Annotated in this window: 91 protein-coding genes, 1 tRNA gene and 1 pseudogene (2 of these 93 cut by a window edge); 52 read left to right on the top strand and 41 right to left on the bottom strand. The window is 72.0% G+C overall.

What is annotated here, in order from left to right; translation table 11 throughout:
- The 3 genes from ACFYXC_RS01450 to ACFYXC_RS01440 form a co-directional block, all read left to right on the top strand.
- A protein-coding gene (locus ACFYXC_RS01450; protein ID WP_389545523.1) for a glycosyltransferase crosses the window boundary here: on the top strand, positions 1-653 show its 3' portion. 484 nt of this gene lie to the left of the window's left edge; the window shows 653 of its 1137 coding nt (coding positions 485-1137); its start codon lies off the left edge, out of view; its stop codon occupies positions 651-653.
- Positions 650-1306: a lipopolysaccharide biosynthesis protein gene (locus ACFYXC_RS01445; RefSeq protein ID WP_389545521.1), complete on the top strand. Its 657-nt coding sequence runs from the start codon at positions 650-652 to the stop codon at positions 1304-1306. Before ACFYXC_RS01450 ends, ACFYXC_RS01445 begins: the two co-directional genes overlap by 4 nt.
- Positions 1307-1371: 65 nt before the next feature.
- Positions 1372-2436 carry a GNAT family N-acetyltransferase gene (locus tag ACFYXC_RS01440; protein WP_389546734.1) on the top strand — a complete coding sequence of 355 codons (1065 nt, stop codon included), beginning with the start codon at positions 1372-1374 and terminating at the stop codon, positions 2434-2436.
- Positions 2437-2458: 22 nt separating this feature from the next.
- Here the strand turns inward: ACFYXC_RS01440 and ACFYXC_RS01435 are convergent, their stop codons facing one another.
- Positions 2459-3781, bottom strand: a complete 1323-nt coding sequence (locus ACFYXC_RS01435) for a glycosyl hydrolase (protein WP_389545518.1) — start codon at positions 3779-3781, stop codon at positions 2459-2461.
- A 166-nt stretch (positions 3782-3947) separates the two neighbouring features.
- Between ACFYXC_RS01435 and ACFYXC_RS01430 the strand changes: the two genes are divergently transcribed.
- Entirely contained in the window at positions 3948-5162 is a 1215-nt protein-coding gene (locus ACFYXC_RS01430; protein ID WP_389545515.1) for an ATP-grasp domain-containing protein, read from the top strand.
- A 41-nt stretch (positions 5163-5203) separates the two neighbouring features.
- Here ACFYXC_RS01430 and ACFYXC_RS01425 read toward each other — a convergent pair whose 3' ends face one another.
- The 3 genes from ACFYXC_RS01425 to ACFYXC_RS01415 form a co-directional block, all read right to left on the bottom strand.
- Entirely contained in the window at positions 5204-6412 is a 1209-nt protein-coding gene (locus tag ACFYXC_RS01425; RefSeq protein ID WP_389545512.1) for a chaplin family protein, read from the bottom strand.
- 105 nt (positions 6413-6517) lie between these two features.
- Positions 6518-6709: a chaplin gene (locus ACFYXC_RS01420; RefSeq protein WP_388909149.1), complete on the bottom strand. Its 192-nt coding sequence runs from the start codon at positions 6707-6709 to the stop codon at positions 6518-6520.
- Between the two features lie 375 nt (positions 6710-7084).
- Positions 7085-7474 (bottom strand): rodlin, encoded by a 390-nt coding sequence (locus ACFYXC_RS01415; RefSeq protein ID WP_388909065.1) that lies wholly within the window; start codon positions 7472-7474, stop codon positions 7085-7087.
- A gap of 252 nt (positions 7475-7726) precedes the next feature.
- On the opposite strand from ACFYXC_RS01415, the gene ACFYXC_RS01410 reads away from it, so the two are divergent.
- Positions 7727-8119: a rodlin gene (locus ACFYXC_RS01410; RefSeq protein WP_388909067.1), complete on the top strand. Its 393-nt coding sequence runs from the start codon at positions 7727-7729 to the stop codon at positions 8117-8119.
- A gap of 82 nt (positions 8120-8201) precedes the next feature.
- Here ACFYXC_RS01410 and ACFYXC_RS01405 read toward each other — a convergent pair whose 3' ends face one another.
- Positions 8202-10127 carry an AMP-dependent synthetase/ligase gene (locus ACFYXC_RS01405; RefSeq protein ID WP_389545508.1) on the bottom strand — a complete coding sequence of 642 codons (1926 nt, stop codon included), beginning with the start codon at positions 10125-10127 and terminating at the stop codon, positions 8202-8204.
- A gap of 148 nt (positions 10128-10275) precedes the next feature.
- Between ACFYXC_RS01405 and ACFYXC_RS01400 the strand changes: the two genes are divergently transcribed.
- Positions 10276-12069: a hypothetical protein gene (locus tag ACFYXC_RS01400; RefSeq protein ID WP_389545506.1), complete on the top strand. Its 1794-nt coding sequence runs from the start codon at positions 10276-10278 to the stop codon at positions 12067-12069.
- 242 nt (positions 12070-12311) lie between these two features.
- Here the strand turns inward: ACFYXC_RS01400 and ACFYXC_RS01395 are convergent, their stop codons facing one another.
- The 5 genes and pseudogenes from ACFYXC_RS01395 to ACFYXC_RS01375 all read right to left on the bottom strand — a co-directional run.
- Complete coding sequence (locus ACFYXC_RS01395) at positions 12312-13910, bottom strand: von Willebrand factor type A domain-containing protein (protein ID WP_389545503.1); 1599 nt, start codon at positions 13908-13910, stop codon at positions 12312-12314.
- A gap of 192 nt (positions 13911-14102) precedes the next feature.
- Positions 14103-14966, bottom strand: coding sequence for an ABC transporter permease (locus ACFYXC_RS01390; protein ID WP_389545500.1), 864 nt, complete (start codon positions 14964-14966; stop codon positions 14103-14105).
- Positions 14963-17785: an alpha/beta fold hydrolase gene (locus ACFYXC_RS01385; RefSeq protein WP_389545497.1), complete on the bottom strand. Its 2823-nt coding sequence runs from the start codon at positions 17783-17785 to the stop codon at positions 14963-14965. The genes ACFYXC_RS01390 and ACFYXC_RS01385 overlap by 4 nt, the downstream gene beginning before the upstream one ends.
- A 361-nt stretch (positions 17786-18146) precedes the next feature.
- Positions 18147-19658, bottom strand: a complete 1512-nt coding sequence (gene mmsA / locus ACFYXC_RS01380) for a CoA-acylating methylmalonate-semialdehyde dehydrogenase (protein ID WP_389545494.1) — start codon at positions 19656-19658, stop codon at positions 18147-18149.
- Positions 19659-19672: 14 nt separating this feature from the next.
- A pseudogene (locus ACFYXC_RS01375) lies at positions 19673-19897 on the bottom strand (3D-(3,5/4)-trihydroxycyclohexane-1,2-dione acylhydrolase (decyclizing)); the annotation flags it as partial.
- Between the two features lie 362 nt (positions 19898-20259).
- Here ACFYXC_RS01375 and ACFYXC_RS01370 point away from each other — a divergent pair.
- Positions 20260-21201, top strand: a complete 942-nt coding sequence (locus tag ACFYXC_RS01370; protein ID WP_389545490.1) for a sugar phosphate isomerase/epimerase family protein — start codon at positions 20260-20262, stop codon at positions 21199-21201.
- Between the two features lie 331 nt (positions 21202-21532).
- Positions 21533-21733 (top strand): helix-turn-helix transcriptional regulator, encoded by a 201-nt coding sequence (locus ACFYXC_RS01365; RefSeq protein WP_388909084.1) that lies wholly within the window; start codon positions 21533-21535, stop codon positions 21731-21733.
- Positions 21734-21815: 82 nt separating this feature from the next.
- Here ACFYXC_RS01365 and ACFYXC_RS01360 read toward each other — a convergent pair whose 3' ends face one another.
- Positions 21816-22850 carry a zinc-dependent alcohol dehydrogenase family protein gene (locus ACFYXC_RS01360; RefSeq protein ID WP_389545487.1) on the bottom strand — a complete coding sequence of 345 codons (1035 nt, stop codon included), beginning with the start codon at positions 22848-22850 and terminating at the stop codon, positions 21816-21818.
- A 134-nt stretch (positions 22851-22984) separates the two neighbouring features.
- Here ACFYXC_RS01360 and ACFYXC_RS01355 point away from each other — a divergent pair, with 134 nt between their 5' ends.
- Both ACFYXC_RS01355 and ACFYXC_RS01350 read left to right on the top strand, forming a co-directional pair.
- Positions 22985-23224, top strand: coding sequence for a heavy-metal-associated domain-containing protein (locus tag ACFYXC_RS01355; protein ID WP_389545484.1), 240 nt, complete (start codon positions 22985-22987; stop codon positions 23222-23224).
- Positions 23225-23243: 19 nt separating this feature from the next.
- The gene (locus tag ACFYXC_RS01350; RefSeq protein ID WP_389545481.1) at positions 23244-25547 is read left to right on the top strand and encodes a heavy metal translocating P-type ATPase; all 2304 of its coding nucleotides are present in this window, start codon (positions 23244-23246) and stop codon (positions 25545-25547) included.
- Between the two features lie 600 nt (positions 25548-26147).
- Here the strand turns inward: ACFYXC_RS01350 and ACFYXC_RS01345 are convergent.
- The 3 genes from ACFYXC_RS01345 to ACFYXC_RS01335 form a co-directional block, all read right to left on the bottom strand.
- Positions 26148-27437: a citrate synthase gene (locus ACFYXC_RS01345; RefSeq protein ID WP_388909092.1), complete on the bottom strand. Its 1290-nt coding sequence runs from the start codon at positions 27435-27437 to the stop codon at positions 26148-26150.
- Between the two features lie 534 nt (positions 27438-27971).
- Complete coding sequence (locus ACFYXC_RS01340; RefSeq protein ID WP_389545478.1) at positions 27972-30254, bottom strand: ATP-dependent RecD-like DNA helicase; 2283 nt, start codon at positions 30252-30254, stop codon at positions 27972-27974.
- 66 nt (positions 30255-30320) lie between these two features.
- Entirely contained in the window at positions 30321-31118 is a 798-nt protein-coding gene (locus ACFYXC_RS01335; protein WP_389545474.1) for an SAM-dependent methyltransferase, read from the bottom strand.
- Positions 31119-31428: 310 nt separating this feature from the next.
- Here ACFYXC_RS01335 and ACFYXC_RS01330 point away from each other — a divergent pair, with 310 nt between their 5' ends.
- Genes ACFYXC_RS01330 through rbsD form a run of 5 tightly spaced genes read left to right on the top strand, consistent with a single transcriptional unit; the run spans position 31429 to position 37352 of the window.
- Entirely contained in the window at positions 31429-32469 is a 1041-nt protein-coding gene (locus tag ACFYXC_RS01330) for a LacI family DNA-binding transcriptional regulator (protein WP_389545470.1), read from the top strand.
- Positions 32466-34046, top strand: a complete 1581-nt coding sequence (locus ACFYXC_RS01325) for a sugar ABC transporter ATP-binding protein (protein ID WP_389545467.1) — start codon at positions 32466-32468, stop codon at positions 34044-34046. The genes ACFYXC_RS01330 and ACFYXC_RS01325 overlap by 4 nt, the downstream gene beginning before the upstream one ends.
- A complete protein-coding gene (locus ACFYXC_RS01320) occupies positions 34036-36009 on the top strand; it encodes a substrate-binding domain-containing protein (protein WP_389545464.1) in 1974 nt (657 codons plus the stop codon). The genes ACFYXC_RS01325 and ACFYXC_RS01320 overlap by 11 nt, the downstream gene beginning before the upstream one ends.
- 48 nt (positions 36010-36057) lie before the next feature.
- Complete coding sequence (locus ACFYXC_RS01315) at positions 36058-36963, top strand: ribokinase (protein WP_389545461.1); 906 nt, start codon at positions 36058-36060, stop codon at positions 36961-36963.
- Positions 36960-37352, top strand: coding sequence for a D-ribose pyranase (gene rbsD, locus ACFYXC_RS01310; RefSeq protein WP_389545458.1), 393 nt, complete (start codon positions 36960-36962; stop codon positions 37350-37352). Before ACFYXC_RS01315 ends, rbsD begins: the two co-directional genes overlap by 4 nt.
- Positions 37353-37595: 243 nt before the next feature.
- Here rbsD and ACFYXC_RS01305 read toward each other — a convergent pair whose 3' ends face one another.
- From ACFYXC_RS01305 to ACFYXC_RS01295, 3 genes are read right to left on the bottom strand one after another with little or no spacing between them, the layout of a single operon-like run.
- A complete protein-coding gene (locus ACFYXC_RS01305; protein ID WP_389546730.1) occupies positions 37596-38393 on the bottom strand; it encodes a sugar phosphate isomerase/epimerase family protein in 798 nt (265 codons plus the stop codon).
- 38 nt (positions 38394-38431) lie between these two features.
- The gene (locus ACFYXC_RS01300; RefSeq protein WP_389545455.1) at positions 38432-39610 is read right to left on the bottom strand and encodes a dihydrodipicolinate synthase family protein; all 1179 of its coding nucleotides are present in this window, start codon (positions 39608-39610) and stop codon (positions 38432-38434) included.
- Entirely contained in the window at positions 39607-40758 is a 1152-nt protein-coding gene (locus ACFYXC_RS01295) for a Gfo/Idh/MocA family protein (protein WP_389545452.1), read from the bottom strand. Before ACFYXC_RS01295 ends, ACFYXC_RS01300 begins: the two co-directional genes overlap by 4 nt.
- 462 nt (positions 40759-41220) lie before the next feature.
- On the opposite strand from ACFYXC_RS01295, the gene ACFYXC_RS01290 reads away from it, so the two are divergent.
- Positions 41221-42273, top strand: coding sequence for a LacI family DNA-binding transcriptional regulator (locus ACFYXC_RS01290; protein ID WP_388909112.1), 1053 nt, complete (start codon positions 41221-41223; stop codon positions 42271-42273).
- 299 nt (positions 42274-42572) lie between these two features.
- Here ACFYXC_RS01290 and ACFYXC_RS01285 read toward each other — a convergent pair whose 3' ends face one another.
- Positions 42573-44066 (bottom strand): oxidoreductase, encoded by a 1494-nt coding sequence (locus ACFYXC_RS01285; protein WP_389545449.1) that lies wholly within the window; start codon positions 44064-44066, stop codon positions 42573-42575.
- Between the two features lie 157 nt (positions 44067-44223).
- On the opposite strand from ACFYXC_RS01285, the gene ACFYXC_RS01280 reads away from it, so the two are divergent.
- The 4 genes from ACFYXC_RS01280 (at position 44224) to ACFYXC_RS01265 (ending at position 49385) form a co-directional block, all read left to right on the top strand.
- Positions 44224-45162, top strand: coding sequence for a GNAT family N-acetyltransferase (locus ACFYXC_RS01280; protein ID WP_388916080.1), 939 nt, complete (start codon positions 44224-44226; stop codon positions 45160-45162).
- A 114-nt stretch (positions 45163-45276) separates the two neighbouring features.
- Positions 45277-46077, top strand: coding sequence for a sugar phosphate isomerase/epimerase family protein (locus ACFYXC_RS01275; protein ID WP_388916083.1), 801 nt, complete (start codon positions 45277-45279; stop codon positions 46075-46077).
- Between the two features lie 624 nt (positions 46078-46701).
- Positions 46702-48531: a glycoside hydrolase family 3 protein gene (locus tag ACFYXC_RS01270; RefSeq protein WP_389545445.1), complete on the top strand. Its 1830-nt coding sequence runs from the start codon at positions 46702-46704 to the stop codon at positions 48529-48531.
- A 149-nt stretch (positions 48532-48680) separates the two neighbouring features.
- On the top strand, positions 48681-49385 hold the full coding sequence (locus ACFYXC_RS01265) for a hypothetical protein (RefSeq protein WP_389545443.1): 705 nt from the start codon (positions 48681-48683) through the stop codon (positions 49383-49385).
- Positions 49386-49483: 98 nt separating this feature from the next.
- Here the strand turns inward: ACFYXC_RS01265 and ACFYXC_RS01260 are convergent, their stop codons facing one another.
- The 8 genes from ACFYXC_RS01260 to ACFYXC_RS01225 all read right to left on the bottom strand — a co-directional run bounded on the left by ACFYXC_RS01260 (position 49484) and on the right by ACFYXC_RS01225 (position 59448).
- Positions 49484-50938 carry a S28 family serine protease gene (locus ACFYXC_RS01260; RefSeq protein ID WP_389545440.1) on the bottom strand — a complete coding sequence of 485 codons (1455 nt, stop codon included), beginning with the start codon at positions 50936-50938 and terminating at the stop codon, positions 49484-49486.
- A 140-nt stretch (positions 50939-51078) separates the two neighbouring features.
- On the bottom strand, positions 51079-51465 hold the full coding sequence (locus ACFYXC_RS01255) for a hypothetical protein (RefSeq protein ID WP_389546727.1): 387 nt from the start codon (positions 51463-51465) through the stop codon (positions 51079-51081).
- 183 nt (positions 51466-51648) lie between these two features.
- Positions 51649-55389 carry an ABC transporter ATP-binding protein gene (locus ACFYXC_RS01250; protein WP_389545438.1) on the bottom strand — a complete coding sequence of 1247 codons (3741 nt, stop codon included), beginning with the start codon at positions 55387-55389 and terminating at the stop codon, positions 51649-51651.
- 127 nt (positions 55390-55516) lie between these two features.
- Positions 55517-56569: an esterase-like activity of phytase family protein gene (locus ACFYXC_RS01245; RefSeq protein ID WP_389545435.1), complete on the bottom strand. Its 1053-nt coding sequence runs from the start codon at positions 56567-56569 to the stop codon at positions 55517-55519.
- A 116-nt stretch (positions 56570-56685) separates the two neighbouring features.
- On the bottom strand, positions 56686-57531 hold the full coding sequence (locus ACFYXC_RS01240) for a calcium-binding protein (protein ID WP_389545432.1): 846 nt from the start codon (positions 57529-57531) through the stop codon (positions 56686-56688).
- 382 nt (positions 57532-57913) lie between these two features.
- On the bottom strand, positions 57914-58648 hold the full coding sequence (locus ACFYXC_RS01235) for a hypothetical protein (protein ID WP_389545429.1): 735 nt from the start codon (positions 58646-58648) through the stop codon (positions 57914-57916).
- A 132-nt stretch (positions 58649-58780) separates the two neighbouring features.
- Positions 58781-59116 carry a hypothetical protein gene (locus ACFYXC_RS01230; protein ID WP_389545426.1) on the bottom strand — a complete coding sequence of 112 codons (336 nt, stop codon included), beginning with the start codon at positions 59114-59116 and terminating at the stop codon, positions 58781-58783.
- Positions 59113-59448 (bottom strand): hypothetical protein, encoded by a 336-nt coding sequence (locus ACFYXC_RS01225; protein WP_389545423.1) that lies wholly within the window; start codon positions 59446-59448, stop codon positions 59113-59115. The genes ACFYXC_RS01230 and ACFYXC_RS01225 overlap by 4 nt, the downstream gene beginning before the upstream one ends.
- 162 nt (positions 59449-59610) lie before the next feature.
- On the opposite strand from ACFYXC_RS01225, the gene ACFYXC_RS01220 reads away from it, so the two are divergent.
- From ACFYXC_RS01220 to ACFYXC_RS01200, 5 genes are all read left to right on the top strand, one after another.
- A complete protein-coding gene (locus tag ACFYXC_RS01220) occupies positions 59611-60405 on the top strand; it encodes a Scr1 family TA system antitoxin-like transcriptional regulator (RefSeq protein WP_389546724.1) in 795 nt (264 codons plus the stop codon).
- On the top strand, positions 60398-60625 hold the full coding sequence (locus tag ACFYXC_RS01215) for a DUF397 domain-containing protein (RefSeq protein WP_389545420.1): 228 nt from the start codon (positions 60398-60400) through the stop codon (positions 60623-60625). The genes ACFYXC_RS01220 and ACFYXC_RS01215 overlap by 8 nt, the downstream gene beginning before the upstream one ends.
- Positions 60626-60676: 51 nt before the next feature.
- The gene (locus ACFYXC_RS01210) at positions 60677-62902 is read left to right on the top strand and encodes an ArnT family glycosyltransferase (RefSeq protein WP_389545417.1); all 2226 of its coding nucleotides are present in this window, start codon (positions 60677-60679) and stop codon (positions 62900-62902) included.
- A 236-nt stretch (positions 62903-63138) separates the two neighbouring features.
- On the top strand, positions 63139-63978 hold the full coding sequence (locus tag ACFYXC_RS01205; protein WP_389545414.1) for an endonuclease I family protein: 840 nt from the start codon (positions 63139-63141) through the stop codon (positions 63976-63978).
- Positions 63979-64196: 218 nt separating this feature from the next.
- Positions 64197-65615 (top strand): FG-GAP and VCBS repeat-containing protein, encoded by a 1419-nt coding sequence (locus ACFYXC_RS01200; protein WP_389545411.1) that lies wholly within the window; start codon positions 64197-64199, stop codon positions 65613-65615.
- Positions 65616-65669: 54 nt separating this feature from the next.
- Here the strand turns inward: ACFYXC_RS01200 and ACFYXC_RS01195 are convergent, their stop codons facing one another.
- Genes ACFYXC_RS01195 through ACFYXC_RS01185 form a run of 3 tightly spaced genes read right to left on the bottom strand, consistent with a single transcriptional unit; the run spans position 65670 to position 69825 of the window.
- Positions 65670-67388: a thiamine pyrophosphate-binding protein gene (locus tag ACFYXC_RS01195; protein WP_389545408.1), complete on the bottom strand. Its 1719-nt coding sequence runs from the start codon at positions 67386-67388 to the stop codon at positions 65670-65672.
- Positions 67385-68353 carry an agmatinase gene (speB, locus tag ACFYXC_RS01190; protein ID WP_388916133.1) on the bottom strand — a complete coding sequence of 323 codons (969 nt, stop codon included), beginning with the start codon at positions 68351-68353 and terminating at the stop codon, positions 67385-67387. The genes ACFYXC_RS01195 and speB overlap by 4 nt, the downstream gene beginning before the upstream one ends.
- A complete protein-coding gene (locus ACFYXC_RS01185) occupies positions 68350-69825 on the bottom strand; it encodes a sodium:solute symporter (protein WP_389545404.1) in 1476 nt (491 codons plus the stop codon). The genes speB and ACFYXC_RS01185 overlap by 4 nt, the downstream gene beginning before the upstream one ends.
- 112 nt (positions 69826-69937) lie before the next feature.
- Here ACFYXC_RS01185 and ACFYXC_RS01180 point away from each other — a divergent pair, with 112 nt between their 5' ends.
- Together ACFYXC_RS01180 and ACFYXC_RS01175 are read left to right on the top strand one after the other, a co-directional pair.
- Positions 69938-71461: a PucR family transcriptional regulator gene (locus ACFYXC_RS01180; protein WP_389545402.1), complete on the top strand. Its 1524-nt coding sequence runs from the start codon at positions 69938-69940 to the stop codon at positions 71459-71461.
- Between the two features lie 319 nt (positions 71462-71780).
- Complete coding sequence (locus ACFYXC_RS01175) at positions 71781-72578, top strand: phosphatase (RefSeq protein WP_388916142.1); 798 nt, start codon at positions 71781-71783, stop codon at positions 72576-72578.
- Between the two features lie 6 nt (positions 72579-72584).
- Here ACFYXC_RS01175 and ACFYXC_RS01170 read toward each other — a convergent pair whose 3' ends face one another.
- The 3 genes from ACFYXC_RS01170 to ACFYXC_RS01160 all read right to left on the bottom strand — a co-directional run bounded on the left by ACFYXC_RS01170 (position 72585) and on the right by ACFYXC_RS01160 (position 75395).
- Positions 72585-73466 (bottom strand): acyl-CoA thioesterase, encoded by an 882-nt coding sequence (locus ACFYXC_RS01170; RefSeq protein ID WP_389545399.1) that lies wholly within the window; start codon positions 73464-73466, stop codon positions 72585-72587.
- A 46-nt stretch (positions 73467-73512) separates the two neighbouring features.
- Complete coding sequence (locus ACFYXC_RS01165; RefSeq protein WP_388916768.1) at positions 73513-74670, bottom strand: acyl-CoA dehydrogenase family protein; 1158 nt, start codon at positions 74668-74670, stop codon at positions 73513-73515.
- 116 nt (positions 74671-74786) lie between these two features.
- Complete coding sequence (locus ACFYXC_RS01160) at positions 74787-75395, bottom strand: TetR/AcrR family transcriptional regulator (protein ID WP_388916148.1); 609 nt, start codon at positions 75393-75395, stop codon at positions 74787-74789.
- Between the two features lie 90 nt (positions 75396-75485).
- On the opposite strand from ACFYXC_RS01160, the gene ACFYXC_RS01155 reads away from it, so the two are divergent.
- From ACFYXC_RS01155 to ACFYXC_RS01110, 10 genes are all read left to right on the top strand, one after another.
- Positions 75486-77102 carry a carboxyl transferase domain-containing protein gene (locus ACFYXC_RS01155; protein ID WP_389545396.1) on the top strand — a complete coding sequence of 539 codons (1617 nt, stop codon included), beginning with the start codon at positions 75486-75488 and terminating at the stop codon, positions 77100-77102.
- 14 nt (positions 77103-77116) lie between these two features.
- Positions 77117-79054: a biotin carboxylase N-terminal domain-containing protein gene (locus ACFYXC_RS01150; RefSeq protein ID WP_389545393.1), complete on the top strand. Its 1938-nt coding sequence runs from the start codon at positions 77117-77119 to the stop codon at positions 79052-79054.
- Positions 79051-80028: a hydroxymethylglutaryl-CoA lyase gene (locus ACFYXC_RS01145; RefSeq protein WP_389545391.1), complete on the top strand. Its 978-nt coding sequence runs from the start codon at positions 79051-79053 to the stop codon at positions 80026-80028. The genes ACFYXC_RS01150 and ACFYXC_RS01145 overlap by 4 nt, the downstream gene beginning before the upstream one ends.
- Before the next feature lie 11 nt (positions 80029-80039).
- Positions 80040-81200 (top strand): acyl-CoA dehydrogenase family protein, encoded by a 1161-nt coding sequence (locus tag ACFYXC_RS01140; protein ID WP_389546720.1) that lies wholly within the window; start codon positions 80040-80042, stop codon positions 81198-81200.
- Between the two features lie 167 nt (positions 81201-81367).
- Positions 81368-82417 (top strand): ABC transporter substrate-binding protein, encoded by a 1050-nt coding sequence (locus ACFYXC_RS01135; RefSeq protein ID WP_389545388.1) that lies wholly within the window; start codon positions 81368-81370, stop codon positions 82415-82417.
- A 124-nt stretch (positions 82418-82541) separates the two neighbouring features.
- A complete protein-coding gene (locus ACFYXC_RS01130; protein WP_389545386.1) occupies positions 82542-83462 on the top strand; it encodes a siderophore-interacting protein in 921 nt (306 codons plus the stop codon).
- Between the two features lie 197 nt (positions 83463-83659).
- The gene (gene desA / locus ACFYXC_RS01125; RefSeq protein WP_389545383.1) at positions 83660-85102 is read left to right on the top strand and encodes a lysine decarboxylase DesA; all 1443 of its coding nucleotides are present in this window, start codon (positions 83660-83662) and stop codon (positions 85100-85102) included.
- Positions 85086-86390, top strand: a complete 1305-nt coding sequence (locus ACFYXC_RS01120) for a lysine N(6)-hydroxylase/L-ornithine N(5)-oxygenase family protein (protein WP_389545380.1) — start codon at positions 85086-85088, stop codon at positions 86388-86390. Before desA ends, ACFYXC_RS01120 begins: the two co-directional genes overlap by 17 nt.
- Positions 86387-86962, top strand: coding sequence for a GNAT family N-acetyltransferase (locus ACFYXC_RS01115; RefSeq protein WP_388916170.1), 576 nt, complete (start codon positions 86387-86389; stop codon positions 86960-86962). The genes ACFYXC_RS01120 and ACFYXC_RS01115 overlap by 4 nt, the downstream gene beginning before the upstream one ends.
- Positions 86959-88737 (top strand): IucA/IucC family protein, encoded by a 1779-nt coding sequence (locus tag ACFYXC_RS01110; protein ID WP_389545377.1) that lies wholly within the window; start codon positions 86959-86961, stop codon positions 88735-88737. Before ACFYXC_RS01115 ends, ACFYXC_RS01110 begins: the two co-directional genes overlap by 4 nt.
- Positions 88738-88833: 96 nt before the next feature.
- On the opposite strand, the gene ACFYXC_RS01105 is transcribed toward ACFYXC_RS01110, so the two are convergent.
- Positions 88834-90429, bottom strand: coding sequence for a beta-N-acetylhexosaminidase (locus tag ACFYXC_RS01105; RefSeq protein ID WP_389545374.1), 1596 nt, complete (start codon positions 90427-90429; stop codon positions 88834-88836).
- A 62-nt stretch (positions 90430-90491) separates the two neighbouring features.
- Here ACFYXC_RS01105 and ACFYXC_RS01100 point away from each other — a divergent pair, with 62 nt between their 5' ends.
- The 3 genes from ACFYXC_RS01100 (at position 90492) to glmS (ending at position 93700) form a co-directional block, all read left to right on the top strand.
- Complete coding sequence (locus tag ACFYXC_RS01100; RefSeq protein WP_389545371.1) at positions 90492-91355, top strand: DUF4429 domain-containing protein; 864 nt, start codon at positions 90492-90494, stop codon at positions 91353-91355.
- A gap of 258 nt (positions 91356-91613) precedes the next feature.
- Entirely contained in the window at positions 91614-91871 is a 258-nt protein-coding gene (locus ACFYXC_RS01095; RefSeq protein ID WP_388916182.1) for a hypothetical protein, read from the top strand.
- An 11-nt stretch (positions 91872-91882) separates the two neighbouring features.
- Positions 91883-93700 (top strand): glutamine--fructose-6-phosphate transaminase (isomerizing), encoded by a 1818-nt coding sequence (gene glmS / locus ACFYXC_RS01090; RefSeq protein WP_388916185.1) that lies wholly within the window; start codon positions 91883-91885, stop codon positions 93698-93700.
- Positions 93701-94034: 334 nt separating this feature from the next.
- Here glmS and ACFYXC_RS01085 read toward each other — a convergent pair whose 3' ends face one another.
- Positions 94035-94559 carry a universal stress protein gene (locus ACFYXC_RS01085; RefSeq protein WP_388916188.1) on the bottom strand — a complete coding sequence of 175 codons (525 nt, stop codon included), beginning with the start codon at positions 94557-94559 and terminating at the stop codon, positions 94035-94037.
- A gap of 515 nt (positions 94560-95074) precedes the next feature.
- Here ACFYXC_RS01085 and ACFYXC_RS01080 point away from each other — a divergent pair.
- The 4 genes from ACFYXC_RS01080 to ACFYXC_RS01065 all read left to right on the top strand — a co-directional run bounded on the left by ACFYXC_RS01080 (position 95075) and on the right by ACFYXC_RS01065 (position 97870).
- Entirely contained in the window at positions 95075-95338 is a 264-nt protein-coding gene (locus tag ACFYXC_RS01080; RefSeq protein ID WP_388916773.1) for a hypothetical protein, read from the top strand.
- A 386-nt stretch (positions 95339-95724) separates the two neighbouring features.
- Positions 95725-96957: a helix-turn-helix domain-containing protein gene (locus ACFYXC_RS01075; protein WP_389545367.1), complete on the top strand. Its 1233-nt coding sequence runs from the start codon at positions 95725-95727 to the stop codon at positions 96955-96957.
- Positions 96958-97087: 130 nt separating this feature from the next.
- A complete protein-coding gene (orn, locus tag ACFYXC_RS01070; protein ID WP_389545364.1) occupies positions 97088-97690 on the top strand; it encodes an oligoribonuclease in 603 nt (200 codons plus the stop codon).
- Positions 97691-97797: 107 nt separating this feature from the next.
- Positions 97798-97870: transfer RNA gene (locus ACFYXC_RS01065), tRNA-His, on the top strand.
- Between the two features lie 115 nt (positions 97871-97985).
- On the opposite strand, the gene ACFYXC_RS01060 is transcribed toward ACFYXC_RS01065, so the two are convergent.
- On the bottom strand, positions 97986-99041 hold the full coding sequence (locus ACFYXC_RS01060; protein ID WP_388916465.1) for a LacI family DNA-binding transcriptional regulator: 1056 nt from the start codon (positions 99039-99041) through the stop codon (positions 97986-97988).
- Between the two features lie 445 nt (positions 99042-99486).
- On the opposite strand from ACFYXC_RS01060, the gene ACFYXC_RS01055 reads away from it, so the two are divergent.
- From ACFYXC_RS01055 to ACFYXC_RS01040, 4 genes are all read left to right on the top strand, one after another.
- A complete protein-coding gene (locus ACFYXC_RS01055; protein ID WP_389545359.1) occupies positions 99487-100809 on the top strand; it encodes an ABC transporter substrate-binding protein in 1323 nt (440 codons plus the stop codon).
- A complete protein-coding gene (locus ACFYXC_RS01050) occupies positions 100806-101834 on the top strand; it encodes a carbohydrate ABC transporter permease (protein WP_388916471.1) in 1029 nt (342 codons plus the stop codon). The genes ACFYXC_RS01055 and ACFYXC_RS01050 overlap by 4 nt, the downstream gene beginning before the upstream one ends.
- Entirely contained in the window at positions 101831-102748 is a 918-nt protein-coding gene (locus ACFYXC_RS01045) for a carbohydrate ABC transporter permease (protein WP_389545355.1), read from the top strand. The genes ACFYXC_RS01050 and ACFYXC_RS01045 overlap by 4 nt, the downstream gene beginning before the upstream one ends.
- A gap of 121 nt (positions 102749-102869) precedes the next feature.
- Positions 102870-104300, top strand: a complete 1431-nt coding sequence (locus ACFYXC_RS01040) for a GH1 family beta-glucosidase (RefSeq protein ID WP_389545352.1) — start codon at positions 102870-102872, stop codon at positions 104298-104300.
- Positions 104301-104475: 175 nt separating this feature from the next.
- On the opposite strand, the gene ACFYXC_RS01035 is transcribed toward ACFYXC_RS01040, so the two are convergent.
- The 3 genes from ACFYXC_RS01035 to ACFYXC_RS01025 form a co-directional block, all read right to left on the bottom strand.
- Entirely contained in the window at positions 104476-105954 is a 1479-nt protein-coding gene (locus tag ACFYXC_RS01035; protein WP_389545349.1) for a cellulose binding domain-containing protein, read from the bottom strand.
- Positions 105955-106090: 136 nt separating this feature from the next.
- The gene (locus ACFYXC_RS01030; RefSeq protein ID WP_389545346.1) at positions 106091-107533 is read right to left on the bottom strand and encodes a sensor histidine kinase; all 1443 of its coding nucleotides are present in this window, start codon (positions 107531-107533) and stop codon (positions 106091-106093) included.
- Complete coding sequence (locus ACFYXC_RS01025) at positions 107530-108246, bottom strand: response regulator transcription factor (protein WP_388916486.1); 717 nt, start codon at positions 108244-108246, stop codon at positions 107530-107532. Before ACFYXC_RS01025 ends, ACFYXC_RS01030 begins: the two co-directional genes overlap by 4 nt.
- Positions 108247-108356: 110 nt before the next feature.
- Between ACFYXC_RS01025 and ACFYXC_RS01020 the strand changes: the two genes are divergently transcribed.
- The gene (locus ACFYXC_RS01020) at positions 108357-108911 is read left to right on the top strand and encodes a hypothetical protein (protein WP_388916489.1); all 555 of its coding nucleotides are present in this window, start codon (positions 108357-108359) and stop codon (positions 108909-108911) included.
- An 84-nt stretch (positions 108912-108995) separates the two neighbouring features.
- Here ACFYXC_RS01020 and ACFYXC_RS01015 read toward each other — a convergent pair whose 3' ends face one another.
- Together ACFYXC_RS01015 and ACFYXC_RS01010 are read right to left on the bottom strand one after the other, a co-directional pair.
- Positions 108996-109871 (bottom strand): spermidine synthase, encoded by an 876-nt coding sequence (locus ACFYXC_RS01015; RefSeq protein WP_389545343.1) that lies wholly within the window; start codon positions 109869-109871, stop codon positions 108996-108998.
- A 131-nt stretch (positions 109872-110002) separates the two neighbouring features.
- On the bottom strand, positions 110003-110509 hold the full coding sequence (locus ACFYXC_RS01010; RefSeq protein WP_389545341.1) for a hypothetical protein: 507 nt from the start codon (positions 110507-110509) through the stop codon (positions 110003-110005).
- A 231-nt stretch (positions 110510-110740) separates the two neighbouring features.
- On the opposite strand from ACFYXC_RS01010, the gene ACFYXC_RS01005 reads away from it, so the two are divergent.
- Positions 110741-112288, top strand: coding sequence for a hypothetical protein (locus ACFYXC_RS01005; protein WP_389545338.1), 1548 nt, complete (start codon positions 110741-110743; stop codon positions 112286-112288).
- Positions 112289-112364: 76 nt separating this feature from the next.
- On the opposite strand, the gene ACFYXC_RS01000 is transcribed toward ACFYXC_RS01005, so the two are convergent.
- The gene (locus ACFYXC_RS01000) at positions 112365-112961 is read right to left on the bottom strand and encodes a histidine phosphatase family protein (RefSeq protein WP_389545335.1); all 597 of its coding nucleotides are present in this window, start codon (positions 112959-112961) and stop codon (positions 112365-112367) included.
- A 217-nt stretch (positions 112962-113178) separates the two neighbouring features.
- Between ACFYXC_RS01000 and ACFYXC_RS00995 the strand changes: the two genes are divergently transcribed.
- Together ACFYXC_RS00995 and ACFYXC_RS00990 are read left to right on the top strand one after the other, a co-directional pair.
- On the top strand, positions 113179-114162 hold the full coding sequence (locus tag ACFYXC_RS00995; RefSeq protein ID WP_388916504.1) for a phosphatase PAP2 family protein: 984 nt from the start codon (positions 113179-113181) through the stop codon (positions 114160-114162).
- Positions 114086-114926, top strand: partial view of a hypothetical protein gene (locus ACFYXC_RS00990; RefSeq protein WP_389546717.1) — the 5' portion only. It continues 425 nt past the right edge of the window; 841 of the gene's 1266 nt are visible here — the first part of the coding sequence; the start codon lies at positions 114086-114088; the stop codon falls past the right edge of the window. Before ACFYXC_RS00995 ends, ACFYXC_RS00990 begins: the two co-directional genes overlap by 77 nt.

The raw sequence follows: 114926 nt of genomic DNA, 5'->3' as shown, positions 1-114926 counted from the left end.
TCGTACCGAACGGCATCGACGTGGCCCGCTTCCGCTTCGACCCCGCCCGGCGCGAGAGCACCCGGCGGCGGCTCGGGCTGCCGCAGGGGGCGTACGTCGTCGGAGGTGTCGGGCGCCTGACGGCCGGCAAGCGGTTCGAGGTGCTCGTCCGGGCACTGGCCGAACTCCCGGACGACGTCTGGCTGCTGCTGGTCGGCAGCGGGCCGGAGGAGAACGTCCTGCGGCGCGCGGCCCAGCACCGGGGGGTCGCCGACCGGGTGCTGTTCACCGGCGAGCGCCCGAACGGGCCCACCGGGCACACCACTGCGGGCGGCCTGGACCTGCCGTCGCTGACCGGTGCCATGGACGTCCTCGCCTCGCCCTGCGCGGAGGAGGCGTTCGGGCTCGCCGTCGTGGAGGCCCTGGCGGCGGGCCTGCCCGTGCTCTACGTCTCCTGCCCGGCCGTCGACGACCTGCCCCGGGACGCGGCGCCGTTCGCCCGCCGGGTGCAGGGCGGCGCGGACTCGTTCGTACGGGCCCTGCGGCAGGCCCGCGCGCAGGCCCCCGGGACGCGTGCGGCGCCGGACGCCGCCCACCACTACAGCATCGCCCGCAGTGCCGACCGGCTCATGGACATCTACACGGCCGCAACTCTGGGAGTGAGTTCCACATGACCGACAACCCCGACCGTCCGGCCGAGTGGGCGCGCTGGGCACTCGCCCGCGCCAGGGCGCTGCCGCCGTGGGCCCTGCTGGCCGCGGGCGTCCTCCTCGGCGGCGTGCTCGGCAGCGCGTACGGCGGTCTCAGGACCCCGCAGTACACCGCCACGAGTTACGTCATCGCCGTCCCCACGAAGCAGTCGGACCCGGCGGCCGCGCTCGGCTTCGCGCAGGCGTACGGACGGGTCGCCACCCAGCTCGCGGTGCTGGGGGACGCCCAGGTGTGGGCGGGTGTGCCGGTGTCGACCCTGCGCGAGAGCGTACGGACCGCGACCTCGCCGGACGCGCCCATGGTCGCGGTGACCGCCACCTCCGCGGAGCCCGACCTCGCCGCTGACATCGCCAACGCCGTGTCGCGCTCGCTGACCCGGCACGCGAACGACAGCGAGGACAGCACCCATGTGGAGCTGCTGCAGTTCTCCCGGGCCATCGAGCCCACCGAGGCGTCCTCGGCGTCCGCCGCGGTGACCGGACTCGTCGGCGCGAGCGCCGGCGGCCTGCTCGGCGGGCTCGCGCTGCTGGTCCGGCCGCGCCGGGCCCCGGAGCCCGCGCCCACGGCCTCGGTGCCGGGCCCCGCCACCGCCGCCGTCTTCCGCGGGCAGCTGTGAGAGCCACCGCCGCGCGCACGGAACTGCGCGCGCAGCTCTGCACGGACGAGCGGGAGTTCGGCGGGATGGCGGAGGAGTGGGGACTGCTGTACCGGCGGTGCGGTGCGGCGACCCCGTTCCAGAGCCACGCCTGGCTGCACTCGTGGTGGCTCTCGTACGGCACGCCCGGCCGGCTGCGCCTGGTCGTCGTCCGTGACGGTGACGACCTGGTGGCCGCGGCCCCGCTGATGCTCGTACGGCAGCCGTGGCCGGTCCTGGTGCCGCTGGGCGGGCCGATCTCCGACTTCGGGGACGTGCTGATCGAGGACGGCGAGCGGGCCGACCGGGCCGCCGCGGCCCTGGCCGACGGACTGGCCGCGGCCGCGCGCACCGCGCTGATCGACTTCCGTGAGGTACGGCCCGGCGGCGCGGTCGAGCGGGTGTACGCGCGCTGGCGCGGCCCTCGCCGACGGGTGCTGGACTCGCTGTGCCTGGAGCTGCCCGCCGTGCCGATGGACGACCTGATCGGGCGGCTCGGGACGGCCAAGGCCCAGCAGCGGGTCCGCGCCAAGCTGCGCAGACTGAAGTCGCTGGGCGTCGAACGGCGTGCCGTACGCCCGGACGGGGTCGACGCGGCGCTGCGCCGGCTCCTGGAGCTGCACCGGCTGCAGTGGCAGGGCCGCAAGGTGACCGCCGAGCATCTGCGGGAGCGGTTCGCCGAGCATCTGGTGCGCTCGGTGGGGCCGATGGTCCGCGCCGGGGACGCGGTGGTGACCGAGTTCCTGGTGGACGACACCGTGGTGGCGGTGGATCTGACGCTCCTGTCGCCGCGGTTGGCGGGCGGCTATCTGTACGGCGCGCATCCGCAGCTGCGGGAGCGCAAGGCGGACGTGGCGACGATGCTGCTGCACGCCTGTGTCCAGCACACCGGGACGGGCGGGCGCCGGGTGCTGAGCCTGCTGCGGGGCAACGAGCCCTACAAGCACCACTGGCGTCCCCTGCCCGTCGTCAACCAGCGTTTCCTGCTGGCCCGGCGGCGGACGGCGCCGCTGATGTCCGCCGCCGTCTGTGACGTGGCCGCGCGCAGCCGGGGCAAGCAGCTGCTCGACCGGTTCCTCGACTGGAGGGGGCGCGGTGGCGGCAGGCCGTGACCGACCCGCCGCCGCCTTCGGGTCAGCGGTTGCGCGACCACCAGTCGAGACGCAGGCAGAGCTTCCCGCCGAGCCAGTACTCGGCCCATTCGCCCAGCTCCACGGGCGAGCAGTCCGGCGGCCGCACGGGCGCCGGGTCGGTCGGCCTGGGCGCCGGATCGGTGGGCCTCGGCGCCGGATCGGTCGGCTTCGGCGCCGGATCGGTCGGCTTCGGGGTCGGGTCGGTCGGCGCCGGGTCGGTGCGGCCGGAGAGCACCGAACGGTAGACCTCGGAGGCCCTCGGGTTGTCGTCGCACTGCCACACACCGTGCGGGCAGTAGTCGGTGAGCGTGTTGTAGAGCGGCTTGTGCTCGTCCAGCCAGGCGAGCATGCGCCGCATGTACGTCGGGTTGTCCCCGTTACGGAAGAGCCCCCATTCGGGATAGGAGATCGGCTTTCCGTGTTCCTTCGCGAAATCGACGTGCGCCTGCAGCCCGTAGGGCTCGGACACCGCCTCGTCGAATGACTGTCCGCGCGGCTGGTCGTACGAGTCCATGCCGATGATGTCGACCGTCTCGTCGCCCGGATAGCACTCCGTCCAGGGAATGGCGTCGCGGCCCCGGTTCGGGGTGAAGTCGAACCGGAACTTCTGCCCCGGCACCGCCCGCATGGCGGTGACGATCCTGTCCCAGTACGTCTTCCACGCCTCCGGGTCCGGCCCGCAACGATGGGTGTACGTGATGCCGTTCATCTCCCAGCCGAGCACGATGACGGTGTCGGGCACCCGCAGCTCGACGAGCCGCTCGGCCAGCTTGCGGAAGTGGTGGTCGAACTCTCCGGCCGCGCCCCGCCGCAGCAGGCTGCGCACCTCCGGGTCGGAGACGTGATCCTCGTTGCGCTCCAGCATGGGGACGTTGAGGACGAAGAGCCGGTCGTCCCGCTGGCGCCGCCAGTCCGCCCACGCGTCGAGGAATCCGGGCAGGCCCTCGATGTTGCTCCAGAGGTCGCCCGGCAGATAGGTGTGCGCCACGCGCAGCTCGCTGCCGCCCAGCCAGCGGCTGAGCTCTGCGATCCGGCCCACCCCGCGGGGCCCGTAGTCCAGGTAGGCGCCGAAGGCCGGCGTCCCGGAGTCCTTCGGCGGCGCGGGGCGCGGGGTCACCGGGAGCTGCGGCCGTACGGGAGCCATCGGCGCCACGACACCGGTCGGCGGCGAGGGCGGTGGTTCGGTCGCCGCTCCCGCGCCCGTGGAGTGCTCCGTCCCCGACGCGAGGCCGGCCGAGGTGAGGAGCCCGGCGGTGAGTACGGCGGTGAGTACGGCGGCGGCGCATGCCGGCCGTCCGGTTCGGGTCCGTTGCAGTGGGGCCATGCCAGCTCCTCGCGCTTCGTTTCACCGTCCAACCGTCCACTGACACTCAGTCACGGCCAGCGGCACTGCGCCAACCGGGGCCGAGCGCCCGGGGGAAGGCCCGCTCACCCGCACGGGTGAGACATCACCACAGACGTCATGAACAGACCTCGAGGAAAACGTGCCCATGCCGCCCTTCGACATCCGTGTCCCCGCCGTACTGCTGCGCATCGACCGCAATCCCTTCCACCACGGGACGCTGGGGGCCGTACGCTCGCTCGGCCGGGCCGGGATCGACGTACACCTCGTCGCGGACTGCGTCGGAAGTCCGGTGCGCGGTTCGCGCTTCGTGTGCCGGATGCATCCGCCGCCCGCGCCCGGTTCGCCGCCCGCCGACATCGCCCTGGCGTTGCGCCGAGTGGCGGCCCGGGTGACCCGTCCCGCCGTACTGATCCCAATGGATGACGCGAGCGCCGTCGCGGTGGACCGCATGCGGGACGAGCTCGCACCCCGGTTCCTGCTGCCGCCGGCCCCCCGGGGTCTCGCCGAACGCGTCGCGGACAAGGCGGAACTGGCGGCCGTGTGCGGGTCCGCGGAGATCCCGCACCCGACGACGCTGGTTCCGGACAGCCCCGCGCAGGCGGCCGCGGCGGTCCGGCGGCTGGGGCTGCCGGTGGTGGCGAAGTGGAGCCGCCCGTGGCTGATGCCCGCCGGTTCGGGTCTGCGCAGCACGTCGGTGCTGGGCTCCGCGCAGGAGGCCCGGGCCCTGTGCCGGCGGACCGAGGAGGCGGGCAGCCGGCTGCTGCTCCAGGCGTTCCTGCCACCGGGGCGGGACCGGGACTGGTTCTTCCACGGGTACGTGGACCGGTCGGGGGCGGTGTGCGGGGGCGGCCCGGGCCGCAAGCTACGGGCCTGGCCGCGCGGCGCGGGCCTGACCACGATGGGGCGCTGGACACCGAATCCGGCCGTGCAGGCGCTCGCCGAGCGGCTGGTGTCGGCGCTCGGCTACCGCGGCATCTTCGACCTGGACTTCCGCCGTGACGGGGCGAGCGGCGCGTACCACCTGCTCGACTTCAATCCGCGGCCCGGCGCGCAGTTCCGGCTGTTCGCCGACGGGGCGGGCCTCGACGTGGTGCGGGCCCAGCACCTGGACCTGACGCACCGTCCGCTGCCGGTGCCCGTCCCCCGCCCGGGCCGGACCTTCGTGGTGGAGAACTACGCGCCCTTCGCGGCGGTCTTCCGGGGCGGCACCGAGCGCGCCTGGCACGCCCGGGACGATCTCGCGCCCGGTGTGGACCTGTGGGCGCTGTGGTCCCGTCATGTGGCCCGGCGCCTGCTGGGCCGCGTACGGCCGGGGGCGTCCGCGCCGGCGACCGGCGCGGGGCGGGGCGCCGGGCGCTGACCGTCGGGGTGCCGGGCGCGTGGCGTCCGGCACCCGGCGGGTCACCAGCTGCGGGCCGCGGCCCGGTTGCGGCGGTACAGGATCGCTCCGCCGATCAGCAGGCCCATGCCGGCGCCCGAGGCGGCGAGCATTCCGTCGCTTCCGGTGTGTGCCAGTTCCGGGCCGGACACCGGGCCGGCAGAGGGCGTGCCGGTCTCGGGCGCCGCGGGCGGTGCCGCCACCGGAGGCTCGGGGGACGAGGACGGAGGAGCCGTCCACGGCGGAGTGGACGGAGGCGTGTGCGGGTGGGTCGGCGGGGTGTGCGGGTGGGAGGGCGGGGTGTGCGGGGGCTTCGACGGCGGCGTGTCGTCGCCGTAGCCTCCCGGACCGTCCTGGACGGCGCAGTCGTTGCCGAACACCGGGTTGAGAAGACCGATCACGTTGATCGAGTCGCCGCAGGCGTTCACCGGTACGTCCACCGGCACCGCGGCGTCGTTGCCGCTGACGGCACCGGGCGAACCGTGCGCCCCGCCGTCGGCGGAGGACCCCGAGTGCTCGTACCCGCCCGAGGGCCCGTACGAGCCGAAGTCCCCGAAGCCGCCGAGGCCGCCGTCGTCGCCGAAGCCGCCGTGACTGCCGTGGCCGCCGTCGTCGCCGAAGCCGCCGTGACTGCCGTGGCCGCCGTCGTCGCCGAAGCCACCGTGGCCGCTGTGCCCGACATGGCCGCCGTCGTCGGTGTGGCCGCCGTGGCCGCCATGACGGCCGTCGTCGCCCTGACGACCGTGACCGCCGTCGTGACCATGACCGCCGTTACGGCCGTCGTCGTGACCACGACCGCCGCGGCCGTCGTCGTGACCGTGGCCGCCGTGACGGCCGTCGTCGCCATGGCCGCCGTGACCGCCCTTGCCGCCGTGACCGTCGTCGTGACGGGGTCCGTCGTGACGGGGCTCGTCATGGCTCGGGGCGTGGTCGGGCGAGGCGTGGGAGGGGGCCTGGTGGTGGGGGGCTCGGTGCTCGTCGTGCGAGGTCGAGGCGTTGGCACAGGAGTTGCCGAAGGTCGGGTTCAACGCGCCGACCACGTCGACGGAGTTGCCGCACGCGTTCACCGGAACGCCCACCGGCACCGCCACGTCGTTGCCCGACGCGACGCCGGGCGAGCCCACCGCGCCCCCGTGCGCCTCCGCGTCGGCGAACGCGGGGGTGCCGTACATGGACAGAATGCCCGTCGCGGCCGCGGCCACGACCATTCCCCTGCTCAGGGTCTGTCGCAACGTAGTTGTCTTCCTGCTCGTAAAAGTGGAGAAGCCGGCCTTGGCGCCCAGTAGGTCGTCCAAGGCCGGCATGACTCAGCCGAACGGCTGGTGCGTTCCGACGTGTCAGTCGTTGACGCAGGTGTTGCCGAACGCCGGGTTCAGCAGGCCGATCACGTTGATCGTGTTGCCGCACACGTTGACGGGAACGTGAACGGGCACCTGGACGACGTTGCCGGAGAGGACGCCGGGGGAGCCCACTGCGGCGCCCTGGGCACCGGCGTCGGCGAAGGCGGGGGCCGCCATTCCGAGGGCCATGATGGCTCCGGCGATGGCAGCTGCGCTCTTCTTGTGATTCACGTGCTTTCCCTTCTTTGCGGTCATGCCCCTGTGACGGCCGAAACCGAGCGAGCGCATCCTGGACGGCTCGCAGCACGACCTCGGGCTGTTAACGAGGAACGGAGGTCCGAAGAAACTACGTAATGTGAACGGCTTGGCAATTCACTCGAACGCACCGAATCGCCGCCGTGCCCCGAAGGGGGCAGCAGCGCGATTTCGCGCATCCACAGACGGTTGTCCACATGCGGCAGCACCGCACACAACGCCCGGGGCACCACCGAAACACACGCGGGGAGGAACCCGGGCTGTCCGCGTGCGACTCCAGCGGACAACCCGGGCGGTGCCGGATGCGGCTTAGTCGCCGTTCGCCGACAGAACGGACAGGTCCTCCAGGATGTGCGACAGGGCGGCGTCGCGCTTCGTCTGGGTGGAGTTGTCCGCACACTGCTGCGCGAGGTCGTCCGACAGGATCGGGACATCCTGGAGCGGGACGATGTTGATGACGGCGACGTTGATGTCCTCAAGGCCCACGCAGGGCTTGTTGAGGGTCCCGTCGACCAGCGAGAGCTGAGGGCTCATGTCGCCCTTGGTCGCCGAGTTGCCGAACGCCGACGAGGCACCGTTGCCGTTGGCCACGGCCGGTCCGGAGTCGTCACCCACGGCAAGCGCCTGGGGAGCGGCCGCCACCGACATACCGATGACAGAAGCGGCAGCCGCCGCGGCGAACATTGCCTTCTTAAGCACTTCGCGTTCCTTTCCTAGTAGCGACGCATGTCCTACGGCCTCATCAACCGGCGGCCACGGGATTGGTTGCGGGCGTTCACCCGGTTGGCCCGCATTGAATCCATGGACAGGTGGGAAAGGCGACCGCCCCGTGTTCCCCGGGAACCGCTCCCGGTGTGGGCCGTCGGAGTGAACGGGAGAAACCATGCCGCGCCGATGCAGTTGAACCAGAACGCTCCGGTGGACGGGGTTTCTTCAGAAAGGACTTGGGTAATGATCAAGAAGGTTCTTGCCACCGCGGCGATCGCCGCTTCCGTCGTGGGTGCTTCCGCTGCCGTGGCTCCGCAGGCGCTGGCGATCGGCGACGACAGCGGCCCCAGCACCGCGAACGGCAACGCGGCCGCGCAGTACTACGGCAACTCCGCCACGCACGGCAACATGAGCCCGCAGATGGCGCTCATCCAGGGCTCCTTCAACAAGCCCTGCATCGGCTTGAACGACATCAACATCCCGGTGATCAACGTGATCCCGATCCAGGACGTCCCGATCCTGTCGGACGACATGACCCAGCAGTGTGTCGAGAACTCCACGCAGGCCAAGCGCGACGGTGCGCTGGCGCACCTGCTGGAGGACGTGTCGATCCTCTCCGCCAACAGCGAGGACTGAGTTCGGGCGGGACCGAGGACGGGCGGGAGGGCGGGACCACCGAACACATCGGTGGTCCCGCCCGTTTCTGTGTGGCCGTGCGTCAGCGTCCGGACGCGTACAGCGCCTCGACCTGCTCGGCGTACGCCTGAAGTGCCGCGTGGCGCTTGATCTTCAGGGACGGGGTGAGCAGGCCGTTCTCCTCGGTGAACTCGCCCTCCACCAGCGTGAACGCGCGGATCGACTCCGCCCTGGAGACGGCCTGGTTCGCGTGGTCCACGACCTTCTGGACGTCGGCGCGCAGCCGGGGGTCGTGGACGAGCTCGGCCATCGGCGTGTCGGCCGGCATCCCGCGGACGTACAGCCAGTGGGCCAGGTCCTCGCGGTCCAGGCTGATCAGGGCGGCGACGTAGGGGCGGTTGTCGCCGACGACGACGCACTGGCCGACCGGAGGCCGGCTGCGCAGGCGGTCCTCCAGGACGGCCGGGGAGACGTTCTTGCCGCCCGTGGTGACGAGGATGTCCTTCTTGCGGCCGGTGATGGTGAGGTAGCCGTCCTCGTCGAGCGAACCGAGGTCACCGGTCGCGAACCACTCGCCGGACAGGACCGCGTCGGTGGCGGCCGGGTCGTTCCAGTAGGCGCCGAAGACGATGCCGCCCTTGATCAGCACCTCGCCGTCGTCGGCGATGCGGACGGCGGTGCCCGGTACGGGGAGGCCGACCGTGCCGGGGCGCGGTCGCAGGGGCGGGACGATCGTCGCGGCCGCGGTGGTCTCGGTGAGGCCGTAGCCCTCGTAGATCATGATGCCCGCGGCGTAGAAGAAGAGGCTCAGCTCGCGGTCGAGCGGGGAGCCGCCGCTGATGGCGTAGCGGGTGCGGCCGCCGATCTCCTTGCGGATGCGGCGGTAGACCAGCAGGTCGTACAGGGCCCAGGCGGCGCGGAGGCCGGGTCCCGGTCCCTTGCCGCGGCCGAGGAACCTGTCGAGGTGCCGCTCGCCGAAGCGGACGCCGACGCGGTGGGCGCGGTCGAAGGAGGCGCCGCGGCCGATGCGTTCGGCGGTGGCGCGGCCGGTGCCGTGGATCTTCTCGAAGAGGTAGGGCACGCCGACCAGGAAGGTGGGCCGGAACTCCCGCAGTGCCGGGCGGAGTTCGTCGGGCCTGATGCTCGGGAAGTGGCCCAGTTCGATGCGGGCCAGCAGGCAGGAGATCTGCAGGGTGCGGCCCAGGATGTGGGCGAGGGGGAGGAAGAGGAGGGTCGACGCCTGTTCGCCGGTGACCTCCTTGAAGACCGGGTGGAGGAGCTCGACGGTGTTCGCGGCCTCCGCGTACAGGTTGGCGTGGGTGAGGACGCAGCCCTTGGGCCGGCCGGTGGTGCCGGAGGTGTAGCAGATCGTCGCGACGGAGTCGGGGGTCAGCGCCGTGCGGCGCTTGGTGACGTCCTCGTCGGGTATGTCGCGGCCCCCGTCGGTCAGTTCGGCGACGGCGCCCGCGTCGAGCTGCCAGATGTGCGGGGGCGCCGGGTGGCCGGCCGTGCCGGTGGCGACCGCCGCCGCGTTCTCCGCGGTCTCCACGACGACGAAGCGGGTGGCCGAGTCCCGGACGATCCATTCGATCTGCTCGGGGGAGGACGTGGGATAGACGGGCACGGACAGGCCGCCCGCGGCCCAGATCGCGAAGTCGAGCAGCGTCCACTCGTAGCGGGTACGGGACATGACCGCGACGCGGCCGCCCGGTTCGAGGCCCGCCGCGATCAGTCCCTTGGCGACGGCGGTGACCTCGCGGGCGAAGGCGGCGGCGGTCACGGGCCGCCAGCCGCCGCGCTCCCTGCGGCGGACGACCACGGCGTCCGGGGCCTCGGCCGCGTTGGTGAAGGGCAGGTCGGCGGTGCTGCCGGTGGTGGTCGCGGGCGCGAGGACGGGCGTGCGTGCCTCACGGACGACTCCGTTCGCGTCCCTCGTGACCTCGACCTGGGCGCGGTCCGCCGAAGCGGTGCGCTTCTTCGCCCTTTTCAGGTCCTTGCGTACGCCCATGGAGGCTCCCCGGTGGCGGCTCGTGGTGCGGTGACGCTTACTTACTCTTGAGTAAACTTACTCGAGCGTAGGAATTTTTCAACCGGCTCGGGACGTCCGGCGGAACCGGGGCGTCAAGGTCGGCCGGACCCGGGCCGATGAACGGGTCATGACGTCGACGCACTCGCCCGCGCATCCCTCCTATCCCTCGCAGCCCTCGCACATCCCGCACCTCTCGCGCCTGTCGCGCTTCGCGCACCCCGGGAACCGGCCGCCCGAACTCCCCGGCGACACCGGGTGGGCGGGCCTTCGGCGGACGGCGGTGTGGCTCGTGCCCGCGCTCCTCGTGGCGTACGCGGGGTTCCGGCGGCGGTGGATGTCCGACGACGCCTACATCTACGTACGGACCGTGCGGCAGGTGCTGGCGGGGAACGGGCCCGTGTTCAACGCCGGTGAGCGGGTCGAGTCGTCGACCGGCACGCTGTGGCAGTGGCTGCTCGTCGGGGCCGGGGCGGCGGGGATCGACGTGGCGTCGGCGGCGGTGTTCGGGGGGCTGCTGCTGACCGCCGCCGGGTTCGCGCTCGCGGGGATCGGGGCGCTGCGGACGTACGGCGGGCGCGTGGCCGTGCCGTTGGGGTCGCTGGTGCTGCTCGGGCTGCCTCCCGTGTGGGACTTCGCCACCTCGGGTCTGGAGACGGGGCTCGCCACCTGCTGGATCGCCGGGGCGTGGCTGGCGCTGACGGCCCGGCCGGCCTCCCTGGCGACCTCGGTGGTCATCGGCCTCGGTCCTCTCGTGCGGCCCGATCTGGGGCTGGTGACCGTGGTGTTCCTGGGGGCCCAGTGGCTGCTGGTGCGGCCGTCGTGGCGTGGCGTGTGCGCCGGGGCGGGGGCGGCGGGGGTGGTGCCGGCCGCGTACGAGGTGTTCCGGGCCGGGTACTACGGGCACCTGGTGCCGCTGCCCGCCGTGACGAAGGAGGCGTCGCGGAGTCTGTGGGGGCGGGGGCTGGTGTATCTGGCGGACTTCGCGCAGCCGTATGTCCTGTGGCTGCCCGCACTGTTCGTGGCGGCGGCGGTGCTGGGTCTGCGTGGCAGTGGCTTGCGTGGCGGTGGCTTGCGTGGCGGAGGGGCGCGCGGGTTCGGGGTGGTGCGGTTCGTGCCCGTGCTCGCTCCCGTCCTCGCGGGGCTGTCGTGCTGGGTGTACGTGGTGAAGGTGGGCGGGGACTTCATGCACGGGCGCATGCTGCTGCCCGGGCTGCTGCTGATGCTGCTGCCCGTCTTCGCCGTCCCGGTGACACGGGTGGCCGTGCCGGCCGCGGTCGGGGTCGGACTGTGGGCGGTGGTGTGCGCCGGCTGGCTGCGGATGCCGTACGGGGGGCAGATCGGGCCGGCGGGGATCGCCGACGAACGCGGGGTGTACGTCCGCCACAACGCGGATCCGCATCCCGTGCGGCATACGTTCGTCGGGGCGCCGCATCACCTTGCGTACGTGCGGCAGGTGTCGGCGGCGCGTCGGTCGGGGGCGCCGGTGCTGCTGTTCGGCAAGGAGGGGCGTGGGGGTGCGGTCTCGCCCGGGGTGACGGCGAGTTATGTGGTCCTCGGGCTCAACGGGGCCGTCGTCCCGCTGGACGGGGCCGCGCTCGATCCGATCGGGCTCGCGTATCCCCTGGCCGCGCACTCCGAGCGGGTCGGGCGGGGGCGGGTGGGGCACGACAAGCGGCTGCCGGCCGCCTGGCTGGCCGCGGATCGGGGGGTGGCGGGGGGTCGGCCGGGGTGGGTCGACCCCGGGCAGGTCGCCGCGGCGCGGCGGGCGTTGCGGTGTGGGGGGCTTGCCGAGCTGAACGCGTCGGTGCGGGGGGTGATGACTCCGGGACGTTTCCTTCGGAACGTCGCCGGGTCGTGGGAACGGACCGCCTTCCGCTTCCCGCCGGACCCGGAACGGGCGGAGCGGGAGCTGTGCGGGTGAATGGACCGGGGCGCCGTGTGCGGGTGGGTTGGTGCTGAGCGCGCAGTTCCCCGCGCCCCTAGGTGAGTGGGGGTGCCGTCGCCCGAAAGGTGCGGGTGGGTGGGGGCTTGGCGCGCAGTTCCTCGCGCCCCTTGGGCGGGGCTCGGTGGGGCCCCGTCAGGGGCGCGGGGAACTGCGCGGCCAGCCACACGCGGGCCGCACGTGCCAAGCAACGTGCGGACCCCCTTCAGGGGTGTGGGGGGTCAGAGTGTCAGGGCCTTGGCCCTGTTGATCGTGTCGGTGAGCCGGTGTAGCGGGGTGGAGTCCGTGAGGGACGCCAGGCGGGCCGCCCGCCGGGCCAGTTCCGGGAGCGGCGGCGCCCCGGGCAGCGCACTCCACCGGCCGTCCCCGCCCCGCAGCGCGTCGGCGAAGTACGCGGCCACCGCCGTGACCTGCAGCCCGGCTCCCGAGTCCCACAGCGGCCGGTCGAGCGCGTCGACGCCGGCCTGCCCCGTCTCCTCGTACGGCTCACGCGTCTCGGGGTCGAGCCAGCGCACGGTCGCCGTGGCGACGTGCCCCCGCGCACCGGGCTTGACCCGCACCGCGTACAACGCCGTCACCGTGTGCCCGGGCCCGGTCTCGCCCCCGTCCACCCGGTCGTCGCGGAAGTCCTCGTCGGCGACCCGCCGGTTGTCGTAGCCGACCAGCCGGAACTGCTCGACGGTCGCCGGGTCGAAGGCGACCTGCGCCTTGGCGTCCCTGGCGGTGAGGTCGATGGTGCGGGGCAGCTCGTCGCAGAAGAGCCTGCGCGCCTCCGCCGCGTCCGACACGTACGTGGTGTGCCCGTCGCCCTTGTCGGCGAGGCGCTCCATCAGCGCGTCGCCGTAGTCGCTGCCCACGCCGACGCCGAAGAGCGTGATGCCGTGCGCCCGGCGGGCGCCCGCGATCCGGTCGAGGAGCGCGTCGGCGTCGGTCTCGCCGGTGTTGGCGAGGGCGTCGGAGAGCAGCACCACCCGGTTGGTGGCTCCGGGGCGCAGCCCGTCGACGGCCGTACGGTACCCGGTGGTGAGGCCCGCCCCGAGGTTGGTCGAGTCGGCCGGTTCGAGGGTGTCGATCGCCTCGTGGACCCGGCCGCGGTGGTCGCCGAGCCGGGTCATCGGAAGAACGGTCCTCGCCTCGTCGCTGAAGGTGACGAGCGCGACCGCGTCGTCGTCGCGCAGCCGGTCCGTCATCACGCCCAGGGACTCCTTGGCCAGGTCGAGGCGGCCCGGTTCGGCCATCGAACCCGAGACGTCGATGACGAACGTGAGGGCGGCGGGCGGACGTTCGCCGCCGTCCCCGGCCCCGCGGGTGGCGAGCCCGACCCTGACGAACCGCCAGTCCGGGCTGTCCGTGCGGGCGCCGTCCACCGTGACCGTGAAGCCGTTGCCGTCGGGGCGCTCGTAGTCCTGGCGGAAGCTGTTGATGAACTCCTCGGGGCGGATCGTCGACGGGTCGGGCAGGCGGCCGTCCTCCAGGGTGCGGCGGGCGTAGCCGTACGACGCGGTGTCGACGTCCAGGGCGAAGGTGGAGAGGTGGTCGGCGGCCGGTGGCGCGAACTCCCGAAGTTCGCCCTCCCGGTTCCCCTCGCCGGTGCCGGTGCCGGTGCCGCCGTTCGGCGGGCCGGTCGGCAGGGCCGGGGCGGGGGCCGGGAAGCCGTTGCTCTCCCCCGCCTCGGCGCCGCCCCGGTCCCGCGCGCCGCCGTCGTCCGTGCCACCGCACGCGGTGAGCAGGAGTCCCGCGGACACGGCCGCGGCGACGAGCGTGCCCCGCACGCGCCGCCGCCGTCCCTGTCGTGCCCCATGCCGTTCGGTGCGCCTCATGTGTGCCCCCTCGGGTGACCGCCGTGAGCCGACGTCTGTGACTGTGACGGCGGAGGCGGCCGGAAGGAGCGGGCCAAGGCGTTGCGGATGGATCTCGATGCGGCCACGGTGGGCGGCGGCCGAGACCGGTGGGTGATCCTCCGGAGACCTGAGGGTGTCCGGAGGATCCGTACCGCGGCCGTCACGAGGTGTCTACGACACCACGTCCTTGCGGGCGAAACCGCGGAAGGCCAGGGCGAACAGCACCATCGCGTACGTGACGGAGACCGCCGTGCCCTGGATCATGCCGCCCCACTCCGGATCGGGCTGCACCGCGTCGGCCCACGCGAACTGCCAGTGCGCGGGCAGGAAGTGGCGCCAGTCGCCGAGGGCGGTGACCGCGTCCAGCACGTTCCCCACGATCGTCAGGCCGACGGCGCCTCCCACCGCGCCCAGCGGGGCGTCGGTCTTCGTCGACAGCCAGAACGCGAGCCCCGCGGTGACCAGTTGCGACGCGAAGATGAACGCGATCACGACCACCAGCCGCTGCGCCGCCGTGCCCGCGGACAGGGTTCCGCCGGTGGGGATCTCCAGCGGACCCCAGCCGTACGCGACCGAGCCCACCGCCAGCGCGACGACCGGCAGCAGCACCATCGCGGCGAGGCTGAGGCCGAGCGCCACCACGAGCTTGGACCACAGGAGGCGGGCCCTCGGCACGGGTGCGGCGAGGAGGTAGCGCAGGGAGGACCAGCTCGCCTCCGAGGCGATGGTGTCGCCGCAGAACAGGGCGACGGGGATGACCAGCAGGAAGCCCGCGGAGACGAAGAGGTTCGTCGCGGCGAAGTTGGCGCCCGAGGCCGTGGCCGTGTCCATGAGCGTGACCCGGCCCTCGCGGCCGTCCGGCTGGCCGCCGATCGCGAAGGCCACGGCGAGCACGAACGGGAGGGCGGCGAGGATCGCGCCCATGACCAGCGTGCGGCGGCGCTTCAGCTGCCGCGTCAGCTCGACCCGCAGGGGCAGGGTCCGCCCGGCGCGGTAGCCGTCGGCGACCTCGGCACGCTCTACAAGGGTGCTCACGCGGAGCCTCCGATCAGGGTCAGGAACGCGTCCTCCAGGCGACGGTGCGGGCCGAGGGACGCCACCGGTACCTCCAGCCGCACCAGCTCGACGAGGAGCCGGGCCGCCGCCGCGGAGTCCTCGGCGGCCGTTCCCGGGACTCCGGCGGCCGCCTCGTCCACGGCCGCGGTCACAGATGCGGTCACAGCCGCGGTCACGGCTGCGGTCGCCGTTCCGGTCTCGGCCGCGGGCACAGATCCGGGCACTGCCGCGGGCACGGCTCCGGGCACCGGAGAGGGTGCCGTCAGCCGTATCAGCAGGCCGTCGCCCGCGCGGACCGCCGACTCCACGCCCGGCAGCGCCGCCACCTTCTCCACCAGCGGGTCCGCGATCTCGGCCGCGAGGCCCACCAGGAGCGTGTCCCCGGAGCCGATGATCTCGTGGACCGGTCCTGCCTGGACCAGCCGTCCCCGGTCCATGACGACCAGGTGCGTGCAGGACTGCTCGACCTCGGCGAGGAGGTGGCTGGAGACGATGACCGTACGGCCGACCGAGGCGTAGCGGATCATCACCTCGCGCATCTCACGGATCTGGGGCGGGTCCAGACCGTTCGTCGGTTCGTCGAGGATCAGCAGGTCCGGGAGGCCGAGCATGGCCTGGGCGATGGCGAGGCGCTGCCGCATGCCCTGCGAATACGTGCGGACCGCGCGGGCCAGCGCGTCGCCGAGGCCCGCGATCTCCAGCGCCTCCTCCAGGTGGGCGTCCTCGGGCGGACGTCCGGTGGCCTGCCAGTACAGCTCCAGGTTCTCGCGGCCCGAGAGGTGCGGGAGGAAGCCCGCGCCCTCCACGAAGGCGCCGACCCGGGAGAGGACCGGTGCGCCCGGCCGGATCGCGTGCCCGAAGACGCGGATCTCGCCGCCGTCGGGCTTGATGAGGCCCATGAGCATGCGCAGCGTGGTGGTCTTGCCCGCGCCGTTCGGGCCGAGCAGACCGAGCACCTGGCCCTTCTCCACGCGGAACGACAGGTCCCGTACGGCATAGCGGTCCGACGACTTCGCGTACCGCTTGCTCAGGTCGGTGATCTGGAGGGGGACCTCGGCGAGCGCGGGATCCGGCAAGGTCGCGGTCGTGCGGCGCCGGCCCGTCACCAGCAGGGCCAGCGCGAGCAGCGCGCCGGCGACCGGCAGCCACCACACCCAGGCGGGCAGCGCCGCGGCCGCGGTGCTCACGCCGGGCGCCACCGGCACGGCGAGGTCGCTCCGGAGGGAGACCGTGTACGTCGCCGGAGCCGTCGGGGAGGCGTAGCCGAGGTCGGTCGAGGCGAGGACCAGGCGCAGCCGGTGGCCGTCCCGCACCTCGTGGTCGATGGCGGGCAGGGTCAGCCGGACGTCCTTGCCGCTCTCGCCGGTCGCGACCCGCACCGGGGTGACCAGCTGGGACGGCAGGACCTGCTGCCGTCCGCCGGGACCGACGTCGTACATCTTGGCGAAGAGCACGGCCTCGCCGGTCGTCGACCTCACGTTGACCGTCACGGTGGGTGTGCCGGTGACGCGGAGGTCCTCGGTGAGGGCCTTGGACTCGAAGCGCGCGTACTGGCCGGGGAAGTCGAGGGACACGCCGACACCGAGCGAGGACAGCTGGGAGAGACCGCCCGCGCCGCTCAGTCCGGGAAGGGCCGAGACGCCGGGCGGGCTGGCGCCCGCGGGGTTGGCGAACTCCTGCTCGCGCCCGCTCAGCGCGAACTCGCGCTCGCCGCCGGTGAGTCCGGGGTACGTGTCGCTGTCGGCGCCCCGCAGCTGGGCGGCGCCGTCGGTGGAGTCGATGCCGCCGGTGCGGGTGACGCGGAACGCGGGGCCGGTGTCGGCGTTCTCGTCGTCCTTCAGGTAGCGGTCGAACCAGGAGTGCACCCGCGCCTGTACGCGGCCGGTCTCCATGTCGCCGCCGTCGTGGCCGCCGGAGAGCCAGTCGACGTCCACGGGGGCGCCGTTGGCCCGGACGGCCGCGGCGATCCTGTCCGCCTGGTCGAGCGGGAAGAGGGAGTCGGTCTGGCCCTGCATGATGAGCGTGGGCACCTTGATGCGGTCGCCGACGGCGGAGGGGCTGCGTTCCTCCAGCAGCTTCACGGCCTCCGCGTCCGGCTTCCCGGACTCGGCGACCCGCTCGTACATCCGGCAGAGCCGGGGTTCGAACTTCTCGCAGCCGCCGCCGGAGTTGACGAACATCCCGGCCCACAGCTTCTTGAAGACGCCGTTCGGGAACAGGGCGTCCGCGAGGTTCCAGTACGTGATCGCCGGGGCGACGGCGTCCACCCGCTGGTCGTGCCCGGCGGCGAGGAGCGAGACCGCGCCGCCGTACGAGGCGCCGGCGACGCCGACCCGGGGGTCGCCGTCCTTGTCGAGCTCGACCTCGGGGCGCTCGGCGAGCCAGTCGATCAGGCGGGAGACGTCGGCGACCTCGCCCTTCGGGTCGTTCAGGCCGATCCTGCCGGTGGACCTGCCGAAGCTGCGCGAGGACCAGGTGAGGACCGCGTAGCCGTCGCGGGCGAGGTCCTGGGCCTGCTCGCGTACGTCCTCCTTGCTGCCTCCGAAGCCGTGCGTCAGCAGGACTGCCGGGCGGCGGTCCTGGTCGCCGGCACCGGTGGCGAAGTACGACGTGTCGAGTCTCACCCCGTCGCCCGTGGGGAGAACCCGGTCGGCGCGGTGCACCGCGGGTGCCCCGTCGGAGGCCACCGCGGTCCATGTCCCGGCGCCGGCGAGCACGACGACGGCGGCCGCGGCGGCGGTCCACCGGCGTGGGCCTCGCAGCCACCTCCGCGGGGCCGCGGGCATTCGAAGATCCATGCCCTCCACGGTACGGGGCGCCTTCGGCGGGGGGTGCAGCCGAGGGGCGGAGCCCTTTGGTATCCCGTGGGAGTACGGAAGCCCTCCGCGTACCGCAGGTGCGGTACGCGGAGGGCTTGTCCGGTGGTCGAGGGGTGCGGGTGCGTCGTGGCCGGTCGCGCAGTTCCCCGCGCCCCTGAAAAGACTGCGCCGTTCCCCGCGCCCCTCAGGACGAAAGATTGCGCCGTTCCCCGCGCCCCTGAAAGGCAAAGGACTGCGCCGTTCCCCGCGACCCTCAAGACCAAAGACTGCGCCGTTCCCCGCGACCCTCAAAAGCACAGACTGCGGCGTTCCCCGCGTCCCTCGCGAGTGAGGACTGTTCTCAGTGGTTGCGGGGGAAGCCCAGGTCCACTCCTGTCGGGGTCTCCGACGGGTCCGGCCAGCGGGTGGTGATGACCTTGCCGCGGGTGTAGAAGTGCGTGCCGTCGTTGCCGTAGATGTGGTGGTCCCCGAAGAGGGAGTCCTTCCAGCCGCCGAAGGAGTGGTAGCCCACCGGGACCGGGATCGGCACGTTCACGCCGACCATGCCCGCCTCGATCTCCAGTTGGAAGCGGCGGGCCGCGCCGCCGTCCCGGGTGAAGATCGCGGTGCCGTTGCCGAAGGGGGAGTTGTTGATCAGCGCCACTCCCTCGTCGTACGTGTCGACGCGCAGCACGCACAGCACCGGGCCGAAGATCTCGTCCCGGTAGGCGTCCGAGTCGACGGGGACGTGGTCGAGCAGCGAGAGCCCGATCCAGTGGCCGTCCGCGTACTCGGGGCGGCCCTCGACCGTGTACCCGGTGCCGTCGAGGACGACCTCGGAGCCCTGGGCGGCGGCGCCCGTCACGTACGAGGCGACCTTGTCGCGGTGGGCCGCGGTGATCAGCGGGCCCATCTCGGAGGCCGGGTCGTCGCCGGGGCCGATCCTGATCTTCTCGGCGCGTTCGCGGATCCTGGCGACCAGTTCGTCACCGATCGCGCCGACGGCGACGACGGCCGAGACGGCCATGCACCGCTCGCCCGCCGAACCGTAGGCGGCGGAGACGGCCGCGTCCGCCGCCGCGTCCAGGTCGGCGTCCGGGAGGACCAGCATGTGGTTCTTGGCGCCGCCGAGGGCCTGCACGCGCTTGCCGTTGGCGGAGGCGGTGGTGTGGATGTACCGGGCGATCGGGGTCGAGCCGACGAAGGAGACGGCCTTGACGTCCGGGTGCTCCAGCAGGCGGTCGACGGCCACCTTGTCGCCGTGGACCACGTTGAGGACGCCGTCCGGAAGGCCCGCCTCGGCGAACAGCTCCGCCAGCCGGACGGCCGCCGACGGGTCCTTCTCGCTGGGCTTCAGCACGAAGGTGTTGCCGCAGGCGATGGCCAGCGGGAACATCCACATCGGCACCATGGCGGGGAAGTTGAACGGCGTGATGCCGGCGACGACCCCGAGCGGCTGGCGGATCGAGGCCACGTCGACACGTGAGGCCACCTCGGTCGACAGCTCCCCCTTCAGCTGCACGGTGATCCCGCACGCCAGGTCGACGATCTCCAGGCCGCGCGCGACCTCGCCGAGCGCGTCCGAGTGCACCTTGCCGTGCTCGGCGGTGATCAGCGCGGCGATCTCGTCGCGGTGGGCGTCGAGCAGCGCGCGGAACGCGAAGAGGATCGCGGACCGCCTGGCGAGCGAGGAGGTGCCCCAGCTCGCGTACGCGTCCTTCGCGGCGGCGACCGCCGCGTCGACCTCCTCGGCGCTCGCGAACGCGACCTTCGTGGTGACGGCGCCGGTCGCGGGGTCGGTGACCGGCCCGTACGCACCCGACGTGCCGTCGACGGCCTTGCCGCCGATCCAGTGGTTGACGATCTTCGTCATGCCGGAGAACTCCTTCACAGATGGCGGCGCCGGGTGGAGGCCAGCCGTTCGTACGGCTCGCGGGCCTTGACCGCCGACGGTCGGGTCGAGGTCTCGGCCACAGGAACATCCCACCAGGCTTGCGCCGGGGGCGCGCCCGACACTGTGTCTGCCGTTTCGGTCTCGGCGTAGACACAAGTGGGAGTGTCGGCGGCCCGCACCTCGGCGAGGGCCGTCCGCCGATCCGTCGTGCGCGCCCGGCGGGGTGCGCGTCCGGTGTCGGGAACCTCCGGCGCGGAGCCGTAGCGGGCGGGGAGTCGTCGCTCGCACTTCGCTCCTGCCAGGGCGAAGCGGCGTTCCGCGCCGGAGGCGATCTGTGCCCGGGCGTCGCGGGGGCGTGCGCGAAGTCGGTGACCTCGTCGAACACGCGCTCCCCGCCCAGGAGTTCAAGCACTTTGCCCTCTTTATTCCCCTCTGGGTGCACCGTACAACCGCCGTCGTGTGGAAGCACGGTCCACGCGCTCACCAGGTCTAGCCGTGCTCACAGAGCCCTGTCAATTGGTTGTCCGGACATTCGGACCAGCCCTTGACACCTCTCCCGGCCACCCCGAAGCTGACGCCCATGACGTCGTTGCCACCCCAGTCATCGCCTCAGTCATCGCCTCCGCCCTCACTGTCGCGCATCCGGATCGGTTCGGCGCCCGACTCCTGGGGCGTGTGGTTCCCCGACGATCCCCAGCAGGTCCCCTGGCAGCGCTTCCTCGACGAGGTCGCCGAGTCCGGGTACGAGTGGATCGAGCTGGGCCCGTACGGCTACCTGCCGAGCGAGCCGGCCGTCCTCGCCGACGAGACCGCCCGCCGGAACCTGCGCGTCTCGGCCGGCACGGTCTTCACCGGTCTGCACCACGGCCCGGGCGTGTGGGACGCCACCTGGGCCCATGTCTCCGACATCGCGGCGCTCACGCAGGCCATGGGCGCCGAGCACCTCGTCGTCATCCCGTCGTTCTGGCGCGACGACAAGACGGGCGAGGTGCTGGAGCCGGACACGCTCACCGCCGAGCAGTGGCGCCACCTCACCACGCAGACCGAACGGCTCGGGCACGAGGTGCGGGAGCGGTACGGGCTGAAAATCGTCGTCCACCCGCACGCGGACACCCACATCGACAGCGAGGAGAACGTGACGCGGTTCCTCGACGGCACGGACTCGTCGCTCGTGTCGCTGTGCCTGGACACGGGGCACTACGCCTACTGCGGCGGGGACAGCGTCAAGCTCATCGAGACGTACGGGGAGCGGATCGGTTACCTGCACCTCAAGCAGGTGGACCCGGAGATCCTCGCCGGGGTGCGGGCCGACGGGGTGCCCTTCGGGCCCGCGGTGGGGCGGGGGGTGATGTGCGAGCCGCCCTCGGGGGTGCCGGCGCTGGAGCCGGTGCTGGCCGCCGCGCAGAAGCTGGACGTCGAGTTGTTCGCGATCGTCGAGCAGGACATGTATCCGTGCCCGCCGGACAAGCCGTTCCCGATCGCTCAGCGGACCCGGGCCTTCCTCCGCTCCTGCGGGGCGTAGGCGTTCCACCGGGTCGCCCTCGGGGGTGCGGGGTCGTCGATGAGCTGACGGCCGGTCGGGGGTCGGCCGCGCAGTTCCCCGCGCCCCGCACGGGCGTCCCGGCCGAGGGGGTGCCTTGGCGGACCCATGCGTCACTTGTGTCACAAGTGACCTCGTTCTGTCACAGGTGTCTCGCGTACGCGGGTTTTGGGTCACACCCGGGAGACAGGGGCTACCCGGTCGTCGCCGTGCGTCGTTCACCGAGCACAGTTCTGTGATCACCAGCGCAGCGCCCGGCTCCCCCGACGGCCGCCCCCGGCCGCGTCGCGGCATGCGCGGGGAGGTGCCACCGATGACCGACCGACGGCTCTGGTCGTACAAGGAGATCGCGGCGCACATCAAGGTGCAGCCGGACACCGTGCGGTCCTACCGCAAGCACGGGCTGCTGCCTCCGCCCGACCACGTGGAGAGCGGCAGGCCCTACTGGTACGCCGACACCGTGCGCGCCTGGGTCGCGTCCCGGCCCGGTAACAGAGGGCGCGGGGGCGGCTGACCGTCCCCGCCTTCCGTGCCGGACCCGACGGTGGGTCACGCCCCTGTGCGGGGCCCGCCGCCGGGTCCGGGTCCCGGCGCCCTCATGCCCAGGGTTCGACGACCGTGACGCCCGCTCCCGGTGCCGTGCCCATCGCCGCCAGCGCGGCGGGGGCCGCCGCCAGGGGGATCGTGGACGTCACCAGGAGGTCGGGGCGCAGCAGCCCGGCCCGGACGGACTCCAACATCGGCGGGTAGGCGTGCGCGGGCATCCCGTGGCTGCCGAGGAGTTCGAGTTCGAAGGCGATCACCCGGGACATCGGTACCGCCGGGTCCTCGGGCAGCAGGCCGACCTGGACGTGCCGCCCGCGTCTGCGCAGGCCGTTGACGGAGGCCGCGCAGGTGACCGGCGAGCCGAGGGCGTCGAGCGAGAGATGGGCGCCGCCGCCGGTCAGTTCGCGGACCGTCGCCGCCGTGTCGCCGGCCCGGGCGGCGTCCACGCAGTGCGCGGCGCCGAACCGCCGCGCCAGGTCGAGGGCCCGCGGCGACAGGTCGACCGCGACGACCCGCGCCCCGGCGGCCGCGGCGATCATCACCGCGGACAGCCCGACGCCTCCGCAGCCGTGCACGGCCACCCACTCCCCCGGTGCGGCCCGCCCTTGCGCGGTCACCGCACGGAACGCGGTGGCGAACCGGCAGCCCAGTGAGGCGGCGGTCGCGAAGGACAGGTCGTCCGGTACGGCGACGAGGTTCACGTCGGCGTGGTCCAGGGCGACGTACTCGGCGAAGGACCCCCAGTGCGTGAATCCGGGCTGGGTCTGCCGTTCGCACACCTGCTGGTCGCCCGCCGCGCACGCGGCACAGCTTCCGCAGGCGCAGACGAAGGGCACCGTGACGCGGTCGCCCGGGCGGTGGCGGGTCACCAGGGCGCCCACCGCCTCGACGGTTCCGGCGAGTTCGTGCCCCGGCACGTGCGGCAGCGCGATGTCCGGGTCGTGGCCCTGCCAGCCGTGCCAGTCGCTGCGGCACAGTCCGGTGGCCTCGACCCGCACCACCACTCCGTGCGGCGCGGGCACCGGGTCCGGTACGTCCCGCACCTCGGCCGGCTCCCCGTACCGTTCGAACACCACGGCCCGCATGCCCTTCACCCCTTCGTCGTCGCCACCCCTTGGAACGTACCCCCTAGGGGTATAGTCTGGATAGTGTGAGGGCCCGTGGGTCACTCGTGTCCCATGCCCCGCACGCCCCGAACGTCTCGACGAGGAGCAACGACATGACCGCCCAGACCGACACCTCCGGCTCCGTCACCACCGTCTACCAGGTGAGCGGGATGAGCTGCGGACACTGCGAAGGCGCGGTCTCCGGTGAGATCTCCGAGATCGCCGGCGTGACCTCGGTGAAGGCCGTCGCCTCCACCGGCGAGGTGACCGTGGTCTCCGCCGCCCCGCTCGACGAGGAGGCCGTGCGCGCCGCCGTCGACGAGGCGGGCTTCGAGCTCACCGGCACGGCCTGACACCGCACGGAGCACGGACATGACCAGCGGCACCACGGCGACCACCGGGACCGAGGGGGCCGAGTCGGCCGGCGCGACCGGCCCGGCCTCCCGCATCGAGCTGACCATCGGCGGGATGACCTGCGCCTCCTGCGCGGCCCGCGTCGAGAAGAAGCTCAACCGTATGGACGGCGTCACCGCCACGGTGAACTACGCGACGGAGAAGGCGCGGGTCACGTACGCGGGCGGGGTGCGGGTCGACGACCTGATCGCCACCGTGGTGAAGACGGGCTACACGGCCGAGGAACCCCCGCCGCCACAGCCCTCCGGGGCCCCCGCCGCCGGGGGTGCGGCGGCGGAGCGCGACCCCGAACTGGCCGCGCTGCGCGAACGGCTCGTCGTCTCCGCGCTGCTCGCCGCCCCCGTGGTGCTCCTTTCGATGATCCCGGCGCTCCAGTTCGGCAACTGGCAGTGGCTCGCGCTGACGCTCGCCGCGCCGGTCGTCGTCTGGGGCGGGCTGCCCTTCCACCGGGCGGCGTTCACCAACGCCCGGCACGGTGCCGCCACCATGGACACGCTCGTCTCCACGGGCACGCTGGCCGCGTTCGGCTGGTCCCTGTGGGCGCTGTTCGGCGGCGACGCGGGCATGGAGGGCATGCGGGACGAGGGCTTCTCCTTCACCGTCTCCCGCGCGCAGGGCACCTCGGCGATCTACCTGGAGGTCGCCGCCGGAGTGGTGGCCCTCATCCTTCTGGGCCGTTATCTGGAGGCCCGCTCCAAGCGGCAGGCGGGCGCCGCCCTGCGCTCCCTGATGGAACTGGGCGCGAAGGACGTCGCCGTCGTACGGGGCGGCCGTGAGGTCCTCGTCCCGGTGGCCGCGCTGGCCGTCGGCGACCGCTTCGTCGTACGGCCCGGCGAGAAGGTCGCCACCGACGGCACCGTCGTCGAGGGGACCTCGGCGGTCGACGCGTCGATGCTGACGGGCGAGTCGGTGCCGGTGGACGTGAGCGCGGGTTCCGCGGTCACCGGGGCGACCGTGAACGCCGGCGGGCGGTTGCTCGTCGAGGCGACCCGGGTCGGCGCCGACACCCAGCTCGCCCGGATGGCGCGGCTCGTGGAGGACGCCCAGAACGGCAAGGCCGAGGTGCAGCGCCTCGCCGACCGGGTCTCCGGGATCTTCGTGCCCGTCGTGCTGCTGATCGCGGCCGGCACCTTCGGAGGCTGGCTCGGCGTCACCGGCGACACGGCCGCCGCGTTCACCGCGGCCGTCGCCGTGCTGATCATCGCCTGCCCGTGCGCCCTGGGGCTCGCCACCCCGACCGCCCTGATGGTCGGGACGGGCCGCGGCGCGCAGCTCGGCATCCTCATCAAGGGCCCCGAGGTCCTGGAGTCCACCCGCCGCGTCGACACGGTCGTCCTGGACAAGACCGGCACGCTGACCACCGGCCGCATGGCCCTCCAGGAGGTGTACGCGGCCGACGGCACCGACAAGGAGCGCGTACTGCGGCTCGCGGGCGCCCTGGAGCACGCCTCGGAGCATCCGATCGCCCGGGCCGTCGCGGCGGGCGCGCGGGAGCGGATCGGGGCCCTGCCGGCCGTGGAGGGCTTCGAGAACGTGCCGGGGCTCGGTGTCCGCGGCACGGTCGAGGGCCGCGCGGTGGTCGTGGGCCGGGCCCGCCTCCTGGCGGACGCCGGGATCACGCTGCCCGACACGCTGGCCGCGCGGACGGCACGGGCCGAGACGGCGGGGCGTACCGCCGTGGCCGTCGCCTGGGACGGCACGGCACACGGTGTCGTGACCGTCGCCGACGCGGTGAAGGAGACCAGCGCGGAGGCGGTGCGGGCCCTGCGCGCCCTGGGGCTCACCCCGATGCTGCTGACCGGCGACAACCGGACCGTCGCCGAATCCGTGGCCCGCTCCGTGGGCATCGACCCGGCCGACGTCGTCGCCGGGGTGCTGCCCGAGGAGAAGGTCGGCGTGATCGAGCGGCTGCGGGCGGAGGGGCGGGCCGTGGCCATGGTGGGCGACGGCGTCAACGACGCGGCGGCGCTCGCCACCGCCGATCTCGGTCTGGCGATGGGCACCGGGACGGACGCGGCGATCGAGGCGAGCGACCTGACGCTCGTCCGGGGAGACCTGCGGACCGCCGCGGACGCGATCCGGCTGTCGCGGAAGACCCTCTCCACGATCAGGGGAAACCTCGTGTGGGCCTTCGGTTACAACGTGGCGGCGCTGCCGCTGGCCGCGGCGGGCCTGCTGAACCCGATGATCGCGGGCGCCGCCATGGCGTTCTCCTCGGTGTTCGTGGTGACGAACAGCCTTCGTCTCAGGGCATTTTCATGACGCAGAGGTAGGAGTCCCCTAGAGTCCGGCACACCTCTTCACATAAGCTCTTCACAAGGCTCGCGCATCATCCTTACGCTAGGGCTCCGATAGTCATATCGGGGCTCTTGCGCATCTTCAGGACATACGTAAGAGACGCAGGTCACAGTGAAGTCAACGTAACCATTGAAGGGGTTCGTGAGTCTAGATTGTCGATGTCAGAGACGTCTTGGGGGGCGAATCTGACATCTGGGGACGTCTTGGGGGACGTTCTCGGAATTGCGTTGCCGGGGCCGGTACGACGGGGAGCTTTGAGCGGCCCTCCCGTCCGTACGGGTCCCGGCAGACCGCACCGCAGCGATTCAGGCGCTGCCTTCGGACGCCCGGCCGGATCCCGTGGGGGGAATCCGCACCGGGACATGGGAAGGCGCCCCGACTCCGGCCCGTGGGGGGACCGGCAGCGGGGCGCCTTCTTCATTGCCTCGTACGTCGTCGCCTTGTACGTCGCCGCCTCGTACTTCTTCGGGTGAGGCCGGCCGCCCGCGCCCCGTCAGGGACGCGGGGAACCGCGCGACCGGCCCCTGCCCGCCCGCGGACGGAAACCCGCGGGCAAGCGGAGCGCTAACGCTGTTCGACGGGAGTGAAGTCCCGCTCGACCACACCCGTGTAGATCTGCCGGGGACGGCCGATGCGCGATCCCGGCTCCTTGATCATCTCGTGCCACTGGGCGATCCAGCCCGGCAGCCGGCCGAGGGCGAACAGGACCGTGAACATCTCGGTCGGGAAGCCCATGGCCCGGTAGATCAGGCCGGTGTAGAAGTCGACGTTCGGGTAGAGGTTGCGCGAGACGAAGTAGTCGTCGGAGAGCGCGTGCTCCTCCAGCTTGAGCGCGATGTCCAGGAGCTCGTCGGACTTGCCGAGCGCCGAGAGGACGTCGTGCGCGGCAGCCTTGATGATCTTGGCGCGCGGGTCGAAGGACTTGTACACCCGGTGGCCGAAGCCCATCAGGCGGACGCCGTCCTCCTTGTTCTTCACCTTGCGGATGAAGGAGTCGACGTCGCCGCCGTTGGCCTGGATGCCTTCCAGCATCTCCAGGACCGACTGGTTGGCACCGCCGTGCAGGGGGCCCCAGAGGGCGCTGATGCCGGCGGAGATCGAGGCGAACATGTTCGCCTGCGACGAGCCCACCAGACGCACGGTGGAGGTCGAACAGTTCTGCTCGTGGTCCGCGTGCAGGATGAGCAGCTTGTCGAGCGCGGAGACGACGACCGGGTCGAGCTCGTACTCCTGCGCCGGGACCGAGAAGGTCATGCGCAGGAAGTTCTCGACGTAGCCCAGGTCGTTGCGCGGGTAGACGAACGGGTGACCGATCGACTTCTTGTACGCGTACGCCGCGATCGTCGGAAGCTTGGCGAGAAGCCGGATCGTCGAGAGGTGGCGCTGCTTCTCGTCGAACGGGTTGTGGCTGTCCTGGTAGAACGTCGACAGCGCGGAGACGACCGAGGACAGCATGGCCATCGGGTGGGCGTCACGGGGGAAGCCCTGGAAGAACCGCTTGACGTCCTCGTGCAGCAGGGTGTGCTGCGTGATCTCGTTCTGGAAGGTGGAGAGCTCGTCGACCGTGGGCAGCTCGCCGTTGATCAGCAGGGAGGCCACCTCGAGGAAGGTGGAGCTCTCGGCAAGCTGCTCGATCGGGTAGCCGCGGTAGCGGAGGATGCCCTGCTCACCGTCGAGATAGGTGATGGCGGATTTATAGGCGGCGGTGTTCCCGTAACCGCTGTCCAGCGTGACCAGACCGGTATGGGCGCGGAGCTTCCCGATGTCGAAGCCCTTGTCGCCGACGGTGCTGTCGATCACCGGGTAGGTGTACTCGCCGTCGCCGTACCGCAGTACTACAGAGTTGTCGCTCACGTCATCCCTCACCGACGTTGTGCCTCTTCTTCGAGGTGCCCTGACTGTCTCTACCATCCCCCATTTGGCGCAGGAGAGTGCACTCGGGGTCGACCATTGGGCCTATTGGCGGCACTCAGTGCCGCCAACTTGTTCATCCTGCCCGTTTCGTTGGCCTTCCGAAAGTGCCGTGTGACGTTTCCGACTCGTTTGATCGATCATTTTTTCCGAGGGGTCAGGGGCCGCGGGCGACGGGGTGGCTACCCGCCGGGTCACGGGTGCGGGTCCGTCATGGCTGAGCGCGCAGTTCCCCGCGCCCCTGAGGGGGTGGGGGCAAGCGTGGCTCTTCGGCTGCGGGCCGGCGGGGGCTGAGCGCGCAGTTCCTCGCGCCCCTGAGGGGCGTGTTTTAGGGGCGCGGGGAACTGCGCGATCGACCACGACGGACCCGCACGGGACCACGCACCCCGGGCACCCCGTAAGGGGCGCGGGGAACTGCGCGGCCCGCCCCCGCCGGGGCGCAGGGGGTCGACCACCTCGGGCCCCCGGGGGGCGCGGTCACGGCAGGGGCCGCGTACCCGACAGGCGGTACGCCAGAGCCGTGCCCCGGCGCCCGGCCGACACCGTGCGGACCGCCTGCCCCAGGGCCTTCCGCGACCCCACCAGCACCACCAGCTTCTTCGCCCGTGTCACCGCCGTGTAGAGGAGGTTGCGCTGCAGCATCATCCACGCCCCGGTGGTGACCGGAATGACCACCGCCGGATACTCGCTCCCCTGGGAGCGGTGGATGGTCACCGCGTACGCGTGCGCCAGCTCGTCGAGTTCGTCGAACTCGTACGGGACCTCCTCGTCCTCGTCGGTGAGCACCATGAGCCGCTGGTCGTCGAGGTTGAGGGAGGTGACGACACCCACCGTGCCGTTGAAGACGCCGTTCTCCCCCTTCTCGTAGTTGTTGCGGATCTGGGTGACCTTGTCGCCGACCCGGAAGACCCGCCCGCCGAACCGCTTCTCGGGCAGATCGGGGCGGGCCGGCGTGACGGCCTGCTGGAGCAGACCGTTGAGCGCCGCGGCCCCCGCCGGCCCCCGGTGCATCGGCGCCAGGACCTGCACGTCCCGGCGCGGGTCCAGCCCGAACTTCGCCGGGATGCGCCGCGCCGCCACATCCACCGTGAGCCGCCCCGCCTCCTCCGTGTCGTCCTCCACGAAGAGGAAGAAGTCCTTGAGCCCGTCGGTGACCGGCTGCTGCCCCGCGTTGATCCGGTGGGCGTTCGTCACCACACCGGACTGCTGGGCCTGCCGGAAGACCCGGGTCAGACGGACCGCCGGGACCGGACCGCCCTCGGCCAGCAGGTCGCGCAGCACCTCGCCCGCGCCGACGCTGGGCAACTGGTCGACGTCCCCCACGAAGAGCAGGTGCGCACCCGGCGGCACCGCCTTCACCAGCTTGTTGGCGAGCAGCAGATCCAGCATGGACGCCTCGTCCACGACCACCAGGTCGGCGTCGAGCGGCCGGTCCCTGTCGTACGCGGCGTCTCCCCCGGGCCGCAGTTCCAGCAGCCGGTGCACGGTCGAGGCCGCCGCCCCCGTCAGCTCGGACAGCCGCTTGGCGGCCCGGCCGGTGGGCGCCGCCAGCACCACCTTCGCCTTCCTGGCGCGGGCCAGCTCCACGATCGAGCGGACCGTGAAGGACTTGCCGCAACCGGGTCCGCCGGTCAGTACCGCGACCTTCCGGGTGAGGGCGAGGCGGACGGCCTGCTCCTGCTCGGGGGCCAGCTCCGTCCCCGTACGCCCCTTGAGCCAGGCCAGGGCCTTGTCCCAGGTCACGTCCCGGAAGCCGGGCATCCGGTCCTCGTCCGTGCGCAGGAGGCGCAGCAGCTGGGCGGACAGGGACAGTTCGGCCCGGTGGAAGGGGACGAGGTAGACCGCCGTCACCGGCTCCCCGCCGTCCGGGCCGGGCACCCGCTCCCGTACGACACCCGGGTCCTCGCCCTCCTCGGGGGGTGCCGCGAGTTCCGCAAGGCACTCGATGACCAGGCCGGTGTCCACCTGGAGCAGCTTCACCGCGTCCGCGATCAGCCGCTCCTCGGGGAGGAAGCAGTGGCCCTGGTCGCTGGACTGCGACAGGGCGTACTGCAGCCCGGCCTTCACCCGCTCGGGGCTGTCGTGCGGGATGCCCACCGACTGGGCGATCTTGTCGGCGGTGAGGAAGCCGATGCCCCAGACGTCGGACGCGAGGCGGTAGGGCTGGTTCTTGACGACCGAGATCGACGCGTCGCCGTACTTCTTGTAGATACGGACGGCGATGGAGGTGGACACCTCGACGGTCTGGAGGAAGAGCATGACCTCCTTGATCGCCTTCTGCTCCTCCCATGCCTCGGCGATCTTCTTGGTGCGCTTGGGACCGAGCCCCGGCACCTCGATGAGCCGCTTCGGCTCCTCCTCGATGATCTGCAGGGTGTCCAGCCCGAAGTGCGTCGTGATGCGGTCGGCGAAGACCGGCCCGATGCCCTTGACCAGGCCGGACCCGAGATAGCGCCGGATGCCCTGGACGGTGGCGGGCAGCACGGTCGTGTAGTTCTCGACGGTGAACTGCTTCCCGTACTGCTGGTGGGAGCCCCAACGGCCCTCCATCCGCAGGGACTCGCCCACCTGGGCGCCGAGCAGCGCGCCGACGACGGTGAGCAGGTCACCGCCGCCACGGCCGGTGTCGACCCGCGCGACGGTGTAGCCGTTCTCCTCGTTGGCGTACGTGATTCTCTCCAGCACGCCTTCGAGAACGGCCAGGTTCCGCTCCCCGCTCCCCGCCCGGTCCCCCGCTCGCATCCCCGCCTGATTGGACATGATCCGACGCTACCGCCCAGGTCTGACACCGCGGGGCGGCGATGGCCTTTTGACGTACCGGACCGTTCAGCCCGTCTTGCGCGCCACGCCTCCGTAGAAACCGATCACGTCGGACCCGGCCGGCGGCTCGGCGTCCGGGCGCCAGTACGGGACCTGGACCAGGCCGGGATCGATCAGTTCGAAGCCGTCGAAGAGCCGCTCGACCTCGGCGCGGGACCGCAGGTTCATGGTGGCGGTCGCGTTGCGGTAGACGGCCTGGGCCTCACTGCGGTCGGCGAAGTCACCGGTGGCGTGCGAGAGCACCAGGAAGCTTCCGGCCGGCAGCGCGTCGCGCAGGGTGGCGACGACCTGCGCGGGTTCCTCCGCGTCGGTGAGGAAGTGGAAGATGGCCACCAGGAGTACGGCGACCGGTTCGCCGAAGTCGATGACCTTGCGGACGTCGGGGTGGTCCACGATGGACCGCGGGTCGCGCAGGTCGGCGAGCACGATGCTGGTCTCGCCGGTGCGGCTGAGCAGCGCGTCGGCGTGCGCCTTCACGATCGGATCGTTGTCGACGTACGCGACCCGCACATCCGGTGCCACCGACTGGGCGATCTCGTGCACGTTCGGCGACGTGGGCAGGCCGGTGCCGATGTCGAGGATCTGCCGGACTCCGCCGCCGACGATGTGCTGGACGGCGCGTCGCAGGAAGTCGCGGTTGGCCCGTACGCCGATGAACACCTCGGGTGCGACGGACGCGAGCCGGTCGCCGGCCTGCTGGTCGACCTCGTAGTGGTCCTTGCCGCCCAGCAGGTAGTCGTAGATCCGCGCGGGGTGCGGCCTGCTGGTGTCGATCTCCTCGGCACGGAAGCCGTCCTGACTCACGCTGCGCGCTCCTCTCGACCGCCGCCCCGGCCCCTCGCCGACGGGTGACTGCCCCCAGCTTTCCACACCGCCCTCGCCGTCAACCTCCGTACCAGCGGCCGCAGTTGCCGTCCGGCGACCCCCGCCGCGTCCGAGGTGCCCTGCGTCGTCCGGACCGAGCCGGTTCCCGCAAGCCCCGTGCCTCGTCGTACCACTCCCCCGGACCGGATCATCACGATCCGGTCTCGGGTCTTGCCCAAGTCCCGTGTAATCGATTCCAATCGCTTTTCATAGGCGCATGTAATCGATTCCACAAGGAGGTGGAGCGTCGATGGCGAGCATCAAGGATGTCGCCGCCGAGGCGGGTGTGTCCGTCGCCACGGTCTCGCGTGTCCTGAACGACCACCCGTCGGTGAGCGCGGACGCCCGCGCCCGCGTGCTGGCCGCCGTCGACGCGCTGGGCTACCGCCCGAACGCCGTCGCCCGCTCCCTGCGCACCGACCAGACCCACACGCTCGGCCTGGTCATCAGCGACGTGCTCAACCCGTACTTCACCGAGCTGGCCCGCTCCGTCGAGGAGGAGGCCCGCGCCCTCGGCTACAGCGTCATCATCGGAAACGCCGACGAACGGCCGGAGCTGCAGGACCATCACGTCCGTACGCTGCTCGACCGGCGGATCGACGGCCTCCTCGTGTCGCCCACCGACGGCGGCTCGCCGCTGATGCTGGACGCCGTGCGCGCGGGGACGCCGATGGTCTTCGTGGACCGCTGGATACCCGGCGTCGACGTGCCCGTGGTCCGCGCCGACGGACGCGCCGCCGTGCGCGACCTGGTCGCCCACCTGTACGGCCTCGGCCACCGCAGGCTCGCGATCATCGCCGGCCCGGCGACCACCACCACCGGCAGCGAGCGCGTGGACGCCTTCCGGGACGCCCTGCGCGAACACGGGCTGCCACTGCCCGACGCCTACATCGGACAGGGCGACTTCCAGGCCGCCAGCGGACGGCGGGCCACCGAGGAGTTCCTCGACCTCGCCGAGCCGCCCGAGGTCGTCTTCGCGGCCGACAACCTGATGGCCCTGGGCGCCCTGGACGCCGTACGGGCGCGGGGTCTGCGTGTGCCCGACGACATCGCGCTCGCCGCGTTCGACGACATCCCGTGGTTCGTGCACACCGATCCGCCGATCACGGCGATCGCGCAGCCGACCCCCGAACTGGGCCGGGCCGCCGTACGCGCCCTGGTCAACCGCATCGAGGGGCGGCCCCCGCAGTCGGTGACCCTCCCCGCCCGGCTCGTCGTCCGCCGCTCCTGCGGTGCGCCGCCCGCCCCCGACAGCACGCCCGCCCACGTCACTCAGAGGAGCAACCCGTGAGCAGCCCGGACGAGTTGCTGCGTATCGAAGGGATACGCAAGACCTTCCCCGGTGTGGTCGCGCTCGACAGTGTCGACTTCGACCTGCGGCGCGGCGAGGTGCACGTACTGCTCGGTGAGAACGGTGCCGGCAAGAGCACCCTCATCAAGATGCTGTCCGGCGCCTACCGGCCCGACGCCGGGAAGATCGTCGTCGACGGCGAGCAGGTCCGCATCCATGGCGCGCAGGACGCCGCGCGCCTCGGGATCGCGACCATCTACCAGGAGTTCAACCTGGTCCCCGATCTCACCGTCGCCGAGAACATCTTCCTGGGCCGCCAGCCGCGCCGCCTCGGGATGATCGACCGGAAGCGGATGGAGGCCGACGCCGCCGTGCTCCTGGAGCGGGTGGGCGTCAGTGTCTCGCCCCGCGCGCGGGTGCGTGAACTGGGTATCGCCCGCCTCCAGATGGTCGAGATCGCCAAGGCGCTGAGTCTGGACGCCCGCGTCCTGATCATGGACGAGCCGACCGCGGTGCTCACCTCCGGAGAGGTCGAGAAACTCTTCCGGATCGTGCGCAAGCTGCGCGAGGACGGCGTGGGCATCGTCTTCATCACGCACCACCTGGAGGAGATCGCCGCCCTCGGCGACCGGGTCACGGTCATCCGGGACGGCCGGAGTGTGGGCCAGGTGCCCGCGTCCACGCCCGAGGACGACCTCGTCCGCATGATGGTGGGCCGCTCCATCGAGCTGCAGTACCCGCGGGAACGCCCCGACACCGGCGCCGTGTTGCTCTCCGTCGACGGGCTGACCCGCGACGGTGTCTTCCACGACATCAGCTTCGAGGTGCGGGCCGGTGAGGTCGTCGGCATCGCCGGGCTCGTCGGCGCGGGCCGTACCGAGGTCGTCCGCGCGGTCTTCGGTGCCGACCCGTACGACGGGGGGTCCGTGTCGGTCGCCGGGGAGCGGCTGCCGCGCCACGACGTCAACGCGGCGATGGGCGCCGGCATCGGGCTCGTCCCCGAGGACCGCAAGGGTCAGGGCCTTCTTCTCGACGCCTCCGTGGAGGAGAACCTCGGGCTCGTCACCCTGCGGGCGGCCACCCGCGGCGGGCTCGTCGACCTCAAGGGGCAGCACACGGCCGCCGCGAGGATCGCCGTGCAGCTGGGTGTACGGATGGCCGGGCTCGGCCAGCATGTGCGCACGCTCTCCGGTGGCAACCAGCAGAAGGTCGTCATCGGCAAGTGGCTGCTCGCCGACACCAAGGTGCTGATCCTCGACGAGCCGACCCGCGGTATCGACGTGGGCGCCAAGGTCGAGATCTATCAACTGGTCAACGAACTCACGGCCGCCGGTCACGCCGTCCTGATGATCTCCAGCGATCTGCCCGAGGTGCTCGGCATGAGCGACCGGGTGCTGGTGATGGCCCAGGGCCGGATCGCCGGTGAACTCTCCGCCGACGAGGCGACCCAGGACTCCGTGATGGCTCTCGCCGTCAGCACCCCCGCCGCACCGGACGGCCACACCACCGGCACCACCACCCACACCACCACCGACACAGACTCTGCTACCTCCGGGGAGGGCTCCCGTGGCCACTGACACGCTCAAGAGCACAACGGGCGCCAGTGGCGCTCCAGGCGGCGGCGCCCCCGGCGGCCTGCGCCGTCTGCTGCTCGACAACGGCGCGCTCACCGCGCTCATCATCCTCGTCATCGCGATGTCCGCCCTGTCCGGCGACTTCCTGACGACGGACAACCTGCTCAACATCGGCGTCCAGGCGGCCGTGACCGCCATCCTCGCCTTCGGCGTGACCTTCGTGATCGTCTCGGCGGGCATCGACCTCTCGGTCGGTTCCGTCGCCGCCCTCTCCGCCACCGTCCTTGCCTGGACGGCGACTTCGGAGGGCGTACCGGTCTGGATCGCGGTGATCCTCGCGATCGCCACCGGCATAGCGTGCGGCCTGGTCAACGGCGTGCTGATCTCGTACGGGAAGCTCCCGCCGTTCATCGCGACGCTGGCCATGCTGTCGGTGGGCCGCGGTCTGTCCCTGGTGATCTCACAGGGCTCCCCGATCGCCTTCCCCGACTCGGTCTCCCACCTGGGTGACACGCTCGGCGGCTGGCTGCCCGTCCCGGTCCTCGTGATGATCGTCCTGGGCCTGGTCACGGCCGTCATCCTCGGGCGTACGTACATCGGGCGCTCCATGTACGCGATCGGCGGCAACGAGGAAGCGGCGCGCCTCTCGGGGCTGCGGGTGAAGCGCCAGAAGCTCGTCATCTACGCGCTGTCGGGGCTCTTCGCCGCCGCCGCGGGCATCGTGCTCGCCTCCCGCCTGTCCTCCGCGCAGCCCCAGGCCGCGCAGGGGTACGAGCTCGACGCGATCGCCGCGGTCGTCATCGGCGGCGCCTCCCTCGCGGGCGGTACCGGCAAGGCGTCCGGGACGCTGATCGGCGCGCTGATCCTCGCGGTGCTGCGCAACGGCCTCAACCTCCTGTCCGTGTCGGCGTTCTGGCAGCAGGTCGTCATCGGTGTGGTCATCGCGCTGGCCGTGCTGCTCGACACCGTGCGCCGCAAGGCGGGCGCGACCCCGGTCACGTCCGGTGCCGGGGGCGCGGCGGGCAAGAAGGGCCCGCAGGTCATCAAGTACGGGCTCGCGGTCGTTCTCGTGGCGGCCGTCGTGGGCGGCCTGAGCATCTTCAACAACGGCTCGTCGTCCTCCGAGAAGCCGAAGGTCGGCCTGTCCCTCTCCACCCTGAACAATCCCTTCTTCGTACAGATCAAGGAAGGCGCTCAGGCGGAGGCGAAGAAGCTCGGGGCGGACCTGACCGTCACGGACGCGCAGAACGACGCCTCGCAGCAGGCGAACCAGTTGCAGAACTTCACCAGCGAGGGCGTCGACTCGATCGTCGTCAACCCGGTGGACTCGGACGCGGCGGGCCCCTCGGTGCGCTCCGCGAACAAGTCCGACATCCCCGTCGTCGGGGTCGACCGTGGCGTCAACAAGGCGGAGACGGCCGCGCTCGTGGCCTCCGACAACGTCGAGGGCGGCAGGCTCGGCGCCAAGGCGCTGGCCGAGAAGCTGGGCGGCAAGGGGAAGATCGTCATCCTTCAGGGGCTGGCCGGTACGTCCGCGAGCCGGGAGCGCGGCGCGGGCTTCGAGGACGGGCTGAAGGCATACCCGGGCATCCAGGTGGCCGCCCGGCAGCCCGCCGACTTCGACCGCACGAAGGGTCTCGACGTGATGACGAACCTGCTCCAGGCCCACCCGGACGTCCAGGGCGTCTTCGCCGAGAACGACGAGATGGCGCTCGGCGCGATCAAGGCGCTCGGCTCCAAGGCCGGGAAGTCGGTCCAGGTCATCGGCTTCGACGGCACGCCGGACGGACTGAAGGCGGTCGCGGACGGCACGATGTACGCGTCCGTGGCCCAGCAGCCGAAGGAACTCGGCCGGATCGCCGTGGAGAACGCGCTGCGGGCGGCCGACGGCAAGAAGACCGAGCAGACGGTGAAGGTCCCGGTGAAGGTGGTCACGGCGAAGAACGTGGCCGGCTTCACCGGCTGACCCCGACCGCCACGACGTCCACACCGCGCACGCCCAGGGAGAGAGTCCATGTTCGAGTACGACCTGCTGGTGGTCGGATCGGCCAACGCCGACCTGGTCGTCGGTGTCGAGCGGCGGCCGGGCGCCGGGGAGACCGTGCTCGGCTCCGACCTGGCCCTGCACCCCGGCGGCAAGGGCGCCAACCAGGCGGTCGCCGCCGCCCGCCTCGGAGCCCGTACGGCGCTCCTCGCGCGGGTCGGTGACGACGCGCACGGCCGGCTGCTGCTGGACTCGCAGCGCGCGGCCGGGGTCGACACCGCCGGTGTCCTCGTCGGCGGCGCGCCCACCGGGGTCGCCCTCATCACGGTGGACCCCTCCGGTGACAACAGCATCGTGGTGTCGCCCGGCGCGAACGGCCGGCTGACCCCGGACGACGTCCGCGCGCCGGCGGCCTCGGCCCTGCTCTCGGCCTCCCGGGTCGTGTCGGCCCAGCTGGAGATCCCGCTGGAGACGGTCGAGGAGGTCGTACGGGGCCTGCGGTCGGGCAGCCGCTTCGTACTGAACCCGTCTCCGCCGCGGGAGTTGCCCGCGGCGGTGCTCGCGGCCTGTGACCCGCTGATCGTGAACGAGCACGAGGCGCGGGTGGTGCTCGGCGCGGACGCCGGGAAGACGCCCGAGGAGTGGGCCGGGGCGCTGCTCGCGCTCGGTCCGCGCTCGGTGGTCGTCACCCTGGGCGAGGAGGGGGCGCTGGCCGCCGACGCCTCGGGCACCGTCCGGGTCCCGGCCGTGCGGGTGGACGCCGTGGACACGACCGGCGCCGGTGACTCCTTCACGGCCGCGCTGGCCTGGCGGCTGGGCGCCGGGGAGTCCCTCGCGGACGCGGCGGCGTACGCGGCCCGCGTGGGTGCCGTGGCCGTCACCCGGGAGGGCGCGCAGGCGTCCTTCCCCACCGCCGAGGAGGTCGCCGCCGTATGAAGAAGGCCGGAATCCTGAACCGTCATCTGGCGGGTGCGACCGCGGAACTGGGCCATGGCGACGGGGTGCTGGTCTGCGACGCGGGCATGCCCGTCCCGGCCGGGCCGCGCGTCGTCGACCTGGCGTTCCGGGCCGGGGTGCCGTCCTTCCGGGAGGTCCTGGAAGGGCTGCTGGACGAACTGGTCGTGGAGGGCGCGACGGCGGCTGAGGAGGTGCGGGAGGGGAATCCCGAGGCGTCCGCCCTGCTGGCCGACCGCTTCCCGGCCTCGCTGGTCCACGTCTCCCACGAGGAGCTGAAGGCCCTGTCGGCCGGCGCCCGCCTGATCGTGCGGACCGGCGAGGTCCGCCCGTACGCGAACGTGCTGCTGCGCTGCGGGGTCTTCTTCTAGGCATCCGCCGCGGCATCTGCTGCGGGGTCTTCCCGGCATATTTCGAGGGGGCCCGGTCCGTCGACCGGGCCCCCTCGGCCCCTCCCCCGAATCAGAACCCCCGCGATCCCCCCAGATCCCCTCCAGAAGTCCTGATGCCAAGTACGACCCGCGAGGTGGGGGGAGGGTTGCACGGTCACTTGAGATTTTTCTGAGGTTTCTCCGAGCCGGGTCCGGCGGCGCCGGTACCGGCCCCGGACCGCGTCACAGCGCGTGCGTCACGAACCGCGCCGCCGTCTCCGCGAGGACCTCACGGCCGTCCCTGGCCCACAGGACGTCGTTGAAGAGCTCGACCTCGACGGGGCCGGTGTAGCCCGCCGCCTCGACGTACGCCTTCCACTCGCGCAGGTCGACCGAGCCGTCGCCGAGCTGACCGCGGCCGTTGAGGACGCCCTCGGGCAGCGGGGTCGTCCAGTCGGCGAGCTGGAAGGTGTGGATGCGGCTCTGCGCGCCCGCCCGGGCGATCTGCGCGGGGGCCTGGTCGTCCCACCAGATGTGGTACGTGTCGACCGTCACGCCGACCTGGTGCGCGGGGAAGCGTTCCGCGAGGTCCAGGGCCTGGGTGAGCGTGGAGACCACGCAGCGGTCGGCGGCGTACATCGGGTGGAGGGGTTCGATGGCGAGGCGTACGCCTCGCTCCTCGGCGTACGGGCCCAGGTCGGCCAGTGCGTCGGCGATCCTTTCGCGGGCGCCGTGCAGGTCCTTGGAGCCCGCCGGGAGGCCGCCCGAGACCAGGACGAGCGTGTCCGTGCCGAGGGTGGCCGCCTCGTCGATCGCCAGGCGGTTGTCGTCGAGCGCCTTCGCGCGCTCGGCCGGGTCGATCGCCGTGAAGAAGCCGCCCCGGCAGAGGGTGGTGACCGCGAGGCCCGCCTCCCTGACCAGCTTGGCCGTCTCCGCCAGGCCGTACGTCCGGACCGGGTCCCGCCAGAGCCCGACCCCCGGGACGCCCAGCTCCAGGCAGGCGTCGACCAGTTCCGGCATCGACAGCTGCTTGACCGTCATCTGGTTGATGCTGAAGCGGGAGAGGTCGTCGACTGCGGTCACTGGTTCACTCCGTACAGGGAGAGCAGGTTCTTCATACGGGTCTCGGCCAGCGCCGGGTCGGGGAACAGGCCCAGGCCGTCGGCGAGTTCGTACGCGCGGGCGAGGTGTGGCAGCGAGCGGGCCGACTGGAGGCCGCCGACCATCGTGAAGTGGGACTGGTGGCCCGCCAGCCAGGCCAGGAACACGACACCGGTCTTGTAGAAGCGGGTCGGGGTCCGGAAGAGGTGGCGCGACAACTCGACGGTGGGGTCGAGGAGTGCGCGGAAGCCTGGCACGTCACCGGTGTCCAGGGACCGTACGGCCTCCGCGGCGAGCGGGCCGAGCGGGTCGAAGACGCCGAGCAGGGCGTGGCTGAAGCCGTGGTCGTCGCCGGCGATCAGCTCGGGGTAGTTGAAGTCGTCGCCGGTGTAGCAGCGCACGCCGTCGGGGAGCTTGCGGCGCAGCTCGATCTCCCACCGGGGGTCCAGGAGCGAGACCTTGATGCCGTCGACCTTGTCGGGGTGGGCGGCGATGACCTCCAGGAAGGTGTGCGTCGCGGCGTCCAGGTCGGTGCTGCCCCAGTAGCCCTCCAGGGCCGGGTCGAACATCGGTCCGAGCCAGTGCAGGATCACGGGTTCGGCGGACTGGCGGAGGAGGTGTCCGTAGACCTCCAGGTAGTCCTCGGGACCTTTGGCGACGGCGGCCAGCGCGCGTGAGGCCATCAGGATGGACCGCGAGCCGGACTCCTCGACGAGGGCGAGCTGTTCCTCGTACGCGGCCCGCACCTCGTCCAGGTCGTACGGGAAGCCGACCGCGGTGGCCGTCAGCTGGTCGGTGCCGACGCCGCAGGCGATCAGGCCGCCGCACGCCTTCGCCTCGGCCGACGAACGGCGGATCAGCTCGGCCGCGCCCGCCCAGTCGAGGCCCATCCCCCGCTGGGCCGTGTCCATCGCCTCGGCCACGCCGAGTCCGTGGGACCACAGATGGCGGCGGAAGGCGAGGGTGGCGTCCCAGTCGACGGCGGCGGGCGAGTCGGGCGAGACATCGGCGTACGGGTCGGCCACCACGTGGGCCGCCGAGTAGACCGTACGGGAGGTGAAAGGGGCGCCGGTGGTGACGGCGAGCGGCTCGGTGCGCGGGGTGTAGGCGCGCAGTTCGCCGTGTGGGCCGGGCAGTTCGATCCTTCCGTTCGTCACAGGGAGATCTCCGGGACGTCGAGACGGCGGCCCTCGGCGGAGGACTTCAGGCCCAGCTCGGCGAGCTGGACGCCACGGGCGCCGGCCAGGAGGTCCCAGTGGTAGGGCGCGTCGGTGTGGACGTGCCGCAGGAAGAGCTCCCACTGGGCCTTGAAGCCGTTGTCGAACTCGGTGTTGTCGGGCACCTCCTGCCACTGGTCGCGGAAGACCTCGGTGGCGGGGATGTCCGGGTTCCAGACCGGTTTGGGGGTCGCGGAGCGGTGCTGGACACGGCAGGTGCGCAGGCCGGCGACCGCCGAGCCCTCGGTGCCGTCGACCTGGAACTCGACGAGTTCGTCGCGGTGGACGCGGACCGCCCAGGACGAGTTGATCTGGGCGATCGCGCCGCCCTCCAGCTCGAAGACACCGTAGGCGGCGTCGTCGGCCGTGGCGTCGTACGGCTTGTTCTGCTCGTCCCAGCGCTGCGGGATGTGGGTGGCGGTGAGGGCCTGGACCGACTTCACCCGGCCGAACAGCTCGTGCAGCACGTACTCCCAGTGCGGGAACATGTCGACGACGATGCCGCCGCCGTCCTCGCTGCGGTAGTTCCACGAGGGGCGCTGGGCGGACTGCCAGTCGCCCTCGAAGACCCAGTAGCCGAACTCGCCGCGGATGGAGAGGATGCGGCCGAAGAAGCCGCCGTCGATGAGCCGCTTGAGCTTGAGCAGGCCCGGCAGGAAGAGCTTGTCCTGGACGACGCCGTGCTTGATGCCGGCCTCGTCGGCCTGCCGGGCCAGCGCGAGGGCTCCGTCGAGGCCGGTCGCGGTCGGCTTCTCCGTGTAGATGTGCTTGCCGGCCGCGATCGCCTTCTTCAGCGCCTCCTCGCGGGCGGAGGTGACCTGGGCGTCGAAGTAGATGTCGACGGTCGGGTCGGCGAGGACCGCGTCGAGGTCGGTGGACCAGTGGGCGATGCCGTGCTGGTCCGCGAGCGCCTTCAGGGCGTGCTCCCGGCGGCCGACGAGGATCGGTTCGGGCCACAGCACGGTGCCGTCGCCGAGGTCGAGGCCGCCCTGTTCGCGCAGGGCGAGGATCGAGCGGACGAGGTGCTGGCGGTGGCCCATGCGTCCCGTCACGCCGTTCATGGCGATGCGCACCGTCTTGCGTGTCACGTCATTCCCTTCGTACGCGTCCTGCGCCGCGCAGGCCCCGCCGGTGTACCTCGGTAACTGGTGAGCGGTGCAGCAAGCGCTTTCTATGTAAGGAGAAGCTAGCCTCTGTGCAGCGGATCGGACAAGACCGCGGGGGCGACGAGTTGTTCGAGGGGGCGAACGGGTGGGGGTTCGCGGCCGTAGGGTCTGGACGGGCCGGGACCGGACTCGGGCCGGACTCGGGTCCGGGCTCGGGACCGAACTCGGGACCGAACTCGGGTCCGGGCTCGGACCGGACTCGGGACCGGACCCGGGTCCGGGCTCGGACCGGACTCGGGACCGGACCCGGGCCGGGCCGACGATTCGGTGCGGCTCGGACCGGACTCGGTACGGGCCGACGACTCGGTGCGACCCGGTACGGCTCGGTAAGGCTCCGTACGGCTTTGAGGACGAGGACGAGATGCGCGACCGGAGGACGACGAGATGACGGTGACCCTGGCGGACGTGGCGGCCCGCGCGCAGGTCTCACCCGCGACGGTGTCGCGCGTGCTGAACGGGAACTACCCCGTGGCGGCCTCCACCCGTGAACGGGTGCTGCGGGCCGTGGACGACCTGGACTACGTACTGAACGGCCCCGCGAGCGCGCTCGCGGCCGCCACCTCCGACCTGGTCGGGATCCTGGTCAACGACATCGCCGACCCGTTCTTCGGGATCATGGCGGGGGCGATCCAGTCCGAGATCGGCGGGCCGGGGGGCCGGGCGGGCGGGGAGCGGCTCGCTGTCGTGTGCAACACCGGGGGCTCTCCCGAGCGGGAGCTCACCTACCTCACGCTCCTCCAGCGGCAGCGCGCCGCGGCGGTGGTGCTCACGGGCGGGGCCGTGGAGAACACCGCGCACGCGGCGGCCGTCGCAACGAAGCTGCGCAAGCTCGTGGCGGCGGGGACGCGGGTGGTGCTGTGCGGGCGGCCGCCGGCGCCGGCCGACACCGACGCGGTGGCCCTCACCTTCGACAACCGGGGTGGCGGGCAGCAGCTCACCGAGCATCTGATCGGGCTCGGTCATCGGCGCATGGGGTACATCGCGGGGCCCGAGGAGCGGACGACGACGCGGCACCGGCTGGAGGGGCACCGGGACGCGCTCGCCGCGCACGGGATCGCCGACGATCCGGCGTGGACCGTCCACGGACGCTACGACCGTACGGCGGGGTACGAGGCGACGCTCGAACTGCTGCGGCGGGAGCCGGGGTTGACGGCTGTGGTCGCCGCCAACGACACGGTGGCGCTGGGGGCGTGTGCGGCGCTGCGGGATTCCGGTCTGCGCATTCCGGACGACGTGTCCGTCGTCGGCTTCGACGACCTTCCGTTCAGCGTCGACGCGGTGCCTTCGCTGACGACCGTGCGGTTGCCGCTGGCGGACGCGGGGGCCCGGGCCGGGCGGGTCGCCATGGGGCGGGAGGAGGTGCCGCCCGGGGGGATCGCGACGATTCGGGGGGAGCTGATGGTGCGGGGGTCCACTGGAGCGCCGAAGAAGTCCTGAGGACTCCTTGGGCGCTCCTTGGCTGAGCGGTTGCGCGGCTGCGCGGCTGCGGGCCGGCGGTGGCTGGTCGCGCAGTTCCCCGCGCCCCTAAAAGCAGGCTCGTCTGTTGTCCGCGGGTTCGTCCGGGGCGCCCCTTTAGGGGCGCGGGGAACTGCGCGACCAGCCCCCACCGGCCCGCAGACGACAGACGAGCTCGTCACTCAGGGGCGCGGGGAACTGCGCGAGCGGCCACCGCCGGGCCGCGGACGGCGGACGGGCTCGTTGTTCAGGGACGCGGGGAACTGCGCGGACCGTGGGGGTCAGGATTTGTTCAGGGAGCGGGTTACGCCCGCGACCACCGCCGTGGTCAGCAACCACCCCGCGGCGATCAGCGCGTACGAGAGCCACATCGCCCCGTCGTCCTCCCAGTGCCAGGCCCCGCGCTGCCCGAAGCCGCCGATGGGGATCAGCAGGTCCAGCGTGTAGGCCAGGGCGCTGAACGGAGGCCCCTCGTCCCGCTTGTTGGGCGTGGGCGTGTGGGCGTCGAAGACCGACGTGCCGATGAGCGACAGCAGGAGCAGCCAGCCGCCCGCCCGCCAGGGGCGGTAGCCGTAACCGACCGTGGCGTCGAAGACATGGCCCCAGATCCGGGCGAGGGGCCGCAGCGTGCCCCGCCGGTGACGCTGTTTCTCCAGCAGCACGAGGCGCGCGTCGTCGTCGTGCCCGATCATGCGGTACCAGCCGGCGAGCTGCTCGTACGGCTGCGGACTGTAGCCGGGCGAGCCGCGTAGCCACGCCACCCTGCGGGCCACGCCCACGGACCTCTGGGACGTGGCGTCCTCCGCGTGCAGGGAGGTGTACGTGAGTCCTTCCAGCCGTACCGCCGCGGACCTGGCCACCTCGTTGTCCCGCAGCACCTCGATACGGGCGCCGCGCAGGTCGATGCCGCCGGGCGGGGCCGTGCGGGGCGTGAGGTCGGCCTCGGCCGCCTGCATACGGGAGCAGTCCAGGGAAGCGCCAGGTTCGCCGAGCGCGGCCCCGTTCAGCGTCAGATGGTCGGTGATGTGCGCGCCGCGCAGGCACACGGCGCCGGTCGCGGAGAAGCCGTCGGTCAGCTCGACGGTCCGTACCGTGGCGTGCTTGGCGAGTATCGCCTCGCCCTCCGGGTTCTCCAGCCGCGCCCCGTCCATGAACAGGCCGCCCGGCAGTTGCGCCCCGAGCAGCCGCAGTCCGCCCCGGGCCGTGAACCCGCCACGGCAGAAGACCGCGCCCTCCATGACGAGACCGCCGGCGAACAGGGCCCACCGGCCGCCGGACACCAGCGTCGCCCCGTTCAGGTTCAGCTCACCGGAGACGTGCGCGTTCGTGAGGGCGAGCCGCCCGCCCGTGAGGGTCGTCCCGCGCAGGTCGAAGCGGCCTTCGACGCGTGCCATCTGCGCGTCGACGTCCGGTACGTGGCAGTCGTTCATCCGGATGGTCCGGGTGGCGCTGCCGCGCAGGCGCACGGCCCCCTCCAGCCTGCACGCCGTGAGGTGGACCGCGTGGGCGATGTCGCCGCCCGCCAGGTCGAGGGAGCCGGTGATCCGCGCGCCCGCGAGGCTCAGGGCCGCCACCGCGCCCTGCGGGGTGCTGTTCGCTCCGAGGAGGAGGGCGGCCAGGACCTCGGCCCGGACCGTGCGCCCGGGGCCCCAGTCCTGCCCCTCCCGGGCGTCGTCCCGCGCGGGTACCCCGCTGCGCAGGTCCACGAGGCGGCCTTCGGGAAAGGCGTCCCAGACGGCACGTTCCGGACGCGTCAGATCGTCGTACTGCAGCACCTCGGAAGGCTATCCGGGCGGTCGTCCCGGAAACCGGTGAAAACCCGTACCGGGTGCCGGGCCCAGCGGGCATAATCTCTGACTGAGTCAGCGATCTGCACCGGCTGCCCGAGGCAGCCGTCCGGATGTCCGCGTCACGAGACAGGTGCCAGGTGTCATGACCGTCCAAGAGATCCGTGCCTTCAACCGCTTCTACACCAACCTCATCGGCGCGCTCGACTACAGCCGCAGCCTCCACGCGCCGTACACGCTCACGGAGTCCCGCGTCCTGTACGAGCTCGCCCACTCCCCCCGTACCGACGCGGCCGACCTCAGGGCGGAACTCTCCCTCGACTCCGGCTACCTGAGCAGGATGCTGGCCAAGTTCGAGAAGGACGGGCTGATCGAGCGGGCGCCCTCGGAGAAGGACACCCGGCGCCGCCGGGTCACGCTCACGGCCCGCGGCCGGGAGACCGCCGACCTGCTGGACGAGCGCGCGCAGGACTCGGTCGGGGCCCTGCTCTCCACCGTGCCGCCCGGGGACCGGACCCGGCTCGTCTCGGCGATGCGGGAGATCCGCGAGATCCTCTCCGACGGCCGGCGCAGGCCGCCGCGCCGCGAGGACGTACTGCTGCGTGCGCCGGGGCCGGGCGACCTCGGCTGGATCGTGCAGCGCAACGCGGCGCTCTACACCGCCGAGTACGGCTGGAACACCGACTACGAGGGCCTGGTCGCCCGGATCGTCGCCGACTTCGCCGAGGACCACGACCCGCATCTGGAGCGGGTGTGGATCGCGGAGCTGGACGGCCGCCCGGTGGGCTGCGTCATGTGCGTACGGGACGAGGCACCCGGCGCCGCCCGGCTGCGCCTGCTGCTCGTCGAGCCGGACGCGCGCGGCCTCGGCATCGGTGACCGGCTGGTGGGCGCCTGCGCGGAGTTCGCCCGGGGGGTCGGCTACCGGGAGCTGGTCCTGTGGACGAACGACGTCCTGTCGGCCGCCCGCCGCATCTACCTGCGCCACGGATTCGTGCTGGTCGACGAGAAGCCGCACCGCTCCTTCGGCGCCGATCTCGTCGGTCAGGACTGGCGTCTGGACCTGCACGGGATCGGGGAGTGAGAGAACGCGAGGGGCGGGTAGGGTCCGTTTCATGCTGCGCTGTCCCGGGGCACCCCGGGACCCCCGGCCGGACATACCGGCGCGCCCCGGAACTCGACTGCGAAGGTGCGATTCGTGAAACTGGCCTTCTCCACCCTCGGCGTACCCGGCCTCCCGATCGGTGACGTGGTGCGGCTCGCCGCCACCCACGGCTACCACGGCGTCGAGCTGCGCGTGCATCCCGAGGAGCCCGTGCACACCGGCCTCGACCTCACCGCCCGGGCCGACGTGGCCGCCGAGTTCAAGACGGCGGGCGTCGAGATCCTGGGGCTGGCCGGGTACACGCGCGTGGCCGTGCCCGGGGACGACGAACCCGTGATCGCGGAGATCCGTGAACTCCTCGAACTGGCGCGGGACCTGGGCGCCCCGTTCGTGCGGGTCTTTCCCGGCGCCGAGAAGGACCAGGACGCCGAGGACGCGGACGCGACGGCCGCCCGCCGGCTGGGCACGGCGGCCGAGTACGCGGCCGACCTCGGCGTGCGGATCCTGCTGGAGACGCACGACTCGCATCGCACCGGTGCCGACGCGACCCGCGTCCTCGGGCTGGTCGGCCACCGTCAGGCGGGCGCCCTGTGGGACGTCATGCACACCTGGCTCGGTGGGGAGCAGCCCGCGGTCAGCTTCGCGGCGCTCTCCCCGTTCCTCGGGTACATCCAGGTCAAGGACATCGCGTCGCCGGACGACACGGCTCCGCTGCCGCTCGGGGCGGGGGTTCTCCCTCTCACCGAGTGCGTCGACCTGCTGTCCCGGGAGGGGTGGGACGGCTGGCTGTGCTGGGAGTACGAGAAGCGGTGGTACGAGGGGGCTGCGCCGCTGGAGGGGTTGTTGGCGGGAGGGCGGGATCATTTGGCTCGGTTGTTGAACGACTCGGCGTGAACCTCCGGTTGGGCGCGGGGGGCTTGGGGGCCCTGGTGGGGAGGGTGGGTGCGGGTTCGTTGGGGCTTGGCGCGCCGTTCCCCGCGCCCCTTGCGAGGGCTGCGGTGCGTCGTCCAGTGACCGATAGGCATGGCTTGGCGCGCCGATCCCCGCGCCCCTGAACGGGGGTGCGGTACGTCGTCCAGTGCGGGTTCGTTGGGGCTTGGCGCGCCGTTCCCCGCGCCCCTTGCGGGGGCTGCGGTGCGTCGTTCAGTGACCGATCGTCGTGGCTTGGCGCGCCGATCCCCGCGCCCCTTTGGTCGGGGGAACCCGTTGGCGTTGCTCTTCGTCCCATTCGTGTGCTGTCGGACGAGTCTTCGCAGTGCGGTGTCGGCCTCGCTGCTGGCTGCGAATGCTGACCACCCTCTCCGCCGCCTGCGGCCGACAGCATGCCGTCACCGGCGCGCCCCCCTCCGACAGCGCCGGTGACGGCCCCTCCCCCCGCGCCACGGCCACGGTGTCCCCCGTCCGCGCCTGTCCGCGCTCTTGACTGGCAGAAATTTCCCGGATATCCGTGACTCCTTGGCAGTTTCCTTCATACCCGCCCCTCCACGGGCCCTGGGGCCCTCCTGGGAAGGAGCGCACGTGCACACCTCCAGACGTACGCTGCTCGCGGCGACCGCGGGCGCGGCGGCGGCCGTCGCCGCCGGCGGCGCCCCGGCACTGGCCGGCGACGGCGCCACCGCGAAGCACGAGGACAAGAAGCACGAGGACGAGCGCCTGCGGGCCCTCGTCTCCCGTATGACGCTCGAGGAGAAGGTCGGGCAGCTCTTCGTGATGCGGGTGTACGGGCACTCCGCGACCGAGCCCGACCAGGCCGACATCGACGCCAACCTCGCGGAGATCGGCGTACGGACGGCCGCCGAGCTGATCGAGAAGTACCGGGTCGGCGGCATCATCTACTTCACGTGGGCGCACAACACCCGTGACCCCCACCAGATCGCGGACCTGAGCAACGGCATCCAGCGGGCCTCGCTGGCCCAGCCCCGCGGCCTGCCCGTGCTCGTCTCCACCGACCAGGAGCACGGGATAGTGGCGCGCGTGGGCACCCCCGCGACCCTCTTCCCGGGCGCGATGGCCCTCGGCGCGGGCGGTTCGCGCACCGACGCCCGCACCGCGGGCCGCATCGGCGGCGCCGAACTGCGCGCGATGGGCATCCGCCAGGACTACGCACCGGTCGCCGACGTGAACGTGAACCCGGCCAACCCGGTCATCGGCGTCCGCTCCTTCGGCGCCGACCCGGAGGCCGTGGCGGGCCTGGTCGCCGCCCAGGTGAAGGGCTACCAGGGCGCCGGCGTCGCGGCCACCTCCAAGCACTTCCCGGGCCACGGCGACACCGAGACCGACAGCCACTACGGCTTCCCGGTCATCGAGCACACCGAGACGCAGTGGAACGAGCTCGACGCACCCCCGTTCCGGGCCGCGATCGCCGCGGGCATCGACTCGATCATGACCGCGCACATCATGGTCCCGGCCCTCGACCCGTCCGGCGACCCGGCCACCCTGTCCCGCCCGATCCTCACCGGCATCCTGCGCGACCGGCTCGGTTACGACGGGGTCGTGGTGACGGACTCGCTCGGCATGGAGGGCGTCCGCACCAAGTACGGCGACGACCGGGTGCCCGTGCTCGCCCTGAAGGCGGGTGTCGACCAGCTCCTCAACCCGCCGAAGCTGGACATCGCCTGGAACGCGGTCCTCCAGGCCGTCCGCGGCGGCGAGCTGACCGAGGCCCGCCTCGACGAATCGATCCTGCGCGTCCTGCGGCTCAAGGCGAAGCTGGGGCTGCTGAAGGACCCGTACGTCACACGGAAGGGCGTGGAGCGCACGGTCGGGATCCCGGCGCACCTGAGGACGGCCGACCGGATCGCCGAGCGGACGACGACCCTGCTGGTGAACTCCGGCGGGCTGCTGCCGCTGTCCCGTCGTACGCACAGGAAGGTGCTCGTCGTCGGCGCGGATCCGGCCTCGCCGTCGGGCACCACCGGGCCGCCCACGACCGTGCTCGCGGCGGCGCTCACCGAGCTGGGATTCACCGCGACCGCGCTGTCCACGGGCACGGCGCCCTCCGCCGCGACCATCGCGCGGGCCGTCGCGGCGGCCCAGGACGCCGACGCGGTCCTGGTGGGGACGTACAACGTCACCGCGGCCTCCGCCCAGCGCACCCTCGTGGCCCAGCTGCTGGCGACGGGCCGTCCGGTGGTCGCGCTCGCCATCCGCAACCCGTACGACGTGGCGCACCTGCCGGACGTCAGGGCCTACCTGGCGGCGTACTCGTGGACGGACGTCGAACTGCGCGCCGCGGTACGGGTGCTCGCCGGGCGGACCGGCCCGCGCGGCAGACTGCCGGTGCCGGTGCAGCGCGCGGACGACCCGGCGCGGGAGCTGTACCCCGTGGGGCACGGCCTGACCTACTAGGGCGTTTGCGGGGGCGCGCGTACGGGCCTGGCGTACCGGGTCTACGCCGTGCCCCCGGCGCGCCGCCCCCAACTGACGCAAAGCCCCCCGTACGCCTGGCGGGGCCCGCCGTGGCGGGTCACGCTGGGCGGGTGATCGGGGGAAGTGTCATGCGCGATGCACGGAGCGCGGCCGTACGCCGCGCGGGACCCGGCAGGGCGTCGGCGGGGGTGCTGTGCGCGCTGCTGGTGCTGGTGGCGGCCGCCCTCTCGGGCTGCCAGGGGTCCGCCGGGTCCGACGACGACGGCGCGCGGGAGACCACCGCGGCGCCGGGTCCCACCCGGGCCTCGGGGTACGGGGTGGTGTTCCTCGGGATCGACGAGTGCAGTTCGTTCGGGCGCGAGTCGTTCACCGAGGTGCCGTGCACCGGCGAACGGGCCGCGGCGCGGGTGGTCGCGCGGCACGACGGCAGGGTGGGCGCGGGGCCGCCCTGCCCCGCCACCACGGACTTCGTGCTGCACATCAGCGAGCAGAAGCCCTCGGCCGACGAGGACGGGGACGGCGCGGTCCCGCAGGGCTACGCGTGCATGCGCAATCTGGAGCCCCCGCACCCGGGCGACCCGGGCGGCGGCGGAGGCCCCCGCACCATCGTCGGCGACTGCGTCTACGGCGCGGGCACGGGTGAGGTGCGGGAGACCCCGTGCGACGAGGGCGACGGGAGCGCCGGGAGCGCCGGGGGCGACGGCAGGAACGTCAGGGCCCCCGAGTACAAGGTGGCGTCGGCCGTGGAGAAGCGTTCCGGCTGCCCCGCGTCGACGGAGCTGTACGTCGAACTGGGCGGGCCGAAGCCCGTGGGCTGCGCCCGCCCGGTGTAGCCCGGGGGCTCGACGGACGGGCGCGGCTCGACGGGTGCCGTCAGGACCGGCGGCAGGTGCCGCCGGTCCTGACGGCACGTGCCGCCGGTCGTGGCGTACTACGGGCGGAGCTGGCGCTCGTCGGTGCGCTTGTCCAGCTTCGCGTCGTACCTGGCCAGCGGCTTCGCCTTCTCCGGGTCCGCCTGGACGGCGGCCGGGGCGACGCCCGCCCACTGCAGGATGCGGGCCGTGGCGTGGGCCTTCTGGTCGGGGACGAGACCCGCGACGTTGGCGCCGTGGTTGGCGCCGGGGGCCGTGAAGACGTACGCGTCACGGGCGCCCTTGCCGAGGCGGAACGGCTCGGCGCCCCACGGGTCGTTCTGCCCGTACACGAACAGCATGCGGTGCGCGTTGTGCTTGACCCAGCTGTCGACGTCACGCATCGCGCCCGGCTGGAACGTCATCCCGATGTCCCGCGGCACGAAGTTGCGCGGCGGCTGGTAGCCGTAGCGGACGTACTTCTTCTCGATGTGCGGGAACGTGATGGTCGGCGCGCCGAGCTGCGTGCCCGCCTGGTAGTAGTACGGCGTGTAGGGCGACAGGCCCTGGTCGGTGTAGAACGAGAAGCCGGAGATCGTGTCGATCGACGTCCAGATCTCGTCGTCCGTCGCGTTCTTCGCGTCCGCCGGGATGGTGTCGCAGTCGGCGAGCAGGCTGTACTGCCAGAAGCCCCACACGTAGTCGAGGACGACCGCCTCGTACGCCTTGTCCAGGCTGCCGATGGTGTCGAAGGTGTAGCCCTCGGCGGCGGCCAGTTCCTCATACTTCTTCTCCAGCGGCGCGCGGCGCACCAGCGCCTCGCGCTGCACCGCGTTCAGCCGGGCGCGGCACTCCTTGGTGCCGACCTTCGCGAAGAACCGGTCGTACGCCGAATCCTCCTTGTTCACCACGTCGTTGGGGGCGACGTACGCGACGACGCCGTCCATGTCACGCGGGTAGAAGCGCTCGAAGTACGTGGCGGTCATGCCGCCCTTCGAACCGCCGGTGGAGATCCACTTCTTGTCGTAGACCGGCTTGAGGGCCTTGAAGATGCGGTGCTGGTCGCTGGCCGCCTGCCAGATGTCGAGCTTCGACCAGTCCGCCGGCGCGGGCCGGGACGGGGTGAAGTAGCGGTACTCCATGGAGACCTGGTTGCCGTCCACGATCTGGGTCGGCTCGCGGCGGCTCGGGGTCGTGGAGACGTTGTAGCCGCCGGTGTAGAAGACCGTCGGGCGGGCCGTGTCCTTGTGCAGCACGGTGATGCGCTGCTGGAAGGTGCCCCTGGACGGGCGGCGGTGGTCGACCGGCTGGGTGTAGTTGAGGACGAAGAAACGGTAGCCGGTGTACGGCTTCTCCTCGACCAGGCTCATGCCCGGTATCGCGAGGAGCCGGTCCTTGATGTCCGCGGCCCGGTCCGTGACGAGGCCGGTACGGGTGCCGGTGGTGTCCGGCTGGGCGGCGGTGGCCGCCCCGGCCGTGCTCACGGTGCCTATGAGCACCACGAGAGACAACAGCCATCTGAGCGTCTTGCGCATGCGTTCTCCCCTGAATACGCAGATGTCCGCCGGAACTTAGCGGAGCGACAGCTGTCGCACCAGGGGATGCCGGGCGCATTACGGACAGCAGGGGACGAAGATCGCGTGACTGGGCGGCGGGAGCGGGCGGACCGGCCGGCTCAGCAGAGGATCCAGCCCGTGCTGACGGAGCCGGAGCCGACGGCTCCCCTGATCCGTACGCAGCGGTGGCCCGCGTGCACCCGCACGGGGCCCGCGTACTTCTTGAACCGTCCGGCGTTCGGCACGCGTTCGCTGCCGCGCGCCTGCACGCTCACCATCATGTAGCGGCGGGCGCCCACCTTCTTGGGGTAGGTCACCGCGCAGACGTAGCCGCGCTTCTTGTGGACGTCCACGAAACCGGTGGAGAAGGACAGCGTGCGCATCTTCCGCCCGGCGCACAGGGCCGCCGCCGACGCGTCACCGACCGCCGGGCCCGCGAGCGCCAGCAGCCCGGAGGCCGTCAGCACGGCCGTGCCGAGCGCGAGGCGTCGGCGTATCGCGCCCATCTCCACGGGTGTCCCTCCTCGGCCCTCGGCAGCTGGCGTACTGATGTACGGACGCATGGCGTAGGGCGAACGGTTGCTCTACCGGCCGGTTGCGGCTTTTCTGCGTATTCGCGATGAGATCCGGGACGCGTTCCGCCCGGGTCACGTCCCCCGGTTCACGTCCCTTGGGTCACGTCCCCTGGATCACGTCACCGTGCCGACCGGGTCCGGCTCGCCCACGAACGTCCGCCACAGCCGCGCGTACCGGCCGTCGAGGGCGAGCAGTTCGTCGTGCGTGCCGTCCTCCGCGACCCGGCCGCCGGCCATCACCACGACCCGGTCGGCCCGCGCGGCCGTGGTCAGCCGGTGCGCGACCACCAGCGTCGTACGGCGGCCCGCTATGCGGTCGGTGGCCTGGTTGACCTGCGCCTCGGTGGCCAGGTCGAGCGCGGCCGTGGCCTCGTCGAGGAGCAGAATGTCCGGGTCGACCAGCTCGGCGCGGGCCAGCGCGATCAGCTGGCGCTGTCCGGCGGAGAGGTTGCGGCCGCGCTCGGCGACCTCGTGGAGGTAGCCGCCGTCCAGTGTGGCGATCATGTCGTGCGCGCCGACCGCGCGGGCCGCGGCCTCCACCTCGGCGTCGGTGGCGTCGGGGCGGCCGTAGGCGATGGCGTCCCGGACCGTGCCCTGGAAGAGGTACGCCTCCTGCGGGACGACACCGAGCCGGTGCCGGTACGCGGTCAGGTCGAGCGTGCGCAGGTCCGTGCCGTCGACGGTGACCCGGCCGCCGGTGGGGTCGTAGAAGCGGGCGACCAGTTTGACCAGGGTCGACTTGCCCGCGCCCGTCTCGCCGACGAACGCGACGGTCTGCCCTGCGGGGATGCGCAGCCGGACCCCGCTGAGGGCTTCCTCCGCCTCGGCGTCCGGGTCGCCGGGGCGGCCGTACGCGAAGTCCACGTCCTCGAAGGCGATCTCGCCGCGCAGGGACGGTACGTCGAGGGGCTTGGCGGCGGCCGTGGTGGACGTCGGCTCCCGCAGCAGCTCCTGGATCCGGCCGAGCGAGACGGTCGCCTGCTGGTAGCCGTCGAAGACCTGCGAAAGCTGCTGCACGGGGGCGAAGAACAGGTCGATGTAGAGGAGGTACGCCACCAGCGCACCGGTGGTGAGGGTGCCCGCGTCGACCCGCCCGGCGCCCACGACGAGCACGGCGGTGGCGGCCACCGCGGACAGCAGCTGCACGAACGGGAAGTAGACGGAGATGAGCCACTGTCCACGGATCCGGGCCTGGCGGTAGCTGTCGCTGCCCTCCGCGAAGCGCCGGCCGCCCGCGCCCTCGCGGCGGAACGCCTGGAGGATGCGCAGCCCCGACACCGACTCCTGGAGGTCGGCGTTCACCACGGACACCCGCTCACGGGCCAGTTCGTACGCCTTCACGCTGGAGCGGCGGAAGAAGAACGTGCCGACGATCAGCGGCGGCAGCGTGAGGAAGACGACCAGCGCGAGCTGTACGTCGATGACGAGCAGCGCGGCCATGATGCCGAAGAACGTGACGACGGAGACGAAGGCGGTGACCAGGCCGGTCTGCAGGAACGTGGACAGCGCGTCCACGTCCGTCGTCATCCGGGTCATGATGCGGCCGGTCAGCTCCCGCTCGTAGTAGTCGAGTCCGAGCCGCTGGAGCTGCGCGAAGATCTTCAGCCGGAGCGAGTACAGGACCCGTTCGCCGGTGCGTCCGGTCATCCGGATCTCGCCGGTCTGCGCCGCCCACTGGACGAGCACGCTGAGCAGGGCGATCACCGAGGCCGCCCACACCCCGCCGAGCGCCGTCCGCGTGACGCCCTCGTCGATGCCGTGCCGGATCAGGACCGGCAGCAGCAGGCCCATGCCCGCGTCGACGGCGACGAGCCCGAGGCTGACGAGCAGCGGCAGCCCGAAGCCCCGCAGCAGCCGCCGCAGCCCGTACGAGTCCTCGGGGGTGACCGCGCGTGCCTCGTCGATGTCCGGGAGGTCGGTGGCGGGCGGCAGGGCGTCGACCTCGGCGAGGAGTTCGGGGGTGGCGGGCGTACCGGCCAGCGCCATGTCCTTGGGCTCGCGGTCGCCGCTCCACAGACGCGGGGTGACACCGCGCTCGGCGTCGAACTCCGCGTCCAGCTCGTCGCGTACGGAGGTGTCCTCCGGGTCGTCCGCCGGACAGGACGGCCTGACGTGGCCGGGCGAGACCCCACCCAGTTCGTCCGGGTCGGTGAGCAGCTTGCGGTAGAGCGGTGAGCGTTCGGTCAGCTCCTCGTGGGTGCCGATGTCGGCGAGGCGCCCGCCGTCGAGGACGGCGATGCGGTCGGCGAGGTTCAGGGTGGAGCGGCGGTGGGCGATGAGGAGCGTCGTGCGGCCCGCCATGACTCCGCGCAGGGCCTCGTGGATCTCGTGCTCGACCCGGGCGTCGACGGCGGAGGTGGCGTCGTCGAGGACCAGCAGGCGGGGGTCGGTGAGGATCGCGCGGGCGAGGGCGACGCGCTGGCGCTGGCCGCCGGAGAGGGTGAGGCCGTGCTCGCCGACCTTGGTGTCGTAGCCGTCGGGCAGCGCGGTGATGAAACCGTGCGCCTGCGCGGCCCGGGCGGCCGTCTCGATCTCCTCCCGGGTGGCCTCGGGGCGGCCGTACGCGATGTTGGAGGCGACGGTGTCCGAGAAGAGGAAGGAGTCCTCCGGGACGAGGCCGATGGCGGCGCGCAGCGAGTCGAGGGTCAGCTCGCGCACGTCCAGGCCGCCGACGAGGACCGCTCCCCCGGTCACGTCGTAGAAGCGCGGCAGGAGCAGGGAGACGGTGGACTTGCCGGAGCCGGACGAGCCGACGACCGCGAGGGTCTCGCCCGCGCGGATCTCGAAGCTGAGGCCGGAGAGGACCGGGCGGGCGTCGTCGTAGGCGAAGGACACGCCGTCGAACTCGACGGTCGCGGGCGCGTCGGCCGGGAGGTTCTTCGTCCCGTCCTCCATCGACGGCCTGGTGTCGATCAGCTCCAGGACGCGTTCGGCGCCGGCCCGCGCCTGCTGGCCGACCGTGAGGACCATGGCGAGCATCCGGACGGGTCCGACGAGCTGGGCGAGGTAGGAGGAGAAGGCCACGAACGTGCCGAGGGTGACCTGGCCCTTCACCGCCAGCCAGCCGCCGAGGGCCAGCATGGCGACCTGGCCGAGGGCCGGGACCGCCTGGAGGGCGGGGGTGTACTTCGAGTTGAGGCGGATGGTGCGCAGGCGGCCCGCGAAGAGCCGGCGGCCGATCTCGCGGAGCTTCCCGGTCTCCTGGTCCTCCTGCCCGAAGCCCTTCACCACCCGTACGCCGCTGACCGCGCCGTCGACGACCCCGGCCACGGCGGCGGCCTGCGCCTGGGCGTACCAGGTCGCCGGGTGCAGCCGGGAGCGGCTGCGGCGGGCGATGAACCAGATGGCGGGGGCGACGGCCAGCGCGACGAGGGTGAGCGGGAGCGACAGCCAGGCCATGATCCCGAGGGAGATCAGGAAGAGGAGGATGTTCCCGATCGTCATCGGGAGCATGAAGAGCAGGCCCTGGATCAGCTGGAGGTCACTGGTCGCGCGGCCCACCACCTGGCCCGTCGACAGCTCGTCCTGGCGTCTGCCGTCGAGGCGCACGATCGTGTCGTACATGTCGGTGCGCAGGTCGTGCTGGACGTCGAGGGCGAGGCGGCCGCCGTAGTAGCGGCGGATGTAGGTGAGGACGTAGACGACGACGCCGGCGCCTATGAGCGCGCCGGCCCAGGGGGCCATGTCACGGGAGTGGTCCCCGACGACGTCGTCGATGATCACCTTGGTGATCAGGGGGACGAGGGCCATGACGGCCATGCCCCCGAGCGAGGCGCCCAGCGCGAGCACGACGTCCTTCGGGTACCGCCAGGCGTACCCGGCCAGCCGCCGTGCCCATCCCCGCTGCGTTGTCACTCCTGGTGCCTTCCCTCTTCCGGCCCGATGGTCCGGAAGGCACCAACACGGAGGGAAGCGGATTTCATCCCTCCGCAACAATTCATGTCGTACGCGTCTGCTCGGAGGTGTACGCGGAGGGTGCTGCTCAGAGGCGTACGCGGAGGGAGTAGAAGCGGGTCGTCTGGGCCGCGCCCTGGTTGTCGTCGCTGACCAGCAGGATCTTGAGCGCGCCGCCGTGGGCGCGGCCGGTGATGGTCATGCCCTCGATGTTGTCGAGGAGCGGGTTGGGCTGCGGCTGCTTGGCGGTGGCGCCGAGGGAGGGGCAGTCCACGAGGTCGGCGAGCAGGGTCTTGCGGACGAGGCGTACGCCGCCTTGGCCGGTCAGCGCCTCGACGCGGCCGGTGTCGGTGGCGCGGCGCGGGTCGGCGAGGTAGAGGCGGACCGTGTTGCCGACGCCGGCCGTGAAGCCGCGCTCCAGGACGAGGAGGCGGCCGTCGGGGGTGGCGGTGGTCTCCACGACCCCGAGCCCGGTGTCCGTGCGGTAGCCGTACTGGGCCGCGAGCCGGAAGTCGCGGGCCCCGTGACCGGGGTGCCGCTGCCAGGTCTGGAGGCGCACGATTCCCGGCGTGTCGCCGGACAGGGAGCCCTCCATGCCGGCCAGCAGGGTGCGGCCGCCGGGGAGGAGGGTCAGCGCCTCGAAGGTCTGGTTGGAGGCGGCGCGGCCGGCCGGGGCGACGCGCAGGGCGTCCGGCACCGGGAGGCGGCCGAGGACGGTGCCGTCCCGCCCGTACCGGCGTACGGACGGCTCGGTCTCCGACGACACGAGCCGGGTGCCGTCGCGGTCGACGACGAGCCCCTCGGAGTCCAGCGCGGCGCCGCTCTCGTCGGCCAGCGGCACGACGGAGCGCGGGCTCAGCGTCCTCGGGTCCAGGGTGAAGAGGGAGGACCGGTCGGAGAGCGCGACGAGCGCGCCGCCGCGGTCCACGGCCAGCGCGGAGAAGTTGCCGACGAACGTGCCCTCGTACGTCGTCTTGTCGAGGGCGTCGGAGAAGCGGTCGATGGAGACGGCGGGCGAACAGGCTTTCCCGCGGGCGGAGTCGGCCGGTCCCGGCTGGGCGGTGGCGGGTCCGGCGGCGGTGACGCAGGTGGCCGCGGCCAGCCCGGCGGTGAGGACGGCGAGTACGGATCTCAGGCGCATGGCGTCACGGTAGGGGGCCGCGGGTTGAGGCGAAGGGTACTGGCCGTGAATTCCGGACAGCGGGCACACGGTGTGCGTGCCCGCCGCCCGGCCTCACCGGTCAGTCCTGGTGGACGTCAGTCCTGGTGGACCTTGTTGACGCCCGCGCCGCCGGACAGGGTGTCGTTGCCCGCCCCGCCGTACAGCGTGTCGTTTCCAGTGTTGCCGTAGATGGTGTCGTCGCCCGCGAGGCCGTACAGGGTGTCGTTGCCCCTGCCGCCGTAGAGGTCGTCGTCCTCGGGTGTGCCGCGCACGAGGTCGTCGCCGTCGTCGCCGTACAGGCTGGCGTAGTGCCCGTCGGCGTCGGCGACCGGTGTGAGGGTGTCGTTGCCCGCGCCGCCCCGGCAGGTGTAGTCGCAGCCGGCGAGGATGGTGTCCTCGCCGTCGCCGCCGTCCGCGCCGCGGATCCAGGTGCCGTCGACGCCCTGGATGCGGTCGTCGCCCGCTCCGCCGCTCAGGTGGTTGGCGTACCTGCCCGTCAGGACGTCGTCGCCGTCACCGCCCTCGATCGTGCCCTGCGCGCTGCCGGCGCCGGCCGTCGCGGTGTCGTTCCCGTCACCGAGGTCGACGTCGTACTGGTTCGAGTCGTCGGAGCCGAGGGGGGCGGGTTCCAGGCACTGGACGACGGTGTGGTCGGTCGCCGACGGGTAGGTGCACCCGTCGTAGCCGATGGTGATGTCGGCCCGGTCGCGGAAGGTGATGAGGTAGTCCTCCCCCTGCTCGTCGGGGTCGACGTCGATGACCTCGCTGGAGATCTTCAGGTCGTTCACCTGTCCGGGAACGGCCAGGTACCGGATCGAGCCGTCGTGACGGGTGACGGACGCCGAGACCGCGGTGTCCGCCCGGGCGACGGGCGCCAGGAGGGCGGCGCCGGTGAGGGTGAGGCCGAGGGTGGTGGCGGAGAGGAGTCGTAAAGCGCGCATGCGGAAGGGACCCTTCATGGGAGTCGTGGAGGTCATGGAGGTGTGGGTTCACGCCGTGCCGACGGGGACCACCGCGGGGCGGTCGCGGGCACGGTCCGCCGCCGGTGACGCGTTCACACGGCGGGCGGACGGTTGACGGGGCGCATCATCGGGCGGTTGATCGGACCGCCCGGTGTGGCCTGTGCGACGAGTGGGACAGGTGTTGTCTCCACTCACCCGGTGAGACCCGGAACCGGGGACGGTGGTTGTACGGGAAACCGTCTTCTCTTCCTCGAATCCGCAGGTCAGCTGCGCCGCTAGCCGTCCACGGTGAGCAGCGCGCGACGACCGCTCGACGACCGTGTGAACAGCGCCGGTCGGCGCGTGGACGTTCGTCCGGCCGCTATGCCTGGGTGACCCGCTCGGCGACCCCCTTCTCGATCGCCACCTCCACCTTCAGGGCGCCGGTCTTCGCCGTGTCGTCCAGTTCGTCGGGGGTGCAGCGCTCGGTCTCCGGCTTCTCGGGGTCGCCGCAGATCTCGCCGCCCGTGATCAGCGTGTCCTCGGCCACCCAGAAGGCGCGGTCGCCGACGAGGAGCTTGCCCGGCGCCAGGTAGGTCAGCGTGCCGGTGAAGACGCCGTCCGCGCCGGCCGGCGGTGCCGAGGCGTCGCCGCCTCCGCCCTCCGGGGCGAAGACCCTGGTCGCGATGCCCTTCGCCATCACCACCTCGACCCGGACGTTCCCGGCCCGGGCCGCGTCGTCCAGCTGGTCGGCGGTGCACTTCTCCGCCCCCGGCGTCTCGGGATCGCCGCATATCCCGGCGCCGGTGATCTCCGTGTCCTCGGCCACCCAGAACGCCTGCTTGCCGACCAGCAGCTTGCCGGGCGCCAGATAGGTGAGGGTGCCGGTGAACGTGCCGTTCACGCCCTTGCCCGCACCGGCCTGCGTGGGACCGGAGGAGCCGGCCGGGGTGTCCGGGGCGGACGGGCCGGAGGAGGAGGCGGAGGGGGCCGAGGAGGAGTCGGCACCGGCAGCGGAGTCCTCGGGGCCGCACGCGGTGAGGAACAGCCCCGCGGCCGCCAGGAAGCCGACGGCGGCGAGCGTACGGGAACGGGTGCTGGTGCGGCGGAGAGACATGGCGGGTGCCCTTTCGGCGGCGTGGCGTCACGTGCTGGTCGTCGAGCTCGACCGGTGCGTCGGGCTCACCCCGTTAAATGCCGCACGCCGGGTGGTGGTTCACCGGCCGTCGCCGCTGTTGCACGGCCAGGATCAATCGCCGGTATCTGTTACAGAGGCGCGGATACGGGCGCCCCGGCTCTCCGCGACGCGGTGCACGTCCGTCAGTGCCTCGGTCAGGCGGGCGGCCAGATAGCGGAGCTGGTCCGCGGTGGCCCGGCGGTCGGCGAGCAGCTCGGCGGCGTGGCCGAGGAGTTCGGCGGACATGTCGAGCTGCACGCTCTCGACGCGGTCCGCGATGCGGGTGAGGGGGCCGGTCCCGTCTCCCACGAGGTAGCAGGGTCTGCCCTCCTCGCCGGTCCACGGCAGCAGGCGGACCGAACGGACCGTCGCCGCGGGATCGCCGGCGTCGGCGCCGGCGCCGGTCACGCGGACACCTCCACGCCGTGGATCCGCCGCGGTCCGATGTCGACGCCGCGCGTGGCGAGCCACAGGGCACGGCGGCGGGCCCGCTGCTGCCGGGCCTCCTCGCGGCGTTCGTGCTCCACGAGGTAGGGCCGGACCATCACGTGGTCCTCGCCCCGCAGGGGACGGCAGCCGGTGCGGCGGGTGGTGCGGGCCGGGGCGTCGGGAAAGGCACGGTGCCGGCCCCGCCCGGACGCCTGCTCCGCCTCCGTGCCCTTCGGCAGGCGGTGGCGTCCCGATCCGGGAAACAGCAGCCGCAGCAACGGTTCGACGAACCGGACGATACGGTGGCTCATGTCATCAACTTCCTTGTGCAGGTTGGTGACCACGCCCCCGGACCGGTCGCGCGGTCGCGGGGGTATCGCTGTGCGTAGCGAACTCGTCACAGTGTGCTGCGTGTTCGGCTAGCCTCGCCAGAGGGCGGGATGTGACCAGGCATTTGTCACAAAGGAGTGGCCATGACCAGCACGTACGGTGACTGGCTCAAGCAGCAGCGCGAGACGGCGGGGCTGACGCAGCAGGAGCTGGCGGACGCGGCGGTCATGACGCGTTCGCACATCTCACACATCGAGGCGGGCCGCCGCATCCCGTCGAAAGAGGACGCACGACGCCTGGACAGGGTCCTGAACACGGGGAACGTACTGAGCAGCTTCTTGCCCGCGGAGGACGCGGCGGTCGCCGACTACTTCGAGGCGGCCCGCCTCCTCGAACAACAGGCGGTCATGATCCGCGAGTTCGCCCTGTCGTTCGTCCCCGGAATCCTCCAGACGGAAAGGTACGCACGTGCGGTTCTGAGCACGTCGTTCCCTCCGGCGGGTGAAGATGAATGTGACAGGCGCCTTGTCACACGCCTTGAACGGGCGAAGATCCTCGACGATCCGGTGACGCCGGTGGTGTGGGCGCTGCTCGACGAGGCGGTGCTACGACGGATCGTAGGCAGCCCCGCCGTCATGGCGGAGCAACTCACCCACCTGGTCCGCTTGGTGGAAAGCGGGCGAGTACGCGTGCATGTAGTCCCGTACGGAGCCGGCGCCTACCACCTGCTTCAGGGCATGCTCACGCTGCTGTGGTTCGAGGACCAACCGCCGGTGGCGTACTCGGAAGGCGTCCAGGTGGGCAAACTGCACGACTCCCCCACCGTGGTCGCCCGGCTCCAGAGCGCCTACCATCTGGCCCTGAGTGACGCGCTGTCACTGAAGGAGTCTCTCGCCATGCTGAAAGCCGTAGCGAAGGAATTCGGACACGATGCCTGACCAGAGCGTCCCCGACAGTGTCATAGCAACCGGCTGGCGCAAGTCGTCGTACAGCGGCCCCGAAGCCGGCAGCTGCCTGGAAGTGCTCGACGGCCACCCGGCCGGCGTGCCCGTGCGGGACTCCAAGGACCCGCTCGGTCCCGTCCTCCTCTTCTCCGCGAGCGGCTGGGCCTCGTTCGTCCTCGGCGTCAAAGCCGAGGGCGACCCCGTTCACAGCTGAAGCCCAGGTCGGCCACAGCCCGCGCCAAATCCGGCCGCGCACGATGACCTCGTGACATCTGCCACCGATCCCTACCCCCACGCCCCCGAGGCCGTCGCCTCGCCGCCGCCCGCGAAGACGCCCCGCTGGTCGCTGCCCGTGCTCGCCGCGATCCTCGTGCTGGCCGGCGTGCTGTACTCCTGGAACCTCTCCTCCGCCAGCCTCAACAGCTTCTACAGCGCCGCCGTGCTCAGCGGCACGCAGAGCTGGAAGGCGTGGTTCTTCGGCTCGCTGGACGCCGGGAACTTCCTGACCGTGGACAAGCCACCCCTCGTCCTGATGGTGATGGGGCTGTCCTGCCGCGTCTTCGGCTACGGCACCTGGCAGATGATGCTGCCGCTCGTCGCCGCCGCCCTCGGCACGATCTGGATCCTGCACTCCTCGGTCAAGCGCGTCTGGGGGCACGGCGCCGCCGCCGTCGCCGCGCTCGTCCTCGCGCTCACCCCGATCACCGTCGCCATCAACCGCGACAACAACCCGGACACCCTGCTCGTCCTGCTCATGGTCGGAGGCGCCGCCCTCGCCCTGCGCGCCGTCCACAACGGCAAGCTGCTCCCGCTCGTCGGCGCGGCCGTGTGCTTCGGGTTCGCCTTCAACACCAAGATGCTCCAGGGGTACATCGCCCTGCCCGCGGCCTTCGCCGTCTACCTGTACGCCGCCCGGGGCGGCCTCCTCCGGCGCGTACGCAACCTCGCCGTCGCCGCCGTCGCCCTCGCCGTCTCCAGCTTCTGGTGGGCCGCCGCCGTGTCCCTCGTGCCCACCTCGTCGCGGCCGTACATCGGCGGCTCCACGGACGGCACCGCCTGGGACCTGATCATGGGCTACAACGGCCTCGGCCGCGTCCTCGGCGGCGAGGGCAACGGCGGCGGGGGCGGTGGTGGCGGAGGCGGCTTCTCCGGGACCGCCGGCCTCGGCCGGATGTTCAACGAGGTGCTGGGCGGCCAGATCTCCTGGCTCCTCCCCTTCGCCGGGATCGCCCTCGTCGGCGGCCTCGTCCTGCGCGGCCGCGCACCCCGTACGGACCTCACACGCGCCGCGCTGATCCTCTGGGGCGGCTGGACCGTGCTGCATTACCTCACCTTCAGCCTCGCCGAAGGCACCATGCACCCGTACTACACGACCGCCCTCGCCCCCGGCATCGCGGCGCTGTGCGGAGGCGGCGGGGCCATGCTCCTGAACGCCTTCCGCACGGGTGACGCCAAGCGCTGGTCCTGGGTGCTGCCCGTGGCGTTCGCCGCCACCGGCATCTGGGCCGTCGTCCTGCTGCGGCGCGCCTCCGGCTGGAACTCCTGGCTGTGGCCGACCGTCGCCGTGGTGATGGTCCTGGCGATCGTCGGACTGTTCCTCTTCCGGTCCGGGCGCCGGGCCCGTTTCCTCACCGGTGCCGTCGTCGCGGCCGTCATCGCCTCCCTCGCCGGACCCACGGCGTACGCGGCCTCCGTGACCGCGAGTTCCGGCGGCGGCATGAACGGTACGAACCCGACCGCCGGCCCCACCACCGGTGGCGGCATGGGCGGTGGCCCCGGCGGCGGTGGCGGTGGCGGCCGGGGTGGATTCCCCGGCGGTGGCCAGGCCCCCGGCGGCCGGCAGCAAGGCGGCCAGCAGGGCGGTGCGGAAGCCGGCGGCGCGGCCCCGGGCGGCGGCCAGATGGGCACGCCCCCCAACGGAGCCCCCAGCGGCGCCCCGACCGGCGCCCCGACCGGCCAGCGACAGGGCGACGGCCAGGAGCAGGGCGGCCAGACCGGCACCCCGCCGACCGGTATGGGCGGCGGAGGCATGGGCGGCGGCGCCGACAGCGCCATGACCTCGTACCTGGAGAAGCACCGGGACGGCGCCAAGTGGCTGGTCGCCGTGTCCAGTTCGCAGAGCGCGGCCCAGCTGATCGTCAGCACGAAGCAGCCCGTCATCTCCATGTGGGGCTGGTCCGGCAGCGACAGGGCGATGACCCTCGCCAAGCTGAAGGAGCTCGTGAGGAAGGGCGAGCTGCACTACATCGTGCTCGGCGGAGGCATGGGCGGAGGCGGCGGCACGGGCGGCGGTCCCGGCGGTGGCTCCGACAGCGTCAGCTCCGAGGTGACCGCCTGGGTCCAGGAACACGCCACGGCGGTGCAGGCGAGCGAGTACGGCGCCACGTCCTCGGACTCGCAGAACACCGAGGGAGCCCAGAGCACCCAGGACAGCCAGGACAGCCAGAACACGCAGACGCTCTACCGCCTCGACGCGTCCGACGTCAACTAGGGCCATCCCTGCGCCAGTTGGGGTAGACCCTGCCGCCTCGCAGCCCTCGGACCGGAAACGGCCGAGGGTTGCGTCGTATGCGAGAACGTCACACAAGCGACTCCTCCCCGTTACGCGACCGACCTCATGTCCATGCCACTCTCCCGATTGACCGAAGTGTCAACACGCGTAGAACGCGGCCCCGTCGATCCGGGGCCGCCGACTCCCGCGTGCCATTCCCGGGAAAGGGCACCCCCATGTCCGTTGCGCAGACAGGCAGATGGAAGGCGCTGGCGACCGGCGTCTCAGCCGTTCTCGTCGGTCTCACCCTCCCGACGGTCGCCGCGACCCCCGCCGCGGCCACCGGCACCGGCACCGGCACGAGCATCAGCACGAGCGCGACCGCCGCCTACGACGACACGTACTACGCGGGCGCCATCGGCAAGACCGGCACGGCCCTGAAGAGCTCGCTGCACACGATCATCAGCGACCAGACGAAGATCTCGTACTCCGCCGTCTGGGAAGCGCTCAAGGTCACCGACCAGGACCCGAACAACAGCGCCAACGTGGTCCTGCTGTACTCCGGCATCTCCCGCAGCAAGACCCTCAACGGCGGCAACACCGGCAACTGGAACCGCGAACACGTGTGGGCCCAGTCGCACGGCGACTTCGGCACCTCGGCCGGGCCCGGCACCGACCTGCATCATCTGCGGCCCGAGGACGTCCAGGTCAACAGCATCCGCGGCAACAAGGACTTCGACCTCGGCGGCAGCAGCTTCACCAACAGCGGCGGCAGCCTCACCGACTCCAACTCCTTCCAGCCCCGCGCCGCCGTCCGGGGCGACGTGGCCCGGATGATCCTCTACATGGCCGTCCGCTACGAGGGCGGCGACTCCTGGCCCGACCTGGAGCCCAACGACGCCGTCTCCAACGGCAGCGTCCCGTACCACGGCCGTCTCTCGGTGTTGAAGCAGTGGAACGAGCAGGACCCGCCCAGCGCCTCCGAGACGCGCCGGAACGAGCTGATCTACAGCAACTACCAGCACAACCGGAACCCGTTCATCGACCACCCCGAGTGGGTCGAGGCGATCTGGTAGACCGGCGCAGGCCACCACCGCTGAGGTGGACCGACGGTGAAGGGCGTTGAACTCCCCGTGGCGAACAGGGAGTTCAACACCCCACCTGTCTCCTCGGTTACGAATCCATGACATCGGGGCGTACAACTGGGGGCCCTCCGATCGAGTCAAACCCTGTGAACGTGGCATTCCGCGAGCAGAAGCGGAACTCGGCCGCGACCGACTCGAAAGGCTCCCGCATGTCCCGAGCACACCGCAGCACTCGTTCCACCCGCCTCACCGCACCTCTGGCAGCCGCGGTGCTGCTCGCCGGCGGATTCGGCGCCTTCGCCCTCACCGCGGGAACCGCCCAGGCCGCCCCGGCCGCGGACGCGCAGGACGACTTCAACGGCGACGGCTACGCCGACCTGGTCGTGTCCGCCCCGGACGCCACCATCTCCAGCAAGGCGAAGGCGGGCTACGTCGCCGTCACGTACGGCTCCGCCACCGGCGTCTCCCCCGCGGACAGGAAGCTCATCAGCCGTTCCACCAGCGGCGTCCCCGGCTCCGCCGTCGCGAACGAGCGCTTCGGGACCACCTTCAGCAAGGGCGACCTGGACGGCGACGGCTTCAGCGACCTGGTGATCTCCGGCGGCAAGGCCGGCTCCGTCGTCCTGTGGGGCTCCGCCTCCGGACTCACCGGCGGCACCGCGATACCCGGCTACGGCCAGTCCCCCACCACCGGTGACTTCGACGGCGACGGCAGGACGGACCTCGCCCTGTTCGCCCAGCAGTCCGTCGCGGGCGACGACCCCACGGACGCCACCGCCACCGTGTGGAAGGGCCCCGTCTCGCGTGCCGGAGCGCCCACCGCCACCCTGCCCTTCCTGAAGTCCGGCTCGATCAGCGGTCCCGTCAGCTCCACCGAGACCGGTGACGTCAACGGCGACGGCAAGGACGACATCGTCGCCTGGACCTACTCGGGCGACGGCGTCTGGGGCAACCGCCTGCTGCTCGGCGGCGGCAGCACGGGCTTCACCACCGGCTGGACCCCCGCGGAAGGCGCGGGCACCGTCGTGGGCACCGGCGTCGGGGACGTGAACAACGACGGGTTCGACGACGTCGTGGTCGGCAACTACTGGAGCGGCGACAAGGTGCAGCTCGCCTTCGGTTCGGCCTCCGGCCTGTCCGAGGACCGGGTCCAGATCTTCGACCAGGACCTGCCCGGCTTCCCCGGCGTCGAGGAGGAGGGTGACGGGATCGGCAGCACGGTCTCGATCGGTGACGTCAACGGTGACGGCTTCGGCGACATCGCGCTCGGCCTCCCGGGCGAGGACATCGGCGACGTCTACGACGCCGGTTCGGTGGCCCTCGTGCCCGGCAGCGCCTCCGGCGTCACCGGCGCCGGTACGCAGACCTTCCACCAGGACACCGCCGGGGTCCCCGGAGTCGCGGAGGCCGACGACCAGTTCGGCATCAGCAGCGCGCTCCTGGACGTGGACGGCGACGGCCACCTCGACCTCGCGGCCGGCTCGACGGCCGAGAACGACGAGAACGGCGCGGTCTGGGTGCTGCGCGGCACCGCGAGCGGCCTCACCGCCACGTCGTCCGTCGCGTTCGGCGCCGGTGACCTCGGCGCGCCCGCCACGGACGCGCACTTCGGGTCGTCGCTGCGCTGACCGGCCGGCCCGGCGACGGGGGATGCGGTGGGGCGGCCGGGTGCCGCCCCACCGTCATGTCCGCGAACTCGGGTCCCGGTCCAGGTGCGTCGGCGCGAACATCCGCAGCACCGCCGGCAGTACGACCACCGAAGGGCCCGGCGTGGCGAGGGACTTGGCGAGGTCGTCGGCGAGGGTCTCCGGAGTGGTCCGTACGCCCGGGACGCCGAAGGACTCCGCGAGTGCCACGTAGTCCGGGCGGGACAGCTCGGTCGCCGTGGCCGTGCCGAAGGCGTCCGTCATGTACTCGCGCAGGATGCCGTAGCCGCCGTCGTCGACGATGAGCCAGGTCACGTCCAGGTTGTGCTGCCGGGCGGTGGCCAGCTCGGCGACGGAGTAGAGCGCGCCGCCGTCGCCGGAGACCGCGAGGACCGGCTGGGTGGGGTCGGCGACCGCGCCGCCGATCGCCGCCGGGAAGGCGTAGCCGAGGCCGCCCGCGCCCTGGGCGGAGTGCATGGTGTTGGGGCGGCGGGCGTCGAAGGCGGACCACGCCCAGTAGGCGAGGATCGTCATGTCCCAGAAGCTCGCCGACCGGTCCGGCAGCGCCTTCCGGACGGCGGCCAGCACCTGCTGCTCCAGGGTGAGTTCCTGCGCGTCGATGCGCTCGCGGACCAGGCCGAGCACGGTCCGTACACGGTCCGCGGCCGTCGTGTCCTGTCGTCCCGGCACGGTCTCGGGCAGGGTCTCCAGGAGCGCCGACAGGGCCAGGCGGGCGTCCGCGTGGATACCGAGCGCCGGGTGGTTGGACTCCAGCTTGCCGAGGTCGGCCTCGATCTGGACGACCCGGCCGCGGGGTTCGAACGTGTGGTAGTTCGAGGACAGTTCGCCCAGCCCCGAGCCGACGACGAGGAGGACGTCGGCGTCCTCCAGGAAGTCGGTGGTGTGCCGGTCCTCCAGCCAGGACTGGAGCGAGAGCGGGTGGTTCCAGGGGAAGGCGCCCTTGCCGCCGAAGGTCGTGACGACCGGCGCGTCCAGCCGCTCGGCGAGCTGCCGCAGCTTGCCCGACGCGTCGGCGCGGACCACTCCGCCGCCCGCGATGATCACCGGGCGGGCCGCGTTCGCCAGCAGGTGGGCGGCCACGGCGGTCAGTTCGGGGCGCGGGGGCAGGTCGTGGGGCGCCGCGTCCACGGCCGTGACGACGGGCAGCGTCGTCTCGGCGAGCAGTACGTCCTGCGGGATCTCCACCCACACCGGTCCGTGCGGGGCGGTCAGCGCCGACTCCCACGCCCCGGCGATCGCCGAGGGGATCTGCGACTGGGTACGGACCGTGTGGACGGACTTCACCACGCCCCTGAACGAGGCTTGCTGGTCGGGTAGTTCATGGAGATAGCCGCGCCGGCCGCCGCCGAGTCCCGCGCTCGGGACCTGGCTGCTGATGGCGAGGACGGGCGCGGACGCCGCCGCGGCCTCCTGGAGCGCGGCCAGCGAGGTCAGGGCGCCCGGCCCGGTCGACAGGAGCAGCGGGGCCGCCTCGCCGGTGATCCGGCCGTAGGCGTCCGCCGCGAACCCGGCGTTGTTCTCGACGCGCAGGCCGAGGTACGCGAGGTCGGAGCGGCGCAGCGCGTCGAACATGCCGAGCGCGTGCTGCCCCGGCAGGCCGAAGACGGTGGTCGCGCCGAGACCGGCGAGGGTCTCCACGACCAGGTCTCCGCCGGTGCGTCCGGGCGGCGGGTCGAGGGCGGCCTGCGTCTGCGCGGCGGTCGGGCGGAGCACCAGGTCGTGGTCGTGGGTCACTGCGCTCGGGCCTCTGCAATCTGGCGGGACATGATCGTGGTCAGCTCGTACGCCGTGTGGGAGGCGGCGACGGAGGTGATCTCGGCGTGATCGTACGCGGGCGCGACCTCGACGACGTCCGCGGAGACCAGGTGGCAGGAGGCGAGGCCGCGCAGGATCTCCAGGAGTTCGCGGGAGGTCATGCCGCCGGCCTCGGGGGTGCCGGTGCCGGGCGCGTGGGCCGGGTCGAGGCAGTCGATGTCGATGGAGATGTAGAGCGGGCGGTCGCCGATGCGCTGCCGCAGCTGGTCGGCGACCTCGTCGGCGCCGCGCCGGTAGATGTCGGCGGAGGTGACGATGCCGAAGCCCATCTTCTCGTCGTCGGTCAGGTCCTGCCTGCCGTACAGCGGGCCGCGGGTGCCGACGTGGGAGAGCGCCTCGGTGTCGAGGATGCCCTCCTCGACGGCCCGCCGGAACGGGGTGCCGTGCGTGTACTCGGCGCCGAAGTACGTGTCCCAGGTGTCGAGGTGCGCGTCGAAGTGCAGCAGCGCGACCGGGCCGTGCTTCCTGGCGACCGCGCGCAGCAGCGGCAGCGCGATGGTGTGGTCGCCGCCGAGGGTCATCAGCCGGGCGCCGGTGCCGAGGAGTTCGTCGGCGGCGCCCTCGATGGTCTCCACCGCCTCGTTGATGTCGAACGGGTTCGCGGCGATGTCACCGGCGTCCGCGACCTGCGCGAGGGCGAACGGCGAGGCGTCCTGCGCGGGGTTGTAGGGCCGCAGCAGCCGGCTCGCCTCGCGGATCGCGTTGCCGCCGAAGCGGGCCCCCGGCCGGTACGAGACGCCCGCGTCGAACGGAACGCCGACCACGGCGACCTCGGTGGTGCCGACCTCGTCGAGGCGGGGCAGCCGGGCGAAGGTCGCGGGGCCCGCGTACCGCGGTGTGCGGGAGGAGTCGACCGGCCCACGGGGCGTCTCGTTGCTGTTCATCGGGTGACACTCTCTTCCTTGAGTTCGGCGGCGGGCCCGGATCCGCGGCCCGCGAGGCGTTCGCGCCAGGCGGCGAGCACCGCCGCGTCGGTGGCGGGCGTGGCGAGGGAGACGATCACGTACACGGCGAGGGAGGCGAGGAGCCCGTAGTAGACGGGCTCGTTCGCGAGGATGCCGTACCCGGCCATCAGGCCGACGACCGCGAGACCGCCGACCGCGACGGCGGCGAGGGCGCCCTGTGCGGTGCCGCGTTTCCACAGCAGGCCGCCGAGGATGGGCACGAGGAGGCCGCCGACCAGCAGGTTGTAGGCGACCGTCAGGGCCTCGACGACGTTGTCAATCGCGATGGCCGTACAGATCACGGCGATGCCCATGACGAGGATGAAGACACGGTTGCCCTTGACCTCGTCGTGGTCCGCGCCCTCCGGGCCCTCCTTCCGGACGGCGCCGCGCAGCCGCGACCAGATGTCGTTGTTGGCGACGGTCGCGCAGGCGATGAGGGCGCCGGAGGACGTGGACATCACGGCGGCCAGCGCTGCCGCCAGCACCAGTCCCCGTACGCCCATGGGCAGTTCGTCCTTCACGATGGTCGCGAAGGCGTCGTCCGGGCTGGTCAGCTTCGGGTAGAGGACCTTGGCCGCCGTGCCGATGACGGCGCCGGCGAGCGCGTACACCAGGCAGTAGGTACCGGCGACGGTGCCGCCCCACTTGGCGGTGCGGTCGCTGCCCGCGGTGAAGACGCGCTGCCAGATGTCCTGCCCGATCAGCATGCCGAACGTGTAGATCAGCACATAGGTGAAGATCGTCTCGCCGCCGATGCCGAGCGGGTCGAAGTACTCGGTGGGCAGCTGCGCCTTCATCTCGCTGAAGCCGCCCGCCTTGACCACGGCGATGGGCAGCAGCAGGAGCAGCACGCCGATCGTCTTCACGACGAACTGCACCATGTCGGTGAGGGTGATCGACCACATGCCGCCGAGCGTCGAGTACGCCACGACGATCGAGCCGCCGAGGACGATCGCGACCGTGCGGTTCATGTCGAAGAGGACGTCGAAGATGGTGGCGTACGCGATGGTCGACGTCACCGCGAGCATCAGGGTGTACGCCCACATGACCAGGCCCGAGATCACCCCGGCCCGGCCTCCGTAGCGCAGGTCGAGCATCTCGGAGACCGTGTAGACCTTCAGGCGGGCGATGCGGGCCGAGAAGAAGAGGGAGAGCGCCAGGAGGCCGAGGCCGATGGTGAAGACCATCCAGGCGCCGGAGAGCCCGTACTGGTAGCCGAGGCCGACGCCGCCGATGGTGGAGGCGCCGCCGAGGACGATCGCGGCCATCGTGCCGGAGTACATCGTCGGGCCGAGGCGCCGTCCGGCGACCAGGAAGTCGCTCTTGGACTTGGCGCGGCGCATGCCCCACCAGCCCATGGCCAGCATTCCGGCGAGGTAGACGACGATCACTGTGTAGTCGACGGCCATGGGGCCCTCCTTCGCGCTCTCGGTGGCCACCCTGACGTTAGGTGGCCGGAAAGCAGCGCTGAAGTGTACGTTTCATCCACTGTCACCGCGCCGGATGGAGGAAACGTCCAGCATGCCGGACGCCGCCGCCCCCACTGTCCCGCCCACCCCACCGGTCGCGCTCGCCGCCCTGCTGGGCCGGGACGACCTCGGGCTGCGGCAGATCGCGGGCCCGCGTGATCCGGCCACGGTGATCCACTGGGCGCACACCTCGGAGATGGCGGACCCGTACCCGTATCTGCTCGGCGGAGAGCTGCTGCTGACGGCGGGGGTGCACATTCCGGAGGCGGCCGGGTCGGGTACCTACTTCGACGCCTATGTGTCGCGGATCGTCGAGGCGGGGGGCGCCGCCCTCGGCTTCGGGGTGGCGCCGGTGCACGACACGGTTCCGCGGGCCCTGGTCGAGGCGTGCGACCAGCACGGCCTGCCGCTCCTTGAGGTGCCGCCCCGCACGACCTTCTCCGGCGTGGCCCGGGCGGTCTGGCAGCTCATGGCCCGGGCCCGGCACACCGAGCTGCGCCGCGTCACGGAGGCCCAGCAGAGCCTGGCCGCCGCCGCGGCCCGCCCCGACCCGGTCCCCTCGGTGCTGCGGCAGCTGGCCCAGCGGGTGGGGGGCCGGGCCGCGCTGTACGCGCCGGACGGCGGGGAGGTGGCTTCCGCGGGGCGGATGCCGGCGGCGGGAGCCGGGGTGGAGGTGGCCGGGGCCCTCGCCGGGCTGGCGGCCGTCGTGCGGCCCGCGGGGAGTGGAGGAGGCGGGAGCGGGGCCGGGCCCACGCCGTCCTCGGCGAGTGACACGGTCGCCGGGGTGCATCTCGCCGCGTACGCGCTCGGCACCGGCCAGGGTTTCGTGCTGGGCGTGGCGGCTGCCCGCCGGGACCCGGGGGACCACACCATCGCGTCCGTGGGCGCGGTGCTGCTCTCGCTCCTCACCGGGGAGCACCAGAGCGGTACGGGGGCGGCCCGCTCCTCCGCGCTCGTACGCCTGCTGCTGGGGGCCGCGCCCGAGGAGGTGGCCGCCCTGCTCGGCGGCGGCGAGCGGTGGGTCGTGGTGCACGCGCGGCCGGACGGGCCGGCGCCGGACGCCGTCGCGGCGTCGGCGCTGGGTGCGGTGCTGGGGTCGCCGCTGGTGGATGTGGACGGGGACGTCGTACGGGTCCTCGTCCCGGCGGGACCGGCGGGGCGCCGTGAGCTCGCCGCGCCGGCCGGGTGGACGTGCGGGGTGAGTGCGGCCGTCGGGCCGCGCGAGTGGGGGGTCGGGGACGCGCAGGCGGGGCGGGCGCTGGCCCGGGCGAGGGCCACCCGGGCGGCGCTGGTCCGGCACGGGGATCAGCCGGGGCTCGCGGGGCTGGTCCCCGCGGCCGAGGCCGCCGCGCACGCCCGTACGGTCCTGGCGCCGATCGCGGACAACCAGGCCCTCACGGAGACGCTCCGCATGTGGCTGTCCCTGCACGGGAGCTGGGACCGTACGGCGGTGGCGCTGGCCGTGCACCGCAACACGGTGCGGCAGCGGGTCGCTCGCTGCGGGGCCCTCCTGTCGGCGGACCTGGACGACCCGGACACCCGCATGAACCTATGGTTCGCCTTGACCCACACCTAACCGCCTCCCGCCCCCGAACCCCCGGTCCTCAAACGCCGGACGGCTGAAGGAGAGGGCAGGGGCGCAGCCCCGCCCTCAAGGGGCGCGGGGAACTGCGCGACCAGCCCCCACCGGGCCGGCACCCGGCGACGCACCGCACCAGAGCCGGGGCGCAGCCCCGCTCCTCAGGGGCGCGGGGAACTGCGCGATCAGCCACAGACGGCCCGCACTCGGCGAAACCACCCAAACCGACCAACCCCGAGACAAACCCCCGCGGGACGCGAGTCCCACGGTTCGATACCCGGCGCCACCCAGCGGAGCACACCGGCAGAATGGGGGTATGCCGATACCCGGGACCCCCAGCCGCGCCGACCTCCTCGACCACCTCGTACAGACGCGTATCGCGGGCGACGTGGCCACGCCCCGCGAGAACAACCTCTCCCACTACCGCAAGCTGGCCAACGGCGACCGCAACTACTGGCTCGGCCTGGAGCTCGGCGACCGCTGGACCGACGAGCAGGACGTCCTCGCGGTGATGGCCGAGCGGTGCGGCGTGAACGACGACCCGGAGTACCGGTACGGCCAGGACACCATCGACCCGGAACTGACCGTGGACGCGCTGGACCGCATGGCGAGCCGCCTCCGCAAGGCCGTCGCCGGCAGACAGCGCGTGCTCTTCGCCACCGGCCACCCCGGCGGCCTCCTGGACGTCCACCGCGCCACCGCCGCAGCCCTGCGCACGGCCGGCTGCGAGATCGTGGTCATCCCGGACGGGCTGACCACGGACGAGGGCTATGTCTTCCAGTTCGCCGACGTCGCCGTCCTGGAGCACGGCGCGACCCTGTGGCACACCCACTCGGGCGAGCCGATGCGGGCGATCCTCAAGGGCCTGGAGGGCGAGGGCCGCCCCCTGCCCGACCTGGTCGTCGCCGACCACGGCTGGGCCGGCTGCGCGGGCCAGCTGGGCGTGGACTCCATGGGGTACGCGGACTGCAACGACCCCGCCCTGTTCCTCGCGGAAGCCGAGGGCACGGTCCAGGTGACCGTCCCTCTCGACGACCACGTCACCAGCCCCCGGCACTACGACCCGATGACGGCGTACCTGCTGGACGCGGCGGGCCTGACCACCGGCGGCTAGGACGCCTCACCGCGGGATCCGGACCACGCCCTCCTGGATCACGGTGATCGCCAGGCGTCCGTCCCGCGTGTAGATACGGGCCTGCCCGAGACCCCGCCCACCGGACGCGGACGGCGACTCCTGGTCGTACAGCAGCCATTCGTCGGCGCGGAACGGCCGGTGGAACCACATCGCGTGGTCCAGGGAGGCCCCGACGACGTCCCCGGTGACCCAGCCGCCGCGCCCGTGGGCGAGCAGCACGGAGTCGAGGAGCGTCATGTCGGAGACGTACGTGGCGAGGCAGACGTGCAGCAGCGGCTCGTCGATGGCGCCGTCGAGCTTGCCGTTGGTGCGGAACCACACCTGCGAGCGGGGCTCACGCGGCTGCCCGACGCTGGCGAAGGGCGGCGCGTCGACATAGCGGAGGTCGACGGCGGCCCGGGCCTCCAGCATCCGCTGCGCGACCCCCTCGTCGCCGTACGCCGCCAGGTACCGCGGCAGCATCTCGGCCGTGGTCTCCAGCGTCTCCGGATCGGGCGCGGGCGGCATGCCCGCCTGGTGGTCCATGCCCTCCTCGTACGTCTGGAACGACGCGGAGAGGTGGAAGATCGGCTGCCCGTGCTGGACGGCGACCACCCGGCGGGTCGTGAAGGACCGGCCGTCGCGGATGCGGTCGACGGTGTAGACGATGGGCGCGCCCGGGTCCCCGGCGCGCAGGAAGTAGGCGTGCAGGGAGTGGGCGAGCCGGTCCGCGGGGACCGTGCGCCCCGCGGCGACCAGTGCCTGCGCCGCGACCTGCCCGCCGAAGACGCGCGGGACGACGGCGAAGCGCGACTGGCCGCGGAAGATGTCCTGCTCGATCCGCTCCAGGTCGAGCAGATCGAGCAGGGACTGAAGTGCCTGACTCATGCGTCAGTTGTACCGTGCAGTCGTTTCCCGGATGTTCTCGCGCGCCCTACAGGCCCATGTTCTTGGCGATGATCGACTTCATGATCTCGCTGGTGCCGCCGTAGATGCGGTTGACGCGGTTGTCCGCGTACAGGCGGGCGATCGGGTACTCGTTCATGAAGCCGTAGCCGCCGTGCAGCTGGAGGCAGCGGTCGATGACGCGGTGCGCGACCTCGGTGCAGAACAGCTTCGCGGAGGCGGCCTCGGCGGCCGACAGCTCGCCCTGGTCGAGGGCTTCCAGGGCGCGGTCGGCGACGGCCTGGGCGGCGTCCACCTCGGCCTGGCAGGCGGCCAGCTCGAACTTGGTGTTCTGGAAGTGGGAGACCGGCTTGCCGAAGACGGTGCGCTCCTGCACGTACTCCTTGGCGAAGCGGACGGCCGCCGCGGCTTGGGCGTACGCGCCGAACGCGATGCCCCAGCGCTCGGAGGGCAGGTTGCCGCCGAGGTAGTAGAAGCCCTTGTTCTCCTCGCCGAGGAGGTCCTCGACGGGCACCTTCACGTCGACGAACGCCAGCTCGGCGGTGTCGGAGACCTTCAGGCCCAGCTTGTCGAGCTTGCGGCCGATGGAGTAGCCCTCGGCCTTGGTGTCGACGGCGAACAGCGAGATGCCGTAGCGGCGGTCCTCGGCCGTCGGCGCGGAGGTGCGGGCGCAGACGATCACGCGGTCGGCGTGCACGCCACCGGTGATGAAGGTCTTGGAGCCGTTGAGGACGTAGTGCGTGCCGTCCTCGGAGAGCTTCGCGGTGGTCTTCATGCCCGCGAGGTCGGAGCCGGTGCCCGGCTCGGTCATCGCGAGGGCCCACATCTCCTCGCCGGAGACGAACTTCGGCAGGAAGCGCTTCTTCTGCTCGTCGGTGGCGAGCGCCTTGATGTAGGGCAGGCCGAGCAGCACGTGCACCCCGGAGCCGCCGAAGGACACACCCGCGCGGGCGGTCTCCTCGTACATCACGGCCTCGAACTTGTACGAGTCGATGCCGGCGCCGCCGAACTCCTCGTCCACGCGGATGCCGAAGACGCCCAGCTCGGCGAGCTTGTAGTAGAAGTCGCGGGGCGCCTGGCCTGCCGCGAACCACTCGTCGTAGACCGGGACGACCTCGGCCTCGATGAAGGCGCGCAGGGTCTCCCGGAACGCCTCGTGATCCTCGTTGAACACCGTACGGCGCACCGCGCCCACCTCCGCCTGGCTCAAGATTCCGTGTCTAAGCGCTTGCTCAGGACCACGTTACCGGCCGGTCACGACCGTCGTCCAGACCAGGCCACCCCGCTCTCCCGAGACGCTCGTCACGCCCCGGGGTCTCCTGTCGCCGCTGCCGCCGCGAGGGCCCCCCTCGCCATCCGGTGCAACAGCTCCGCCGTGCCCGCCCTTCCCGGCAGCGCCCCCGGCCGCCCCAGGTGTGGCGTGGAGTTCAGGAGCCCGAAGACCGAGTGCACGGCCGAGCGGGCGCTCGGTTCGGCGAGGGCGGGATGGATCTCGCGGACCACCGACACCCACAGTTCGACGTACTGACGCTGGAGCTGCCGTACGAGCTTGCGGTCGCTGTCCCGGAGGCGGTCCAGCTCCCGGTCGTGCAGGGTGATCAGCGGGCGGTCGTCGAGCGCGAAGTCGATGTGCCCCTCGATGAGCGAGTCGAGGAGCGCCTCCGGGTCCCCGCCGGACTCCGCCACCCGGAGCTTGCCGCCGGTCAGCAGCTGCTCGCTGATCCCCACCAGCAGTTCGGCGAGCATCGCGTCCTTGCCCGCGAAGTGCCGGTACAGACCGGGACCGCTGATGCCGACCGCCGCGCCTATCTCGTCCACGCCGACCCCGTGGAAGCCGCGCTCGGCGAAGAGCCGGGCGGCCTCCTTGAGGATCTGCTCGCGACGGGTGGGGGCGTCGGTTCTGGTGGCCATGGAGGCAATTCTAGACAGGAGGGTTAGCGCTCGTTAACCTGAACGAAACGCGTTAACGCTCATTAACTTGTTGCGTGAGGGGACCGCAGGATGCACGAAGCACCGGAACTCCACAGCGCGGCCGATCCCGCGTCGGAAACCTTTCGGGGCAACGAGGCGGCACACCGCGCACTCGTCGACGAGCTGCGGCACAAGCTGGCCGCGGCACGGCTGGGCGGCGGTGAGCGGGCCCGCGCCCGGCACACCGCCCGCGGCAAGCTGCTGCCGCGCGACCGCGTGGACACCCTGCTCGACCCCGGCTCACCGTTCCTGGAGCTGGCCCCGCTGGCGGCCGACGGGCTGTACGAGGGGCAGGCCCCCGCGGCGGGCGTCATCGCCGGTATCGGCCGGGTCGCCGGACGCGAGTGCGTGGTGGTCGCCAACGACGCCACGGTCAAGGGCGGCACGTACTACCCGATGACGGTGAAGAAGCACCTGCGCGCCCAGGAGGTGGCGCTGGAGAACCGCCTCCCCTGCGTCTACCTGGTGGACTCGGGCGGTGCCTTCCTGCCGATGCAGGACGAGGTGTTCCCCGACCGCGAGCACTTCGGCCGGATCTTCTACAACCAGGCCCGGATGTCGGGGGCGGGCATCCCCCAGATCGCGGCCGTCCTCGGCTCGTGCACGGCCGGCGGGGCGTACGTCCCCGCGATGAGCGACGAGGCCGTCATCGTGCGCGGGCAGGGCACGATCTTCCTCGGCGGCCCTCCCCTGGTGAAGGCCGCGACCGGTGAGGTCGTCACGGCGGAGGAACTGGGCGGCGGCGAGGTCCACTCCCGGGTGTCCGGGGTCACCGACCACCTCGCGGAGGACGACGCGCACGCGCTGCGCATCGTCCGCACGATCGTCTCCACGCTGCCCGGCCGCGGCCCCCTGCCCTGGCCGGTCACGCAGGGCGTCGAACCGAAGGTGGACCCTGCCGGGCTGTACGGGGCGGTGCCGGTCGACTCCCGTACCCCGTACGACGTGCGCGAGGTCATCGCGCGCGTGGTCGACGGTTCACGGTTCGCGGAGTTCAAGGCGGAGTTCGGCCAGACCCTCGTCACCGGCTTCGCCCGGATCCACGGGCACCCGGTCGGGATCGTCGCCAACAACGGCATCCTGTTCTCCGAGTCCGCCCAGAAGGGCGCCCACTTCATCGAGCTGTGCGACCAGCGCGGCATCCCGCTGGTGTTCCTGCAGAACATCTCCGGGTTCATGGTGGGCCGCCAGTACGAGGCCGGGGGCATCGCCAAGCACGGCGCCAAGATGGTGACCGCGGTGGCCTGCGCACGCGTCCCGAAGCTGACGGTCGTGGTCGGCGGTTCGTACGGCGCGGGCAACTACTCGATGTGCGGCCGGGCGTACTCGCCGCGCTTCCTGTGGATGTGGCCGAACGCCAAGATCTCCGTGATGGGCGGCGAGCAGGCCGCGTCGGTCCTCTCGACCGTCAAGCGCGACCAGCTGGAGGGGCGCGGCGAGTCCTGGTCGGCGGAGGAGGAAGAGGCTTTCAAGGACCCGATCCGCGCCCGGTACGAGACCCAGGGCAACGCCTACTACGCGACGGCCCGGCTCTGGGACGACGGTGTGATCGACCCGATGGAGACCCGCCAGGTGCTGGGTCTCGCTCTGACGGCCTGCGCTAACGCCCCGCTGGGTGACCCCCAGTTCGGCGTCTTTCGGATGTGAGGGGACGGACGACGATGTTCGACACGGTACTGGTGGCCAACCGGGGCGAGATCGCCGTCCGGGTCGTCCGGACGCTGCGGTCGCTGGGCGTGCGCTCGGTGGCCGTCTTCTCGGACGCGGACGCCGACGCCCGGCATGTGCGCGAGGCGGACACGGCGGTACGGATCGGTCCGGCCCCGGCCGCCGAGAGCTACCTGTCGGTGGAGCGGCTGCTGGCGGCGGCCGCGCGGTCCGGCGCCCAGGCGGTGCACCCGGGCTACGGCTTCCTCGCGGAGAACGCCGCCTTCGCCCGCGCCTGCACGGACGCGGGCCTGGTCTTCGTCGGCCCCCCGGCGGACGCGATCTCCCTGATGGGCGACAAGATCCGCGCCAAGGAGACGGTCCGGGCGGCCGGGGTCCCGGTGGTACCGGGCTCCTCGGGCAGCGGGCTCACGGACGCCGAGCTGGCCGGCTCCGCGCGGGAGATCGGCATGCCGGTGCTGCTGAAGCCGTCGGCGGGCGGGGGCGGCAAGGGCATGCGCCTCGTGCGGGACGCGGCGCTGCTGCCCGACGAGATCGCCGCCGCACGCCGTGAGGCCCGCGCCTCCTTCGGCGACGACACCCTCCTCGTCGAGCGGTGGGTCGACCGCCCCCGGCACATCGAGATCCAGGTCCTGGCGGACGGCCACGGGAACGTGGTGCACCTGGGCGAGCGCGAGTGCTCCCTCCAGCGCCGGCACCAGAAGATCATCGAGGAGGCGCCGAGCGTGCTCCTCGACGAGGGGACGCGGGCCGCGATGGGTGAGGCGGCCGTCCAGGCGGCCCGCTCGTGCGGGTACGCGGGGGCGGGCACGGTCGAGTTCATCGTCCCGGGCGACGACCCGGCCTCGTACTTCTTCATGGAGATGAACACCCGTCTGCAGGTCGAGCACCCGGTGACCGAGCTGATCACCGGCCTCGACCTGGTGGAGTGGCAGCTGCGGGTGGCCGCGGGCGAGCGACTGGGCTTCGCCCAGGACGACGTCACCCTCACCGGCCACGCGGTGGAGGCGCGCCTCTGCGCGGAGGACCCCGCGCGGGGATTCCTGCCGTCCGGCGGCACGGTCCTGCGGCTGGACGAGCCCCACGGCGACGGCGTCCGCACCGACTCGGGGCTGACCGAGGGCACGGAGGTCGGCTCGCTGTACGACCCGATGCTGTCCAAGGTCATCGCGTACGGCCCCGACCGGGCGACGGCCCTGCGGCGGCTGCGCGCGGCACTGGCGCGGACCGTGACGCTGGGGGTGCAGACGAACGCCGGGTTCCTGCGGAGGCTGCTGGCGCATCCGGCGGTGGTCGCGGGCGACCTGGACACGGGGCTGGTCGAGCGGGAGGTGGCGGGACTGGTCCCGCAGGAGGTCCCGGCCGAGGTGTACGAGGCCGCCGCGGCGGTACGCCTGGACGCGCTGACCCCCGCGCCCACCGAAGGCTGGACCGACCCCTTCTCGGTGCCGGACGGCTGGCGGCTCGGGGGTGAACCGGTTCCGGCCGCCTTCCACCTGCGGGTGGCGGGACACGAGCCCGTCGCGCTGCGGGCCCGGCCGGACACCGAGGTCACCCCGGCACGGGTCTGCGTCACCCTGGACGGCGTCCGCCACACCTTCCACCGCTCGGGCACCTGGCTCGGCCGGGACGGCGACGCGTGGAACGTACTGGACCACGACCCGGTCGCCGCGTCCCTCACCGGGGCGGCGCACGCGGGCATGGACTCCCTCACCGCGCCGATGCCCGGCACGGTGACCGTCGTGAAGGTGGCCGTGGGAGACGAGGTGAAGGCCGGGCAGAGCCTGCTGGTGGTGGAGGCGATGAAGATGGAGCACGTCATCGCCGCCCCGCACGCCGGCACCGTCACCGAACTGGACGTCGCCCCCGGCACGACGGTCGCCATGGACCAGGTCCTGGCCGTGGTCGCACCGCTGGAGGAGCAGCCATGACGACTCCCGTACCCGGCCTCCCCATGGCCGTACCGGACCCGGGCCTGCCCGCCGAGGTCCGTATCCACGAGGTCGGTGCCCGCGACGGGCTGCAGAACGAGAAGGGGACCGTCCCGACGGAGATCAAGGCGGAGTTCATCCGCCGGCTGGCCGCCGCGGGCCTCACCACCATCGAGGCGACCAGCTTCGTGCACCCCAGGTGGGTGCCCCAACTGGCCGACGCGGAGCAGTTGTTCCCGCTCGTGAGGGAGCTGGGCGCCCAGGATCCGGGGGACCCCTCCGGCCGGGCCGTGCACCTGCCCGTCCTCGTACCGAACGAGCGCGGCCTGGACCGCGCCCTGGCCCTCGGCGCGACCCGCGTCGCGGTCTTCGCCAGCGCCACGGAGTCCTTCGCCAAGGCCAACCTCAACCGGACCGTGGACGAGGCACTGGCGATGTTCGAGCCGGTGGTGACGCGGGCCAGGGCGCAGGGCGCCCACGTGCGCGGCTACCTCTCGATGTGCTTCGGCGACCCGTGGGAGGGCCCGGTCCCCGTCCCCCAGGTCGTACGGGTCTGCCGCGCGCTGCTCGACATGGGGTGCGACGAGCTGAGCCTCGGCGACACGATCGGCGTGGCGACCCCGGGCCACGTGGGCGCGCTGCTCACCGCGCTCGCCGGACAGGACATCCCGGTGTCCGCGCTCGGCGTGCACTTCCACGACACGTACGGCCAGGCGCTGGCCAACACCCTGGCGGCGCTGCGGCACGGTGTGACGACCGTGGACGCCTCCGCGGGCGGCCTCGGCGGCTGCCCGTTCGCGAAGAGCGCCACCGGCAACCTCGCCACCGAAGACCTCGTGTGGATGCTGACGGGCCTCGGCATCAGCACCGGGGTGGACCTCGGCCTCCTCACCGCCACCAGCGTGTGGATGGCCGGACAACTGGGCCGACCCAGCCCGTCCCGCACCGTCCGCGCCCTCTCCCACAAGGAGTGACCCCCATGTCCCTGGACCACCGCCTCTCCCCCGAGCTGGACGAACTGCGGCGCACGGTCGCGGAGTTCGCCCGTGACGTCGTGGCACCGAAGATCGGCGACTTCTACGAGCGGCACGAGTTCCCGTACGAGATCGTCCGCGAGATGGGCCGCATGGGCCTGTTCGGGCTGCCGTTCCCCGAGGAGTACGGCGGCATGGGCGGCGACTACCTGGCCCTGGGCGTCGTTCTTGAAGAACTCGCCCGGGTGGACTCCTCGGTGGCGATCACCCTGGAGGCGGGGGTGTCGCTCGGCGCCATGCCGATCCACCTGTTCGGGACGCCGGAGCAGAAGGCGCGGTGGCTCCCCCGGCTCTGCTCGGGCGAGCTGCTCGGCGCCTTCGGCCTGACCGAGCCGGACGGCGGCTCGGACGCGGGCGCGACCCGCACGACGGCCCGCCTGGACGAGGCGACGGACGAATGGGTGATCAACGGCAGCAAGTGCTTCATCACCAACTCGGGGACGGACATCACGGGCCTGGTCACCGTCACGGCGGTCACCGGCCGCAAGCCCGACGGAAGCCCGCTGATCTCCTCGATCATCGTGCCGTCCGGCACCCCCGGTTTCACGGTCGCCGCCCCCTACTCGAAGGTCGGCTGGAACGCCTCCGACACCCGCGAGCTGTCCTTCGCCGACGTCCGCGTCCCCGCCGCGAACCTGCTGGGCGAGGAGGGCCGCGGTTACGCGCAGTTCCTCCGCATCCTCGACGAGGGCCGCATCGCCATCGCGGCGCTCGCGACGGGCCTCGCCCAGGGCTGCGTGGACGAGTCGGTGAAGTACGCGAAGGAGCGCCACGCCTTCGGCCGCCCGATCGGCGCGAACCAGGCGATCCAGTTCAAGATCGCGGACATGGAGATGCGGGCCCACACGGCCCGCCTGGCCTGGCGCGACGCGGCCTCCCGACTCGTCGCCGGCGAACCCTTCAAGAAGGAGGCGGCGCTGGCGAAGCTCCACTCCTCCACCATCGCCGTCGACAACGCCCGCGACGCCACCCAGATCCACGGCGGCTACGGCTTCATGAACGAGTACCCGGTGGCCCGCATGTGGCGCGACTCCAAGATCCTGGAGATCGGCGAGGGCACGAGCGAGGTCCAGCGCATGCTGATCGCCCGGGAACTGGGCCTGACGGGCTGAGGACCGGGGCACCGCTGGACGGGCGGCGGAACGGGCGGCGGGGCGGCGGGGCGGAAGCATTCGTTCCGGCAGGTGGAGCCCCGCCTCATGGACAGTTTATGAGGTTAGGCTAACCTACCTTCGCATTGTCCGGTGGGTCATCAGCCCTGTTCGAAAGCAGTCACGCCATGTCCAACGCCCGTGCCAACCACCTCACCCGACGCGGCGTCCTCGCCGCCGGCGGGGCCCTCGGCCTCGGGGCCGTGCTGGCTGCCTGCGGTGACGAAGACTCGAAGAGCGGTGGCTCGGCGGACGCGACGAAGAGCGCTGCCGCCGCCGGCCCCTGGAGCTTCGAGGACGACCGCGGCACGGCGGTGAAGCTGGACAGGACGCCGGCGAACATCGTCGCCTTCACCGGCGTCGCCGCCGCCCTCTTCGACTACGGCATCGAGGTCAAGGGCGTCTTCGGCCCCACCAAGACCAAGGACGGCAAGGCCGACGTCCAGGCCGGCGACATGGACATCAGCAAGCTGACCGTCCTCGGCAACGTGTACGGCCAGTTCAACGTCGAGAAGTACGCGGCCCTCGCCCCGGACGTGCTGATCTCCACGATGTTCGACGACGCCGGCACCCTCTGGTACGTCCCCGCGGAGTCCAAGGACAAGATCTCCAAGCTCGCCCCGAGCGTCGGCATCTCCGTCTACGACCGTCAGCTGCCCGAGCCGCTGGAGCGGATGCTCGCGCTCGCCGAGTCGCTGGGCGCCGACGTGAAGGCCGCCAGGACCGTCGAGGCGAAGAAGAACTTCGAGAAGGCCGCCGAGCGGCTGCGCGCCGCCGCCAAGGCCCGCCCCGAGATCAAGGTGCTCGCCGGTTCCGCCAGCCAGGACATCTTCTACGTGTCCGGCTCGAACCTCTCCATCGACCTGGAGTACTTCAAGGCCCTCGGCGTGAACCTCGTCGAGCCGCCCGCCAAGGTCCTGAAGGCCAGCGGCGGTTGGTTCGAGAACCTGAGCTGGGAGAACGTCGACCAGTACCCGGCCGACGTCATCATCATGGACGACCGCACCGCGACCATCCAACCCGCCGACATCACCAAGGCCACCTGGAAGAAGCTGCCCGCGGTCAAGGCCGGCCAGGTCATCGCCCGCACCCCCGAGCCGATCCTCTCCTACGACAAGTGCACCCCCATGCTCGACAACCTCGCCGAGGCCATCGAGAAGGCCAAGAAGGTCGCCTGACGGCTCGCGCCCCCTGGAGGGAAGGCCGCCGCAGGCGCCTTCCCTCCCTCAGGGGCGCGGGGAACCGCGCGACCGGCCCCCACCGGCCCGCACCCGACACCCACCCTCGGAGCGAAGGAGCCCCATGCCGGCGGCAGCCACCCCGTACCGTTTCTTCAGCCTTCAGGTCCTGCGGACGAGGCGGCTGAGCCCCTCCCTCGCCCGCGTCACCTTCACCGGCCCCGACCTCCGCGCCTTCGCCTCCGACGGCCGCGACCAGAGCCTCTCCCTCTTCCTCCCGCGCCCGGGTCAAGAAGAGCCCGTCCTGCCGATGGAGTTCGGCGAGGGCTGGCGGCAGACCTGGCTGGACATCCCCGAGGACGTACGGGCCGTCATGCGCTCGTACACCCTGCGCGCCCTGCGCCAGGACGCCCACGGGGCCACCACCGAGATCGACATCGACTTCGTCCTGCACGGCACGGAGCACGGCACGGAGCACAACACCGGGCACGGCACAGAGCCCGGCACGGGGCCCCGGACCACCGCTCCCGCCGGCCCCGCCTCCCGCTGGGCCGCCGCTGCCGGAGCCGGTGACCGGGCGGTCCTGCTCGGCCCGTCCGTCGCCGACAACGGCGCGATCCGGTTCCGGCCGCCCGCCGACGCCGACCTCGTGGTCCTCTGGGCCGACGAGACGGCCCTGCCCGCCGCCTCGGCCATCCTGGAGACCCTGCCGGCCGGGACACGGGCCCGTGTCTGGCTGGAGGTTCCGCACGCGGGCGACCGTGTCGAGCCCCTCACCGCCGCCGACGCGGACATCACCTGGCTCGTGCGCGACGAGGGCGCCCCCACCGCGGTGGAGGCGATCCGCGCCGCCCGACTGCCGGAGGCACGGGCCCCGTACGCCTGGATCGCCGGCGAGTCCGGCTGTGTGAAGGAGCTGCGGCGCCACCTGGTGCGGGAGCGGGAGTTCGACCGCGGACGGGTCACCTTCGTCGGCTACTGGCGGCGGGGCCTGAGCGAGGAGCAGCTGCGCGAGCAGGCGGCACGAGCCGCGCAGGCCGCATAAGCCCCGTACATCCCGTGATTCCCCTGAATCCCGTAAGTCGCGCGTTCCCCTGTGACGCAGGGAGAGGTGTGCGTCACAGCGTGACAAGTGAGGCGGGTGCACACAGGAACTTAGGTTAGGTTAACCTAAGTTGAAAGCGGCCCCCCCCCACGTCTCTCTCCGCGCCCGTCCCTCTCCTGCCCCCGGAGGACTCCCCCATGCGCTCGCACCTGCTCAACGACACGACCGCGGAGCGGTACCGCCGTTCCGTGACCGAGGGAATAGAGCGGGTGGCGGCCAAACTCGCCACCACCGACCGTCCGTTCACCGGTGTCACGGTCGACGCCCTCGCCCCCCGCGTCGACCGCATCGACCTCGACGAGCCGCTGCACGACACCACCGCGGCGCTCGACGAACTGGAGGACGTCTACCTCCGGGACGCGGTCTACTTCCACCACCCCCGCTACCTCGCCCACCTCAACTGCCCGGTGGTCATCCCGGCCGTGGTCGGCGAGGCGGTCCTCTCCGCCGTCAACTCCTCCCTCGACACCTGGGACCAGTCGGCCGGCGGCACCCTCATCGAGCGCAAGCTCATCGACTGGACCAACGAACGCATCGGGTTCGGCCCCGCCGCCGACGGCGTGTTCACCTCCGGCGGCTCGCAGTCCAACCTCCAGGCGCTGCTGCTCGCCCGGGAGGAAGCGAAGAGCGAGACCTACGCCGACCTGCGGATCTTCGCCTCCGAGGCGAGCCACTTCAGCGTCAAGAAGTCGGCGAAACTGCTCGGGCTCGGCCCGGACGCGGTGGTCACCGTCCCCACCGGCACCGACAAGCGCATGCAGACGGTCGCGCTCGCCCACGAGCTGGAGCGCTGCGAACGCGACGGCCTCGTCCCGATGGCCGTCGTCGCCACCGCCGGCACCACCGACTTCGGCTCCATCGACCCGCTGCCCGAGATCGCCGAGCTGTGCGACCAGTTCGGCGCCTGGCTGCACGTGGACGCCGCGTACGGCTGCGGACTGCTCACCTCTTTGAAGAACCGGCGCCGCATCGACGGCATCGAGCGCGCCGACTCCGTGACCGTGGACTACCACAAGTCCTTCTTCCAGCCGGTGAGTTCGTCCGCCGTCCTGGTCCGTGACGCGGCCACCCTGCGGCACGCCACCTACCACGCGGAGTACCTCAACCCGCGCCGCATGGTGCAGGAGCGCATACCCAACCAGGTCGACAAGTCCCTGCAGACCACCCGCCGTTTCGACGCCCTCAAACTGTGGATGACGCTGCGCGTGATGGGCGCCGACGGCATCGGCCAGCTCTTCGACGAGGTCTGCGACCTGGCGGAGGAGGGCTGGCGGATGCTGGCCGCCGACCCGCGGTACGACGTCGTGGTCGCCCCGTCGCTGTCCACCCTGGTCTTCCGCTACATCCCGGCCGCCGTCACCGACCCGGCCGAGATCGACCGCGCCAACCTGTACGCCCGCAAGGCCCTGTTCGCCTCCGGCGACGCGGTGGTCGCGGGCACGAAGGTCGGCGGCCGTCACTTCCTGAAGTTCACCCTGCTCAACCCCGAGACCACGACGGACGACATCGCCGCCGTACTCGACCTGATCGCCGGCCACGCCGAGCAGTACCTTGGAGAGTCCCTTGACCGCGCTTCCTGAACCCGCTGAACCCGCCGTGCGCACGCACGATTTCATCGGCATCGGGCTGGGCCCCTTCAACCTCGGCCTCGCCTGCCTCACCGAGCCGATCGACGAACTCGACGGGATCTTCCTGGAGTCCAAGCCGGACTTCGAGTGGCACTCCGGGATGTTCCTGGAGGGCGCGCACCTCCAGACCCCGTTCATGTCGGACCTGGTCACCCTGGCCGACCCGACGTCCCCGTACTCCTTCCTCAACTACCTGAAGGAATCGGGCCGCCTGTACTCGTTCTACATACGCGAGAACTTCTACCCGCTGCGGGTCGAGTACGACGACTACTGCCGCTGGGCGGCGGCCAAGCTCGGCAGCGTCCGCTTCGGCACGACGGTCGCGGAGGTGACGTACGAGGACGGCGCGGCCGGCACGGCCGGTGTGTACGCCGTCCGGACGACCGCGGGTGACGTGTTCCGTGCCCGGCACCTGGTCCTCGGCACCGGCACTCCCCCGTACCTCCCCGAGGCGTGCCAGGACCTCGGCGGGGACTTCATCCACAACTCCCGCTACCGGCAGCACAAGCGGGAACTGCAGGCCAAGAAGTCGATCACGCTGGTCGGCAGCGGGCAGTCCGCCGCCGAGATCTACCACGACCTGCTGAGCGAGATCGACGTCCACGGCTACCGGCTGAACTGGGTCACGCGCTCCCCGCGGTTCTTCCCGCTCGAATACACCAAGCTCACCCTGGAGATGACCTCCCCCGAGTACATCGACTACTTCCACGCGCTGCCCGAGCCGACCCGCTACCGCCTGCAGACCGAGCAGAAGGGCCTGTTCAAGGGCATCGACGGGGAGCTGATCGACGCGATCTTCGACCTGCTCTACCAGAAGAACATCGGCGGTCCCGTCCCCACCCGCCTGCTCACCAACTCGGCGCTGACCACGGCGACGTACGAGAACGGCACGTACACCCTGGGCCTGCGCCAGGAGGAGCAGGGCAAGGAGTACGAGCTGCAGTCCGAGGGCCTGATCCTCGCGACCGGCTACAAGTACACGGAGCCCGCGTTCCTGAAGCCCGTACGCGACCGGATCCGCTACGACGCGCGGGGCAACCACGACGTGGCCCGCAACTACTCCATCGACACGACGGGCCGCGGGATCTTCCTGCAGAACGCCGGGGTGCACACCCACTCGATCACGTCACCGGACCTCGGCATGGGCCCGTACCGCAACGCGTACATCATCCGGGAGCTGCTCGGCACCGAGTACTACCCGGTGGAGAAGTCCATCGCGTTCCAGGAGTTCGCGGTATGAGCGCCACCGGAACCGGCGCCGCCGTGGGCACGCTGAGCATGCGGCCCCTCGACCCCCTGAAGGACGCCGAGCTGCTGCACTCCTGGGTGACCCACCCCAAGGCGGCGTACTGGATGATGCAGGGCGCGAAACTCCAGGACGTCGAGCGCGAGTACATGGCCGTCGCGGCCAGTGAGCACCACCACGCGTACCTCGGCCTGCACGACGGCCGGCCCGCGTTCCTGATGGAGAAGTACGACCCCCGGTACATCGAACTGGTCGGCCTCTACGAACCCGAACCCGGTGACGTCGGCATGCACTTCCTGGTCGCCCCCACCGACCGGCCCGTGCACGGCTTCACCCGGGCCGTCATCACCGCCGTGATGGACGAGCTGTTCGCCGACCCCCGTACCCGCCGGGTCGTCGTCGAGCCGGACGTCACCAACACGGCCGTACACGCCCTGAACGAGGCCGTCGGCTTCGTCCCGGAGCGCGAGATCGAGAAGCCGGAGAAGCGCGCGCTGCTCTCCTTCTGCACCCGTGAACACTTCCTGCAGAAGCGCAGCCCGGCCACCCGAGGAGTGACCGCATGACCCTGTCCGACGCCGTGGCGCACCTGTCCCCCCACCGCTGGGCCCGGGCCAACCGCCTCCTCATCCGCAAAGCCCTCGCCGAGTTCGCCCATGAGCGGCTGATCACCCCCGAGGCGGCCGACGGTGACGGCGGCGCGTACGTCGTCCGCAGCGACGACGGGCTGACCCGCTACCGGTTCACCGCCGTCCGCCGCGGCCTCGACCACTGGCAGGTCGACGCCGAGTCGATCACCCGCAGCCGTGACGGCGGTGAACTCCCGCTCGCCGCTCTGGACTTCTTCATCGAGCTGAAGGAGTCGCTCGGCCTGAGCGACAAGGTGCTGCCGGTCTACCTGGAGGAGATCTCCTCCACCCTCTCCGGCACCTGCTACAAGCTCACCAAACCCCAGGTCACCTCCGCGGAGCTCGCCGGCAGCGGCTTCCAGCAGATCGAGACGGGCATGACCGAGGGCCACCCCTGCTTCGTCGCCAACAACGGCCGGCTCGGGTTCGGCGTCCACGAGTACCTGTCGTACGCGCCCGAGACCGCGAGCCCCGTCCGCCTCGTCTGGCTGGCCGCGCACCGCTCGCGGGCCGCGTTCACGGCGGGCGTGGGCATCGAGTACGAGTCGTTCCTCCGTGCCGAGCTGGGCAAGGAGACCGTGGACCGCTTCCACGACACGCTCCGCGACCAGGGCCTCGACCCGGCCGACTACCTCTTGCTCCCGGTCCACCCCTGGCAGTGGTGGAACAAGCTCACCGTCACCTTCGCCGCCGAGGTGGCCCGGCAGCACCTGGTGTGCCTGGGCGAGGGCGACGACGAGTACCTGGCCCAGCAGTCGATCAGGACGTTCTTCAACAGCAGCGCGCCCGAGAAGCACTATGTGAAGACCGCCCTGTCGGTCATCAACATGGGCTTCATGCGCGGCCTGTCCGCCGCCTACATGGAGGCCACGCCGGCCATCAACGACTGGCTGGCGCAGCTCATCGACAACGACCCGCTGCTGCGGTCGACCGGCCTGTCGATCATCCGCGAGCGCGCGGCCGTCGGCTACCGGCACCTGGAGTACGAGGCCGCCACCGACCGCTACTCCCCGTACCGCAAGATGCTCGCCGCCCTGTGGCGCGAGAGCCCGGTCCCGTCGCTGCGGGACGGCGAGAGCCTGGCCACCATGGCCTCGCTCGTCCACGTGGACCACGAGGGCTCCTCGGTCGCCGCCGCGCTGATCGAGCGCTCAGGGCTGACGCCGGTGGAGTGGCTCCGCCGCTACCTGCGGGCCTACTTCACGCCGCTGCTGCACAGTTTCTACGCGTACGACCTGGTGTTCATGCCGCACGGCGAGAACGTCATCCTCGTCCTCAAGGACGGCGTGGTCCAGCGGGCGATCTACAAGGACATCGCCGAGGAGATCGCGGTCATGGACCCGGACGCGGTGCTCCCGCCTGCGGTCGAGCGGCTGCGCGTGGACGTCCCCGAGGACAAGAAGCTCCTGTCGCTCTTCACGGACGTCTTCGACTGCTTCTTCCGCTTCCTGGCGGCGAACCTGGCGGGCGAGGGCGTCATCGAGGAGGACGACTTCTGGCGGACCGTCGCGGACTGCGTACGCGACTACCAGGAGCGGACGCCCGAACTCGCGGACAAGTTCGCGCAGTACGACATGTTCGCCCCCGAGTTCGCGCTGTCCTGCCTCAACCGGCTCCAGCTGCGCGACAACGAGCAGATGGTGGACCTCGCCGACCCCGCCGGGGCCCTCCAGCTCGTCGGCACCCTGAAGAACCCCATCGCCGGTCTGTAGCGACCCGGCTCGCGACAGCGCCTGTCGCGGCCCCACCAGCAGGCGGGCGCCCCCACGTACGGTCCCAGGGGGCGCCCGCCGCCGTGTCAGCGGTGGTCAGGCCGCGGGCCAGGGGACCTGCGGCGACCGGTAGTAGTCCATGCCCAGCGCGTCCCACCGCGGTGCCTGCGCCGCGAGCCGCACCTTGTAGCCGTCCCAGTCGTGCGTCGAGGCGGGCGACCAGCCGAGCTCGGCCACACCGGGCAGCCGCGGGAACGCCATGTACTCGATGTCCGACGAGGTCGAGAGGGTCTCGCTCCACAGCGGCGCCTCGACACCCCGTACCGCGGAACCCGGCACACCGGGCAGGTAGGTGCCCGGGTCCCAGTCGTAGGACCGCCGCACCTCCACCAGACCGGCCCAGCTGAGTCCGAGGGGCGTGTCCGCGGTGTACTTCATGTCGAGGTACACCCGGTCGGCCGGCGAGAGGACGATCCCGGTGCCGTTCCGGGCCGCCGCCGCGACCTGCTCCTTCTCCGCCGCGCTCGTACCGTCCAGGCCCCAGTACTGGGCCAGCGCGCCCTTCGCCGGGACCGCCCCGGTCAGCTGGTGCCAGCCCATGACGCGCTTCCCGTACTCGGCGACGACCGGCTGGACCTTCTCCATGAAGGCCACATAGTCCTCGTGGCTCGTCGAGTGCGCCTCGTCGCCGCCGATGTGGAGGTACTCGCCCGGGGTGAGCGCGGCCAGCTCACGGATCACGTCGTCCACGAAGTCGTACGTCACCGGCTTGCCGACGCACAGCGAACTGAAGCCGACCTCGGTGCCGGTGTAGAGCGGCGGGGCGACGCCGTCGCAGTTCAGCTCCGGGTACGAGGCGAGCGCCGCGTTGGTGTGCCCGGGCATGTCGATCTCGGGCACGACCTCCAGATGGCGCGAGGCGGCGTACCGGACGATGTCCTTGTACTGGGCCTTCGTGTAGTGGCCGCCGGGTCCGCCGCCGACCTGCGTGGACCCGCCGTACGTGGCGAGGCGCGGCCAGGAGTCGATCGCGATCCGCCAGCCCTGGTCGTCGCTGAGGTGCAGGTGCAGCTTGTTGATCTTGTAGAGCGCGAGCTGGTCGATGTAGCGCTTCACCTGGTCCACGGTGAAGAAGTGCCGGGAGACGTCCAGCATCGCGCCGCGGTAGCCGTAGCGGGGCGTGTCGGTGATGGTGCCGCCGGCGATTGGCCAGGGGCCCGGCTGCCGGGTGTCCTTCTCGACGGCGGCGGGCAGGAGCTGGCGCAGGGTCTGCACGCCGTGGAAGAGCCCGGCGGGCTCGCGGGCGGTGATCGTGACAGCACCCTTCCCGCTCTGCAGCCGGTAGCCCTCGGCGCCCAGCTCGGTGTCCTTGCGGGTGAGCCGGAGCCGGATGCCGTCGCCGCCGGGGGCGTCCGTGACGGGAAGGCGGTAGCCGGTCGACGGCCGCAGCACACCGGCGAGGTACGAGCCGACGTCATGGACGTCCCTCGACCGGTCGACGCGGATGCGCGTACCGCTCGTGATCCGGTACGGGGAACCGCCCGGGTCGACGGAGGCGGGGGCCGGGACGACCCGGCTCAGCGGGGTGACGGTGCGGTCGGGCGCGGACGGTGCCGCGCCGACCGCGGAGATTCCGGCGGCTGCCACGAGCAGCAGCGTACCGAGCAGACGGGGCGTTCTGTGCTGTCTCACATGCGCTCCCTTCGAATGGGTATAGACCACTCTCCCGCAGAGGCGGTGAAACAATCACCCCCATGGCGGAAATCATCCAGCGGGACGGAACCTGGACCTTCGACGGCGACGCCCTGCGGCTGGTGCCGGGCCGCGACAAGAACGTGGGTCTGCTGCGCAAGTCACTGGGTGAACTGGCGGTCCCGCTGGGCGCGTTGGCGGGGATCTCGTTCGAGCAGGGCAGGAAGGCGGGCCGGCTCAGGCTGCGGCTGCGCGACGGCGCGGACCCGCTGCTCCAGGCGACCGGCGGGCGGCTCACGGAGGCCGCCGACCCCTACCAGCTGACGGTGGAGTCGGACCGCTACGGCGTGGCCGAGTACTTCGTGGACGAGATCCGCAACGCCCTGCTCCTGGACGAGGTGCCGGCCGGCGCCGTCGACCGGTATCTGCTGCCCGGCCCGGCCGTGCCGCTGTCGGTCTCCGCCGGCGACGGCACCGCGAGCTTCGACGGGGAGCGGGTCCGTCTGGAGTGGAACTGGAAGACGGAGGAGGCCAAGTCGGCCGCCGGCACCCGCACGCTCGCCCTGGCGGACATCGAGTCCGTGGAGTGGCAGCCGTCGGTCGGCCTGGACAACGGCCACCTCCGCTTCACGGTCCGGGGCGCCCCCACGAAGGCCCCGCCGAAGTACGACCCGAACGCCGTGGAACTGTGGGGCTTCAAGAAGGACCCCTTGATGGCCCTGATAGCGGCGGCGGTCCAGGCCCGCCTCCCCCACCCGTCGGCCCCGCCCACGCAGGACGCCGCACCGGAACAGCTCGCCGCGCACGGACCGGACCACGACGCCCTGCTGCGCCGTCTGCGGGAACTGGGCGAGCTCCACCGGGAGGGGGTCCTGACGGACGAGGAGTTCAACGTGGCGAAACGGGCGATTCTGCGCGGCATGTAGGAGGTTGCCGCGGCAGGGTGCGGGCCGGTGGGGGCCGGCCGCGCAGTTCCCCGCGCCCCTCGGGGCGGGCTCCGCCCTGCCCTCGAAAGCAGGGGCGCAGCCCCGCTTTCAGGGGCGCGGGGAACTGCGCGATCAGCCACGGCGTACCCGCACCCACCCACGGCGAACGACCACGCACGTCACAGCAAACCAACAACCCCCTGCCCGAAATCGGGCAAGATTCTTGCGATCACCCCCTCCGTACCCCAGGATCAACCCGTGCACGACGACCTCGTTGATCACCTGACCCGCTCCTCACCCCTCAGCAGGGGCGAGGCCCTGCGGGTGATCCAGGACGTCCTCGCCTACTTCGACGAGACGACCGAGGACTACGTCCGTCGCCGCCACCGGGAACTCCAGACACAGGGCTGGCTCAACCCGGCGATCTTCGAAAGGATCACGGCGGACCTCGAATACCGCGCGGTCGCGCCGCCGGAGCTCACCCTCCGGCAGGTACGCCGCATCGTCTACGGCTAGGAACCATCTGTATGTGCGGAATCGTGGGATACATCGGCAGGCGCGACGTGGCGCCGCTCCTCCTCGAAGGGCTGCAGCGACTCGAGTACCGCGGCTACGACTCGGCGGGCCTCGTCGTGACGTCCCCGAAGACGGCCGGCCTCAAGATGGTCAAGGCCAAGGGCCGCGTGCGTGACCTGGAGGCCCGCGTCCCCAAGCGCTTCGCGGGCACCACGGGCATCGCCCACACCCGCTGGGCCACCCACGGCGCCCCGTCCGACGAGAACGCCCACCCGCACATGTCGGCCGACAACAAGGTCGCCGTGGTCCACAACGGCATCATCGACAACGCCTCCGACCTGCGCAGGAAGCTGGAGGCGGAGGGCGTCGAGTTCCTCTCCGAGACCGACACCGAGGTCCTCACCCACCTCATCGCCCGCTCCCCGGCCGAGAAGCTGGAGGACAAGGTCCGCGAGACCCTCCGGCTGATCGAGGGCACGTACGGCATCGCCGTGATGCACGCCGACCACGCGGACCGCATCGTGGTGGCCCGCAACGGCTCCCCGGTCGTCCTCGGCATCGGCGAGAAGGAGATGTTCGTCGCCTCGGACATCGCCGCGCTCGTCACCCACACCCGCCAGATCGTCACCCTGGACGACGGCGAGATGGCGACGCTGAAGGCCGACGACTTCCGTACGTACACCACCGAGGGCACCCGTACGACGGCCGAGCCGACCACCGTGGAGTGGGAGGCCGCCTCCTACGACATGGGCGGCCACGACACGTACATGCACAAGGAGATCCACGAGCAGGCCGAGGCCGTGGACCGGGTGTTGCGCGGCCGGATCGACGACCGGTTCTCCACCGTGCACCTGGGCGGGCTGAACCTGGACGCCCGCGAGGCGCGCAAGATCCGCCGCGTGAAGATCCTCGGCTGCGGCACCTCGTACCACGCGGGCATGATCGGCGCCCAGATGATAGAGGAGCTGGCCCGTATCCCGGCGGACGCCGAGCCCGCCTCCGAGTTCCGCTACCGCAACGCGGTCGTCGACCCCGACACGCTGTACGTGGCGGTGTCCCAGTCCGGTGAGACGTACGACGTGCTGGCCGCCGTCCAGGAGCTCAAGCGCAAGGGCGCCCGGGTCCTCGGCATCGTGAACGTGGTCGGCTCGGCCATCGCCCGCGAGGCAGACGGCGGCATGTACGTGCACGCCGGGCCCGAGGTGTGCGTGGTCTCCACCAAGTGCTTCACCAACACCACGGTCGCCTTCGCGCTGCTCGCCCTGCACCTGGGCCGCACCCGCGACCTGTCGGTCTCCGACGGCAAGCGGATCATCGAGGGCCTGCGCAGGCTGCCCGGCCAGATCACGGAGATCCTCGGCCAGGAGGACGAGATCAAGAAGCTGGCCGAGCAGTACGCCGAGGCCCGCTCGATGCTCTTCATCGGCCGGGTACGCGGTTACCCGGTGGCCCGTGAGGCGTCGCTGAAGCTGAAGGAGGTCTCGTACATCCACGCCGAGGCGTACCCCGCCTCGGAGCTGAAGCACGGCCCGCTCGCCCTGATCGAGCCGGCGCTGCCGACGGTCGCGATCGTCCCGGACGACGACCTGCTGGAAAAGAACCGCGCGGCCCTGGAGGAGATCAAGGCCCGCAGCGGCAAGATCCTCGCCGTGGCCCACGCGGAGCAGGAGAAGGCCGACCAGACGATCGTGGTCCCGAAGAACGAGGACGAACTGGACCCGATCCTCCTCGGCATCCCCCTCCAACTCCTCGCCTACCACACGGCCTTGGCCCTCGGCAGGGACATCGACAAGCCGAGGAACCTGGCGAAGTCGGTGACGGTGGAGTAGCCCCGCGGACGCACCCGCAACGGGACGGGCCCCCGCGTGTCGCCACCAGACACGAGGGGGCCCGCTCACGCCGGGGCCGCCCAAAACCCCGGCTGGCCGCCACCTGCCGGTAACCGTCACGCTCCGGCCGACAGCACGCCGTACAACGACGGCAAACCTGCCCTCTGTATGCCCTTCACAAGCGCACGAACACCTCTACGCACGAGTAGTTTCCCGGACCACACAAGGGAGTTGCCCGGCGGACACCGGGACACGGGACAGCGAGGCAGAAGGGAACGGCGCTCAGGGACCGGGCTCAGGGGTGGGGCTCAGGAGCCGGGCTCAGGGGCGAAGCTCAGGGGATGACGACGACCGGCCGCTGCGCCCGCTTGGCGAGCCGCCCCGCGACCGACCCGAAGATGCGCCCGACGATCCCGTGGGTCGACCCCACGACGATCGCGTCGGCCTCGTACTCCCGGCCGACCTCCTCGAGCTCGTGGCAGATGTCGCCGCCCCGCTCCACGAGGATCCAGGGGACCTCGGCCAGATAGTCCGCGCAGGCCAGCTCCAGCCCGAGCACCTCGGTGCGGTGGTCCGGCACGTCGACGAAGACCGGGGGCTCGCAGCCCGCCCACACCGTGGTGGGCAGCCGGTTGGCCACGTGCACGATGATCAGACCGGAGCCGGAACGGGCGGCCATGCCGATCGCGTACGCGAGAGCGCGCTCACTGGACGTGGAGCCGTCGAAGCCCACGACGACCCCGTGCTTGAAGGCGGGATCGCAGGACTGGCGTGTCTCTTCCGCCGCCAAGGGCTCGGCCGCCGTGGGATCGGCGACGGGGCGCTTGCGGTCCGCGGGTTCGAATTCGTGACCGGCCATGAGTGTCTCGGCGTTCGGATCCTCTGAATGGGACGACAGGAACGGCGGAGCTGTGTCCGGGAATCATCTTCCCAACCCCATACCCGCAAGGGTACGGCGGCACGCCTCCTCTGCCCATATCCCGCTCCAGGCACGGGAGGGTTCCCCGGAGCATGCACGAGAGGGCGCCCGCAACGCAATGGTCGCTGCCACGTACAGCCTTCAACCTCCGACAGGCCCTCGCGGGGGGTCGCCCCGCCGGGGGCGCGGGGAACAGCGCGGGCGCCCGCCGCGCGCCCGCGGACGGCGGACCGCCCCGGCGGAAACCCGCGGCTTCCGGGGAACCCCCGGAGGCTCCCCGTGACCGCGCGCTCGAACACGCGTTGAACCCCGGTAACCCACCGCCTCAGGGAGCCACCGTGTCCGCACGCCCCTCGCCCGCGCCCCGCCCTCCCTCCGGGACGCCGGCCGCGAGGACGTCCACCACGCGGACGACCGCCGCACGGTCGGCCACCGCACAGGACGCGGCGACCGACGTGGTCCGCTGGGCGGCGTTCAGCTGCGTCCTGGTTCCGGTCGTGCTCGTCGGATACGGGACCTCACTGGCGGGCGCGGCCGGCACGGCGTTCGGCCTCGCCGCGGTGACCGGGGCCTGCCGGGTGCTGCTGCGCCGGTCCGAGCGCGGCGCGGCGCGACCGGGCGCCGGGGAGCCGACCCCCCATCATGGACGGCACGGAAGCACCGGCTCCGGTGACCGCCGAGGAGGCCGGCACACCGGTCGGAATACGCCGGTTGACTGACCGGTTTGTGCGCACGCGCCCGCTGGTTTTCAGCCAACTTCACCACCCTGCGCATTTCTTGGTCGAACCGGCCCCCAACCGCCGTTCGACCTGCACCGAAAGGGTCCAGCAGGGTGCCCGCACCCTACGGGGACCGGCCACGGGGACGAGGCGCACTTCCCTGTGCGGCCCACGAGTGCAACGCTTCGTGATCGAATGCTTCACGCCAAGTTGCCATGTCGACAATCTGCCGAGTGCTGAACTGGCCACCTCGGCACCATGCGACACAGTAGATTCGATCTTGACGTCTTACGGCGGGGGACTCGTGCAGGACCGAGGGGAAACGTGTTGGAGCGACAGACCCGAAAGGTTAAGGGTGCCGCGACCACCGAGGGGGGCTTAGCAGTATGAGCCACGACTCCGCTGCCGCGCCGGAAGCCGCAGTCCGGAAACTCTCCGGGCGACGCCGCAAGGAGATCGTCGCGGTGCTGCTGTTCAGCGGCGGCCCCATCTTCGAGAGTTCCATACCGCTGTCGGTGTTCGGGATTGACCGCCAGGACGCCGGCGTACCGCGGTATCGACTACTGGTGTGCGCCGGTGAGGAAGGCCCGCTGCGGACCACAGGGGGCCTCGAACTCACCGCGCCCAACGGGCTGGAGGCGATCTCCAGGGCGGGCACCGTCGTCGTGCCCGCCTGGCGGTCGATCACCTCACCGCCACCGGAGGAGGCGCTCGACGCACTGCGCCGAGCACACGAGGAGGGCGCCCGCATAGTCGGGCTGTGCACCGGCGCCTTCGTGCTCGCCGCCGCGGGACTGCTGGACGGCCGTCCCGCGACGACACACTGGATGTACGCGCCGACGCTGGCCAAGCGCTATCCGTCGGTGCACGTCGACCCCCGTGAGCTGTTCGTGGACGACGGCGACGTGCTGACGTCGGCGGGCACCGCGGCCGGGATCGACCTCTGCCTGCACATCGTGCGGACGGACCACGGGAACGAGGCGGCCGGGGCACTGGCCCGGCGCCTGGTGGTACCGCCCCGGCGCAGCGGCGGCCAGGAGCGCTATCTCGACCGGTCTTTACCGGAGGAGATCGGCGCCGACCCGCTCGCGGAGGTCGTCGCCTGGGCGCTGGAGCACCTCCACGAGCAGTTCGACGTGGAGACGCTGGCGGCACGCGCGTACATGAGCCGTCGTACGTTCGACCGCCGGTTCCGTTCGCTCACCGGGAGCGTGCCCCTGCAGTGGCTGATCACCCAGCGGGTGCTCCAGGCGCAGCGGCTCCTGGAGACGTCCGACTACTCGGTGGACGAGGTCGCGGGCCGCTGCGGATTCCGTTCGCCGGTGGCGCTGCGCGGGCACTTCCGCCGCCAGCTCGGGTCCTCGCCCGCGGCGTACCGCGCCGCGTACCGGGCACGCCGTCCGCAGGGCGAGAAGCAGAGCGATCCGGACGGCTCGCCGCCAGCGCCGCCGCCGGTGCTCCAGCAGGAGGCGCCCGTCCCGTTCCAGAGCCGGCGTACGGCCGCCGCCCACGCGGTCGGCCCGGCGACATCGTCCCTGTCCACGGATGCGGGGCGCGGGGGCGCGGAACTGTACGTGGCCGGGCGGCACAGTCTGCCGGGCCAGCGGAGCGCGACGTAGCCACACGGTGACGTCCTGTGCCGGACCCGACCCGCCGCGGTCCGGGTCCGGCGCCCCGCACGGCACCGCTGCCAGGACTGCCGAGGTCCCGGGCCTGCCCGGGCGGAGAGCCGGGCCGTAGGGTGAGCCCATGAACGATCGCATGGTGTGGATCGACTGCGAGATGACCGGTCTCTCGCTGTCGGAGGACGCGCTCATCGAGGTGGCCGCCCTGGTGACCGACTCGGAGCTCAACGTGCTCGGCGAGGGGGTGGACATCGTGATCCGTCCGCCGGACGCCGCGCTGGAGACGATGCCGGAGGTGGTGCGCGCCATGCACACGTCCTCCGGTCTCCTCGACGAGCTGGCCGCGGGCACGACCCTCGCGGCCGCCGAGGAGGAGGTCCTCTCCTACATCCGTGAGCACGTCAAGGAACCGGGCAAGGCCCCGCTGTGCGGAAACTCGGTGGGCACCGACCGCGGCTTCCTGCTGCGGGACATGCCGACCCTGGAGGGGTACCTCCACTACCGCATCGTCGACGTCTCCTCCGTCAAGGAGCTGGCCCGCCGCTGGTACCCCCGGGCGTACTTCAACAGCCCCGACAAGAACGGCAACCACCGGGCGCTCGCCGACATCCGCGAGTCGATCGCCGAGCTGCGCTACTACCGCGAGGCGATCTTCGTACCGCAGCCCGGACCCGACTCGGACACGGCCCGCAGCATCGCCTCGAAGCACGTCCTGCCCGCGGGGTAGCGCCCGCCAGGAAGTCGGGAGCGAGCACCCCTTCGGACCCTGTACACTTTTTCTCGGCCGGTCGGTGCACCACTCGTGGTGAACCACAGGAAAGATTACCGGTCATGGTGGGTGTAGCTCAGCTGGTAGAGCACCTGGTTGTGGTCCAGGATGCCGCGGGTTCAAGTCCCGTCACTCACCCTGACGGCCGAGGGCCGAATCGCGAAAGCGGTTCGGCCCTCGACTGCTTTCCGGCCGCTCTGCGCCTCTTCCGGTCCGCCGTCGTCGCAGTGGCGCGGCCCGGCGAGTCCCGGCGCTACGACGAGTGCCGTGCGACCAGCTCCGTGGGCAGGACGAGCTGTCGTCGCTCCAGGCCGCGCGAGACCGCCGGGCGGCGGTCCGCGATCTCGTCCATCAGCAGGTCGAGCATCGCGCGGCCCATGTCCTCGATCGGCTGGCGCACACTCGTCAGGGGCGGGTCCATGTGACGGGCGATCGCCGAGTCGTCGTAGCCGACGAGGGCCACGTCGTCGGGTATGCGGCGGCCCGCCTCCCGCAGGACCTGCCGGGCGCCGGCCGCCATCACGTCCGACCCGGCGAAGACCGCGTCCAGGGCCGGGCAGACCGCGAGCAGTTCCGCCATCGCGCGACGGCCGCCCTCCTCCGTGAAGTCCCCGGGCACGATGAGGCGCTCGTCGATCTCGTGGCCCGCGTCGCGCAGGGCCGCGCGGTAGCCGTCGACGCGGCGCTGGGCACCGAAGACGTCGAGGCGTCCCGCCAGGTGGGCTATGGTGCGGCGGCCCTGGGCGATGAGGTGCTCGACGGCGAAGCGGCCGCCGCCGAAGTTGTCCGAGTCCACCGACGGCAGTGTCTCGTCCGCCGACCTGCGGCCGCTGATCACCGCCGGGATCTCCAGCTGGGCCAGCAGATCGGGCAGCGGATCGTCCGCGTGGACCGAGACCAGCAGGACCCCGTCCACCCGGTGTGCCGCCAGGTACTGGGCCAGCCGGCGGCGCTCCCGGTCGCTGCCGGCGAAGATCAGCAGCAGCTGCATCTCGGTCTCGGAGAGCGCGGCCCCCACCCCCCGCAGCATGTCGGAGAAGTACGGCTCGGCGAAGAAGCGGGTCTCGGGCTCGGGGACGACCAGGGCGATGGCGTCGGTGCGGTTGGCCGCGAGGGCGCGGGCGGCGGTGTTCGGCACGTAGCCGAGCTCCGCGACCGCCGCCTCGACGGCCGCGCGGGTGGCGTCACTGACCCGCGGGGAGCCGTTGATCACGCGGGAGACCGTGCCACGGCCCACACCCGCGCGCGCGGCGACCTCCTCCAGGGTCGGCCGTCCGCCGCTCCGGCTCCGCGCTCCGTGGACTGCCATGGTCCGCCTCCCGTCCCACACGGCAAACACCGCGTTTGGCCTGGAATCTAACAGTCGTGATCGGGACCGCACTCCCGGAGACGGGCCTGCGTACTCCGGTCGTACTCCCCCGGCCGCCCCGGCCGTACTCGCCCGGCGCGCCGGCGGTGCTCCGAAGCCGATCCGGAGCCTTCCCGAGGCCGTCCCGCAACCGTCGGAGACCTACTCTCCGGGTCTCCGCCGGCGTTAGCTAACAGCCCGATAACTGAAGACATATCTCTACGCCCTCTCCCTTGACACCCCCGCGCCGAGCGACGAACCTTCAACACATCACCTGTGGGAGCGCTCCCACAGTACCTGACACATACACATCCCGCACGTTCCCCGCCCGAGCCGCAGCATGAACTAACGGGCCCAACAACGCAGTTGGCCGGGGGGTCGGCACGTCAGGCAACAGGAGGACGCAATGCGCACGAGTACCCGCGGGTCCCGCAGGCTGATGGCCCTCGCGGCCGTGGCCGCGCTGACGACGGGGCTGCTCGCCGGCTGCGCCGAGGACTCGGACGACGGGTCGTCGGACTCGGACGGCGGCAGCGGCGGTGGCAAGACGACGCTGACCATCGGCACGTTCGGGGTCTTCGGCTACAAGCAGGCCGGCCTCTACGACGAGTACATGAAGCAGAACCCGGACATCACGATCAAGGAGAACGTCACCACCCGTACCGACGTCTACTGGCCGAGGACCCTCACCCGGCTGCAGGCCGGTTCCGGTACCGACGACATCCAGGCGATCGAGGTCGGCAACATCGCCGAGGCGGTGCAGACCCAGGGCGCCAAGTTCGTCGACCTCGGCAAGGACGCCGACAAGTCCCAGTGGCTGGAGTGGAAGACGGCGCAGGCCACCACCAAGGACGGCAAGACCATCGCGCTCGGCACCGACATCGGCCCGATGGCGATCTGCTACCGCAAGGACCTCTTCGAGAAGGCGGGTCTCGAGACGGACCGCACCAAGCTCGCCGAGCAGTGGAAGGGCGACTGGTCGAAGTACGTCGACGTCGGCAAGGACTACATGAAGAAGGCGCCCAAGGGCACCAAGTTCGTGGACTCCGCCTCCTCGGTCTACAACGCGGCACTCGGCGGCGAGAGCCAGCGCTACTACGACGCGGACGGCAACGTCATCTGGGACAAGTCCCCCGGGGTGGAGAAGGCGTGGGACGCCTCCATGGAGGTGGCCACCAGCAACATGTCGGCGAAGCTGAAGCAGTTCGACAAGCCCTGGGACCAGGCTTTCGCGAACGGCGGCTTCGCGACGGTGGCCTGCCCCGCGTGGATGCTGGGCTACATCCAGGAGAAGTCCGGTGACTCCGGCAAGGGCAAGTGGGACGTGGCGGCGGCGCCCACCGCGGCCAACTGGGGCGGCTCGTTCATCGGTGTGCCCACGGCGGGCAAGCACCAGAAGGAGGCCATCGCCCTCGCGAAGTGGCTGACCGCCCCCGAGCAGCAGGCGAAGGTCTTCGCCAAGCAGGCGAGCTTCCCGTCGACCCCCTCGGCGTACCCGAGCCTGAAGCCGCAGGCCGACACCACGGCGTTCTTCTCCGAAGCTCCGATCACGCAGATCTTCTCCGACTCGGCGAAGACCATCCCGACGCAGATCTTCGGCGTCAAGGACCAGCCGATCAACACCGCCATCTCTGACATCGGCATCCTCCAGGTCGAGCAGAAGGGCAAGTCCCCGGACCAGGGCTGGGACGCCGCCTCGAAGGAGATCAAGGACGTGCTCGGCCAGTGACCAGCTCCAAGCAGGCTCTCGCGCACTCCGCGTCGAGCGCCGACGCCGCGCCCGGCTCCCAGCCGGGCGCGGCGCGCCGTGCTCAAGGTCGCGGTACACCGCCCCCCGGCCCCGGCTCCTGGCGCAGCCGGCTGTACCGCTGGGACATGAAGGCGTCTCCGTACGCGTTCATCGCCCCCTTCTTCATCTTCTTCGGTGCCTTCGGGCTCGTCCCGCTGCTCTACACGGCCTGGTACTCGCTGCACAACGTGCAGCTGTCCAACCTGGACCAGCAGACCTGGGTCGGCCTGGACAACTACAAGAACCTGATGTCCTCGGACTTCTTCTGGGGCGCGCTGGAGAACACCTTCACCATCGGTGTGATCTCGACCGTGCCGCAGCTGGTCATGGCGATCGGGATCGCGCACCTGCTCAACTACAAGCTGCGCGGCTCGACCGTGTGGCGGGTCGTGATGCTCACCCCGTACGCCACCTCGGTGGCGGCGGCGACCCTGGTGTTCGTGCTGCTGTACTCCTGGGACGGCGGCATGATCAACTGGCTGCTGGACTTCGTGGGCGTCGATCCCGTCAACTGGCGTGAGTCCGACTGGGGTTCGCAGTTCGCCGTCTCCTCGATCGTCATCTGGCGGTGGACCGGCTACAACGCCCTGATCTATCTCGCCGCGATGCAGGCGATCCCGGCCGACCTGTACGAGTCGGCGGCCCTGGACGGCGCGGGGCGCTGGCAGCAGTTCCGCCACGTGACGATCCCGATGCTGCGGCCGACGATCCTGTTCACGGTGGTGGTCTCCACGATCGGCGCGACGCAGCTGTTCGGTGAGCCGCTGCTGTTCGGCGGGGTCAGCGGTTCCAAGGGCGGCTCCGAGCACCAGTACCAGACGCTCGGCCTGTACATGTACGACCAGGGCTGGATCATCGGCAACCTCGGCAAGGCGTCCGCGATCGCCTGGACGATGTTCCTGATCCTGCTGATCGTCGCCGCGATCAACCTGCTGATCACCCGACGGCTGAGGAAGTCCCAATGACGACTGATGAACTGACACCTCCTCAGGTGCAGGACAGCGTGCCGCGGAAGGGCGGCCGCGACGGGTCCGGGCGCCGCCGGATGATGGGCGCGGGCAAGCAACTGCACGCGGGACCTCTCACGTACGTCGTCCTGGCCGTCTTCGCCTTCGTCTCGCTGGCGCCCCTGCTGTGGACGATGGTCGCCGCCTCGCGCACCAACCAGCGGCTCGCCGAGACGCCGCCGCCGCTGTGGGTCGGCGGGAACCTCTTCAAGAACCTGGAGACCGCGTGGGAGGAGGCGGGTCTCGGGACCGCGATGGTCAACAGCACGATCGTCGCCACGACCATCACCGTCGGCACGGTCCTGTTCTCCACGCTCGCCGGGTTCGCCTTCGCCAAGCTGCGGTTCAAGTTCTCCAACGTCCTGCTGCTGCTGACCATCGGCACGATGATGATCCCGCCGCAGCTGGCGGTCGTACCGCTGTACCTGTGGATGAGCGAGCTGGGCTGGTCCAACCAGCTGCAGACGGTCATCCTGCCGACCCTGGTCAGCGCCTTCGGTACGTTCTTCATGCGGCAGTACCTGCTGCAGGCGCTCCCCAGCGAGCTGATCGAGGCGGCGCGGGTCGACGGCGCGAGCAGTCTGCGCATCGTGTGGCACGTCGTCTTCCCGGCGGCGCGGCCGGCGATGGCCGTGCTCGGGCTGCTGACGTTCGTGATGGCCTGGAACGACTTCCTGTGGCCGATCATCGCGCTCAACCAGCAGAACCCCACCGTGCAGGTCGCCCTCAACTCGCTCGGCACGGGCTACGTCCCCGACCAGGCGGTGATCATGGCGGGCGCGTTCCTCGGCACCCTGCCGCTGCTCATCGCCTTCCTGCTGTTCGGCAAGCAGATCGTGGGCGGGATCATGCAGGGCGCGATCAAGGGCTGAACCGCCGCGCCCGCACCCGACGGGACCGACCCCGCGTTGCCCGGGGTCGGGCCGCCGCCCGCCCCGTCCTTGACCTCATATCCCCGGTCTCCTACGACCTTCCTCCCATGGGAGCGCTTCCATGCCCGAGTCCGAGACGCCTGTCACCTTCCCGCCCGCCTTCCTCTGGGGCGCGGCGACCTCCGCGTACCAGATCGAGGGGGCGGTCCGGGAGGACGGCCGTACGCCCTCGATCTGGGACACCTTCAGCCATACGCCCGGCAAGACGGCCGGCGGCGAGAACGGTGACATCGCCAACGACCACTACCACCGCTACCGCGAGGACGTCGCGATGATGGCGGACCTGGGTCTGACCGCGTACCGCTTCTCGGTGTCCTGGTCCCGGGTGCAGCCGACCGGCCGCGGCCCCGCCGTCCAGCGCGGCCTCGACTTCTACCGCCGCCTGGTCGACGAGCTGCTCTCGCACGGCATCAAGCCGGCCGTCACCCTCTACCACTGGGACCTCCCCCAGGAGCTGGAGGACGCGGGCGGCTGGCCCGAGCGGGAGACCGCGCTGCGCTTCGCGGAGTACGCGCAGATCGTCGGCGAGGCGCTCGGCGACCGTGTCGAGCAGTGGATCACGCTCAACGAGCCGTGGTGCAGCGCGTTCCTCGGGTACGCCTCAGGGGTGCACGCCCCCGGCCGCACCGACCCGGAGGCATCCCTGCGGGCGGCGCACCACCTCAACCTGGCGCACGGCCTCGGCACCAGCGCCCTGCGCGCCGCGATGCCCGCCCGCAACAGCGTCGCGGTGAGCCTCAACTCCTCGGTGGTCAGGCCGCTGACGCAGGCCCCGGCCGACCTCGCGGCGGTCCAGCGCATCGACGACCTGGCCAACGGGATCTTCCACGGGCCGATGCTGCGCGGCGCGTACCCGCAGACCCTGCTCGCGGCGACGGCCCCGGTGACGGACTGGTCGTACGTGCGGGACGGCGACCTCGCCCTGATCAAGCAGCCGCTGGACGCGCTCGGGCTCAACTACTACACGCCGACGCTGGTGTCGGCGGCGCCCATGGACGCGTCGGGCCCGCGCGCGGACGGCCACGGGTCGAGCGCGTTCTCCCCCTGGCCGGGCGCCGACGACGTGGCCTTCCACCAGACCCCGGGTGAGCGCACGGAGATGGGCTGGACGATCGACCCGTCGGGGCTGCAGGACCTGATCATGCGCTACACCCGCGAGGTGCCGGGGCTGCCGCTGTACATCACGGAGAACGGCGCCGCGTACGACGACAAGCCGGACCCGGACGGCCGCGTCCACGACCCGGAGCGGATCGCCTACCTGCACGGGCACCTGCGCGCGGTCCGCCGCGCGATCGCCGAGGGCGCGGACGTACGCGGCTACTACCTGTGGTCCCTGATGGACAACTTCGAGTGGGCGTACGGCTACGGCAAGCGCTTCGGCGCGGTGTACGTGGACTACGCGACGCAGGCCCGTACGCCGAAGTCGAGCGCCCTCTGGTACCGCGAGGCGGCCAGGACCGGTGAGCTGCCGCCGGTGAGCCCGGTCGAATAGACGCTCCTGTCGGGGGAAGCGGGCGGGGACGGGGCGCGGCACAGGTGAGGGGAGTGCCGCGCCCCCCGGTGTGCGTACGCGTGCCCCGGCCGGGTGGGGGGAAGGCCGGCCGGGGTGCGCGACCCCCGCGCGGACATGACCTCCTGCGGGGGCGTTCGGGGCTGCCGCCCGAGGGCTACTTGCCGTAGGCGGCGAATGCCTTCGAGAAGGCGTGGGTGTCCTGGAGGATCGAGCTGCAGGTCGCGTCGGCGGAGGGCTTGGTGCCGCCGGGGCACTGCTTGTCGCGGGTGGCGGACCACAGGGAGAGCCCGCCCAGCCCCTTCGACTCGGCGAAGGCCACCAGCTGGGTGGCGTCCTCGACCGTGAAGATCTCCGTCGCCACGTCGTTGACGCCGATCATCGGGGTGACGCCGACGGCCTGCCACGCGGCGGAGTCGGAGAGCCCGAGGACTCCCTTGATCTGCGCCTGGGTCGCGGTGGCGGCCTGCTCGGCGTAGGTGCCCATGTCGCCGCTGTACGCCGGTCCGTAGTCCATCGCCATGATGTTGACCGTGTCGATGCCGACGCCGTTCGCCTTGGCGTCGGCGAGCAGGCTCACCCCGTCCTGGGTGAGGCCCTCGGGCATCACGGGCAGGGTGAACGAGACGTCCAGGCCGGGGTGTTCGCTCTGCAGCCGCGCGACCGCCTTCGCCCTGCGGGTGTTCGCCGCCTTGTCCGGGAGCGCGCCGCCCTCCACGTCGAAGTCGACCTTCGTCAGGTCGTACGCGTCCACCACCTTGCCGTACGCCGCGGCGAGGGCGTCCGCGGAGGAGCAGTTCAGCGCCAGCTCGGAGCCCGCCGCGCCCCCGAAGGAGACCCGGACGTCACCTCCCTTGTCCCGCACTCCGCCGATCTGCGCGGCGACCGCGTCGCTGCCGAGGTCCGTCACGCCGCCCCACTTGGGGGTGCAGCCGCCGCCGTCCGTGACGAAGGCGAGGTTGTACTCCGTCACGCCGGTGGCCGCCGAGTGGGCGAGCAGGTCGAAGGCGGGGTAGAGCGAGGTGTCGACGTACGGCGCGAAGCCGGCGCTGTCGGACGTGCCGCTGCCGGGGGTTCCGGAGGGCGTCGGGGTGGGGTCCGGGCTCTGGGTCGCGGTCGCGGTGGCCGTCGGGGTCGCGGCCGGCTCCGTCGGTTCCGGCGACGGCGAGGAGGTCTGCGTGGGGCGGCCGGTGGGCTCCGGGGTGGCCCCGTCGTCCACCGAGCACGTGGCGCCGTCGACGAGACAGCCGGTCGGATCGCCGGCCCCCCGCACCACGAAGCCCACGGTCACGGCCTCGCCCTCGGCGAGCCCGTCCTTGTCCCAGGACGGGGGCGTCACGGTGACGTGCCGGCCGCTCACCTTCGACTCCGCGTTCCACAGCGAGCTGAGCGCGGCACCGGACGGCAGGTCGAACTCCAGCGTCCAGTCCGTCTTCGCACCGGAGCTGTCGTTCGTCACGACGTACTGCGCGGTGTAGCCCGTCGACCAGTCGCTGGTCCTGGTGTACGCGGCGCCGACCCCGGCCGCCTGTGCCGTACCGGTGAACACGAGGGCTCCGCCGCCGGCCACGGCCGCCGCGACCACGCCGCCTATCGCCTTGTTCCTGCCACTGGCCATGCGCCGGTGCGTGCTCATCGCGTGCCTGCCTTCGCTGTACGGGTCCTCGGTGCCCCGTGGACGGGACCGAGGGTGGGGGTGCGGCAGCACGCTAGCGGGCCGGAATCGGGCAAAGTTCCTGATCCGGGCGGCGGTCGGAGATCTTAGGGTGCGCTTAAGGAAGGGATCGGGGACGGTTAAAGGTCGGGAGCGATCTGGCGGGTCTGCGCCGGCGCACCGACCCGCGATGACCCCGCCGCTCCGGTTCGCGTCCGTCCAGCTGGATCCAGATCCTGACCTCGGTCCCGCCCAGGACGGAGCGCCCGATCCGCACGTCCCCGCCCGTCGACTCGGCGAGCCTGCGCACGATGTCGAGCCCCAGTCCCGTCGAACCGTCCGCGCCGGACCCGCGGCCGCGGGCCATCGCCGCCTCCGGGTCGGCTATCCCCGGCCCCGCGTCCGAGACGAGCACGATCACGGCGTCCTCGCCGTTGTGCACGTCGACCGCGAAGGCCGTGCCCTCGGCGGTGTGCCGGAACACGTTCCCCAGCAGCGCGTCGAGCGCGGCGACGAGATCGGCGCGCGCCACCGGTATCCGTACGGGCCGGTCGACGCCGGCCACGCGCACCTTGCGTCCCTCGTCCTCGGCGAGGGCCGACCAGAAGTCCATGCGCTCCCGGACGACCTCGGCCGCGTCGCAGCCGACGCCGGCGCCGACCGCCGCGGTCTGCGGCTTGGCGTCCCGGGCCGTGCGGATGATCGTGTCGACCTCGCGCTCCAGCTGGGCGACCGCGGCCCGGGTCTGCTCGGCGGCGGGTCCGTCCCCGAGCGAGGCCGCGTTCAGCCGCAGCACGGTCAGCGGCGTACGCAGCCGGTGCGACAGGTCCGCCGCCAGTTCCCGCTCGTTCGCCAGCAGTTGCACGACCTGGTCGGCCATGGAGTTGAAGGCGACCGCCGCGAGCCGCAGCTCGGTCGGCCCCTCCTCCGGCACCCGCGCGCCCAGCTTCCCCTCCCCCAGTTCGTGCGCGCTCTCCACCAGGCGCTGCGCGGGCTGCACCATCCGTACGCCGAGCCGGTCGGCCACCGCGACCGAGCCGACGACGAGCGCGGCGCCGACCCCGGCGAGGACGGCCCAGGCCGTGCCCAAGCCGTTGGTGACCTCCGACTCGGGGACGTACACCTCGACGACGGCGATGGCGCCCGAGCTCAGCGCGACGGGCTGCAGCAGCGTGGAACCGCCGGGCACCTCGGTGGTGGAGGCGCGGCCCAGCCGGCGGGTGGTGGCGATGTCCTTGTCGGCGGCCCGCTGCCGCCCGATGTCGAGGGCCTGCTGCTCCTCGGCGCCGGCGCCCGCCCCGTCCTGCGCGCTCTCCGGATCGCCCGCGGGTATGTGCACCGCCATGCCGGCGTCCGACGCGGCCGAGGCGACGACCCGCTCCAACTGGACCCGGTCGGTGGTGATCGACAGCGCCGGGGCGATGGCCGCCGCCTCCCGCTCGGCGTTCGAGAAGGCCCGGTCCCTCGCCATCTCCCTGATCACCAGACCGAGCGGCACCGCGAAGGCCACCACGACCATCGTGGTGACGGCCACACAGACCTTGACCAGCGCCCACCTCATCGCGCCGGCCCCGCGTCCCCGGCGGGCCCCGGCGGTTCGAGCTTCACGCCGACCCCGCGCAGGGTGTGCAGATAGCGCGGCCTGGCCGCCGTCTCGCCCAGCTTGCGCCGCAGCCAGGACAGATGGACGTCGATGGTCTGGTCGTCCCCGTAGGACTGCTGCCACACCTCGGCGAGCAGTTCCCTGCGGGCCACCACGACACCGGGCCGCCCGGCGAGGAAGGCCAGCAGGTCGAACTCACGCCGCGTCAGGTCCAGTCGTACGCCGTCCAGTTCCGCCTGGCGGCGCAGCGGGTCGATGGCGAGGCCGCCCACCCGGAGCTGCGGTGCGGCCGGGGGCTCCGCGGCCGAGGACCGGGCGCGGCGCAGGACCGCCGCCATCCGGGCCGACAGGTGTTCGACCGAGAACGGCTTGGTCAGATAGTCGTCCGCCCCGTCGTTCAGCAGCCGGACGATCTCCGTCTCGTCGTCCCGCGCGGTCGCCACGATCACGGGCACGTCGGTGATGCCGCGCAGCATCTTCAGCGCCTCGGCCCCGTCCAGGTCGGGCAGGCCGAGATCCAGGATCACGACGTCGAAACGGAAATGGGCGACCTCGCGCAGCGCCTCCAGGGCCGTGCCGACACTGCGCACCGTGTGCGCGGCCTCGGTCAGGTGCCGGATGAGGGCGGAGCGTACGAACTGGTCGTCCTCGACCACGAGCACACTTGCCATGAGCGGCACCGTACGCCAATCAGGCGAACCGGGTCCTGGGCCTGTGGACAACTCCCGGGCCTGTGGACGGACGGGACACGGACGGGACTCGTGGGGCAGGATGGCCCGCGATGCGCAGAGGACTCGTACACGTACTGGCTTGGTCGCTCGCCACGGGCGCGGCGGTCACGCTGTCGTGGTGGGGTGTGCACACGGTCATGACGGGCACGGCCTACGATCCGCCGCGGGCGCTGCCGATCAACGCGGACGGGGCGGCGCGGGCGGTGCAGCCGCTGGCCTCCGCCACGAGCCGGCCCGAGTCCCCGGCCGGGTCGTCGCCCACGCCGTCGAAGAGCCCGTCGCCGAGAGCGAGCCGCTCCCCTTCGGCCACACCGTCGCCCTCGCCCTCACCCTCACCCTCGCGGTCGAAGCCGGCCGGCCCCGCTCCCGGCGCGAGTGCCCTCGGTGAGGTGAAGGGTTATGACACCGAGGGGGGCCGGGTCGTCTTCGACCTCGGCACGTCGTCGGCGTCGCTGGTGTCCGCGACCCCCGCCTCCGGGTGGTCGATGCAGGTGTGGAGGACGGAGACGTGGATCCGGGTGGAGTTCTCCGCCGGGGCGGACCGGGTGACGGTGTTCTGCACGTGGCACGACTCCGCTCCGCGGGTCGAAGTGAACAACTACTGAGGTCGCGGATCCGTCCGCGGCCTGAAGGTGCTGAGGCACGGGCGGTCCGCGTCGCCCCCGCCCGGACGGGACCGCCGAGTGCCGCTACCGGAAGGCCGACGGCGGGGGCGCGGGTGACGGCACTGCCGTCGCGTCCGTCACCGGGGTCGCTCCGCCGGTGAAGGCCAGAAGCTGCCTGCCGTGTTCGACTCTGGCCGGGTGGGGGTCGGAGGCCGCCCGGCGGGTCAGTTCCGGGACCGGGAGCGGCTGGTCGGAGGCGACCAGGACCGCGTTGCCGAAACGCTTGCCGCGCAGGACCGTCGGGTCGGCGACCAGGGCGAGTTCGGGGAAGACACCGGCGGCCGTGGCGATCTGACCGCGCAGATGCGCGAGGGGCGGGCCGTCGGCGAGGTTGGCGGCATACAGGCCGCCGGCCCTGACGACCCGGCGGATGTCGGTGAGGAACTCGCCCGACGTCAGATGCGCGGGCGTGCGCGCCCCGCTGAACACGTCCGCGATGACCAGGTCCGCCCAGCCGTCCGGCACCTTGGCGAGCCCTTCGCGCGCGTCGGCGGACCGCACCCTGATCCGGGCGTTCGGGTCCAACGGCAGCTCGCGCCGCACGAGTCCGACGAGCGCCGCGTCCCGCTCGACGACCTGCTGGGTGGAGCGGGGACGGGTCGCGGCCACGTAGCGGGCGAGGGTGAGGGCCCCGCCGCCGAGGTGCACGGCCTGCACGGGCCTGCCGGGCGGGGCGACGAGGTCGATGACGTGCCCGAGACGGCGTTGGTACTCGAAGCCCAGATACGCGGGGTCGTCGAGATCGACATGGGACTGCGGCGCACCGTCGATGAGCAGGGTCCACCCCCGCGCCCGCTCCCGGTCGGGCACCAACTCGGCCACCCCTCCGTCGACCTGTTCGACAACGGCGGAGGGCCCACTCCGCCGCTCACCTGCCCGTTTGCTCTTGGCCCTGCCCATCCCCCCATTATCAGCGGTACAGAACAAACTGCCCCGGCGCCATCCCCTCAAGGGGCGCGGGGAACTGCGCGACAAGCCACAACGCACCCGCACCCGACCCGGACCCCCCGCCCCCCGAACCCCGCCAAGCCTCAACGGCAGTTGTCCGCGGCGGCGATCAGCCGCGCAGCCTCCCCCAGCGCCGCCCGCAACACGGCAGGGTCCGTGGCCGACTCCGCCCTCCTCGGCGGCAGCAGCCAGTCCGACCCCTCGACCGGCGGCTCGGGCGCCGGCCGAACCCCCCGCCCGCCGGTCCGCGTACACGTACTGCCCGGGACATCCCACGCGGAAGCCGTACCGGGCGGCACCAGAAAGCCCAGCGTGTCGCAGTTGTCGTCGTGCAGAACGGGACCGACCGCCTCGGCGGGAGCACCCCGCCGCAGGATGTCGACGGCCTCAAGACCCTGCCGGGCGGACACGGTGACGAGATCGCACGAGCCCTCGGAGCCGGAACCGGAACCGGGGCCCGGGCCGGAACCGGGGCCGGAACCGTCACCCCGCTCGGCACACGGCACGCCCGGAGGACAGCGATCGACGCCCTGCCTGGTCTCCATCCTGGCCTCCACCACGGAACCCCTCCTCGATCGAGCACACCGCATGGTTCAACGCCGGGCCGCGTCAACGGCTACGGCGAAACTCGGCCGCGAAGGATGGCAGTTCATGGCAGAACAGGGATGAGATATCCCGTTTGTCACCAAACCCCACGTGACGGGCTCGGCACAGGGAGTACGTTCGTGCCCGCCGGAAACACCGCCGCGACACGATCGGTCACATGATCAACTCGCGCCGGCCCCGGCCTGGTTCGACGGTTCGCGAGAGAGGGCCCGGCCATGGCGTCGTCACCGATGACCGCGTCGTCCACGTCACCTCGGCCGCCGCGGCCGAATCTCGTCTTCCGGCGCCTGCGCGGCCGGCGCTCGCCGGGCGAGTTCGCCGCGGCGGTGCGGCGGGCGGCCCGGGAGATCGACGAGCGGGTCAGCTGCGACGCGCGCTACATCGGGCGGGTCGAGGCAGGCGAGATCCGCTGCCCCAACTACGCGTACGAACGGGTGTTCCTGCACATGTTCCCCGGCCGGACGCTGACCGACCTGGGGTTCGTGCCTCGTTCGGCGGTGCGCGGGCGGGGGGCGCGCACCGCCGGGCAGGCGCCGCCCGCACACACCGAGAGCCCGCCGTACGCCTCGCACGAGACGGACGGGGCGTACGAGCCGTGGGCGACGACACACGGCCCGCAAAACCGCCAGGACCAGCACGTCCCGCAGAACCCGCATGACCCTCACGACCCGCAGAACCCGTTTGACCCTCACGACCCGCGCGACCCGCACGAGTTCGACGATCGGAACCACGAGGAGAGCGACGTGCGACGTCGCGCATTCATGAGCGGGGGCACCGCCACCGTGGCGGCGGCCTCCCTGGGCCCCTGGGGGTTCCTGTTCGGCGGCACGGCCGAGGCCGCGCCGCGTTCCGCGCGCCGGGCCGGCGAGGCCGAGGCCGGCGCGCTGGAAGAGGCCGTCCGCAAGATCCGGCTGCTGGACGACCGGCACGGCGCCGACGGCCTGTACCGGAGGGCGGCGGCTCCGCTGCGCGCCGCGTACGCCCTGCTGGACGCCGGATCGGCCCGGCGGTCGACCACCGAGCGGCTGCACACGGGGGCCGGGGAACTGGCCATCTCCGTGGGCTGGCTGGCGCACGACTCGGGGCGGTTCGACGACGCGCGCTCGCACTACGCGGAGGCGCTCGCGACGGCCCGGGTGGCCGCGGACCCGGCCCTGGAGGCGCACGCCTTCTGCAACATGTCCTTCCTCGCCCGGGACGCGGGGCGACCGCGTGAGGCGGTACGGGCGGCCCAGGCGGCGCAGTACGCGGCGCGCCCCCTCGGCTCGGCCCGGCTCCTGTCGCTGCTCGCGCTGCGCGAGGCGGGCGGCTGGGCCGGGCTCGCCGACCGGACGGGCTGCGAACAGGCGCTGGCCCGGGCGCAGACCCTCTACCGGCGCGGCCCCGGTGACGCCGACCCGGAGTGGATGAGCTTCTACGGGGACGCCGAACTGGCGGGCCTGGAGGCCCAGTGCTGGTCGACGCTGGGCGACTGGCCCCGCGCGGCCCACCAGGCCCGCCGGGCGACCCGCCTCCAGGACCCGCACTTCACCCGCAACCTGGCGCTCTACACGGCCGAGCTCGCCGACGACCTGGCCCGCGCCGGGCACCCCGACGAGGCGGCCGCGGCCGGGCTGCGCGTCCTGGACCTGCTGGACGAGGTCCAGTCGTGCCGGGTGCAGACGATGCTGGCGGGCACGGCGAGGGTCCTGCGGCCGCACCGCCGCGCGTCGGGGGTGTCGGACTTCCTGGACCGGCACGAAGCCCTGCCGCGGTCCGCCTAGCGAGAGAAACCGGCGGCGACGCGATCCGGCAGCCGTGCGACGCGAACCGGCCGGGGTGGGGTCGGTGGGCCGGAGGTCACGCGATCAGGTGGCCGCAGTCGTTCCAGGACTCGATCGCGGGCTCTCCGTAGGCCCAGCCCAGGACCGAGAGGGACGTGGGGTTCAGGCGGACGCGGGCCGCGAAGTCGATGTCCAGGCCGAGCCAGCGGGCGCCGATCGAGCGCAGGATGTGCCCGTGGGCGAACACCAGCACGTCGCGCTCCGCCGAGCGGACCCACTCGACCACCTCGTCCGCGCGCGCGGAGACCTCGGCGAGGGTCTCGCCGCTGGGCACTCCGTCGCGCCAGATGAGCCAGCCGGGGCGGTCGGCCCGGATCTCGTCGGGGGTCATGCCCTCGTACGTGCCGTAGTCCCACTCCATGAGCGCGTCCCACGGGGTCGCACGGCCGCCGAAGCCGGCGAGTTCGCAGGTCTCCCGCGCGCGTGCCAACGGACTGGTGCGGACCTCCACTCCGGGGAGGCCGTCCAGCGGCGCCCGGTGCAGGCGGTCACCGAGCAGTTTCGCGCCCCGCCTGCCCTCGTCCAGGAGCGGGATGTCGGTCCTGCCGGTGTGCTTGCCGGACAGCGACCATTCCGTCTGTCCGTGCCGGGCCAGCAGGATGCGCGGTGCCATGAAGGAGGGCCTTTCCGGGAGGACCGAACGGTGTGGTCGGTGAACCGCAGGAGAACGAGGGATGGATCACTCCATCATCGCGCACGTGCGCGGGGAGCAACCCGGCGGGCGATCTCTGCGTCTTCGAGCACCAGGGGGCGCTCCCACGGAGGCGGCGCACAGACCGTACATTGGTCCGCGGCACCGCGGCCGGGGGAGCAGGAGGGGGAGGGATCGGATGCTGCTGACCGATGCACCAGGCACCGAGGCGGCACCGCGTACCCGCCTCCGCTGGTGGACCGAGCTGCCCCTGCTCCTGCTGGTGTACGGGGCGTACTCGGCGGGACGGCTCCTCGCGCGCGGGGACGTGACGCACGCCGTCGACCACGGTCTGGCGATCCTGCGCGTGGAGAAGTTCTTCTTCCTCAACGCCGAGCACCCGCTGAACCGGCTGTTCACCCGGGAGCCCTGGCTCGGCATCCCGGCGGACTTCTGGTACGCGTCGCTGCACTACATGGTGACGCCCGTCGTCCTCGTCTGGCTGTTCCGGTCCCGTGCGGTGCGTTACCGGGCCGCCCGGACCTGGCTGATGACGTCGACGTTCATCGGGCTGATCGGTTTCACCCTGCTGCCGACCTGCCCGCCGCGGCTGCTGTCGGCCGGCCACGGGTTCGTCGACACCATGGCCCAGTACAGCGACTACGGCTGGTGGGGCGGCGAGGCGAGCGCGCCCCGCGGACTGGGCGGCATGACCAACCAGTACGCGGCGATGCCGAGCCTGCACTGCGGCTGGGCCCTGTGGTGCGGTGTGCTGCTCTGGATGTACGGCGGCACCCGGCTCACCAAGATCGCGGGCGTCCTGTATCCGCTGGTCACCACGATCGTGGTGATGGGCACCGCCAACCACTACTTCCTCGACGCGGTCGCGGGCTTCGCCGTCATGGGTGCCGGGTTCCTGCTCGTGCGGCCGGTGCTGCGGCTCGCGGACACGGTCCGGGCGCGGTACGGGATCCGTCCCTATGCGGCGGCCCTCGGGGGCCCCGCGGTCGCCCCGCACGGCACAGGTTCCTCAATTGTCAGTGCGGGGTGCCAGACTTCGCCGGGTGAGCGACTTCCCCGACAGCGCAAGGTCCCAGCCACCCCGGGTGCCGCCGAGCCGGGAGCCGGCGCGGGAGTCAGTCCCGCCGACGCGGGGGACGAGACTCCGGCAGCGGCTCGCTGAGCTGCGCGGCGCGGCCGTCCCGCCGCAGCCGCTGGACGCCCGCGCCCTGGCGGCGCTCGCCGCGAACCCGGGATGCCGGCGGCGCGCGATCCTCGACGGGGCCGGCGTGAACAAGGCGGTGCTGGCGAGCGCGCTCGGCTCGCCGTCGGCGTTCGGGCAGTCGCAGTTCGCGTTCATGCGGGGCAACGCCTTCGAGGCGCGGGTCAAGGCCGACGGCGGCGCGGAGCTGCTGCGGCTCGTGCACGAGAAGCTGGACCCGGGGGCCGAGCCGCCCGCGGCCGGTGCCGTTCCCGACCTCACCGCGGCCGGCCCCGAGGGGCGCACGGCCCGTACGGCACTGGCCCTGCGCGAGGCCGGTGCGGCGGGTGGCTGGACGCTGCTCGACCATCCGTTGCTCGCGCTGGACGTGGCGGGCTCCCCCGCCTACCTGGAGCCGGACGCGGTGGTCGTGCACCCCGACGGGAGCTGGACGGTCGTCGAGATCAAGTCCTTCCCGATGCTGGACGGTTCGGCGGACGCGGCCAAGGTGGGCGCGGCGGCCCGCCAGTCCGCGGTGTACGTCCTGGCGCTGGAGCGGGTCGCGGCCCGGCTGGACCCGGCGCCCGAGGTCCGGCAGACCGTGCTGCTGGTCTGTCCGAAGGACTTCTCCAACCTGCCCACCGCGTCGGCCGTGGACGTCCGCAAGCAGCGCTCGGTGACCCGCCGCCAGCTGGACCGGCTCACCCGCGTCGAGGACATCGCCGAGGCGCTCCCGGAGGGCACGT

It is taken from the genome of Streptomyces sp. NPDC002701 (assembly GCF_042889045.1).
Classification (GTDB): domain Bacteria; phylum Actinomycetota; class Actinomycetes; order Streptomycetales; family Streptomycetaceae; genus Streptomyces.
Note: the sequence above shows the minus strand (reverse complement) of the source record. Positions and strands in the feature narration are given on the sequence as shown.

Excerpts from the sequence above, each read along its gene's own strand:
- ACFYXC_RS00995 (WP_388916504.1), top strand. The coding sequence starts at position 113,179 with ATGCTGCTGACCGATGCACCAGGCACCGAGGCGGCACCGCGTACCCGC.
- ACFYXC_RS01100 (WP_389545371.1), top strand. The coding sequence starts at position 90,492 with ATGGCGGAAATCATCCAGCGGGACGGAACCTGGACCTTCGACGGCGAC.
- ACFYXC_RS01290 (WP_388909112.1), top strand. The coding sequence starts at position 41,221 with ATGACGGTGACCCTGGCGGACGTGGCGGCCCGCGCGCAGGTCTCACCC.
- ACFYXC_RS01395 (WP_389545503.1), bottom strand. The coding sequence starts at position 13,910 with ATGAGGCGCACCGAACGGCATGGGGCACGACAGGGACGGCGGCGGCGC.
- ACFYXC_RS01385 (WP_389545497.1), bottom strand. The coding sequence starts at position 17,785 with ATGGATCTTCGAATGCCCGCGGCCCCGCGGAGGTGGCTGCGAGGCCCA.
- ACFYXC_RS01365 (WP_388909084.1), top strand. The coding sequence starts at position 21,533 with ATGACCGACCGACGGCTCTGGTCGTACAAGGAGATCGCGGCGCACATC.
- ACFYXC_RS01010 (WP_389545341.1), bottom strand. The coding sequence starts at position 110,509 with ATGCGGTGTGCTCGATCGAGGAGGGGTTCCGTGGTGGAGGCCAGGATG.
- mmsA (WP_389545494.1), bottom strand. The coding sequence starts at position 19,658 with ATGACGAAGATCGTCAACCACTGGATCGGCGGCAAGGCCGTCGACGGC.
- ACFYXC_RS01440 (WP_389546734.1), top strand. The coding sequence starts at position 1,372 with ATGGCGGAGGAGTGGGGACTGCTGTACCGGCGGTGCGGTGCGGCGACC.
- ACFYXC_RS01220 (WP_389546724.1), top strand. The coding sequence starts at position 59,611 with ATGACCAGCACGTACGGTGACTGGCTCAAGCAGCAGCGCGAGACGGCG.
- ACFYXC_RS01330 (WP_389545470.1), top strand. The coding sequence starts at position 31,429 with ATGGCGAGCATCAAGGATGTCGCCGCCGAGGCGGGTGTGTCCGTCGCC.
- ACFYXC_RS01030 (WP_389545346.1), bottom strand. The coding sequence starts at position 107,533 with ATGAGGTGGGCGCTGGTCAAGGTCTGTGTGGCCGTCACCACGATGGTC.
- ACFYXC_RS01410 (WP_388909067.1), top strand. The coding sequence starts at position 7,727 with ATGATCAAGAAGGTTCTTGCCACCGCGGCGATCGCCGCTTCCGTCGTG.
- ACFYXC_RS01110 (WP_389545377.1), top strand. The coding sequence starts at position 86,959 with ATGACCCTGTCCGACGCCGTGGCGCACCTGTCCCCCCACCGCTGGGCC.
- glmS (WP_388916185.1), top strand. The coding sequence starts at position 91,883 with ATGTGCGGAATCGTGGGATACATCGGCAGGCGCGACGTGGCGCCGCTC.
- ACFYXC_RS01035 (WP_389545349.1), bottom strand. The coding sequence starts at position 105,954 with ATGAGCACGCACCGGCGCATGGCCAGTGGCAGGAACAAGGCGATAGGC.
- rbsD (WP_389545458.1), top strand. The coding sequence starts at position 36,960 with ATGAAGAAGGCCGGAATCCTGAACCGTCATCTGGCGGGTGCGACCGCG.
- ACFYXC_RS01130 (WP_389545386.1), top strand. The coding sequence starts at position 82,542 with ATGCCGGCGGCAGCCACCCCGTACCGTTTCTTCAGCCTTCAGGTCCTG.
- ACFYXC_RS01115 (WP_388916170.1), top strand. The coding sequence starts at position 86,387 with ATGAGCGCCACCGGAACCGGCGCCGCCGTGGGCACGCTGAGCATGCGG.
- ACFYXC_RS01015 (WP_389545343.1), bottom strand. The coding sequence starts at position 109,871 with ATGGGCAGGGCCAAGAGCAAACGGGCAGGTGAGCGGCGGAGTGGGCCC.
- ACFYXC_RS01170 (WP_389545399.1), bottom strand. The coding sequence starts at position 73,466 with ATGAGTCAGGCACTTCAGTCCCTGCTCGATCTGCTCGACCTGGAGCGG.
- ACFYXC_RS01225 (WP_389545423.1), bottom strand. The coding sequence starts at position 59,448 with ATGAGCCACCGTATCGTCCGGTTCGTCGAACCGTTGCTGCGGCTGCTG.
- ACFYXC_RS01075 (WP_389545367.1), top strand. The coding sequence starts at position 95,725 with ATGAGCCACGACTCCGCTGCCGCGCCGGAAGCCGCAGTCCGGAAACTC.
- ACFYXC_RS01420 (WP_388909149.1), bottom strand. The coding sequence starts at position 6,709 with ATGGCCCTCGGAATGGCGGCCCCCGCCTTCGCCGACGCCGGTGCCCAG.
- ACFYXC_RS01205 (WP_389545414.1), top strand. The coding sequence starts at position 63,139 with ATGTCCGTTGCGCAGACAGGCAGATGGAAGGCGCTGGCGACCGGCGTC.
- ACFYXC_RS01160 (WP_388916148.1), bottom strand. The coding sequence starts at position 75,395 with ATGGCCACCAGAACCGACGCCCCCACCCGTCGCGAGCAGATCCTCAAG.
- ACFYXC_RS01315 (WP_389545461.1), top strand. The coding sequence starts at position 36,058 with ATGTTCGAGTACGACCTGCTGGTGGTCGGATCGGCCAACGCCGACCTG.
- ACFYXC_RS01255 (WP_389546727.1), bottom strand. The coding sequence starts at position 51,465 with ATGGGCGCGATACGCCGACGCCTCGCGCTCGGCACGGCCGTGCTGACG.
- ACFYXC_RS01445 (WP_389545521.1), top strand. The coding sequence starts at position 650 with ATGACCGACAACCCCGACCGTCCGGCCGAGTGGGCGCGCTGGGCACTC.
- ACFYXC_RS01055 (WP_389545359.1), top strand. The coding sequence starts at position 99,487 with ATGCGCACGAGTACCCGCGGGTCCCGCAGGCTGATGGCCCTCGCGGCC.
- ACFYXC_RS01155 (WP_389545396.1), top strand. The coding sequence starts at position 75,486 with ATGCACGAAGCACCGGAACTCCACAGCGCGGCCGATCCCGCGTCGGAA.
- ACFYXC_RS01280 (WP_388916080.1), top strand. The coding sequence starts at position 44,224 with ATGACCGTCCAAGAGATCCGTGCCTTCAACCGCTTCTACACCAACCTC.
- ACFYXC_RS01175 (WP_388916142.1), top strand. The coding sequence starts at position 71,781 with ATGCCGATACCCGGGACCCCCAGCCGCGCCGACCTCCTCGACCACCTC.
- ACFYXC_RS01245 (WP_389545435.1), bottom strand. The coding sequence starts at position 56,569 with ATGCGCCTGAGATCCGTACTCGCCGTCCTCACCGCCGGGCTGGCCGCG.
- ACFYXC_RS01135 (WP_389545388.1), top strand. The coding sequence starts at position 81,368 with ATGTCCAACGCCCGTGCCAACCACCTCACCCGACGCGGCGTCCTCGCC.
- ACFYXC_RS01340 (WP_389545478.1), bottom strand. The coding sequence starts at position 30,254 with ATGTCCAATCAGGCGGGGATGCGAGCGGGGGACCGGGCGGGGAGCGGG.
- ACFYXC_RS01040 (WP_389545352.1), top strand. The coding sequence starts at position 102,870 with ATGCCCGAGTCCGAGACGCCTGTCACCTTCCCGCCCGCCTTCCTCTGG.
- ACFYXC_RS01085 (WP_388916188.1), bottom strand. The coding sequence starts at position 94,559 with ATGGCCGGTCACGAATTCGAACCCGCGGACCGCAAGCGCCCCGTCGCC.
- ACFYXC_RS01400 (WP_389545506.1), top strand. The coding sequence starts at position 10,276 with ATGACGTCGACGCACTCGCCCGCGCATCCCTCCTATCCCTCGCAGCCC.
- ACFYXC_RS01435 (WP_389545518.1), bottom strand. The coding sequence starts at position 3,781 with ATGGCCCCACTGCAACGGACCCGAACCGGACGGCCGGCATGCGCCGCC.
- speB (WP_388916133.1), bottom strand. The coding sequence starts at position 68,353 with ATGAACAGCAACGAGACGCCCCGTGGGCCGGTCGACTCCTCCCGCACA.
- ACFYXC_RS01360 (WP_389545487.1), bottom strand. The coding sequence starts at position 22,850 with ATGCGGGCCGTGGTGTTCGAACGGTACGGGGAGCCGGCCGAGGTGCGG.
- ACFYXC_RS01430 (WP_389545515.1), top strand. The coding sequence starts at position 3,948 with ATGCCGCCCTTCGACATCCGTGTCCCCGCCGTACTGCTGCGCATCGAC.
- ACFYXC_RS01145 (WP_389545391.1), top strand. The coding sequence starts at position 79,051 with ATGACGACTCCCGTACCCGGCCTCCCCATGGCCGTACCGGACCCGGGC.
- desA (WP_389545383.1), top strand. The coding sequence starts at position 83,660 with ATGCGCTCGCACCTGCTCAACGACACGACCGCGGAGCGGTACCGCCGT.
- ACFYXC_RS01060 (WP_388916465.1), bottom strand. The coding sequence starts at position 99,041 with ATGGCAGTCCACGGAGCGCGGAGCCGGAGCGGCGGACGGCCGACCCTG.
- ACFYXC_RS01000 (WP_389545335.1), bottom strand. The coding sequence starts at position 112,961 with ATGGCACCGCGCATCCTGCTGGCCCGGCACGGACAGACGGAATGGTCG.
- ACFYXC_RS01005 (WP_389545338.1), top strand. The coding sequence starts at position 110,741 with ATGGCGTCGTCACCGATGACCGCGTCGTCCACGTCACCTCGGCCGCCG.
- ACFYXC_RS01200 (WP_389545411.1), top strand. The coding sequence starts at position 64,197 with ATGTCCCGAGCACACCGCAGCACTCGTTCCACCCGCCTCACCGCACCT.
- ACFYXC_RS01405 (WP_389545508.1), bottom strand. The coding sequence starts at position 10,127 with ATGGGCGTACGCAAGGACCTGAAAAGGGCGAAGAAGCGCACCGCTTCG.
- ACFYXC_RS01305 (WP_389546730.1), bottom strand. The coding sequence starts at position 38,393 with ATGACGGTCAAGCAGCTGTCGATGCCGGAACTGGTCGACGCCTGCCTG.
- ACFYXC_RS01020 (WP_388916489.1), top strand. The coding sequence starts at position 108,357 with ATGCGCAGAGGACTCGTACACGTACTGGCTTGGTCGCTCGCCACGGGC.
- ACFYXC_RS01215 (WP_389545420.1), top strand. The coding sequence starts at position 60,398 with ATGCCTGACCAGAGCGTCCCCGACAGTGTCATAGCAACCGGCTGGCGC.
- ACFYXC_RS01370 (WP_389545490.1), top strand. The coding sequence starts at position 20,260 with ATGACGTCGTTGCCACCCCAGTCATCGCCTCAGTCATCGCCTCCGCCC.
- ACFYXC_RS01180 (WP_389545402.1), top strand. The coding sequence starts at position 69,938 with ATGCCGGACGCCGCCGCCCCCACTGTCCCGCCCACCCCACCGGTCGCG.
- ACFYXC_RS01260 (WP_389545440.1), bottom strand. The coding sequence starts at position 50,938 with ATGCGCAAGACGCTCAGATGGCTGTTGTCTCTCGTGGTGCTCATAGGC.
- ACFYXC_RS01240 (WP_389545432.1), bottom strand. The coding sequence starts at position 57,531 with ATGCGCGCTTTACGACTCCTCTCCGCCACCACCCTCGGCCTCACCCTC.
- orn (WP_389545364.1), top strand. The coding sequence starts at position 97,088 with ATGAACGATCGCATGGTGTGGATCGACTGCGAGATGACCGGTCTCTCG.
- ACFYXC_RS01150 (WP_389545393.1), top strand. The coding sequence starts at position 77,117 with ATGTTCGACACGGTACTGGTGGCCAACCGGGGCGAGATCGCCGTCCGG.
- ACFYXC_RS01350 (WP_389545481.1), top strand. The coding sequence starts at position 23,244 with ATGACCAGCGGCACCACGGCGACCACCGGGACCGAGGGGGCCGAGTCG.
- ACFYXC_RS01185 (WP_389545404.1), bottom strand. The coding sequence starts at position 69,825 with ATGGCCGTCGACTACACAGTGATCGTCGTCTACCTCGCCGGAATGCTG.
- ACFYXC_RS01235 (WP_389545429.1), bottom strand. The coding sequence starts at position 58,648 with ATGTCTCTCCGCCGCACCAGCACCCGTTCCCGTACGCTCGCCGCCGTC.
- ACFYXC_RS01025 (WP_388916486.1), bottom strand. The coding sequence starts at position 108,246 with ATGGCAAGTGTGCTCGTGGTCGAGGACGACCAGTTCGTACGCTCCGCC.
- ACFYXC_RS01355 (WP_389545484.1), top strand. The coding sequence starts at position 22,985 with ATGACCGCCCAGACCGACACCTCCGGCTCCGTCACCACCGTCTACCAG.
- ACFYXC_RS01265 (WP_389545443.1), top strand. The coding sequence starts at position 48,681 with ATGCGCGATGCACGGAGCGCGGCCGTACGCCGCGCGGGACCCGGCAGG.
- ACFYXC_RS01045 (WP_389545355.1), top strand. The coding sequence starts at position 101,831 with ATGACGACTGATGAACTGACACCTCCTCAGGTGCAGGACAGCGTGCCG.